The sequence below is a fragment of the Marinoscillum pacificum genome (genome assembly GCF_024714495.1).
Lineage (GTDB): Bacteria > Bacteroidota > Bacteroidia > Cytophagales > Cyclobacteriaceae > Marinoscillum > Marinoscillum pacificum.
In genome coordinates this window covers 1,499,458-1,614,800 of sequence record NZ_JAMZMJ010000001.1, presented here as the reverse complement: position 1 = coordinate 1,614,800, position 115,343 = coordinate 1,499,458, and the positions used below count along the sequence as shown (strand labels likewise).

The following is a 115,343-nucleotide window of genomic DNA, read 5'->3' as shown; positions in this document are numbered from 1 at the left end:
TTTCTTGCGAGGTTTCTCCTTGATAATCGGTATAGCTGTTGATCCCAAAGTCAACCTGAAAGCCTGAATTGCCAGTAACTTTATTAGAAAGGCTGTTAAGTTGGCTTGAAAGCACATTGTTCACATTGTTTCTGGCAATGGAGGCTGTTCCTCCACTACTGCCATCACTTCCTGCCGTAGGGAAGAATCGGTTAAGAACTAAAAGCGAAAAGACTTGCTTGTTGAGCTGCTCTTCACTGTTATTAAGTGCCTGTACAGCTCTATACACTTGTCCTCCATTTGCTCCTCTTGAGTTTTCAGGAAGGTCCAGTCCGAAACTTAATTCTGGCTGCAAGATGGTTCCATCCAGATTTAAATAGACCTCAAAAGGAAGTTGTTGTTGATTAGCATTGTTGTCGTCCAGTAGTAACGGTGCAGGAGAGGCTTTCACATTGTAAATAGCTTGAATGTCTAGCTCTGCAGACAGTGGGTCACCACTCCAGTTGATGGTTCCTCCTGGTGCCAGGTCAAATCTTCTTTTGACTAGATTATACAAACTTGCCTCGAAATGTCCGTCTGAGACAGTGTAAATACCAGCAAGTGTTGTTCGGCCATTTGGTTCCATGCCAAAGTTGAATTCACCTTTCCCACTTATCTGGAAGTTATCGCCAGTTCGCTCATTGATCACAATTTTAAAGGTTGCTCCAGTGCCAATATTCAGATTAGTATTGAGGTCCAGGCCAGTTAATGCAGATACGGTGTTGTTAGCATCTTCATCTTTCCTAGTTAAAATGTCGTCAGGATTTTGTTTGTTAACGAAGACCACCACACCTTCTCGTTCGACTAAATCAGCTTGTGATTCAGGCACAATCATCGTAAAATCGGAATTTTTCAAAATCCCGATAGAACCTCGAATCTTTGGAATAGCCAGGTTGCCTTTTACCGTTAAATCAGCGTCTAGACCTACTTTACCATAGAATAATTCATTGTCGTCTTTATCAGAATTGAGAGCTGTAAAGTTTCTAGCTGTGAGACTTAAGTCAAAAGTAGGGTTGGTCAGACTTTCTGTTAAAATATTTCCCTTGATGGTAAAGGCATTTTGGTCTTGATCCTGAATTTTGAATGAATTCAGATAAATCCCTTTGTTGTCCACTTTTAGGCTTTCGTTGTTGATAGCGAATCGGGTATTGAGCGAATTGACTTTAAGTCCAAAATCATGAAACTGAAGTTCACCGTTGTATTTTGGCTCGGCCGTATTTCCTTTTATGGATACAGTACCAGTGAAATATCCTTCCGGATTAGAAATCTCTTCAGATAGAAATGCTTCCATGATCTCTGCATTGATTCGGTTCATTTCTAGTCCCAAATCCAAATTAGCGCCAGTTTCTGACGGAATAAAGGAGCCCTTTAGAGCTAGATCTGCCTGACCACCTTGAAGGGTCATGTTAAATTTATAATCACTGTCGGATCCTTTTTCAGCTTTCAAATTCAAGTTGCCAAAATTGATGCCTTGTGATGCCAGTCGGTTGATAGATAAATCAGCTAGAAGTGCAGAGTTTGAAAAAAGATTTGAAACAGAGATTTCTCCATTCATTACGCCTGATACAAGTGTGTCTGTAGGATTTAAAAAGCTAGACAGTGTCATTAGATTAAACTGATCCACCTGAACTTTTAAGTTTTGATAAGGATTTTCTTCTCCGAAATTGGAAAGCGTAATTTTTTGATTTTTGTGAGTCAAACTAAAGTTTTCAAAATGGAGGTAATTAGGGGCGATAAGGATGTTGTTTTGCTCAGGAACAATCCACATTTTGCGATGCATGATGAAGGTATCTGGCTCTATGTAGAAGTCAAGTGTGTCACCAGCGATTTTCATTTCGGCTCTGATGTCAATAATAGATCCTTTATCCTCAGGAGCATCTAATCTCATGACTAACTTATTGTCTTGAGCAAAACCACTAAAGTCGAATTGTTTCATACTGATAGGTCCAGCTTCAATGGATGACCATCCTGCAGAGAAATTAAGTTTCTGTTTTGCTCCAATTGCTTTTACTCGCAGACTATCCAAAATCTGATCAGCATAATTGATGTAAGGTGCATTTAATAAAATAGACAAAGAGTCCTTGGCTTCCAGGTAATCCATGGTCAGCGTAATCGAATCATATTGTTGTAAACCAGGAAGAAGAATATCACTGACTAACAAGTCTTGCTTTACACTTAGATGTGCTCGTACGACTATCCCTGAATCTGCAGGTATGATACTGTTGGTGAGACTGTCAGAACGGAGATATTCAGCTAGCTGATCTCTCAGGGCTGTGGTAAATGATCCGGGTGAAGTATTGGACTCTAATCGTGCATTGATGACATCACTTGTAATATGCGCACTTGTCGAGTCTGATGTGCTGTAGTAGTCTCCACTGATTTTATTGATGGTGTAATTTTCTAATTCTTTGACGACAACAGCATCATTAATTTCGAAAGTCACTTGCGTTGCCCGTTCAGTATTGATGAGCTGTGCATCGAGAGTGAGTTTGGTTCTTATATCCTCTTTTGTAATACCAAGAGCTAGCAAATCAGCTCCTTTCAGGTTTATTTGAAGGTCAGCTTTTTGCGTTAATGAGTCGAGTTTTGCAGTTGCACTCAGGCCTAGCTCTAGATTGTAGTCGTTGTAATCGAGATTCAGTGTTCCTGTTCCATTTTTAAGGTTACCAGACAGTAGCAATTCTTCAAAAGTATAATCTCCGTATTGGAGAGATTTGATCGTGGTGACGAGCTGTGCATCCAAATCATTTAATGAACTTCCATTTCCGGATGCTTCTAGATCTACTGTCAAGGGACCTAATTCCGTGTTCTGAAGGATTTTTCCAATTCTTAAAGAGTCTGTTTTGATACTGGTTTCAAAGGCTATTTGATTGCTGGATCGTTTCAGGTTTCCATTGATGAGGATGTTTCCATCTGATGTGTTGATGGAGTTTTTGGAAGCTATTTCTGATAATGATCCTGTTGTGTTGCCTTTGAATTGGAAAGATTGTGGAAGATCTATTCCAGTGATGTCCAGGTTTAAAAAGGTAGAAAGATCTGTTTTGGTTGATTTGAATAGATAATTTAGGTCTTCAAAATGGATGGAGTCTGGATTGTTTATGCTGTAAATAATCCCATCAGCTTTAAAAGAAGTGCTCTTACCCCAATTTAGAACTGCCTTGTTTAAGTCAAGTTTTGACATGGATCCTTCAATGTCAAGAGAAGCTGCAAGCACTTTTTGGTCAACTAAATGCAGGTAGGAGATTGTGTCCAGAGAAGGCTGGAAAGCATATGAGGCATCCAAAGAATGTAGTTCTATGGAAAGGTCGGACTTGAGTTCTGCCAATGTGGGATTGTTGATGAACTCATTTAGCGAATTGAATTTGACGTTAATCAGTCCTGATAGTTGGTTTTCTTCTGATAAGAAGTTAAGGTTCTGAATGTTGATTTCCTGGTTCGATATATTGATCTCAAAATTCAGTTCATCTACTGATACTCCACTTCGCTCTTTAAAATTTAGTGCATCTAGAACTAATGTTGCTTGTTCTTTTTTCAGTAATGCTTGATCAATTGAAAGGTTGAAATCTTTAATGTCAATGTGTGCTGGATTGAAGACCCTTTCTTCGAGAGTTGTTGAATCGGTAATTAATAAAACATCGTTGTTTGAAAGATCAATATTAGATGCTACCACATCCCATTCAGGCCAACTAAAGCCTGTAGATGTACTTGCAGAATCAGGGCTGGAAGTTGCTCTAGGATAAGAACTAAATGCTATTTCACTTTGATGGAGAACCAATTTGTCTAATTGAATTTTTTGATTGGTCAAGTCAATTAAAGGAATTTCCGTTTCGAACTTGTCGACCTGACCATCAAAGAAAGTGAGGGTAGGAGGCGAGTGATAGCTTCCTTTGAGGTTGTAAACATTGAGTTCATCAACAATAATGGTTGGAAGAATGGACTCAGTGCTGTCTTCCTCTGTGCTGGTGTCTGAGGTTGTTAGAAGTGTTTGAGTGTAATGCCCATCTATATCTTTTAAAGTCAGCTCATCAATATGGAAGAGCATTTTATCCAAATCAAGCTCATCCATTGATAAGTCTAAAGACCCAAGCAGAAGTCTACTATCTATACCTAATGTTTGATCCTGGTACAATAAGTCAAAATCGGCAAAATGAATATCTCCTACATCAATTGTTGGTGAGGAAGAAGTGGTGGTATCTACTTGCTGTGTAGTGGAGTCACTCGCGAAAGCATCTATTATGTATTGGAAATTGAACTCGCCAGTTGAGCTATCTCTTTTGACTCTAGCAACAAGTTTTTCCCATTCTACATAATCTATATTGATTTCATTGTTGCTGATGATTGGAATCAGTGCAACTGAGGCTTCCAGATTTTTAGAATAAATGAGTGTGTCTCCAGCTTGATCTTCAAGGTAGACATCTTCTAAATAGGCATTGCCATCAAAAGTAATGAATAGCCGACCAATAGAGAATTTGGTGTCGATCTTGGTAGAAAGAAAATTCGATGCTTTTTGGACAATGAGATTCTGTCCCCAAGGGCTACGGATGGTAAATATCAATACAAAAAAGAGCAGCAACAAAACCCCGACGATCCAACCGATGATTTTAAGTGCCAGTAAGCCATACCTTTTAAATGCTGCGTGATTTGCCATAAAGTCCCAAAAGGGGAATCTGAAAAATTGGTCTAAATAGAATCAGTTTAGATAATCAACTAGCCATTGTTTTGTTTGTCCGTTGATCAATTTTTGTCAAAAGGGGTGCTGAAAAATATGAATCGCCGAATTATTCTATAAAAAACAAGAACAACCCGGCGACTTTAAGGAAGAACCTTAAACTTGTACAATTCTAAAATTGATTATGCATACTGAGCTTTTCGCTCTTCCATGTGCTTGTGATAGGCAGAAGCCATTTGAGTCTTCTGAGCATCATTGAGCACTTTACCAGCAAGCTGGAATATGGTATGCTCTTCGTCATCCAAATGATGAAGTATTTTCTCTCTGAGTTTTTTTGCAATAGAAAGCCAAGCTGGTGAAGAGTAGTCTGTGTTTTCTAGTTCTTCAATCAACTCATCCATTTCATGGTGCTCTGCTACGCCATGTCTGGCATGTGTTTGCGTCATGTCTTGCTCGATAAGAGGCTTATAAAAACAACGCTCTTCAGCCGCCTCATGTGCTAGCAATTCAGTTTTTATTTGCTGAAATGCCTCATGACGCGCATCGCTATCACCGTGTGTTTCAACAAGTTTATCTGCAAGGGTTCTTTGAACCTCATGGTCTTCTCTAAGTGCTTCAAAAATATTCATAGTGTTCTTGAGTTTTGTGTAGTATATAAAGGTTATGCAGCCTCGAATTGTTTAAAATAGGGGATTATGTATCTATAAATCAGTCATTTAAATTTTGATTTAGTGGGAAGGGGTACAAAAAAAGCGACCCTTTTGAGGTCGCTTTTTGCTTCGTGTTTAAGCTATTTTATATTGTTCTGTTTTTATCGAACTGCTCAAGATAATCAGCAACTCGTCTCACGAACATGCCTCCAAGAGCGCCATCTACTACTCTGTGGTCATAGCTGTGAGATAAGAACATCTTATGTCTGATCCCAATAAAATCACCTTGAGGTGTTTCTACTACAGATGGCTTCTTTTGGATCGCTCCAAGAGCTAGAATACCTACTTGTGGTTGCATAATGATTGGTGTTCCCATGACGTTGCCAAATGATCCAACATTAGAAACCGTATATGTTCCACCTTGAAGATCGTCTGGTTTCAATTTGTTGTCACGAGCTCTTCTCGCAAGATCATTCACTTTCTCAGTTAGCCCAACCAAATTTAATTGGTCAGCGTTATGAATCACCGGAACGATCAAATTGCCAGTTGGTAGTGCCACAGCCATACCAATATTGATATTTCCTTTTCGTACAATGTTGGATCCATCTACCTGAACATTGATCATTGGGTAATCTCTGATGGCCTTAACCACCGCTTCGATCATGATTGGAGTGAAAGTAAGCGCCTGACCTTTTTCAGCGAAAGCACCTTTCATTTTATTTCTCCAATGAACCATTTCAGTTACATCAGCTTCTACGAAAGAAGTTACATGTGGAGAGATTTGCTTAGATGCCACCATTCTATCGGCGATCATCTTGCGCATACGATCCATTTCAATGATTTCATCTTCACCACTTACAGTCACAGGCATTGGCTGTGCTGCTGGTCTCGATACTGGAGCTGCTGGTGCAGCAGAAGGAGCAGATACACTTGGCTTGGAACCGTTCTTACGATCCTTGACATAGGAAAGGATATCGTTTTTGGTCACACGACCATCTTTTCCTGAGCCAGCTAAATTTTCTAATTCGGAAAGTGAAATTCCTTCTTCTTTGGCAATGTTTCTAACTAATGGAGAGAAGAATTTATCACCTGCTTTTGAAGGGATCGTTTCTGCAGAAACGGTTGCTGATGCTGATTCCATAATGGCTTCAGCAGCTTCAACAGCCTTTTTCTCATCTTTTGCCGGTGCAGAAGCTTCTGGGGTACTTGCTTCTCCGTCGGTTTCAATGATCGCTATCGGTTTGCCTACCTCTACTACATCTCCTTCTTGAGCTAATATTTCTTTCAGTACTCCAGCATGTGTTGATGGAATCTCCGTGTCTACCTTGTCAGTCGCCACCTCCAGGATTGATTCATCCTCGTCGATTGCATCGCCAATATTCTTCAGCCAGGAGAGTACTGTGCCTTCCATTACGCTTTCGCCCATTTTGGGCATGACCATTTCTACTAGAGCCATATAATATTTTGTTTGTTGTTTATTTTTGGGTTACACAAAGATAAATAATTTCGTTAATTGCTGGAAAAGTGAATTCTGAACATGTTTAGGGCTGCTAAGGCACTAAATTTTATATTGAGAACCCGATCTCTGGTGAAATTAAATTTCTTAGCAATCGTCTTTTCCTTATCAGAATAGCAAATCCATACTGTCCCTACAGGTTTTTCTTCGGTGCCTCCACCAGGCCCCGCAATGCCACTAATCGATAGTCCGACATCCGCATTGAGCTTCTGTCGAACTGCTTGAGCCATCTGCACAACTACTTCTTCGCTGACAGCTCCTTTTTCCTCCATTTCTTGCAAATTAACATCCAGTGAATTCACTTTCACATCGTAATCATAGGAAACGATAGATCCTTTGAAATACGATGAACTCCCAGGTATGGATGTAATCATATGAGATAAGTATCCTCCTGTGCAGCTTTCTGCAAAAGCAATGGACTTGTTATTTTTCAATAAAGTTTCTCCTACTACTTTCTCAAGCTCATCATCATCAAAACCATATACGTATTTCTCTATCAATGGAAGAACGCTTTCTAAATGGCTTTGAACCATTTCATTAAGTTCATTTTTATTGTCTCCAATTGCGGTAATTCGCAATTTCACCTGTCCCATACTTGGTAGATATGCCAGCTTCAATTGCTTAGGTAAGGCATCTTCCCAGTCTTTGATTAGTTCGGCAAGTGAAGATTCTGGAATGCCAACCGTGCGTATGATTTTGTGGATGATAACGCCAACGGAGAATCTTTCAGATAATCTAGGCAATACCTCTGCGGACATGATGTCCTTCATTTCATACGGCACACCAGGCATAGATACGAATATAGTGTTTCGCTCGTCGAACCACATGCCCGGAGCGGTACCCATGCTGTTGGAGAGCTTCGTGCAGTTGGCAGGCAATTCCGCTTGCTTTCTATTAGGTTCAGTTAACTCTCTACCTTTTTTATTGAATAGATCAGTGATCTCTTGTAGTGCAGATTCATTGAGTTCATAGCCCACATTGAAATATTCAGCCAAAAGTGGTTTGGTTAAATCATCATTGGTTGGACCTAATCCACCAGTGATCAGCACAATATCCGCTCTTTCTTCTGCTTCTTTAAATGCACTGAGGATTTCCTCTTTCACATCTCCAATAGTGACTCTTCTCTTTACTTTAATTCCGATCAGATCGAGTTGGGCACTGATCCAATGCGCATTGGTATCTAGTGTCTGACCGTATAGAAGCTCATCCCCAATTGAGATGATTTCAGCATATGTTGGCATTACAGTATTTGCTTTATTCTGTATACTTTTATGGTACGCAAATTATATAATCTTTGAAGGATGAGACTTGTTTTATTTTCACTCTGTTTTATTTTTTTATTCACAGGTTGCACTGTTCAGCAAATTCAGCAGACACTTGGTGATGTTTTGGAATCTGAAGAATTAACCACAGAGCAGGTCGTTTCTGGACTGAAGGAAGCATTGATCAAAGGAGCTGGTACGAGTACGAGTGAGGCGTCTAAAGTCAATGGATTTTTAGGTAATCCGAAGATTAAAATACCATTTCCTCCTGATGTGCAGAAGGTTGAAACTAAACTCAGAGAGCTCGGGTTGGGATCAAAGGTGGATCAATTTATTGAGACACTAAATCATGGAGCAGAGGAGGCAGCCAAAGAAGCTAAGCCAATTTTTGTCAATGCTATAAAAGGAATGACTGTACAAGACGCCTGGGGAATATTGAAGGGCGAAGATAATGCAGCTACTAGTTACCTGCAGGGGAAGACTACTCCTGATTTGAAGGCTAAATTCCAACCAGTAATCAAGAAGGCTTTGGATAAAACCAGTGCTACAAAGTATTACAGTGATTTGGTGAATACCTATAACAAGATTCCATTTGTGGAAAAAGTAAACCCTAACCTTGATGAATATGCTACAGATCGAGCATTAAGTGGTTTGTTTACACTTGTAGCGGAAGAAGAGAAAAATATCAGGGAGAATCCTGTTGCCAGAACTACAGAGCTACTTAAGAAAGTATTTGCTAAACAAGATTAATTCATGCTTACAGACCTTCAGCAAAAAAAGCTGACTCATTATTTCAATGTTCTGGACTTTGATAAGAGTGGGACTTTGGAAAAAAAAGACTTTGTGAGTATTGGTGAAAACCTATGTGTCCTTTGGGGATTCTCCTCCAGTACTCCGGAATATCAGGCAAGCATTCAAAGAACAACTAATATTTGGACTGATTTTCATCAATTCATTGGAAAATCAGAAGAAGAGCACGCTACACTCAGTGAATGGCTAACTTTTGCGGATTCAATGATTGTGAATGGGAATGAAGAGCTCTACATTCAGCATGTAAGCAAAGTGGCCATGGAAATCATTGATCTATTCGATGCGGATAAAGATGGGTTTCTTTCGCTTAGCGAATACCTCAACATGTTTATGGCTTATCGAATAGAGATTCGCCATTCAGCCAAGGCTTTTGAAAATCTGGATAAAAATAAGGATGACTTAATAAGCCGTGATGAATTATTGATTGCTATTCGTGAGTTTTTCCGTAGTGACGATGAGCAGTCTCCAGGTAATTGGCTATTCGGTTTCTGGGAGCATGCACGCTGGGTCTAAAGTTTCATAGGTTCACCTTCTTCAGGGATAAGGAATTCACTTTGTGGTATTCCAGCACTATCAAGTGCTAGTATCAAGTCTTCTTCTGCTTTTCCCTGACCTTCGTCAGCTAGTGGAAATGTACCAAAATGCATGGCAATACTTTGTTTAGACTTCACGTCCTTGTGTACCATTACTGATTGATCGGGAGAAACATGTATGGGTGACATGAACCACTTCGGTTCGTAAGCTCCAATTGGAATCATAGAAACATCCATAGGACCTTCTTTCTTGCCAATTTCTTTGAAGAAAGGACCATAACCACTGTCTCCAGCAAAATAAACCTTACGCTCGCCATCGGTAAGTGTATATCCACACCAAAGAGTCTTATCTCTGTCACACATTCCTCTACTGCTGAAGTGTTGGGCTGGAGTGGCAGTTACTTTTAATCCAATTTCTGATGATTGCCACCAATCCAATTCCTTGAATTTAGTGATTTTATGTTGCGCCAGATATTTCCCCACGCCCAAAGGAACGATAAAAACCGGTTCATAAAGTGTGTTGATTTTTTTAACAGTGACGATATCCAGGTGATCGTAATGGTTATGACTCAAAAGGATGACATCAATAGGAGGAAGGTCTTCGAAATTAATACCTGGTGGACGCATTCTGCTTGGCCCGGCAAAAGAAAATGGACTCACACGCTCGCTCCATACAGGATCAGTGAGAATGTTGATGTTGTTCCATTGAATCAGAAAGGTACTATGATTGACAAACGTGATGATCAGATCTGTACTGCTATCAACTGGTTTTGGACCTATGGATGTTTCATAATTTTTTAGCCAGGGACCCTTGTCACTTTTAAGCATCCATTCGATAACGGATGAGAATCCTTTAGCCTTGGCACCAGTAGGGTTTATGAATTTCTTACCGTTGAAATGGTCAGTTGCGGGTCCTTTATGTCCAGGGGCGCTAAGGGAAACACCTGCACCCAAAACGAGGGAAATAACCAAGAAAAAACCTAAAAGCACGTATATCACCATGTTTACCGAAAAATCATTACCGACCATCGAAATTAAGCATATCTCCCCTAAATCTTTGATTTTCTTTGTTTTATCGAAAGTTTGGAGATGTAGGAAAGACATAAACATTCTAGTGCCTCCACAAAATTTTCAATCCAGCAAATGCGTGAATTACGTAAGTGATTTGCACAACAGACAAGCAGCAATTATGAAATTATTTTTTACGTTTTTAGTCTTCTTTTTCACGCTATCTGTGATGGCACAGACAACTAGTACTACAGATGGAAAGTGGATCGATGGAGCAACATGGGGAGGATCTTCCCCTGGTTATACAAATCTGGCAGATATTACCATAGAGTCTTACGTTATTTCAGATGCTGGATTGACCTTTTCAGGAACAAACAAAGACCTGATTATAAATGATACACTTGTGGTTTACGGAAATGTAATATTTAATTCCACCAGTGGAGCTACAGTGTCTGTTGGAGCTGGTAATGTGCTTATTATATTTGGTGATTTAGATATGGGAAAAAACCATGCTGGAATTGACATTGGTACTGGTGGGATGGTGATTGTGACGGGGAATGTTTTGGCCGATCCATCTGGTGGCGGTGCAGCTGTTGGTGATGTTACAGGTGCTGGAACTCTATATACAACTGATGGTAGTTCTACTTCCGGTTTTAATGTAGATAATGATGGTGGAGAGTTACCTACCAATCAAATTTCAGAAACAGGAGGATCGCAGGAAATCGAGGATTTTGTAACTGGTGGAGGAGCGACACCTCTTCCTGTTGAGTTTCTATTCTTTACGGGTAAATCTACTAGTCCTAATGTGGATTTAACCTGGGCTACGGCTTCAGAAAAAGATAACGACCGTTTTGAGGTTGAGCGATCTGAAGATGGAGTATACTTCTACAGTATTGGAGTAGTAGAAGGAAGTGGAACAGTTAATGAGCAGGTAAACTATTCATTTGTTGACTTTTCAGCGGTAGCTGCTATTTCGTACTACAGGTTGAAGCAAGTGGACTATGATGGTGAATATGAGTATTCTGAAACTATCCGAGTAGAAACTGGAGTTTCAAATAATACAATGAGTTTTAATGTGTATCCAACGTTAGTTACGGCAGATAAGATCACTATTAATGCGAATAGAGCGTTCGAAGTGAAGGATGTTGAGATTTATAGTTTGTCCGGAAGCCAGCAAGGTAAGAGTCTTTCGTTTGTAAAAAATCACGGTTCAGAAGTTGAACTTACAGGTAATTATCTGGAAAAAGGGATTTACCTTATAAAAATGAATACAACAGAGGGTGATCAACTCGTAAAGAAAGTTGTAGTTCGCTAATTAGCGAATGATTAGTTTCTTCGAAGTTTTAAACTCTTCTGATTCTAAAATAATCGTGTAATTTCCACTTGACAGAAATGAAATGTCAAGTGGATTTTTTGTTTCTACCTTTTTCTGAAAAACTAATTTTCCTTCGACATTGAAGATGCTCATGTTTATTGTTCCTTCGTATCCTTTGATAAAAATCGATTGATTTTTGTTGGCGGGATTAGGGTAAATCAAGAGGTTATCCGGTTGATCTCCTAAGACAATAATTTCTCGCTCTTTTAATACCTGGTAGACAAGTGAGTCTTGATTGGAGCATCCATCAGCGTCTTTCACTACGGCTTTGATGGATTGTATGCCTTCACTTTGGAATAGTACGATTGGCTCAAAAGTGTTATCAAAATATTCACCATTGACAAACCAGTCAACTGACTCCAATTCATTATTGTTTAGGGTAAACGTAACTGTTAATCCTTCGCTTAAATATAGCGTGTCAGGGTTCGATAAAATGGTTGCCTCTGGCAGTTGAGGAGTTATGTTAATTTCAAGCGCCTCAGAGGGAAGAATCTTGTCTATACCAGTAACATAGATTGAGGTAGGTTCTATTAGACTATCAATTTTTAGAGAAGTGCCTTTTTCGAGGAATTGAGATAGCTCAGCATCAGAGTAGAAGGCAAAATATTGTCCATTTTCTGGTGAAATCATAGCATCCTCTCCATAACAATAAACTTGATTAGTAATAGATGGTATTTCTGATGCTGTTAAATTAATAATTTGACTGATGCTGCTTTGGCAACCTAAGGAGGAGGTGCTGGTAAGACCAAGGTTTAACGAGTTTGAAGAAACCTCAATGGTCAAAGTGTCAGATGTGCCAATAATTGTTTCGTCTAGTGTCCACTCACTTTCATAAATGTCTTCAGTAGTGTTGATCAAAATGGCGGATGTTTGTTGTTGTGTAGTGTCTACAGTGATAGTGAATGAAGCAGCGTAATCCTGAGTGCTTATGTTTAAGGGCAGTTTTAAGCTTTCATAAGGTCCTGAAGTATTTGTGATATAGATGAGTGTGTCTTTGCTAAGGTTGTTTAGTTGCAGGCTTTGACCTTCGTAGATTGGAGACTCATCATCAGCAGTAATGTAAAAAGCCAGACTGTCAGTGTTAGAAGCGGAAATGACAGGACTTGCGCCTGAGCACACCAATAGGTCTTCAATGGCCGGTAGATCAGGTCGAACTGCTACAAGAAGTTCTTTCGAAATAGAGGAGGTGCATCCAAGTTCATTATTTACCTGTAAAGTAATTGTGTAGGTTCCAGGGGTTGCATAACCTACAATTGGATTTTGAAGTGTTGCCTGTTGGTTGTTTCCAAAATCCCATAACCAATCTGTTGGGAGAAAACTCCTATCTGTCAGGGAGATACTATTAGCGTTGGCATCTAAAAATAAGGTATCTGTAGACATGGAAAAATTGGCAACTTGGTCGACCAGACTGATATCTAAGCGGTATATATCTCCAATTGATAAGTCATCCAGTTTTCTCAAATAATAGGAGGTGTCCTGTGAAATGCTGCCGGTAATCAATGTGTCTCCAGTTGCAATTACATTGGTGCCGAATGGATCGGTGAAAAACTCAAATTCATCGCCGCCTTGAGGGTTAATTGTAAGTGATGCACCAAGACAACTAAAATACTCTTCATACAGTAGTGGGGTGCCTAAATACAGTTCATAGGCTAATTTTCCTGAGTCCAATTGATTGGCTAGTTCGTCTATTGAGTTGGCAAAAGCGATGATAAATGCTCGTTTCGTTGCAGCGCCTGAGGATATGCTTACAGAATCATCAGAAATCATCGAAGCGATATCATTACCACTCGACCAACCTGCAGAATCATATATAGATTGTGTGGAGAGAAGGTGAATTAAGCTATCTGTCCAGCTTGTAGTAATGTCTAATTGATTGTTGTTGTAAGAATTTTGATCAATAGCCTGATGTATTGGTGAACGATCATAGTAGGAAGTGATTCCTACATACAGACTATTGATAGAGTCATAGCTGATGATTGTAGCTAAAGTGTCATTGTAGTAACTTTTATTCGTCTCTGCATCGTTGAGATCCCAGTCTGTAAATAGTCCAATGCTTAAGTTTTCCAGATTGGATGATCCAGTATTGCCTATGAAGTATTCCTGAATCACATATTTCGAAGCAGAGTCCATTAAGGTTCTTTGCTGGATATTTATTCCTGCCGGCATACTGGCTGAATCATCAGCAAAAGTGCTAGATGAAAAGAAGTCAATTGCTCCGTGGTATTGAGGTTTGACTAAAGTTTTAGTGTTAAAATCTGCATGCCGCTGACCGCTGGTGATATCTAAATAGAAATTGTCTGATACTTGATTAGAGTCTATGCTCACAAAGAAACCAATTCGGCTCATCATGTTAATTCCATTGTAACTGAGGCCAAGGCCATTGAAAAAGCCGTCATTACTATAGCCAAGATTTCCGTTTCCCCCTGTTGTAAAACCTAATACACCATTTTGAAGATCTGCTCTGTCTGAATTGGTTTGAATCACTACATAACTATGATCCAAATAGTACTCGTCTTCAAAAATAATCTCAATTGGAATGGAGGTGTTAGCGGGAGTATTGTCTGAGATGCGAGCCTTGAGTGTTATTGTCGTCTCGTCAAAAGCCTTTAGAGTCTTAGATTGAATTTTCGTAGAACCATATTCTAAATATTCAGAAGAGGAAGCAAGTGATATTTGAGGAGTAGCATCCGCCAGATAGTTGATGATGGTCACATCTATGAAAATGGAATCTCCAAAATAAATCGAATTACCCAAATCTGTGTAGACCTTAGATTCTTTAATCCTAATGGATTTCAACGTATCAGAACTTGCTGATAGAGCACGTTCCATGTTGAGTCTACCAAATCCAATTTGCCCTTCAAAGTCTGGGTTAAGTTCATCGATTTTGTCTGCAGTGACACGAATACGTTCTATGACTTGTCTTGACGTAAGTTCTGGAAATCTTGACCTAACCAATCCTGCTGTCGCTGCAACCATTGGACTACTAAATGAGGTGCCATCACCTGAAGTAAAGCCGTTATTGCTAGTGGTGCCATAAATACTTCTTCCAGGTGCCGAAATGTCTACGTGATAACTGAAAGTAGAGAAAGAAGCTTTGGTGTCGTTTAGCTCAGTAGAAGCAACGGAAAGCACATTGTCATAACTGGCAGGATAAAAATCCAATTCTTGAGGCGTATTTCCTGCAGCACCTACGATGATCAGATCTTTTTCATTTACTGCATAGTTGATAATATCCTGAGCGGCAAGTGAAAAGCTGTTGGCGGAACCCCACGACAGGTTAATTACATCAAATCCATTGTCAGCAGCATAGATGATAGATTCATAAGCGTTAGAGGAGCTACCAGATTCAGATTTGAAGATTTTGAGTGCTCCAATCTGGAGGTTGATTCCTACTCCAGCCATTCCAAAGCCATTGTCTGCTTCAGCTCCTGCGATACCGGCCACTCTTGTCCCATGATAGTCACTTCCTGGGAGTGCTGAAGTGTCGTTATCTGCAAAGTCGTAGCCTCTATAATCGTCTATGTAGCCATTGTTGTCATCATCGATTCCGTTAGGAGGATCAGCTTCATTGACATACATTTTATTGACTAAGTCAGGGTGAAAATAATCAACTCCTGTATCGCTGATTCCAATGATCATCGAAGTATCTCCTCGGGTTATGTCCCAGGCCGTATATGCGTTGATGATGTCCAAATAATCCTGAGATCCTGCACTTATGGCTGGATCATTTGGGATGTATAAGAGTTCTTCTTGATGGATGGGTTCCGCATAAAATACATTGCTGTATTGCTCCAGATTGTCACAGAGTTGCTGAATGTCAAGTTCACTGCTTATTTGTACTTTGTACAGTCCATCGAGAATCGATGGTTCGCTTCGGAGTGCAGTGACATTTTTTCGTAATGGTTCGAATTTCTGGACTCCAGTTATATCGCTCAGATTTAAAACGTTGGATTGCCTCCCTTGTGCGGTGATTTGATCAAGCTTTATATAAATCCAGCCCCTTTCATACGAATTGGTCTGTGCATTTAGGATAAACCCTGAAATACAAAAAAGGAAGATAAGCCAATATGAGCGATGAAGATTCAATGGAGTTTTATGTTACGGCTGTTTTTCTGACTATTCTTGAGAACAAGGTAGGGAAGAATCTTTTTACATAGATACCCGCCACTTCTTTAAATCCACCGATATAAACTTCTTCTTTGTTCTTTTCGATAGACTTGATGATTTTAACGGCGCACTCTTCAGCAGATAAACCACCCGCTTGTGCGTCATCCATTTTGTTTTGCTTACTTCCGTCTCCGGTCAGTGCATTGACACTAATTTGAGTTCTTACGAAGCCTGGAAGAATAATGCTTATTTTTAGTCCATCAGCATGGTGCTCTGCTCTTAGTGCGTCATAAAAGCCATGCAATGCATGCTTGGATGCTGCATAAGCTGAGCGATATGGTGTGCTAATTATGCCAACGGCAGAAGTGATGATCACTTGATGTCCAGATTTCCTCTCTATCATCTTTGGAAGAAGGGCTTTAGAAAGTGCTATGGTTCCAAAGTAATTGACTTCCATGATTTTTCGATCCACATCCATGTTGGTTTTGATCACTTTTTCTCTTTGGCTAATGCCTCCACAGTTGATCAAAATATCAATATGGCCATGGATTGATTCCGCTTCCTTAGCTTTTTGGCTAATGGCGAAGCTATCCGCCAGGTCTAAAGAAAGAATATTCACTTGATCAGGCATTTGACAGTTTGCTTTGACACGCTCTAGCTCTTCCCGACGCCTGGCTGAAATAATCAACTTGGCGCCCTGCTTTGATAACTCATATACGAGTGCTTCACCAATGCCAGATGAGGCACCAGTTACCATTATTACCTGATCTTTAATTTTAGTCATTTTGTTCTTGCTTGCTGGATTGCGTAAATACGTAGATAGTGAACACTCCAAGAGCTGTTCCAACTGGTACGCTCAATAGAGATAAGCATCCTGAAATCATCATTACAGTCAATCCCCATTTTTTACCATTCAGTTGAGCGATTCCACCAACAATAGAGGGTAGGGGGAAAAGTATAATTAAAATGAAAAACAAAGAATGAACGAATAGAAAGACAGTTTTGATAAGTCGTAATTCATCTCCGCTAACTTCATTTTCTATGAATGGCAGGGCTACTTCCAGCGCCAGGTTGACGATTAACAATGTAATGAGGGTAAGAGAGCCATATACAATGTGTAGAATGCTTAGGAGTTTTTTTTGTGAGTTCATGATTCGTTAGATTTTACCATAAATTACGAAATCGAACGAATATTTGTGATGTTCATCTGTTGAATGATGCTCTCTGCTGATTTCTTTCCACTCGGATTTGTCAAATTCTGGAAATATGGTTTGTCCTTCAAACTCACCATTAATCTCAGTAAGGTAGATGGTGTCTGCATAAGCTAAACCAAGCTTGTAAATCTCGCCACCACCAATGATGAATACTTCTTCTTCGTTGTTTTTTCTAGCTATTTCAATCGCATCTTCCAGGCTATTGACCACTTCAGTTCCAGGAGCATCATATGACTCATTTCGAGTGATGACTACATTCGGACGATTGGGGAGTGGCTTAAACTTCGGAGGCAACGATTCGTAATTTTTTCTACCCATGAGTACGTAATGACCCTCAGTTGTCTTTTTAAAGTATTGAAAGTCATCAGGCAGGTGCCAGGGGATGTCATTGTCTTTGCCAATTACTCTGTTTTGCCCCATGGCTGCTATCATGGATATCTTCATAACCTTTCGTTTCTGTTAATCGTATTCAAAGAAAAATAAATACAATGTTAATCGCACTCCTTGCAATTTGTTTTATATCTGTGTTGGGTAACGTGATTCTGGCCAGTAAACAGAAACAAGATCCTTATGAATGGATTTTGTTGTCTTTGCTTATTGGTCCCCTTTCTCTACCTATACAATATTTCAGTGCTCGTCCTTCCAATGGTAACCCCTGAGGAATTCTTCGGTGAGCATTTTTCTTTTTCCTTGTAGCTGAACCTCAGTGAGTGATAAAGCTCCGTCAGCAGTGACTACATCAATGTAATTCTTGCCATCTGAATGAAATGATCCCGCAGAAGCCTTATAATTTCTTCCCGATTTCTCTGCCATAAATACTTTGAAGGTCAATCCATCTAAGGTTGTCCAGGCGGCAGGATATGGGCTTAGTCCACGAATAAAGTCTCTCACTTTTTCTAATGGCTGATCCCAATTGATCTCACAGTCTTCTCTGAATATTTTAGGAGCATGTTTGTCTTCGCTTACCTGAGGTTGAGGTTTTAGCTCATAGTCACCACTCTGTATTTTCTTGACAGATTCTACAATCAAGTCAGCGCCTTTGTTCATCAAGCGTTCGTAGACAGTTCCTAAGGTGTCTTCGTAGTTGATAGGCTCTACATGCTGAAGCAGGATGTTCCCAGTATCAATCTCGTGCTTGAGTTTGAAAGTGGTTACTCCGGTTTCTTTTTCTCCATTTATAATCGCCCAATTGATAGGAGCTGCACCTCTATAGTTCGGAAGTAAAGATCCATGAAGGTTAAAAGACCCTAAAGGAGGCATATCCCAAACTGCTTCAGGAAGCATGCGGAAAGCAACGACAATCTGAAGGTCTGCTTCATAAGATTTGAGTTCAGACTGAAAATCTTCACTCTTAAGGTTGGTCGGTTGTAATACAGGAATGTTAGCGGAAACTGCATAGTCCTTTACAGGAGAGGTTCCAAGCTTCTTGCCTCTTCCTTGTGGTTTGTCTGGTGCGGTAATGACCGCTACTACGTTGAAACCATTCTCAACCAACTTCTGCAATGAGGGAACCGCAAACTCCGGCGTACCCATAAACACAATCCTTAGATCCTTCATAGGCTCGCAAAGCTAGTAAACCCGTGCTACTTTTTATACGTAGAATTTTGATACATCGTATTTCTATGTATATTTGTTCTATGTATTCAAAAGAACTGCTGAAAGGCACTATCGGAGTGATGGTATTGAAGTTGTTGGAGGAGAATGACCGGATGTATGGTTATGAAATATCACAGCGAGTGAAGGAACTCACCGATGGTAAAATATTGCTTAAAGACGGATCGCTTTACCCGGCGCTTCACAAGTTGTTGAATGATGGAATTGTGGATTATGAAGAGCAGAGTATTGGTAAGCGTGTGAGGAAATATTACTTCTTAACCAAAAAAGGGAAGAAGGAGAAAGACGCACAAATTGCTGAGTTGAAGGACTTTTTAGCGACTATCCAGAAAGTAATATTCACTGATTTGAACAAAATGCCTGCTTTATGATAACAGATGCACAAGTAGACTTTATTGAGAAAGAAATCCTTAAAGGCGAAGTGAAAAGCAAAGAATTGCGGGATGATTTGCTGGATCACATGTGCTGCCTTGTGGAAATCGAAATAAAAAAAGGCCTGTCTTTCGAACAGGCCTATCAAAAAGCATTTCTACAAACCTCACCGAACGGGTATGGTGAGATTCAAAATGAAACTCTTTTTTTACTTAACTATAACAAAATTATGAACATGAAACGATTGACCTACATTTCTGGGTTTATTTTTTCCGCATCCTTTACACTAGGGATGCTATTTAAGTTACTTCACTGGCCTGGAGCTACCTCCATGCTTTACATGGGGATTTTTGGTTTAGCCTTTGTATTTGTACCGATGTTGTTGGTCAATAGATATAAGGAGCTTATTCATTCGGCTTTATCTGAACGAATGAAGTGGATTTTAGGACTCTTGAGTTTGTTGCTTTTTGTGGCTGCTACATTTTTTAAGTTTAATCACCTTATGGGAGCCAATATTCTACTGATTTTCTCATTCCTGTTTTTTGGATTCGGATTCTTACCATTCTTGTTTTTTAGAATGTATAAGGAGTCCATGGACAAATTGTGATGTGATTCATGTAGTTGCTTCCGGTGTTTTTTGACTGTGCCTCATAACATTAGGTGACTACTATGTAAATGATCAAATTAAAGTTTTGCGAGTTCGGAACGGGCGAGCTCAATAATCTTTTAGATGATATGAAAGGAGCCATTAAAATTACTTTTGATGGCTCTTTTGTTTTTGATATATCTGTCAATAAGTTGATTGAAGCATAAATCATTCCCATTGAACCAGTAAGTGAATTTTTTAAGTCTTTTGATTTGAGTTTCTTCCTAGATTTGCCCGCTTTTATCGAATTATAAACCTGTTAATTGTTTAGCATGGATTTTGATAAAGCCTACTTGATACTAATTAATAACTCAAATCAGCAAATGAAGCAATTTTTGTTCTTTGTACTAGGACTATTCTTGATGGTACACGTGTCAACTGCCCAATATCAAAAAAGTGATTGGGGAATCGGTTTAAGACTAGGAGACCCAACTGGAGTTACTCTGAAAAGATACATGGGCGCCACAGCCTTCGAATTCAGTTTGGGACGAACTCACTATTTCAACGGAAACTTTTACAATAACAACTTTAATGATTGGTATCTGGATCAAAACTATAACTATTCAGATATCCAGTATTTGGGAGTTCAGGCGTCTCAACCAATCGGATTTCAGGCTCATTATTTAATTCACAATAAGATTTCCAAAATTGGTGATGAGTCAGTTACTGGATTGGATTGGTATTATGGTTTTGGTGGTCAAATCAGGTCTCAAAGCTATGAATATGATTATCGCTACCGAGTAAATGGTGACAACAACTGGTATGTAGCAAGAGGTGAGCGTGTGACCAATGTGGATTTAGGTGCAGATGCAGTGATAGGATTGGAATATACTTTCCCAGATGTGCCAGTGTCTATTTTTGGTGATGCAGTGCTCTTTTTAGAAATCATCGATAATCCGTTCTCATTCTGGTTCCAGGGTGGAATCGGTGGAAGGTATCGATTCTAAAGGATTATAATAAGCTCTTTCAAAAGATCTAAATAACATCTTTTGAAAGAGCTTTTGTAATTAAGGATACAGCAGATATTTCTCGCGCATTTGCTTATATGCGGCCAGATCTTGTTCCCAGCTGGATCGTATTTCCAACTCACTTTTCTTACTCATTATCTGCTTTTTGAGTTTATCAGTTCCTGATAGCTTGTATATGAAATCGAGAAAGAACTCATCTACCTCGGTATTGCGATAAAAGTTGATCAACTGAGTGATATCCAGCTCATATTTAAGTTCCTGACCAATAAAACTTATTCCAACGCAGAGTTTATCATCCAGTGGAGGATACTTGGATCCTGCATTGGGGTGTGGAGTGAAGCCGAAAAATCCACCCTTGAAATCTGGGTGCCCAATCACTTGAAAAGGAAAGTCCGTTCCTCTTCCCACAGAAGCCACAGTTCCTTCGAATAAAACTAATGAAGGATAAAGAGAAACAGCAAGATCATTGGGTAGGTTAGGTGAAGGTGCTATTGGTAAAGAATAAGGTATGCTATGATCCCATCCACTCACCGGAATAATCTCAAGGTCTGCTTTCAATCCATCTCTTAGCCATCCTTCACCATTAATCATCAAGGCTAGTTCACCAAGTGTTAGGCCATGTACCAACGGGATGGGATGCAGTCCAACAATCGATTCATACTTTTCATTTAGAACTGGTCCATCTACATAACTGCCATTTGGATTAGGTCTATCCAATACGATAACGGGTATTCCAACTTCCGCACAAGTTTCCATCATCCAGGTCATGGTAGATGCGTATGTATAACATCGCACGCCAACATCCTGCATGTCGATGATCATGATATCAAGGTTTTCTAGTTGTTTAGGTGTTGGCTTCTTCGCATCACCGTATAGCGAGATCAATTGAAAACTTTCAGAGGATTCTCCAGTTATTTTCTCGCCATCTGGCTTATTACCTTTGAAGCCATGCTCTGGACTGAACACTTTAGGAATAGTAACACCAAGAGATAATAATGTGTCTGTTAAATGGGTTTTACCTACAACAGATGTGTGGTTGACGAGCAAACCAACAGACTTTCCTTGCAGTTTTGGGGTAAGGATGTCCAGTTGATCAGCACCAGTTTTTAGTTCTTGGGCATCGCATAGAAGTTCTGTTATTAGCAAAAAGATTGTTAATACAACAGACTTCAATTTAGATATCTTGTAATATTGCATCTCTCAAAAATACGAATCTTGAATTTACCGTATTTCATATCTAAAAGAATTACCAAAAATGATACCGGATCTTTCTCCACCGTCATCAATAGGATCGGTGTAGTAAGTGTGGCTGTCGCATTGGCGGCGTTGATTGGTTCATTTATGATTCTGAAAGGCTTTGAGAATACGATCAAGCAAAAAATCTACAGCTTTAGTGGTCATCTGGTAGTGAGCAAATACACGCTTTCCACTTCTTATGAACAATCAAGTATTATCGCTTCAGATTTTTTAATGGAGTCTCTTTTGAGTCTTCCTGGGGTTGATTATGCTCAAACCTATGCTTTCAAAGCAGGCCTGTTAAAGACAGAAGAGGAGGTTCAGGGAGTGATTTTGAAAGGATTGGATCAGAATTTCGATACAACATCATTTGATAAGCACATGATTGCTGGAAGTTTCCCCCAATTCCCAAAAGAGGGATATGGGACAGAAGTGGCTGTCAGTGCTAGAATTGCGAATTATTTACAGCTAGGTGTTGGTGACGATGTATTGGTTTTGTTTTACCAGACTCCTCCACGTTTTAGGAAATTGACAATAACGGGGATTTACGAGACTGGACTTGAAGACTTTGATAACAAAGTCATTCTTGGCGACATCAATTTGGTTAGAAGGTTAAATGATTGGGGAGATCACACAGTAGGTGGGATTGAAGTGTTCCTTGATGATCCAGATAAAATGGATGAAGCTGAAACAGTCGTTTTTGAGAATACGGACACAGATCTTTATGTGGACAAGGTTAGCGATAAATACATGCAGATCTTTGATTGGCTGCGTTTGCTGGATCGTAACGTGATTATCTTCTTCTCTTTGATTCTGGGCGTTGCGTCATTTAATATGGTCAGTATTTTGCTCATTTTAATCATGGAGCGTACTCAGATGGTAGGGGTGTTAAAGTCGCTTGGAGCCTCCAATGGTTTGATAAGGCGCATCTTTTTCTTTAATGGATTCCATCTGATATTGAGAGGCTTGTTTTGGGGTAACTTGATCAGTCTTGGCTTTTGCTGGGTGCAGATGCAGTTTGAGCTGATTCCATTAGACCCAGAGAACTATTACATGAATCATGTGCCAATCTTATTTGACTTTGGTGCTGTTTTGTGGATCAATGCTTTTGTAATCTTAATCACGGCAGTTACACTCTTTATTCCATTAGGAGTGATTTCTAGAATCAAACCAATTAAAGCGATTCGCTTCGATTGATTCTTACACTACGTGATAGGGTTGGTACTTTCGGAACAGGCTTCTAACCTTCATTTGAATGACTCCAAAGATCGCTTCTTTGAAGATGCCTTTTGACATTTTACTGTTGCCCTTAGCACGCTCTGTAAAGATGATTGGCACCTCTACAATGTTGAAGCCGTGCTTCCAAGCGGTGAATTTCATCTCAATCTGGAAGGCATAACCAATAAAATGAATTTTCTCTGGGTCTATGGTTTCCAAAACGCTTCTGTGGTAGCATTTGAAACCAGCAGTACTGTCCTTGATTGGCAAACCTGTGACTAATCGAACATAGATGCTGGCAAAGTAAGACATCAATACACGTCCCATTGGCCAGTTGACCACATTTACTCCTTTGATATATCTCGAGCCGATAGCCAGGTCAGCACCTCCATTTGCACAAGCTTCATAAAGAGCTACTAAGTCGTTTGGATTGTGAGAAAAATCTGCATCCATTTCATAGATATAGTCATATCCATGTTCTACTGCAAAGGCGAATCCTCTGATGTAGGCGGTGCCTAATCCTAGTTTACCTTCTCGTTCTATTAAATGAATTCTGTTAGGGAACTCTGTTTGCAGTTCTCTTACGATATCAGCGGTGCCATCAGGAGACCCGTCATCAATGATCAACAATTCAAAAGGTACCGGAAGCGTCATTACCGCATTGGTAATATCACGGATGTTCTCCTTTTCGTTGTATGTTGGTATGATGACGAGGTTTCTGTGCACGGTTACTTTTTAATATAACTGATTTTTAAGACTTTCCGTATCCTAAAATTTTCATCATTTGCTCACTTTCCTGCTCTGGCGCAAATAATTCAGAAGTTACCTTACCATTTTCATCTTTGTTGATGATAATGTGTTTAGGTGCAGGGATTAAACAGTGTTGGATACCTCCATAACCACCTAAAGACTCCTGGTAAGCTCCTGTATGGAAGAAACCGAAATACAATGTTTCGTCTTCATCCGTTCTTGGTAAGAACACCTCACCAATGTGCGCCTCAGAGTCATAATAGTCCTGACTGTCACAGGTTAACCCACCAATATTTACTCTGTGGAAAGGATTGTCCCAATGGTTAACTGGAAGCATGATAAATTTCTCGTTCAGACCCCAAACGTCAGGCATGTGCGTGATGAATGATCCATCCATCATGTACCAAAGTTCCTTATCGTTTTGAAGCTTAGAGTTCAATACACTGTAAATGGTTGCTCCACTTTCACCAACGGTAAATGATCCAAATTCAGAGATGATATTTGGAACCGGAACGTGGTTCTTCTGACAGATCCATTTGATATTGGAAATGATTTGCTCAGCCATGTAAGCATAATCATATTCAAAGCCCAAAGAGTTCTTAATTGGAAACCCACCACCGATATCAATAGTATCTAAATCAGGACAGATCTTCTTCAATTCACAGTATTTGTAGATGAATCTGCTTAGTTCACTCCAGTAGTACGCTGTGTCCTTAATTCCTGTATTGATGAAGAAATGAAGCAATTTCAATTTGGCTTTGGTGCCAGCAATCATTTCTTTATAATGAGGAACAATGTCTCCATATCTAATCCCTAATCTAGAGGTGTAGAATGCAAAATTTGGTTCTTCGTCAGCTGCGATTCTGATGCCAACTTTGAATTCACCTTCTACATTGTCATGGTAATAAGCTAACTCGTCAAGGTTGTCAAGAACAGGCATAGTGTTCTTAAACCCATCATTGATCATCTCAGCGATGTATTGAAGATATAATGGTCTTTTAAACCCATTACAAACAACCATTCTGTCTTTTGAGAAATGACCAGTTTCATTAAGCCTTCTGATAATTGGAATATCATAAGCAGAAGAGGTCTCTAAATGGATGTCATTTTTTAGTCCTTCTTCTAATACAAATCGGAAGTGAGATGATTTTGTACAGTAGCAGTAGGTGTATGTGCCGTCGTATTTCTGCTTTTCTATAGCGTCATTGAATATCTTTTTCGCAAACTGAATGTTCTGGCTAATCTTCGGTAAGTAGCTCAATTTCAGTGGAGTACCGTACTGCTCGATGATTTCCATGAGATTGACATCATGAAACCAAAGTTGATTGTTTTCAACCCTGAATTCCTTGGTCGGAAAGTAGAACGTTTGTTCAATTAAGTCTGCGTAGCTTTTCATAAGAAAGGCATTAGATTTTCAAAGTATAAAAGGAGGCACAATATTGACAAAAAAAATGCAAAACACTGTGCCGCTAATATTAATATTTGATGAGACGCAAATATGTTTTCAATCTTTTAGTTTTGCGGACTGATTTTCAAATAACCAACAAATGATCAAGCTTAATATAAAAGACGAAACATCACCCCTGGAGGCTGTGGTACTAGGTACAGCTGAAAGTTTCGGCGGCACTCCTAAGCTAGAAGATGCTTATGATCCCAAATCTGCAGAGCATATCAAGGATGGTACTTATCCATTAGAACAAGATATGGTCCCTGAGATGGATGCCTTCAACGCAGTTTTTGAGAAGCATGGAGTGAAGGTATACCGACCTGAATTGATCAAAGATCTGAATCAAATATTCGCGAGAGATATCGCATTTGTCATAGATGATTACTTCTTCAAATCCAATATTTTGCCAGACAGAGAGCCTGAATTGGAGGCGATAGACTATGTGATTAGCCAAATAGACAAGGATAAAGTAATTACACCACCTGCAGAAGTGCACGTGGAAGGTGGAGATGTGATGATTCATGGTGAACACTTATTTGTGGGTACTTATAAAGGTGCTGACTATCCTGATTACATCACAGCACGAACAAATAAAGAAGGTGTTGACTTTTTGAAAGAGTTTTTTCCAAACAGAATTGTCAAAGAATTCAACCTGTCGAAATCCAATACAGTAGCGGAAGACAATGCCTTGCATCTGGACTGTTGTTTCCAGCCAGTAGGTAAAGGCAAAGCGATCATTCATAGAGAGGGATTCCTCGATGAAGCTGATTACCAGTATTTGGTAGATCTTTTTGGAATGGAAAACCTGTTCCACATTACTAAAAAGGAGATGTATCACATGTTTAGCAACGTGTTCTCAATCTCTCCTGAAGTAGTGGTTTCTGAAAAGAATTTCACCAGACTTAATGATTGGTTCAGAAGTCATGGAATGACCGTAGAAGAGATTCCTTATGCGGAAATCGCGAAGCAAGAGGGCTTGTTGAGATGTTCTACACTACCATTGAGAAGAAAATGAGCAGACAGATAACCGATACTTTGATGATGATTCGTCCGGTCTCATTTTACATGAATGAACAAACGGCAGTCAATAACTATTATCAAAAAAAAATAGAAGGACTCAGCAACGAGCAAGTACAGGACAAAGCTTTGGCAGAATTCGATGGCTTTGTGGCTAAACTCAGAACTGCAGGTGTCAATGTGGAGGTATTTGATGATACTCCGGCCCCATCTACTCCAGACTCTATTTTTCCCAACAACTGGGTGAGTTTTCACGAAAGTGGTAAGGTTTGGTTGTACCCGATGTATGCCATCAACCGACGATTGGAGAGAAGAGAGGATCTATTGGAATCATTGAGTGAGAAGTTTGAGATTGAGTCTGTTGACGGTTTTCTTGACTGGGAAATGGATAACAAATTTCTCGAAGGAACGGGAAGTTTGATCCTGGATCGTCAGAACAAGATTGCTTATGCAGCTATTTCTGAGAGAACCAATCCAGACGTGCTGGCAGAGTTCATGGAAAAGACTGGATATAGTTCGGTTTCTTTCATTGCTAATCAAACGGTGAATGGTCAGCGCCTTCCAATCTATCATACCAACGTGATGATGTGTCTGGGAGAATCATTTGCTGTGCTTTGCGCAGACAGTATTGATGATCAAGAGGAACGCCAGCGAGTGATTGATTCACTTGAAAAGCATCATAAAGAAGTAGTTTATATCACTGAAGAGCAAAAAAGCCGATTTGCAGGAAATATGTTGCAAGTGCAGAACGCAACAGGTGATAAATTTGTGGTGATGTCTGAAGCGGCATTTACTGCATTGACAGAAGAACAAAAAGAACAGCTGTCCAAGCATGGTCAGTTGCTCCATAGTAATTTAGATACGATAGAAGCTTTAGGTGGCGGAAGCGCCAGATGTATGATGGCAGAAGTATTTTTGCCTAAGAAATAGAGAGATGAATTTGATAGACAAGCAACTTAAGGAGGAGATTGTAAAAGCATTCAAAACCCTTTTTGATTTTGAATTGAATGCAAGTGATTTTGAATTGCAACCAACAAGAAAAGAGTTTGAAGGAACTCATACGTTGGTCGTATTTCCTTATTTGAGACAAACCAAAAAAGGACCCGAGCAATCTGGTGAAGCAATCGGTGAATACTTAAAGGAGCACTCTCCAATAGTTTCAGCATACAATGTGGTGAAGGGTTTCTTGAACTTGTCTATTGCAGAATCTGCTTGGGTGAATGTATTGCAAGCCATTGCAGCAGAGACTTCATTTGGTCAATACGCTCCAACGGGAGAAAAAGTAATGGTTGAGTTTAGCTCGCCAAACACGAACAAACCACTTCACCTTGGGCACTTAAGAAATAATTTTCTTGGAGACTCAGTAAGCAAAATATTGGCTGCTAGAGGTCATGAAGTGAGAAAGGTGAATCTGGTAAATGACCGTGGTATTCATATCTGTAAGTCGATGTTGGCTTATGAGAAGTTTGGAGAGGGAGAGACACCTGAGTCAACTGGCATCAAAGGCGATAAGCTTATTGGTAACTACTATGTGAAGTTTGACCAGGAGTATAAGAAAGAGATAGAGCAGCTTGTAGCCGATGGCAAGTCTGAAGAAGATGCTAAGAAACAAGCTCCATTGATGCTGGAAGCTCAAGCGATGTTGAAGAAGTGGGAAGATGGTGACGAGGCTACTGTAGCGCTTTGGAAGAAGATGAACGGTTGGGTGTATGAGGGATTTGATATCTCCTATGCAACCATGGGTATCTCATTTGATAAAGTCTATCATGAGTCTGATACCTATCTTCTAGGAAAAGATATTATTCAGGAAGGTCTGGATAAGGGAGTTTTCTTCAAAAAAGATGACAACTCTGTTTGGGCAGACCTGATGTCTGAAAAGCTAGATGAAAAGTTGGTGCTAAGAGGCGATGGTACTTCGGTTTACATCACTCAGGACATTGGGACATGTGATTTGAAACATAATGATTTCTCATTCAATAAGTCCGTCTATGTAGTTGGTAATGAGCAGGATTACCACTTCAAGGTGTTGTTCTCTATCATGGATAAGCTAGGTAGAGATTATGCTAAAGGGTTGTATCACCTTTCATACGGAATGGTAGACTTGCCGTCTGGCAAAATGAAGTCTCGTGAAGGAACCGTGGTTGATGCTGATGACTTGATGCAGGAGATGTTTGATACCGCTCGCAAGCAAACAGAAGAGCTTGGTAAGATAGAAGGAATGACTGATGAGCAAGCTGATGAGTTATTCAGAACGCTTGGTTTAGGTGCATTGAAATACTTCTTGTTGAAAGTGGACCCGAAAAAGCGTATGTTATTCAATCCACAGGAGTCTATCGAATTCCAGGGAAATACCGGCCCGTTTATCCAATATACTCACGCTCGTATTTCGGCGATTTTGAGAAGAGCTAATTCTTTAGAAATTGATCAAAACTTTGATGCTTCTAAAGTGACGAGTTTGCATCCAAGAGCATTGGATTTGATTCACAAGTTGACGGAGTATCCTAAAATCATTGACTTGGCAGCGGGAGATTATTCGCCTGCATTGGTGGCCGGATATGCATACGAATTGGCAAAGACTTATAATGGCTTTTACCAGGAGGTGCCTATTTTCAACGAAGATGACAAGGATGTAGTGAAATTCAGGATTTCATTATCTGCAACGGTTGCAAATACGATTAAGTCTGCCATGTCGTTATTAGGTATTCACGTACCTGAACGAATGTAATGAAAAGATTTATAGTACTAATTGCTGTATTGTTGGTTGTTGTTTCATGTGATGAAAGTGCTGAAGTTACTGACGTAGCTGGAACAGTTACTTTTCAGTCGACTAATTCTCCTTTTTCAGAAGGTCGGCTTTATGTGACAGGATACAGCTCAAGAGTTTGTGTTACTACTGGTTGTGACGATAAAATAATGGAGTTTGAAGTGGTAACTGATACTCAAGGTAATTATTCATTTGTTAGAGAAACCGAGGATGTTGATTATTTTGAGGTTAGTCCAGATGTTGTCGATTATTTTGGAAGTAATCAGTCATTGGAATGTGTTTCTGCCACAAATCTGATAACAGCTGGAAGCGATTCGAAAAATTTTGATATTGTAATAGATTGTGAAGTCAATTAAAGCCTGGATACAAGCCTTTCGTTTAAGAACGCTACCATTAGCATTCTCATGCATCTTTATGGGTGCTTTTACAGCCGGAATTGATGGCTATTTTGATGGAGTGATTCTTACCTGGGGTTTGATTACCACTTTGTTTTTACAGATTTTGTCCAATTTGGCCAATGACTATGGTGATGCTTCATCAGGTGTAGATGGAGAGCACAGAACAGGGCCTAAAAGAACAGTTTCTTCCGGCTTAATTACAAAAGAGCAAATGAAGAAAGCATTGTATGTGTTTTCATTCCTGTCACTTGCTTCGGGGATTTACCTGATTTGGTTGTCTTTTGGCGATCAGTGGTCTAAAGTGCTCGTGTTTTTAGTACTTGGACTTGGAGCAATTGCAGCTGCTATCAAATACACCGTGGGTAAAAGACCTTACGGCTATGTTGGGCTCGGAGACTTTTTCGTGCTCATCTTTTTTGGATTGGTAGGCGTTGGTGGTAATTATTTCCTGTATGCCAATTCTCTAGATCCAATGGTAGTATTGCCGGCATTGAGCTGTGGTTTTTTAGCTGTAGGAGTACTAAACGTTAACAATATTAGAGATATCGAATCGGATAAAGCTTCAGGGAAAAGTAGTATTCCTGTTCGTATCGGAAGACAGAAAGCTATCCTATATCACTGGTTTTTAATCATTGGTTCCGTAGCAACGATGTTAGCTTACTGTGTCATCAAGGATTTGTCTCCTGGTGCCTACCTTTTCCTACTAGTTAGCCCAATGTTATTTTTTAATGCACGTGCGGTAAAAATCAAAACGACTTCCGAAGGGTTAGATCCTTATTTAAAACAGCTTGCTTTGACAACATTGTTGTTCGTTTTGTTGTTTGGATTAGGAGAGCTTTTGTTCTGAGTTTGATTCCAATTGTATTAAACTCAGATTTGTTTAACTTAGGCTAGTCTTATTTCTACAAGAACGTCAAACACAAAAAGATGAATAAAATACTCGTTCCTTACGATTTTTCAGATGTAGCAAAACATGCTTTGAATTTTGCTGCCCAGATTGCGAGAAAATCCAAAGCAGAGGCTGTTACGCTAATCAATATTATTGAACAACCGACCCCATCAGACTTCAAGACAATGGGTGTTTCGGATGCGGATCCAATGGAGAACATTTGGATTAAGAAAATGATCGAAAAGGCAGAAGCTAACATGGAAGAGCTAATGTCTGATGCTTCATATAAAGACATTTCACTGAAGTACAAGATCGTACTTGGTAATCCATTCAAAGAACTTGCAGCTGAGATTGAGACTCAAGGTGTTGAGCTAGTGGTGATGGGAACTACTGGTGCTTCTGGTGCGGAAGAATTCTTCGTAGGTTCTAATGCAGAAAGAATGGTTCGCTATTCTAAAGCTCCTGTGATTACAGTAGGTGCAGAGGCTACTTTAGAGGCTGTGAATGATATCGTTTTTGCTTCTAATTTCCATGAAGTGTCTGAGTCTTTCATCAATCATGTGAAAGGACTTCAGTCGTTGTTTGGTGCGAAGCTAAGATTGGTGAAAATCAATACACCTGCTAGTTTCACAACTACCAGACAGGATAAAAAGCAGATGGAAGAATTTATCGCTAAGCACAGTCTAGAAAATTGTACTTACGAAACATACAATCACTCCAACGAAGAGGATGGAGTGCTTGCTTATGCGGAAGATGTTGCTGCTGATTTGATTGCAATTGGTACTAAGCAGCGAAGAGGTCTTGGACATTTCTTAGCTGGTAGTATTGCGGAAGATGTCGTCAATCACGCCACTGTTCCAGTTTGGACTTATGGTTTAGAAAACGAATAATAAAAACTTAACCCTGGAAATTCCGGGGTTTTTTGTTTTTCTGGATTTTTAGGGTTTACATTTGCTCCTATGAATTACGTAGTGAAACATCATCACCACCATCATCATCATTGCTCTTAAGCAGTGACACATCCCCTGTGCGTTTAGCACAATAAACAACAGTAATTCATAAAACAATCTTCTTAATTTCTTTATTACTAACTCATGGCAACACTTAAAGTAGCTGTCCAAAAGTCAGGCAGGTTGAGTGAAGACTCATTGAAGCTCTTCAGAGAATGTGGTATCAAATTCAATAACGGAGTTAAAAAACTCAAAGCACAGTCTCATAATTTTCCAATCGAATTTCTATTTCTAAGAGATGATGATATTCCCGGATATGTGGAGGATGGAATCGCAGATATAGGTATCGTAGGTCAGAATGTACATGATGAATACCAAAAGAATGTAGAAGTAGTTAAGCATCTTGGTTTTTCTAAATGTCGTCTTTCATTGGCTGTACCAAGAGAAGAAGACTATCAGGATATCTCTTATTTCGAAGGAAAGAATATAGCTACATCGTATCCAAACATCCTTAAGGATTACTTGAAAAGCAAAGGAGTATCAGCAGAAGTTCACGAAATCAGTGGTTCTGTGGAAATCGCTCCAGGTATTGGTTTAGCAGAAGGTATCTGTGATATCGTGAGCTCTGGAAGTACATTGTTGAGTAATGGACTGAAAGAAGTGGAAACCGTGATGAAGTCAGAAGCAGTGATGGTAGCGAGTAAATCGCTGACTGAAGATCAGCAAAAGCTGGTAAATCAACTGATTTTTAGAATTAACTCAGTTTTGGAAGGCAAAAACAACAAGTATGTCTTGTTGAATGCACCAAATGAATCTTTAGATAAAATTATCGAATTGCTACCGGGGATGCGTAGCCCTACTGTATTGCCTTTGGCAGACAAAGGATGGAGCAGTATACACTCTGTGATCAATGAAGATACTTTCTGGGAAAATATCGAACAGTTGCGAGAAGCTGGTGCAGAAGGTATATTGGTAGTCCCAATAGAAAAAATGATCAGATGATAGCTATTTACGAGAATCCATCTGCTGAAAAGCTAAAGGAGATACTCCAAAGACCATCTTACAACTTTTCGAAGATTGAAAAGGTAGTAGAACCCATATTGGAAAAAGTGAAACGAGGAGGTGATAAGGCTCTTCGTAAGTTGGCTTTGGAATATGATCACGTCGAGTTGGATGACTTGTGGGTTTCTGAATCAGAGTTTGCAACTGCTGACAGCCATGTGCCTGATACCTTGAAGGAAGCCATTCAAATGGCGTATTCCAATATCAAGAAATTCCACGAAGCACAGCATCAAAGTAAACTAGTGATGGAAGTGATGCCAGGCGTTGTTTGTAGCCGCAGATCTGTTCCTATTCAAAAGGTGGGTCTATACGTGCCAGGTGGATCAGCACCATTATTTTCTACGGTATTAATGTTGGCGGTTCCAGCTATTCTAGCGGGTTGCCAAGAGGTGATCATTTCATCACCTACCAATCGATTGGGTGAAATCAATCCTGTGGTTTTATATACCGCTAATTTGGTTGGAGTAAAGCGTGTTCTGAAACTTGGAGGAGCACAAGCGATTGCTGCTATGGGATATGGTACTCAGACTGTTCCAAAAGTAGATAAGATATTTGGTCCGGGTAATCAATATGTTACCGTTGCCAAGCAAATGCTTGCCAAGCAAGACGTTGCCATAGATATGCCTGCAGGACCTTCAGAAGTGCTTGTGGCTGTAGATAAACACAGCAACGCGGCATATGCAGCGTCAGATTTACTAGCTCAGGCAGAGCACGGACCTGATAGTCAGGTGGTTTTGGTATCAACCAGCAAAAAGAAAACTGCTGAGATCAATGAAGAGGTAGTGAAGCAACTCGACAAGTTGAGCAGAAAGAAAATTGCTGAGAAGGCTTTAGAGCTTAGCGCGATGATTATCGTTGAAGACAAAAAGCAAATGCTTCAGATCATCAATGACTATGGTCCTGAACATTTGATCATCAGTACCGATAAACCAGAAAAATTAGCTGAAAAAGTAGTGAATGCAGGATCTGTATTTGTTGGAGAGTTTACTCCAGAATCTGCCGGAGATTATGCATCTGGTACTAATCACACTTTGCCTACCAATGGCTGGGCTAAGTCTTTCAGTGGAGTGTCTCTAGATTCTTTCGTGAAGAAGATCACCTATCAGCGCATTACAGAAGAGGGTTTGATGTTACTCGGCCCAACCGTAGAGCGAATGGCAGAAGCAGAAATGCTTGATGCACACAAAAATGCAGTTACAGTACGACTTAATAAATTGAGAGAAGATGGTATCTCCGGAAAATCTGGTAAGAAATCACCTGAAGACGGTGAAAGCTTACTCTTCAGCAAGGGATGAGTTTGAAGGAGAAGCTGAGGTTTTCTTAGATGCTAATGAAAACTCGCTAGGATCAGCGACGGAAGGATTTTACAATCGCTACCCTGATCCACACCATAAAGCACTGAAAAACAAATGGTCTGAAATCAAAGGAGTAGCTACTAATTCCATCTTTTTTGGAAACGGTAGTGATGAACCCATTGATTTGTTGATTCGCTTGTTTTGTGAGCCGGGTGAAGATCACATCATTACTTTGCCTCCTACCTATGGGATGTATGCTGTTAGTTCAGCCATCAATGCGGTTGAGAATGTGAAAGTTCCCCTCACGAAGGAGTTTCAGATTGATTTAAATGGCGTCAAGGCGGTGATCAATAGACATTCCAAGCTACTCTTTCTATGTTCACCCAACAATCCATCGGGTAATTTGCTCGATAAACAGGTAATGTTGGAATTGGTCAAAATCTTTCCAGGGATTGTAGTAGTGGATGAAGCATATATCGACTTTTCTCCTGAGGCTAGTTGGATAAACGAGTTGGTTAATTATCGAAATGTAGTGGTGCTTCAGACATTGAGCAAAGCATGGGGAATGGCGGGAATCCGAGTTGGAGTAGCTATGGCTGATCCTTATGTTGTTTCCATGCTGGAGCGAATCAAGCCACCTTATAACTTGAGTCAAGCCAATCAACAATTAGCTCTTGAAGCTTTAAATGCTGAGGCAAAGAAGAACGAAAAAGTGGATACTTTGCTATCAGAAAGAGATCGATTGATTAATGAACTGAAAGATCTAGGTCAGGTTCAGGAAATCATTGAGAGTGCAGCCAATTTCTTACTAGTACGTTTTGATCAGGTTCAGGAACTCTTCGATTATTTAATTAATGAAAAGGTAATCGTTCGAAATAGGACGAAAGAACTGTATTGTGAAAATTGTCTGCGTCTGACGGTAGGAACACCAGATGAGAATACCAGACTAATACACTTAATAAAGGAATTTTATTGATATGAGACCCATATTATTCATAGATCGAGATGGTACAATCAACCACGAAACGGAAGACGAGCAAATCGATCACATAGATAAAGTTAGTTACCTGAATGATGTATTTTTCTACTTGCGCAAAGTGCAGGCAGAGTCTAATTATTTGTTAGTCATGGTAACTAATCAGGATGGTTTAGGAACGGATGCCTTTCCTGAGGATACTTTTTGGCCAGTGCACAAGCTGATCATGCGTACTCTGGAAAGTCAGGGCATCAACTTCGATGCGGTGCATATTGATGAGCACTTTCCTGCAGACAATCATCCGAATAGAAAGCCAGGTACAGGAATGTTGACTGATTACCTGAAAGGTGATTATGACCTGAAGAATAGCTACGTCATCGGTGATAGAACCACAGATGTTCAGCTGGCTAGAAACATAGGCTGCAAGGCCATTCACATTGCTAAAGAACCTGTGACTGACGCTGAGTTGACTACTGACAATTGGAAGGAAATCTATGAGTACTTGATTCTAAAGCCTAGAAAAGCATCAGTTCAGCGTACTACCAAGGAAACGGATATACAGATTGAAGTGAATTTGGATGGTAGTGGTCAAACAGAAATTAGCACCGGATTAGGCTTCTTTGATCACATGCTAGACCAACTAGGCAAGCACGGTGGAATTGACCTGAAGGTGAAGGTTTCGGGTGATCTACACATTGATGAACATCATACGATTGAAGATACTGCGCTGGCTTTAGGAGAGTGTTTTCTAAAAGCTTTAGGAGATAAAAAAGGGATCAACAGATACGGATTCTTGTTGCCAATGGATGATGTGCTGGTACAAGTAGCGATAGATTTTGGTGGCAGACCATGGATGGTTTGGGATGCAGAGTTCAAGCGTGAGAAGATCGGAGAGATGCCAACAGAGATGTTTCTGCACTTCTTCAAGTCATTCTCAGATACGTCCAAGTCTAACCTGAACATCAAAGCTGAGGGAGATAACGAGCATCACAAGATCGAAGGGATATTTAAAGCATGGGCTAAAGCGATCAAAATGGCCATTCATCGTAATCCAGACGAGATGAGCAGTTTGCCAAGTACAAAAGGAGTGCTTTAAGAACATTCAAGATAAGAAAGGAAACGCTAGTGGAAAACCGCTGGCGTTTTTTGTTATATCATATGATGATGTTGGAAATTGAGAAAATTGGTAATTTTAACTAATGACAGTCATTGATAACCATTTGGATAGTATTGAATCTATATGCGCAAAGCACTATGTAGATAAGTTATATCTATTTGGTTCTGCCTTAAGTTCAAGATTCAACAACCAAAGTGACCTTGATTTTCTAGTCAAATTTCAGCCAGTAGAGCTTTCTGAGTATTTTAATAATTACCTGGATCTGAAAAATGAATTATCGAGCTTGTTTGGAAGAGATATTGATCTGTTGGAGGAGCAAGCGTTAAAAAACCCTATTCTTATTGAGTCCATAAATAATAGCAAAGAATTGGTTTATGGATGAATACACCTTGAAATGGTTGTATGATATAAAACAAGCGATTACTGAAATTGAAAGCTATTTCGATGGAAAGGATATGGATTTCCTTCAATATCGGAATAATATAATGCTCAAGAGAGCTGTTGAAAGGGATTTAGAAATTATAGGAGAGGCACTGAATCGAATTTTAAAAAGAGACGAAAACTATCAAGATAAAATTAGTCATGCCAGATCTATTGTTGGTTTAAGAAATCATGTCATACATGCCTATGATAGTGTGTCCGATGAAAATATATGGTCAATCTTAATTGCTCATCTTCCAAAGCTCAAAAATGAAATTGATAGTTTGATTGATAAGAATGGTGACTTCTAAATAAGAATTGTAATAAAGTCATATATGTGAAACGCCAGTGGAAAACCGCTGGCGTTTTTAGGATAACTGAATGTAGAATCCTGTAGATTGATCACAGATGGCAATTAAGGAATTATCCAACAAGATTATAGAATTAAGTAATGCGGATTTAGAACTCCGTAATCATCTCATCCAATCCGGTGAGCTGTTTGATGGCTATCATCCGCAAATGGAGGCTTTGCATATCAAGAATGCTGAAGATTTAGAAGAAATTATACAGGATATTGGTTTTCCAACCGAAGGGAAAGTAGGAGAGGAGGCCTCGAAAGCTGCATGGTTAGTGATACAACACGCCATATCCAAACCTAATTTCATGCGCAGGTGTGCATCACTTTTAGAAAAGGAAGTACACCATCAAAAAGCAAATCCTATTGATCTCGCCTATTTGAAAGACCGAATCGCTGTATTGGAAGGCAATCCGCAGCTTTATGGAACTCAATTTGATTGGAATGAAAATGGTGAATTGAATCCTAACCAGATGGATGATGTTTCTTTAGTGGATAAAAGACGCAAAGAAATAGGTCTCAATTCAATAGCTGAACAAACCACGATAATTAGACAAAGAGCCCAAAGTGAAGGACAAAGAGCTCCAGAAGACCTCCAGGAAAGACATCAGCAAGTGACTGAATGGAGAAGGAAGGTTGGTTGGATCGATTGAAATTGTGTGCAAATCACCTAAGAAAGAACACTTCAAAAATTATCTGCATAACCTTATCGGTTTTTTTAGGTTTTCTGAGCTAAGATGAATCTTAAGAAAGTCAAAGAATTCTTAACGTTCGATTTTCAAAACACAATTGGTATGAATCTGACGGAATATTGGGTTCAGCCAATTTTCTATAAATTAGTTAGCAGTAAACTAATCTGAAGTCGATTCCCATATTGAATAAATTAATAGCATTTCTTTCTCTGGTAGCAATTTCATGTAGTTCTGCAGATTCTAATGCAATTCGTGATTTGAACGATCAAATAAAAGAAAAATCAGAATTACTAGAGCAAAAGAATCGAGAGGTTAAATCTCAAGAGAAAAAGATTAAAAGGCTGGAGACGAAGTTGAAAAGATTAACAACTAATAATAATGAAGTTTTCAATATTGCAGAATTAGAATCTGACATAAGAGAGCGCCTTGCTATTGATGAACCAGTTAAGCTAATTGCATTCACTTCTGGAGATAATAGTAATCAAGTTTATGTTTTTGTAGATGCCATTCCGAACTCTCGATTTCATCAAAGAATAAAATCAGGTTATGGTTTCCAAGATGAAGATGATAGCATTCAATATTCCAATCTATTTTCAAGAAATGGACCTGAATATCACAGGCTAAAATCTAAGTTTATCGGTAATTGGAAACCTCTTTATCGCTACAATTTAGAATTCTATAATTATTTGTCTCTGTGTGATTTTCATATTCAAGGTATTACCATTTCAGATTCAGCAATTGTTAACTATTACATGGATGGCTTGGCTCCTGAAGTAATTGATGAAGTGATTACTAATACAGACAAAAAACTTGAACTAAGAACGAAAAAGGGAGGAACACATTTGATAGAGTTGCTTTACGAGGACCAGAACATATACATATATAAGGGGCCTGAAGGATCTTATAATTACCTTATTCCTGCGGACTCAATTGATAACTTCCCAGTCATCGTTCAGGATTGTCATGAATTAGGTGGTCAATTGATCGAGTTTGATGAGGTCGTAGAGCGTTACAGATACTAAGAGTTAGCTCTGCTTCAATTTGAAAATTCCAAAACCTGCCAATACAACAACCAGGAAAATTACAAAGCCAACGATTGCTTCAGCAATTTCCAGGATAGCATTGATCACAAGTCCCCCGGCAACTAAAATTCCGGCTATTACTAATATGGAGATAATGAGTCCTTTTTTCATAAATGTGAATGGTTACACCTTATGAACTGCGGACTCTTACCGATTGTTAAGATTAATTGTTAAAAACAGCTTCCCACTCTCTGAAACCAGGTCGATTCTGATCTGCTTCATTGATCAATCCAGCATCTCTCCAGATTCTACCAAGTGCCTTTACATCATCCGGAAATGTTTCATAGAGCTCGTCATAGTCTTTATGTGTCCACCAAATCACAAATTCATAATCATGCGAATTGGCATTGGATAGAAGTAACTGTACATAATCTTTCTGGGTACATTCATCTGCTTCTAACGTTACTTCTGGTACTTCTAGTGTCTCCGCTATTTGACCTGTTTCAACAATCGCTATGGGCTTAGTGATTTTATCATGAAGAAAGTCAAAATCATCTTGAATCTGATTGTCTTCCAAAGCTCCATGTAGGAAAGGGTAGTAGCTTATGGCAACAAAGTCCAATTCATTGACATAGGAAATAATATTATCTACATATTGTTGGTTGCTACTAGTAGATAGATTGTGCAATGTGATCGATTCGGAAATTAGGACTCCAGGATAGCGCTCATATAGCCTGGGTTTGAGGTTCGACATAAGCGTTTTATAATCATCCCATTTTTCTGGACTTTTCAAATAAAATTCGTTCACTTCCATGGCTACCACCAGATATTTCAAGTTAGGAAACTCATCAGCCATGATCGTTATGTATTTGAAGTAAGTATCCTCAATTTCCTGATCCGATATGCTCCCATATGTAGGTGTTTGTCCATTATATCCTGTTATTAGATCATTCCGTTCGGGATTGAATAGACTAACGGACAAAACGAGATCATTTGATGAAATGATATTGTTTACTCTGGTATTCAGATCAGAAGAAGCTTGCTGAGGCAGTGGTCTTCCATCTCTTAGTCCAAACCAAGGAATATGATCATCAAATTGTTCTGAGTATATGTCTGAAAATTCAGCTATTGAAGCATATGTTTCCTGTTTGGCTTGAGGAGAGGATCCAAAAGGCCATGTACTAAACCCCATGGAAAACGTTCTGTTTTCAATAATCAAAGTATCATTAGGCTCAAAGCAATCCAGAAGGGTGCTGACTTGTTTCTCGTCTGGTTCTTCGTTTAGCTTCTTACAAGATGCTACACATAGGATCGTCATCACTAGTAGTAGCTGAAATAGTTGAGTGCGCATTTGGTTTTAGTCTGGTAGGGTTGCAAAGTAAAACAACCTGAATTAATTGCCCTTCATGCTTTTTTATTCTTTGTCGAGGATATGTTGGTTTTCGTCAATTTTTATTCGTTTTTGGTTTAATGAAGCCGTTTTTATCGACGAATGACGCTTTAGTCAGTGGATTCTACATAGCATTTTGGAAGCCTCAGATCTAGTTTTGGAGGACCAATTTGTTTCCTAAAATTCAATTGACAACATGAGAACATTAGAATTTATTTTATTGCTGGTAGTCACTATTCTACCATTTGTGAAACGCCCATTGCTTCGAATGGTACAGGCCAATATTGTCCTGATTATCCTGGCTTCACTAGTGCTGATGCACCTGGTGATAGAAGGTGGAAGATGGCAGATGATACCTGTTTATTTTTTGCTAGCCATATTGGCGTGGAGATTAAAAGTGGTCAAGCCAGATACCAAAGCAAGGATCACCTTCTTGCGGATACTCGGATACCTTGGAGTGCTGATCGTTGTAGCTGTTGGATGGGTTCTACCCAAAGCATTACCTGTTTTCTCTTTGCCAGATCCTCGAGGAGCATACAACGTAGGTACAGAAGATATTTACTTGAAAACGAAAATGGACGAAGTGGTGACAGAAGACCCTTCCGACAAGCGTGAATTGATGGTGAAAGTGTGGTATCCAAGTGATGCAGACGTTTCGAAATTGGAAGGAGAGCCTTATGTAGATCAAACGAGCAGAGCAGGGTTTGCCACAAAGTATGGGTTATCTCCGGGAATGCTAAACTATCTGGATTATGTGAAAACCTATGTCTATAGAGATATTCCAGTAGCTGAAGGCAAGTTTCCGATTTTGATCTTCTCCCATGGGTATGGCTCCAAGGCTACAGGTTATTATGCTTTGCTGACAGAGCTGGCAAGTCAGGGATATGTGATTATTAATATGAACCATACCTACGAGAGTTTGGGTACTACTTTTCCTGACGGTAGAGCGGTTTACTTTGATTTCGATTTTCAACGCCGCATTTCTGATGGTGGAATGGCTGCTATGGAGCCCTTGATCGCTGCATTCAAGGATGGTTTGGACTATGAAGCCAGACATCCTATTGTACAAAAAGCAGTCAATAAATTTTATGAAAGTGAATCCATGAACCGATGGGCTTGGGACATGATCAAGGTGATCGACGAGTTAGAATCGTGGAATGCATCAGGACTTCTAAAAGGTAAGTTGGATCTGGATAGACTGGGTGTGTTTGGTCACTCCAACGGTGGTGGATCTGCTGGGAAAGTGCCCTTGATGGACACTAGAGTGAAAGCTGCAGCAAATCTGGATGGAATTACGTGGGGTAATTTGATTGATACGACTTATCAGATTCCATTCTTGTACATCTCTGCAGATTGGCCAGCCGAGCATGAAGATGTCAATTCACATATTTACATCAACAAGAGTACGGACTACTTCTACGAAACCAAATTGCTGAATTCAGGACACCCGAATTTTATGGATATTCCATTCATGATTCCAGTGAATGAACTGGCCGGAACGGGAACCATTGATCCTTATGAAGGAATGGAAATCGTAACCAAATTGACAACTGCTTTCTTTGATCAGAACCTTAAAAATGATCCCAATGCTGATCCAAAAGCAATTGGTGCCGAATATGATAAGTTAGAAATGACCGTCCATGTGGGGGACTCGATTCGGTAAAAGGACTAATATCCCCTAATCTCTGCCTGGCGCATAGGCATGGAATCAATAATAGAGAGGAGTTTTCCGGCGGTAAATATGCCGGTCTCTCTCTGTTTGATTTGACCATCTAATCCGATCAGTAAGACTTCAAACACTTTGCCTGACTGGTAACTCGAATAATTGCTTCCCGCAACCCACTTGTTCTCTTCTGAAGCGAGCTTGTATTTTTCAGGAGTCATGACTACCGTTAGCAGTCGACGTTCTTCCAAAGCTTGTTGCTGGCTTTTCAATTCCCTCAGTTGCTTCTCAATCATTGGGTTATTCTCCTGATAACTTAGGATAACCAATAGTCTATTTTGCCATTGATATGCGCTGAGATCTTGAGCATTAATTGTTAGTACGGTTAATAGGAATAAGAGTGAGAATAAACCTTTCATGAAAATCACAACGAATAGTGGTTCTAACTTGTTAAGTACGATTACCTTTGGCGCATGAACTCAAAAGTGATCCATTACATAATTGCTGGCTTATTTGTCGTATTTGCAGCTGTTCAATACAATGATCCTGATCCATGGTTGTGGATCTTGATCTATGGTTCCGTGGCTTTGGTGGCGATTGTGAAAACACAATTTCCACAGGTGAACTTTGGTCCGCTGATCATCACTTTGTTGTTAATATTAACCTTCTATGCATTCACGTTTATTCCCAGTGTGATTGACTTTTGGAATAGCTCCAATAAATCAGATTTGGTTGGGAAAATGAAAGCAGAAGACCCATGGATAGAAGGAGCACGAGAATTTGGTGGCTTAATAATTGCTGTAATTGCATTGAGTTATCTGAAACGAAGCAAAATCAAGTAATATGAAGAAGATAGTATTCTTATTGGTGTGTGTTGCTGGCGCATTGCTGTCAAACGCACAGTCAACTACATTTATCCTGGTAAGACATGCCGAAAAGGTGGAGGATGGTAGTAAAGATCCTGCCTTGACCAAAGAAGGAATACAGCGCTCCATGAAGTTGAAGGAGTTGCTTGTGAGTCAAGAGATCAATGCCGTGTACAGTACGCCGTATGCGCGAACAAGAGCTACCGTAGCTCCAACTGCCAAAGCCAATGACATGGAAGTAACTGAATACAAACCCATGGAAAAAGGCTTTCTTAAGGAGACGTTAGATAAACATCTTGGAGAAACAGTATTGATAGCTGGTCATTCCAACACCATTCCAGACTTAGTCAACGAACTCATCGGTGATAAGAAGTATTCCCAGCTCGACGAAAATGACTACAACTACCTATTCATTGTCACAGTAACCGAGATCGGTCAGGGCAAAGAGGTGGTGATTAGTTATTGATTTTTAATTGAAAACTCCAGTTTTGGACTTCTAGCGTACTTAGATAAGGGGAAAACTGTGCGTTTGAGGAGGGAAGTTTTAAACAACCCATTCAAAATACCCGAATTAGGGTATTGAGTATGATGGTAATAGGTCAGATCTTAGAAAACCCGAATTAGCCACAATGACATGGCCAAACTATACCTAAACAAGTACCGCAACGATTCCGCACGCCACCCATACTGGGATTATGCATCGAACGGTGCCTATCCCACAATTTTCACCGTCATCCAAACTTTGGCCCAATCAATTTGGACCGCAATCCAAAAATCTGGCATCCATCATTCGTGGCATCAAATCATCGGTAACCACCCAGGTGCGGAAAATGGAATCGGATGCATTTTCCGGTTTTGCATGGCAATCACGGTTTCATGATCACATCATTCGTGATGAGGCATCCTATCAACGTATTTCTAATTACATCATTCAAAACCCTATGAATTGGGAAAAAGATAAACTTCGTCTTTTATGATTGGTTGACCTCACCCTACCTCCACCGGTGCAACACTCACCAGCTTAACCACCTTCTTTGCCTGCACCACATGACGCCAGTTGTGGTAAATGACTACTCGAAGAGTGTCGCCTAGTCTTAGTTTGATCAGTTTGGAAATGGAGATGGCTGTTTTGGTTTTGGTGAGATTGATGTTTTTACATTGGTCTAGCAGCTTCAATAGCTGCTGTTGTTGATCCAGGAAGGTGTTTAGTACACTTGCATCCAGTTGGCTGTTATTCGGATTCATGGATTTAAACGTCTTCATCTTGTTCAGCTTCTCCTTAGGTAGCATGCTTTTGGCAAAGTAGTCTCCAAGAAGTCCTGTTTGGAAGGTGTTAGACTTGCCATGTTTTGACTGCTTGATTCGTTGCGTAATTTCTGGAATGTAAAAATCACCATAACGATTGAGGTGTTCCATGCATTCCAGGATACTCCAGCTTTCAGAGGAAGGTTTGTAGTTCAGTTGTTCTGAGTCAAGCTCGAGCAACTGATTGACTTCCTTGATGTTGGTCCGTGTGATTTCTCGTAGTTCGTTAAGCAGTGTAGATGAGTTCATTTGATCTTTTTTACAAAGTACGAGCAATCAGCGGACTTAAAAATTGATTGAGATCAAGCCTTTTTGAGTCGAGAGAGCGTTTCGGGAGTCATTCGCAGGTAGGAAGCGATGTGTTTGTTGGGGATTTCCTGAAACAGCCTGGGACTTCTTTTGAGAACTCGTTCATAGCGTTCTTTAGGAGAATTGGTTAATAGGTCTCGTTCACGTTCCATTTGCTGTACAATCAGAAGTTGTAAGGTAGTTTCCCAGAGCTCTCTGTTTTCCGTGTTGTCATGAACAAAGTCCATATAGTCATTCTTCGAAATGACCTTGAGCGTAGATTTTTTGATCGCCTGAATGAATAGGTCCGAAGCGCTTTCAGTGATGAAACTATCCAGTGAAGCAATGAAGTCATGTTGATACCCAAACCGAATGATGTGTTCTGTTTCATCCGTTATGATGGATGCTTTTAGACTTCCTTCTACTACGTAATAGAGATTCGTGTCAGTAGTACCAGCAGATTTTAGGAAATCATTACGCTTAAGCTCAATCGTCTTCCTCCAAAGGTTGAGTTGATTGATTCGATGATATAGCTCTTTGATGATGTCCATTGCTATGGCTAATCTAATACATAAGTAATCAATTTGGCTCCTTTAAAGGGTGCATAGAAATGCTATTAAGTTAAGACAAATGATGCCCTCTCTTTTAAGAGGTGCACGACAAGTGGCTCACGGCAGGCTAATTGGTGAAAAAATGATTGAATAAAGTTTTTCGCCTTCCCTTTAGGGAATAAAAGGGTGAAAGGCGAACTTGATTAAACAAAAACGTTACTCACAAAATACCCGAAATGGGGTATTTACAGGGAATTCAAAAGTTAAGAACTTCATGAATTGAAAACCAAACTTAACGCTCATGCCTCAAAGGTCCTCTAGCATTCCTAAAAAGGTCTACAAGTTCGTGCATCGTGATGATGTGTGGATAGAAACCAATATTACTGGTAGAACATTCGAAACCGAGTTTTTCAAAGTAGAGCCATCGGGTAAAATGACCATTCTGGGAAGTCACAAATCCGGCTATGCGTGGGATGGTTGCACTCCTAAAAAAGAATGGCTGGACATGATCATTGGTACTCCCGATGGTCGATTGGATTACGAAACAGAGAAACCAATAACCTATTATGCTTCCATGGTGCATGACGTCATTTACCAGTACAAAGAAGAAATCGACATCAGCAAGAAAGAAGCCGACGTGCTCTTCAAGTTAATTCTTCGGAGCGCCAACTTCTACTGGACCGGAGCCTATTACTTCGCCGTGACCAATTTCGGCGGCAAAGGAGTGAAGTGGTTTCGTGTAGAATCCAATGACGATATTCAGATCTTGAAGATGTCGTGGAGGTAGGTTTTTAGATGAAAATTTATTGTCCTCCCTTTTGGCGCACGGCTAGTGAGTTAAAGCCAATTGATTAACTATTTATATTTATGGACCCTAATTAATTGCTAATCAGATGACTGAAGTTAACTTTTCTTTATTTCGTGATAACCTTGAAGACTATCTGGACAAAGTCGAAAAAGAAAATTCTCGAATGAGAATCACCAACAGATCATGTAAGTCCTCAGTGTTGATGTCTTTAGATGAGTATAATTCCATAATGGAAACCCTGTACTTACTTGGAACACGAGCAAATGCGAAAAGACTCTTCGCGTCAATTGATCAGATGAATTCTGCTAAGAAAAAATTACATGGAAGCGAGGATTTTCTTAAATAGGTAGAGTGGTTTTGTTTGCAATTCCCTACTCCTTATTTCTCACATAAATCAGTTTGTACTTTCCTCCTTTTTGATTTTCACGTTGCTCTATTTCGAATTTTGAAATCGAGCTGATCATAGGCGTCAGCTTTTGAAATCCATAATTTCTGGAATCAAAGTTCGGTTGTTTTTTCTGAAGCAAACTCCCTACATCACCCATAAACGCCCAGCCATCATCGTCTGCACAATCAGAAATGGTTGCACTGATCAAACGAATGGTTTTAGCGCCAATCTTATCTACATCATTCTTTTTGGAGTTGGCGGTTTTGGAATTAGGAGATTCCTTCTCTTCGTTCTTCTTTAGGATCTCTATGTAGATAAATCGATCACATGCCACGATAAATGGCTCTGGCGTTTTCTTTTCACCAATACCAATCACACGCATTCCAGCTTCTCGCAAGCGGGTGGCCAGTCGGGTAAAGTCACTATCGCTGGATACCAAACAAAAGCCCTCTACTTTGCCAGAATATAAAATATCCATAGCATCAATGATCATCGCTGAGTCTGTGGCATTTTTACCTGCAGTGTATGCATATTGCTGGATAGGGGTAATGGCATTTTCCAGCAGCATATTCTTCCATTTGGAGAGATTCGGTTTGGTCCAGTCTCCATAAATGCGTCGAATGGAGGGGTTGCCATATTTAGCAATCTCTTCCATCATTTCCTTTACGTATGCAGAGGGTATATTGTCACCGTCTATAAGAACGGCCAGATTCAGGTCTTTGTCCATAGGTTTAAAGTTACCTATTTAAACCTGCTCGGTATTCATTTGTTTCTGACCAGTTGGTAAGCAGAGAAGATCACCCACACAGAATTAACTACTACAAACGGGAATGCCCCATTCATATAGGCATTGTACAGCAGCATAGCTGACGAAAACAGGTTCAATAATAAGTAGGTTCTGGATTTGGCCGTGATGACATGAAAGAGGTTCAGTGAGAAGCCTAATAAAAGCAGTCCGGCACCAAGCCATCCAATTATTTCTACTATCGTCATAATTAAGTTGTTTATTGAATGAAGTCGAATTACGACTTAGCTGTTTTTAACGAAGATTTTTCCTCTGCTTGGATAATATTTATCAAACAGGTAATAGTTAATACCATCTTTGAGCCCAACATCTGGTACCAACATGGTTTTTGATTTGGCAGCTTTCATTGCATGCACATAGATCTCTGATGCTGGAACAATGACGTCCGCACGGTCAGGGTTCAATTGTAATCTATTGAGTCGTTCTTCCAGTGTAAGGTTTCTGAGATAATCCTGCACCCGCATGATGTTTTCGAGAGAAATTTTACGTTTCGAAGCGCGTGGAGATAGTTCATAAATCTTGTTGATGTTTCCACCTGTACCAATCGCCGTTACTTTCTCCTTGTGACCATAAAGTTCATCTTTCACCCATTTTGTTATTTCCTTCCAGACTTTTGGTGAGTCATGATGCTGCAAGTTTCTCACTGAGCCAATTTTGAATGATTTCGAAGCCACCTTTTGTTGCTTGTAGTAGAAGTTAAGTTCTGTACTACCGCCACCTACATCTATGTGTAAATAGATTTTATCATCCAGATCCAGGCTGATGACCGAGTTGATCATTTCAGCTTCTCTCAATCCGGAGATGATATTGATTTTTATGCCTACTTCATCCAAGGTTCGTTGAACCAATTCTTTGCCGTTTTTGGATTCGCGCATGGCCGAAGTTGCACACCCGAAGTAATGATCCACTTCATAGAGGTCCATAAGGTTTTTGTAAGCCGTCATCAACTTGATAAATCGTTCCTGATTGTGTGGGCTGATCATTTTGTTGGTAAACACATCCTGGCCCAGCCGTAGTGGGAAGCGGACATATTGCAATTTTTTAAAAGTGATCAGTTTCTCGTATTCAATCACCTTGGTGACCTGCAGTCGGATGGCATTCGAACCAATGTCTATTGCGGCTAATTTCATGCTTGGGTAAAATTAATTTTTTAGAACGTGGGGAACTGATAAAACTGGATTTTTATTCTATAGATTGGCGTGTATATTTGCAACCACATTTATCGAGAAAGGCTGAGGGATTGGGCCCTATGAAGCCTTGGCAACCTTTTCTGGCGTTCAAGTCAGGATTTCGGTGCCAATTCCCATCATGACCATAGTGTCATGAAGAGATAAGTTGATCCATACAAAGTATCCTTTCTCCCTAAATGTGCTAAACTAAACGTGAAATGAGCAAGCTACTAGAAATAGCGGAGGAGCGAGTATTGGTTTTGGATGGGGCTATGGGTACCATGATCCAACGCCATAAACTCACAGAAGAAGACTTTAGAAATGATGAGTTGAAAGATCACCCATCTCCATTGAAGGGAAATAATGATCTATTGTCATTTACCAGACCAGATATCATCAAAGAAATCCATGCTTTGTATTTTGAAGCAGGAGCGGATATTGTGGAAACCAATACCTTCAGCGGTACTACCATCGCTCAGGCGGATTATGGGTTAGATACGGAGTATTGGGTTTATAAAATCAATTATGAGTCTGCTAAAATCGCAAGAGAAGTAGCGGATGAGTTTACTGCTAAAGAGCCAAACAAACCTCGCTTTGTGGCGGGTTCCATTGGACCAACCAATAGAACTGCTTCTTTGTCTCCAGATGTGAATGATCCGGGTTATAGAGCGGTTACGTTCGATCAGCTGAAAGATGCGTATCGCCTGCAAGTCAGAGCATTGTTGGAAGGCGGTTCTGACATCTTGTTGGTAGAGACCGTATTCGATACGTTGAATGCCAAGGCAGCTTTGATGGCTATTGATGAAGAGTGTGCTGATAGAGGGGTGAAGGTGCCTATTATGGTGTCTGGAACGATTACTGATGCATCAGGACGAACTTTGTCAGGACAAACAACAGAAGCTTTCTTGATTTCCATTTCACACATGCCTTTGTTGAGTGTTGGCTTGAATTGTGCACTGGGAGCGAGTCAGTTGAGACCATATCTTCAGACGCTTTCTGAAAAGGCTAATTTCTTGGTGAGTGCTCACCCAAATGCTGGTTTACCTAATGAGTTTGGAGAATATGACCAGACACCATCAGAAATGGGAGATCAGGTAGAAGAATACCTTCAGTCGAGTTATGTCAATATCCTGGGAGGGTGCTGCGGAACTACTCCAGAACATATAAAAGAAATTGCTGCGCGAGCGGCCAAGTATAAACCTAGAAAGATCGACAATGTCCACGCAACTGTATGATGCTATCGATAAAGGAATTTTAAAAGCAATACCTAATCCATCAAAAGAAGCTTACGAAATCAAAATCAAGATTCCGGAATTCACTTTTCTTGGAGTAAAGGAGCAGCCTGATTTTGCGAATGTTTATTTGACATTCTATCCAAAAGGTAAAATTATCGAATTGAAATCCTTGAAACAATATGTGTTTCAGTTGAGAAACATCACGGTTTCTTATGAGCGATTGATCAATATCTTCTATGATCACCTGATGGAGGTTTATGGACCTGATCGTTTGCGTATTGTGATGAACTGTAACCCTCGTGGAGGAATCAGTTCAAGATTGACTATTGACTCTGACTGGAAAGTAAGAGGAGGAGAAGAAAAGTACTCGGACTGGGCTAATGGTGGTACAGACGATAACTGGCAAGTCTTGATGTAATCTGGTGATTGGAAGTAGAGAACGATTTAATGAGCGAAAAACTGAATACTGACTATATATTGAGATTATCGGGCCTTGAACCTTTGGTTGTAACTGCAGAATCAAACTTCGTCAATGTTGGTGAGCGTACTAACGTGACTGGTTCCGCACGTTTCAAGCGATTGATCCTTGAAGAGCAATACGATACGGCATTAGAGGTTGCTTTGGATCAGGTGCGAAGTGGTGCGCAGATTTTGGATGTCAACATGGACGAAGGAATGCTGGATGGCAAAGCTGCCATGGTTAAGTTCCTCAACCTGATCGCATCAGAGCCAGAAATTGCTCGCATTCCAATCATGATTGACTCTTCAAAATGGGACATCATTGAAGCAGGATTGCAGTGCATTCAAGGTAAAGGAGTTGTCAATTCTATTTCCTTGAAAGAAGGTGAAGAACCTTTCTTGTATCAAGCTAATAAGGTTCGCCAGTATGGTGCTGCTGTGGTGGTGATGGCGTTCGATGAAAATGGACAGGCGGATACCTATGAACGAAGAATTGAGATCTGTAAACGTTCCTATGATCTTTTAGTGGATACGGTTGGTTTCAATCCGGCAGATATCATTTTCGATCCGAATATTTTCCCTGTCGCTACAGGTATATCAGAGCACGATAATTATGCGGTAGACTTCTTCAAAGCAACGAAATGGATCAAAGAAAACCTCCCTGGTGCTAAAGTAAGTGGTGGAGTAAGTAACGTTTCATTTTCTTTCCGAGGGAATAATGCAGTTCGTGAAGCGATGCACTCAGCATTTCTATATCATGGCATTCAGTCGGGAATGGATATGGGTATTGTGAATGCCGGAATGATCGAGGTATACGATGAGATTCCTAAGGATTTGTTGGAGCATGTTGAGGATGTATTACTCAACAGACGATCAGATGCTACTGAGCGATTGTTAGCTTTTGCTGAGAAGGTTAAAGGTTCTGGTAAAGTTAAGGTAGAAGATAACGAATGGCGTAAAACCACTGTTGAAGAGCGCTTGAAGCATGCCCTGGTAAAAGGTATTGTTGATTACATAGAAGAAGATACCGAAGAAGCACGCCAAAAGTACGATCGTCCACTTCATGTGATTGAAGGTCCACTGATGGATGGAATGAACGTGGTAGGTGACTTGTTTGGAGCGGGTAAAATGTTCCTGCCTCAGGTGGTAAAGAGTGCCCGAGTAATGAAGAAGTCAGTAGCTTATCTAATTCCTTATTTGGAAGAAGAGAAGAGACTTTCAGGGGCAGAGATGAGCTCCAAAGGAAAAATACTCTTAGCTACTGTGAAGGGAGATGTGCATGATATTGGAAAGAATATCGTGGGTGTTGTTTTGGCCTGTAACAACTATGATATCGTTGACCTAGGGGTAATGGTGCCTGCTGAGAAGATATTGGATGAAGCGGCTAAGGTTGGTGCCGATATAATCGGTTTGAGTGGCTTGATCACGCCTTCTCTAGATGAGATGGTTCATGTGGCAGAAGAGATGGAGCGTAGAAAGCTTAGTACACCTTTACTAATTGGTGGAGCTACTACGAGTAGGGTTCACACTGCTGTGAAAATAGCTCCGAAATACTCAGGTCCAGCCATTCATGTGTTGGATGCATCCAAGAGTGTTGGGGTTGCCTCTGATTTGTTAGGAACCAAGAAAGATGCTCTGGTTGCCAATGTAAAAGGTGAATACGATCAACTTCGTGAAGATCATGAGAATAGACGATCTGAAAAGGCTCATGTCTCATTCAAAGCAGCTTGCAATAATAGGACGAAGATAGATTGGTCAGCATTTGAGCCAACAACTCCAAATCATGTCGGGATTAAGGTTTTTGATGATGTTGATCTGGAAGAAATCAGGAAATACATTGATTGGACTCCATTCTTCAACACCTGGATGTTAAAAGGGAAGTTTCCTAACATCTTCGAAAATCCCACAGTAGGGAAGGAAGCCAAGAAGCTGTACGATGACGCCAATGTGATGATTGATCAGCTTATTGCTGATAAGAAATTGGTAGCGAAAGCGGTTGTTGGGTTATGGCCTGCAGTAGCTGAAGGAGAGGATGTGGTGCTGGAAAATGGTACAAAGTTCCATTTCCTACGTCAGCAAGGTAAAAAAGGTAGCAATCTTCCAAATATGAGTTTGGCTGACTTTATTGCACCAAAAGAAACAGGAAAACAAGATCATTTAGGTGGTTTTGCAGTATCTATTTTTGGCGCACATGAACTGGCTAAAGCTTACGAAGAAGATCATGACGACTACAATTCTATTCTGGTAAAAGCTATTGCGGATCGTTTTGCGGAAGCATTGGCAGAAATGATGCATGAAAAAGTGCGAAAGGAGATTTGGGGATACGCGTCTGAGGAAATATTGGATAATGAGTCTTTGATCAAAGAAAAATATGAAGGGATTCGACCAGCTCCTGGTTATCCTGCCTGTCCCGATCATACGGAAAAACCAATCCTATTTGAATTACTTGAGGCAGAGAAAAGCATTGGTGTCGAATTAACGGAAAGCATGGCAATGTATCCTGCATCATCTGTAAGTGGCTTCTATTTTTCTCATCCTGAGTCAAAGTATTTTGGCCTAGGAAAAGTGTATGAAGATCAAATAGATGACTACACCAAGCGTAAAAGCATGGACAAAGAAATGATCGAAAGATGGTTGGCTCCAAATTTAGGATATAAGTAAACAGACAACATTACCCATTCATTAGGCACCCCGAACCAATAATAAAATGAAGGTAACTGAACATATAAAAGCAGCTGAGGGTAAGACTCTGTTTTCCCTGGAAATCATTCCGCCTAAGAAAGGTGATAGTATTGATTCTCTTTTTAATCACATTGATCCGTTGATGGAATTCAATCCACCATTCATCGATGTGACATATCACAGAGAAGAATATGTCTACAAAAACCGTGGTAATGGATTGTTGGAGAAGAAAACGATCAGAAAAAGACCAGGTACTGTAGGAATATGTGCTGCTATTAAAAATAGATACAACGTGGACCCTGTTCCGCATATCATTTGCGGTGGCTTTACAAAAGAGGAAACAGAGAATGCACTAATCGATTTGAATTTCCTGGGGATTGATAATGTGTTAGTGCTGAGAGGAGATTCCATTGCAGAGGAGAAGACTTTCAAACCAGAGCCAGATGGCAATGCCTATGCCATTGATTTGGTAAATCAGGTGGTAGGAATGAATGAAGGACAATACCTGGATGAAGATCTGCAAAATGCCATGCCTACCAGTTTTTGCATTGGTGTAGCTGGTTATCCAGAGAAGCACTTTGAAGCGCCTAATATGACTTCTGATTTAAAGTTCCTGAAGGAGAAAGTGGACAATGGGGCAGAATATATTGTGACTCAAATGTTTTTTGAAAATCAGAAGTATTTCGAGTTTGTGGATAAGTGTAGAGAGGCTGGAATCAATGTGCCAATCATACCAGGGTTAAAGCCGATTACTACAAAGGGACACATGACCGTATTGCCGAGTATTTTCCATATTGATATTCCTGATGAGCTTTACAATGAGATTGAGAAGTGTAAAGACAATAAGCAAGTGAAGGAAGTAGGTATTGAATGGGGAATCAAACAGTCCAAAGAATTAATGGCAGCTGGCGTACCGGTGCTTCATTATTATTCTATGGGTAAGTCTGATTCGGTAGAGCGCATAGCCAAATCGCTTTTCTGATATCTTTGCGGGAAACAACATACCCCTATGAAGATCATCGAGTGCCCAAGAGATGCCATGCAAGGTTTGCATGACTTTGTTCCAACGGAATTAAAGATTGAGTATATCAACAAACTTCTGAAAGTTGGTTTTGATACCATTGATTTTGGAAGTTTTGTTTCGCCTAAAGCCATTCCTCAAATGCGGGATACAGCTGAAGTGTTGGATGGTTTGGAATTAGGTAGTTCTAAGTCTAAGCTGTTGGCCATTGTTGCAAACGTAAAAGGTGCTGAGATTGCTTCCAATTTTGAGGAAATCCAGTATTTGGGCTATCCATTGTCATTGTCGGAGACGTTTCAGCAACGAAATACCAATCGATCTATTGACACGGCGTTTGATAATCTGGCAGAAATTCAGGATATCTGTCAGTCGGATGATAAAACATTAGTGGTGTATTTGTCCATGGGCTTTGGTAATCCATATGGCGATCCATACGAAATCGATTATGTCGGTCAGTTTGTGGATCGGCTGGACGAAATGGAGATTGATGTGGTCTCACTTGCAGATACCATTGGAGTTGCAACTCCAGAAATAATATCTCCGTTATTTCGAACTTTAATTCCTAAATTTCCGCATATCGAGTTTGGTGCTCATTTGCATTCTATTCCAACAACGGCAAAAGATAAAGTGAAAGCTGCTTTTGATGGAGGTTGTAGGCGAATAGATGGAGCCGTTCGTGGTTTTGGAGGATGTCCTATGGCAAAGGATGATTTGACAGGAAACATGGCGACCGAGACCATTATCGATTTTTTGAATGAGAATGAGGTAACCACTGGGCTTGATGAGTTAATTTTTAAAGAAGCTATCAATTTTTCTAATAAGATTTTTTTGAACTAAATGAGTTTTGACCAAATAGTAGTCCTTCTGGTAATTGTAGGTGCGCTGGTGCTTTTTGCAACGGAGTGGCTGTCTATCGATTTGGTAGGAATACTTATTTTGGTTTCTCTTACAGCAACAGGTGTAATCAGCGCGGAAGAAGGTTTGTCAGGATTTAGTAACCCGGCGGCTATTACCGTGGCCTTTATGTTCGTGCTGAGTTATTCGTTGCTTAAAACAGGTTCTTTGCAGCGGATAGGGCCGTATCTCGGCCCGATTTTCAAGAAGAATTTCAATCTGGGGATATTGATAATGATGGTCTTCATCGGACTGGTGTCTGCCTTCATAAATAATACTCCCATCGTAGCTATGTTCATTCCAGTGATGGTTAGCGTGGGCAATCTGTCAGGATACAGTCCTTCCAAGTTATTGATTCCTCTTTCGTATGCATCTATTTTTGGAGGGATGTGTACCATGATTGGTACATCCACCAATATGTTAGTCAGCGGCATAGCGGTGGAAAATGGGATAGAGGCATTTCCGTTGTTCTTGAGCGCTCCGATTGGACTTGTTTTCGTAGTGGTAGGAGCAGTGTATATTTTCTTGTTTGGCAAGAAGCTTCTTCCGGATCGTTTCTCAACCGGTGACCTTAGTCAGAAATTCGGAATGAGAGATTACATCACGGAAATTGAAGTGATGGACGAATCTGAGTTTGTTGGTCAGCGAATCATGGATTCGATATTGGCAACAGAGCTGAATATTGATGTAATTGAGATAAAAAGGAACTCAACCAATTTTACTCTTCCTGCTGGAGACTTTGTGATCTATCCGGGCGATAAGCTTAAGATTCGATGTGATGTAGAGAAGATTAAGGCCTTAAGAGATCGATTAAAGGTTAACTTCAATACAGATGCCGTTCGTTTGAATGAAAATGAAATCCAATCTGGAGATACTTCTATATTGGAATTGATCATAACCTCAGGTTCTGAATTTGAAGGAAAAAGTCTCAGAGAAATGGATTTCCGAAGGAGATATAGAGCTGTTCCTTTAGCGATTTTACATCATGAAAAAGTAGTTCACGAAGACTTGCACGATGTGGAGTTGAATGCAGGAGACGTAATTCTTACGGAGATTAAGACTCACCGTCTAATTAACCTGAAAAGGCAGGAAATGGGTCAAAGAAGTCCGTTTATTGTGCTTTCAGAACAAGGAATTATTGATTTCAATAGAAAGAAATTCTTGACAGTTCTAGGAGTTATTGTTGGAGTTGTCATGATTTCGGCTTTCAACATTCTTTCCATTCCTATAGCAACCTTGATTGGTACTGTGGTTTTGGTTTTGTCGAAAACCATCACCATGAATGAGGTGCATGAGTCCATTGAGTGGAAGATCATTTTCCTGTTGGCAGGTGCACTCAGTTTGGGGATTGCGATGAGCAATAGTGGTCTTGCGGATATCATAGCTAATGGTCTTACTGGTTATCTCAACGACTATGGGCCAGTTGTGATTTTATCTGGATTGTACTTGATTACATCATTAATGACAGAAGTGATGAGTAACAATGCCGCTGCAGCATTACTAGCTCCAATAGCCATTACAACTGCTGATAAATTAGAGCTTAGTCCGTACCCATTTTTAATTGCTGTGATGGTGGCTGCTTCTGCCAGTTTCATGACACCAATTGGGTATCAGACCAATACAATGGTATACAGTGCCGGGCAATATAAGTTTGGAGATTTCTTCAGGGTAGGAGTGTGGCTGAATCTGCTATTTTGGATTCTGGCTACGTTGTTAATTCCTGTATTCTACCCTTTTAATTAAGCTTGTATTTCTTGCCTGGTAGTGATTTAATAAGACCTGAAAATTCTAAGGTCAATAAGTTACTTGCTAATTGATTGACAGTAATCTGTGTTTTCCATGCTAACTCATCAATAGGTACACCAGCTTTGTTTTCAGATAGTGCTGATACAATTTTCTGATCTTCCGCCGATAAACTGGAATAGTCAGGAGCTGCTTGTTTTGCTATAGATTCATCATCCCAATTCAGGTGGTATTTCAAGTCGTTGACACCAGTAAATAACAACGCTTTTTGATTTCTTATTAGGAAGTTACACCCTTCAGAATACTTGTTGTTTAGATCACCAGGTACAGCAAAGACTGTCTTATTGTATGAGTCAGCGATGTTTGCAGTGATTAATGCGCCACCTTTTTTAGCCGCTTCCACCACAATTACGGCATCACTCATTCCTGCAATGATTCTATTCCTGGCAGGAAAGTAATGAGCTTCTGGTTTGGTTCCTGGCGGGTTTTCTGAAATTAACCCTCCTTGTTCCAGCATTTCCTGAGCATTCTTTTTATGTAAAGCAGGGTAGATTTTATCTAATCCTCCTGCAAGCACGCCAATTGTCGGAATGTTGTTTTTAAGAGCAGCTCTATGTGCTGTAATGTCAATTCCGTAGGCAAGTCCACTAACGATGAGGACATTCAATGATTTACAGTCTTCAACGATTTTAGTTGTGACCGCCTGTCCATATTCTGTTGCATTACGAGTTCCTACGATTCCAAGAACCCTTGTCCATTCGTTGATTTTGCCCTGAGCGTAGATGATGTTAGGAGCATCGGCTACCTGCTTAAGTTTGGTTGGATAGCCTTTGTCTGTATAGTGATAGATGTCAATTCCCCTTTTTTCACAGTCATTGAGAATTGCTTCTGCTTTTGATAGATATTCTGAGGAGGTGAGCGCTTCGATTTTCTCTGCACCAATTCCTGGGATTTTCTTTAAATGACTGACTTTGGAGGTGAATATCGCTGATGCTGAGCCGCAATAGGCGATGAGGTTTTTAGCATTTACATCCCCAATTCCTGGAATTAGCTCCAGAGCTAGTTGATATAACTTCTCTTCCATGAAAAGTGACTCAGTCTAATTCCTTTTTAAGTGTTTCAAGGAAAGTGCGAACTCTTTTTAAGCTTTCGATCAATTCTACTTTGTTGGTAGCAGCTTCTACATCGTTTTTGATGAAGTCTCTAGCTCCCTGAAGAGTGAACCCTTTCTCTTTTACCAAGTAGTAAATAAGCTTGACATTTCGAATGTCATCTTGTGTGAATTGTCTATTCCCCTTGCGGTTCTTCTTCGGTTTGATGATGTCAAATTCACCTTCCCAAAAGCGAATCAAAGAAGTCGCAACTCCCAACTCGTCAGCTACTTCACCGATGGTAAAGTATTTTTTCTGTATTTCTTTCTCTTTATAAGGCACGGTGGAATTTTTCAGTTTTGAATATAGGTAATTATCCCCTTATCATCAATGATTATTGGATTTTCAGGGAAATCTTCTTCAGTTAATTTTTTAATTGATTGCATAGCCCGTTTTCTGGAGTCCAATTCCGGCCCAAGGCTGTAGCTCTGGTAGAAAGAATGTATTTGTCCATTTAAAAAATTACCATCACTATCGATATTAAATTCTAGTAGGGGAGCTTCACCACTTACTCCTCTTAGGTTGAAACGACCATAAGTCAGAAAATTGCCCAATGAGTACGCGATTAATTTTTGTTTGTAGACTTCTATGGCTCTCACCACATGCGGTCCATGTCCCAGAATGACGTCAGCTCCTGTATCGATCATGGCATGGCTGAACTCATAAATGTTGCCACGGTCTTCTCCATAATAGAACTCCCGCTCTTTGGTGAGATGCATGTTTTTTGATCCTTCGGCTCCTCCATGTATAGATACAATGACTATGTCACTTAAAGAATCAAGTTTAGCCACAATTTGTTTAGCTCGCTCTTCATCATAAAAAGTTAACGTCCCTACATTTGGAGCAAAGGCCACAAAACCAACTTTGAGATGGCCTATTTTAGTTAGGATGTAAGGTTGTTCTACCGATCCCGCATAGGCAACTTCTAGTGAGTCTAGCGTTCTCTGAGTGCTCAGTCGACCAGGTTTCCCAAAGTCATTCGCATGATTATTGGCTACGGAAATCAAATCAAATCCCGCCTCAACTAAATTGGATGTTAGCCTGGTAGGCATTTTGAATAGATAGCATGCTTTTGGATTGGAACATTGTTTTTGAATGCCTTCTCCATCCAGAACGGTTCCTTCCAGATTGCCAAAGGTGATGTCAGCAGATGCTAATAATTCGCGAGTATCATCCCACAAGTATTCTCCGTTTCCTCCAGGTAAGTAGCTTTCATTGGGAAATTTCGTGCCCATCATCATATCACCTACGGCCATGATGTTGATTGTGTCTGGAAGTAGTCTATTGATGGCAATGTCTACTTCACTAAACAAAGAATCAAGCGTGTCTCCTTTTTGGGTAATCAAATACTCTATAGGTTCAGTAGTAGGCAGGGTGTCTAGACTTAAAGTGTCTAGTTGTTTGGAGGGAGTGGATGAAGTAAGGCTTGTTTGTGTTTTACAATTCGTTAGAACAATGATTAAAGTAACCCAAACAAGTAAGCGATTGATGCGATCCATTCCCGATTAATTAGCCCTCAAAAATATAAAGCCCAAAAGTATCTGACTTACTGAGTTTTCCACAACTTTTAGACAATTAATCCTTGAAGCATAAAAAAAGGTCTGACTATCAAAGTCAGACCTTTCAAATTTCTTATCTTCAGACTATTAATAAGACCCTAGAGCCTGACCTTCTTTAGAAGCTTCGATTAGAATTTCTTCATACTCTTCAGGACTAATGTCTTTATAGAAATAATGAACAGGGTCTTTTGCGTGACCATTGATTCGTACTTCGTAGTGGAGATGTGGAGCTGTAGATTTTCCAGAGTTTCCAGAGTATCCTATTAACTCACCTCTTTTTACTTTTTGACCTGCTTTTACTGTAAATTCACTCATGTGAGCATATCTAGTGGTGTAGTTAAAACCATGATCGATATCAATATGATTTCCGTATCCAGCGGGACTTCTTCTGGTAGATTTAATCACGCCATCTCCAGTTGCATATATTGGAGTTCCTTTAGGTAGTGAAAAATCCAACCCTTCATGAGGTCGTCTTACCTTTAGAATAGGATCCATACGATAACCATACCCACTTGATATTCTTTTAATGTGTTCTTTGGATACCGGTTGAATCGCTGGTAGTGAGGCAAACATTTCTTCTTTTTTCAGAGCTAACTCCATGAGTTCGTCATAGGATTTCGTCTGAATATACATTTGCTTTTTTAGCATATCTATTCTTTGATAATTTTCAAGAATAAGTTCGCCTTGTTTCAATCCATTATCCAATAAGTCCTTATATCTGTTTGCTCCTCCAAATCCTGCTTTCCTAACCTCTTCAGGAATTGGATCTGCTTCCATTATGATCCGATAAACATTGTCGTCTCTTTCTTGAAGATTGGTCAGCATTCTGCTTACATCTTCCATTTCCTGGCTTTGCAGCTCGTAGTACATTTTGAGCTCCTCGTTCTCTTTTCGGAGGATAGCTTCTTCAGGAGATTCAAAATACTTGATGTAAATGAATACGATACCTGATGCAAGTAGTAATGCCAGAGTCATAAAACCGAGCGAATTCCAAATGATATCCCAACTGGAAACCCTTATTCGCTCATATCTACATGACTCTGTATCATAATAATACTTAATTCTGGCCATTGGTCGATGTTAAGATTATTTTCAACTAGTTTTGTTCCGCCGGTTAAACAAACAACCAGCAAATTACGGTTTTTATAAGAACAAAACCAAATAATTGATTATAACTCATTAATTTTCAGTTAGTTACATGGATTCTAAGGTCATCAGAGCCAAATTTCTCGAGTTTTTTAATTCTAAATCCCATAAAATCGTTCCTTCTGCTCCAATAGTTGTGCAGAATGACCCAACCCTAATGTTTACGAATGCGGGGATGAATCAGTTCAAAGATTATTTCTTAGGGAACAAAACTCCTGAAGCAAATAGGGTAGCTGATACTCAAAAATGTTTGCGAGTATCTGGTAAGCACAATGACCTGGAAGAGGTAGGTTTAGATACCTATCACCATACCATGTTCGAAATGTTGGGTAACTGGTCATTTGGTGATTATTTTAAGAAAGAGGCCATCGAATGGGCATGGGAATTCTTGACTGAAGTATGTGAATTGCCTGCTGATAGAATGTACGCTACTGTATTCGAAGGTGACGCAAGTGAAGGATTGGAGTCTGATGAAGAAGCACGTTCGTATTGGAAAGGTTTAATTCCTGAAGAGCGTATTCTAAATGGAAATAAAAAAGATAATTTCTGGGAAATGGGCGATACAGGGCCGTGTGGACCTTGCTCAGAAATTCATATAGACCTTAGACCAGATGAAGATGTTGCTAAACAATCTGGTAAGGAGTTGGTCAACCAAGATCATCCACAAGTAGTGGAAATCTGGAACCTGGTATTCATGCAGTTCAATAGGTTAGCAGATGGTTCATTGAAAAATCTTCCTGCACAGCATGTGGATACTGGTATGGGATTTGAGCGTTTGGCTATGGCTGTGCAAAAGAAGCAGTCCAACTACGATACAGACGTATTCCAACCAACAATCAAAGCGATTGCTGCAAAAGCTGGCGTGACGTATGGTAATGATGAGAAGATAGATATTGCGATTAGAGTAATCTCAGATCACATTCGTGCCATCTCATTTACCATTGCAGATGGACAGTTGCCAGGTAATGCAAAAGCAGGCTATGTTATCAGAAGAATTTTGAGAAGAGCTGTTCGCTATGGCTATACCTTCCTGGATTTTAAGGAGCCATTCTTAACTGAGCTTGTGCCATTGTTGGCTGATCAGTTCAAAGAGGTATTCCCTGAATTGGATGCACAAAAGTCTTTTGTTGCTAAAGTGATTCGAGAAGAGGAAGTTGCTTTCCTTAGAACTCTTGATAAAGGTTTGAAGAGATTCGAAACCATCAAAGCTGAAACGGAAGGAAAAGTGATTGATGGAAAGGTTGTTTTCGAATTATACGATACCTATGGTTTTCCATTGGACTTGACTTCATTGATAGCTAGAGAAAATGGCTTGTCTATTAACGAGAATGAGTTCAAGGAAGAAATGGCTAAGCAGAAAGAACGCTCTAAGAGTGCTGCTCAGCAATCTACTGGTGACTGGATCGTGATTCAAGAAGCTGAACTTCCTGTTTTCCTGGGATATGAGCATTTAGTGTCTCAGTCTAAGATTACTCGTTATAGAGGAGTAAAACAGAGGAACAAATCGTTCTACCAGATCGTATTGGATCAAACTCCTTTCTATGCAGAGAGTGGAGGACAGGTGGGTGATACTGGTGTATTGGTAAATGGTGATGATAAAGTTGCTATTTTCGATACTAAGAAAGAAAATGATTTGATCGTTCATTATGCGAACGAACTTCCAAAAAATATAGAAGCTGAATTCACTGCTCAAGTGAATGTGACAAAGCGCTTACTTACTGAAAACAATCACTCCGCAACACACTTATTGCATGCTGCACTAAGAGAAGTGTTAGGTGATCATGTTCAGCAAAAAGGTTCATTGGTTAATGAGAAAGCTTTGCGTTTTGACTTTTCGCATTTCGCTAAAGTAACGGATGAAGAGTTGGCAAAAATTGAGAGCATTGTCAACAAAAAAATCCGTGAAAACATCAAACTGGAAGAAAAGCGTAACGTGCCAATCGAAGATGCAAAATCGATGGGAGCTATGGCGTTGTTCGGAGAGAAATATGGTGAATTCGTAAGAGTCATTACTTTTGATAAAGCATATTCCGTAGAGCTATGTGGTGGTACTCACGTACCAGCAACTGGTCAAATCGGTTTATTGAAAATAACAAGTGAAAGCTCTGTTGCTGCAGGTGTGCGTAGAATTGAAGCGATTACAGCAGATAAAGCGGAAGCTTATGTAGATGAAGAGTTGACGTTGCTTAATGAGATTAAGGAGCTCCTAAAGAGCCCTAAAGATCCTAAAAAAGCAATAGAGGCTTTAATAGAAGAGAAGAATCAACTTCAAAAGAAAATAGATGAGTTGAATCAACAGCAAGGCAGTGCTTTGAAAACTGACTTGATGAAATCAACTCAAGAAGTAAATGGTATCAGTTTGATCACCCAGGTTGTAAATGTCCCTGATGCCAACGTACTTAAACAACTGTCATTTGAACTCAAAAATGAAGTTCCGAATCTTTTAGCGGTTTTAGCTGCTAATCTGAACGAAAAACCAATGCTAAGTGTCATAATGGATGACAAGCTGGTGCAAGAACACGGCCTGAATGCTGGAGAAATGGTGAGAGCCATGGCGAAGGAGATTCAAGGTGGTGGAGGTGGACAGCCTTTCTACGCCACAGCAGGCGGTAAAGACGTTGCAGGTTTAGCAAAAGCCCTGGAGGTTGGAAAACAACTTTTAGAAGACAAACTGAACATTGAGATTAAATGATTTCACCAGAAGTGAAAGAAAAGTACCAACTGGTAGTTGGGTTGGAAGTACATGCACAGTTACATACTGAGAGTAAGATCTTTTCAGGAGATAGTAACTCATTTGGTGATGCTCCTAATACAAACGTAAGTGTCATTTCTCTTGGTCACCCAGGAGTAATGCCAAAACTCAATAAGAAGGCAGTAGAATACGCTATTCGAATGGGTTTGGCATGTGATTGCAAAATCAGTGAATACCAGTTTTTTGACCGTAAGAATTATTTCTATCCCGATCTTCCGAAAGGCTATCAGGTAACTCAGGATAAAACACCCATTTGTGTAGGTGGAAAGGTTCCTGTCTATTACGGAGATAACATTCACAGCGAAGTGATTCTTAACAGAATTCACCTGGAAGAAGATGCAGGGAAATCCATTCACGTTGAGGGAAAGAAAAATTCGCTGATCGATTTGAATCGTGCAGGCGTTCCTTTGATTGAAATTGTAACTGAACCTGTGATTCATTCGGCAGAAGAGGCTGGAGCCTTTCTTGCAGAGGTCCGAAGAATAGTTCGCTACCTTGGAATCTGTGACGGAAATATGGAAGAAGGCTCGCTTAGATGTGATGCCAATGTTTCTGTGAAGCTCAAAGATGCGAAGGAGCTTGGAAAGAAAGTGGAGCTTAAGAATATGAACTCAATCAAGAGTGTTATTCGAGCAATTGAACATGAGACTGAACGTCAAATCGATTTAATCGAAGATGGCGAAGAGATCCTTTCTGAAACCAGAACCTTCGATATCAATACAGGTAGATCTTCAGGGATGCGTACCAAAGAGGAATTGAACGACTACCGTTATTTCCCTGAGCCAGACTTAAGTCCAATTCATGTGACAGATGCATGGCTACATGAGATTGCTGATACTCAACCAACCTTGCCTTCTGAGTTTAGAAGAAAGTTCCAGGAAGATTATGGCTTGAGCTTGTATGATGCTGAGGTGTTGACAGATAAAAAGGAGATGGCTTATTTCTTTGATTCTTTCTGTGAGAAAACGGCTAACTACAAAGCAGCTGCTAACTGGACCATGGGGCCAATTAAATCATACCTTAATGAGCATGGTAAGGAGATAGATGAGCTAGAGATTGGAGTTGTCAGATTGGCTGAAATCATCCAATTGGTTGATGATAATTTGGTAAGCTTCTCAGCTGCCAGTCAGCAATTGTTGCCATACTTATTCGAACACCCTCATGTACCGGCAAAAGATGCTGCAAAGTCTTTAAATATTATCCAGGAGTCTGATTCCGGATCTATTCAACCGATTATCGATCAGGTTATAGAGGAAAATCCTGATAAGGTGAAAGCTTACAGAAATGGAAAGAAAGGGTTAATCGGAATGTTCATGGGAGAGGTCATGAAAAAGACCCAAGGTAAGGTTGATCCTAAAGTTGCTAAGAAACTTTTGCAAGATTCATTAGAATTGTAATATGACACATATGAAAAATATTAGTCCAATTATGCTATTGACTTTATTGTTTGCTTTTGCCTGCTCTGGTGGAGGAAGTGAAACTGGCGTTAAAGTTACAGGTAAGGTGGAAAACCCAATTGAAGGTGAGTTAGTGGTTTTGAACGAGTTCAAACCTACTGGACCTACTCCTTTAGATACGATCACAGTTGAGCCTTCAGGTGAATTTACAGTATATGTACCTGTGGATGCTCCTACATTTTATCGTTTGAATTTCTACAACCGTCAGCAGGTGACTATGGTGCTTGATGGCAAAGAAGAGGTTGTTGAGATCATGCTAGAAGGTGATAACCCACAAGGTGAGGTTTCTATCAAAGGATCAAAGCATACAGCCTATATCAAAGAAATGGAAGGGCGTATCCGTGATAATCAATCTGACGTGCAAGCTCTAAATCAACAAGCAATGGAAGCGAGGCAAGATGATGATGCTGCGAAAATGCAACGTTTGACTGAAGAGTATTATGCCTTGATGAATGAGTATCAAAAGGAATTTAAAGAATATGTATGGAGTATCACCCCTTCACTTTCTGTAGTTTATGGCTTGGAAAACCTTCCAATTGAAGAGCATTATTCATTTTACGATAGTGTGACTCAAAAGTTGAAACAAGACACTGCCTTAGCTAAGAACTTCTTTGTGGCTGACTTGATTACCAAGGTAGATGGTGCTAAAAATTTGGCTGTTGGTGCGGAAGCTCCTGAAATTTCTATGGAAAACCCGGATGGCGAAATCATTACACTTTCATCCTTAAAAGGTAAATATGTGCTCATCGACTTCTGGGCTGCATGGTGCAAGCCTTGTAGAGCTGAAAATCCTAATGTGGTAAGAATGTACAGCGAGTATGGCGGGGATCAGTTTGAAATTCTAGGTGTATCACTTGACCGCAATAGAGACGCCTGGCTAAAGGCAATTGATCAGGATGGCTTGCCATGGTTGCATGTTAGTGATCTACAGTATTTTAACAATGTGGCAGCCAGGACCTATCAAATCTCGGCTATTCCAGCTACATACTTAATCGGTCCTGATGGTAAGATCATTGCTAAGGGACTAAGAGGGGCTAGTTTAGAAGCTAAACTGAAAGAAATTTTCGGTTAGGAGTTTAACCCTCATAAAAACATTTTCTGAAGCGCCTCCCAAAGGCGCTTTTTTTGTGCTGGATCACTGTGTAACTCACTTGGCGCAACGGCCGTGAGGACTTTCTTTCCAGGAAATTGGGTCGGAGTGTACATTTCTATACTTGTTCCAGCTTTTGCATTTAGCTCATTTTGGTATCCAAAACACAACAGGTTTTTGTGGTACGGAGAATAAGCTTCAAGCCCTTCCATGATGTTGGCTTGGTTGATGTCTTTTTTAATGGCTTGCAAAATCTTTGTAAGCAAATCTTTGTCAGCAGGAGAAAGAGGAGGACACCAGATGGCCATTTCATGCATTACTGGAGTTTCCTTTTTCGGAATGGTGATTTTAGGTGTTGGTGCAACTGCTGGTTCATCCACTTTTGTTGGAGCCGCTGGTGGTGTTTCAATTTTAGAAACTGGCTGCTCTTGAATGATTTCTTGAGGTTCTTCTGTAGGGATAGAATCTCCTTTGATCAAGTAAACTTCTTCGGTTATAAAAAGCGGTAGATAATTGTGCTCCATTAATCCATTTTGAAGATTGATTTCAATTCAACAGCGTCTTCAGGATTCATACGCTTCCCTAAAACTAATCGGAGCTGTCTTCTTCTCAAAGCACCCTCGTATAGTTCTTGTTCTAATTCTGTTTCAGGGCTTACCTCTGGTACGTCTATTGGTCTTCCAATTTGATCTACGGCTACAAATGTGAAGAATGCTCTATTAGATTCAATCTTTTTACCCGACGGTACATCTTCAGCAGTTACTTCAATGTAAACTTCCATTGAGGAGTTAAAAGATCTAGTCACAAATGCAGTTAAGGTTACCACATTGCCTAACTGAATCGGTTTAGAAAAGGAAATGTTATCAACAGAAGCTGTGACAACTATTCTGTTGGAATGTCTCTGAGCAGCAATGGCAGATACAATATCCATCCAGTGCATCAAGCGACCTCCCATTAGGTTATTCAAAGTGTTGGTATCATTGGGTAACACCATTTCTGTCATAGTCACAAAAGACTCTCTACATGACTTGCTTTTCTTTGGCATGCTATTTCCATCCTTTTTCACCTCGCAAAGGTACAAAGCTGAAATTGTTAAATGCTTTTTTGGATATTTTGTTTTCAGCTACCTTGGTTAGTCGATACATCACTTGCGTCTTGTTGTTCCCAACAGGGATGATGAGTTTACCGCCCACTTTTAGTTGTTTGACCAAATCCTGTGGAAGTGAAGGAGCTCCTGCTGTAACTATGATTCCGTCATATGGTGCAAAATCAGGTAATCCTTTGGAGCCATCTCCATGGAAAAAGCGAGGTTTGTAACCTAATTGGGGTAGAAAAATTTTTGTCTTTTCATAGAGCACTTTGTTGTACTCAATGGTGTAGACATCCGCTCCAAGCTCCAACAAGATCGCCGCCTGATATCCTGAGCCAGTTCCAATCTCTAGAATCTTATCGCCAGGTTTGATTTCTAATTGTTCAGTTTGAAAGGCTACGGTATAAGGCTGTGAAATAGTCTGGCCCTGTCCTATAGGAAAGGCTTTGTCTTCATAAGCATGCGTCACAAAAATGTCATCAAAGAAGTAGTGTCTAGGAAGGTTCATCATGGCCTCTAACACACGCTGATCTTTAATTCCTTTGGCTGCTACCTCCTTTATTAGCAGCTTTCTCATGCCTTTATGCTTGTAGGTGTCTTTCAATTATTTTTGATTAGCTATTATTGCACTTTCAGGTATAAATCACGCCACCGAACACTTAAATTCCATGTTTACTGGTATCGTTGAATCACTCGGCAATCTTAAGCAAACAAAAAGAGAAGGTACGAATCTCCATCTTGAAATTTCGTCTGACATCAGTCGAGAATTGAAGATTGATCAGAGTGTAAGTCACAATGGTGTTTGTCTTACAGTTACAGAAGTGAATGAAAATTCACACTGGGTTACAGCAGTTGACGAGACATTGCAAAAGTCAAACTTGGGAGGTTTGGAGGATGGTGATTTAATCAATCTGGAAAGATGTATGCAAATGAATGGTAGACTGGATGGTCATATCGTTCAGGGGCATGTAGATACTACAGCAGAAGTAAAAGAAGTGAAGGATGAAGATGGGTCGTGGGTCTTTACTTTTGAATTAAGGGAAGCTGGATTAATGGTTGAAAAAGGGAGTGTATGCGTCAATGGAGCAAGCCTAACGTGCTTCAATGTGGGTGAAAAAACTTTCAGTGTGGCAATAATTCCTTACACTTTTGACCATACAAATTTTAAAAATCTAGAAAAATGTAGTATTGTTAATGTAGAATTCGATATTGTAGGTAAATACATACAAAAATTAACCAGTCAAAATACAGGTAATCCACTATGATCCTTAACTGTATGATTGTTGACGATGATGAAATGTCACGTCTTCTCGTAAGTAAGTTTGTCGAACAGACAGATTTCTTGAATTTAACTCATGTATTGGACAACACGATTGAGGCGTCTAATATTCTGATTGATGAAAAGAATAATGATATTGATTTAGTATTTCTGGATGTTGAAATGCCAGAAATGACAGGTCTTGATCTGGCTAAACAATTGAAGAATACCTATCCAATTATCTTCATTACTTCCAAAAAGGAGTATGCAATTGAAGCTTTTGAAGATAATGTTTTGGACTATCTCGTTAAGCCGTTTGAATACACAAGGTTTCTTAAATCGGCTGTAAAGGCTAAAGAGCAACGCGAAAAAGAGCTGAAATATGCAGAAAAGGAAGATCACCTTTTTGTAAAGTCAGGTTCTAAATTTGTTCGCATTCCTTATGAAGAATTGTACTTCGTGGAAGCTCTAGCTGATTATGTGATTTTCAATACGGTCAAAGGGAAATACATTGTACATCACACCATGAAGGGAATTGAGAAGAGACTTCCAGTGAGTATTTTCAGCCGTGTTCACAGGTCTTATATTGTGAATCGTAATAGAATTAATCACATTGAGGATTTCAATATTGCGATCAGCGATAAAGTTATTCCGATAGGAGCTTCCTATAAAGAGGCATTTTTAGAGAAAGTCAATATGCTTTGATTTAGTGGCTAGGTACTGATGCGCTTTAATGGCGAGAAAACTGTACACTAGCCCTATTAATGCTCCAACAAGAATATCACCTGGGTAATGAACGCCCAGGTACACCCTACTGTAAGCAATCAGTGCTGCCCAAATCAGTAGGGGAATCCCAATCCACTTTTTGTCCTGAAAAAAGAAATAACCAGCCACTGCAAACGCATTTGCAGAATGTCCGGAAGCAAATCCGTACAACCCTCTACATTTATCAATGATGAAGACCATTCCTGTTAACTGAGGGTCCTTACAAGGTCTGTATCGCTCAAAAAATGGTTTCATGAGGTGTGAGGTGGTCTGATCTGAAAATAAGATGATCAATCCAATTACGATCAGTGGCTGGTACACTTTGATTCCATAGCGCTGATATAATCGAAAAGCAAGAAGGAGATAAAGAGGTATCCAGACGTGCGTTTCAGACATAAAAATCATGAAGCTGTCTAGATGCGGACTCCCAAGCCCATTGAGTTCTAAGAATAGCTGAAGATCTATGTCTTTTAGCCAATCAAGCATCGGCTAACCAGTCAATATCTTTCTTAAGCCATTTTAAAGATTCACCTTCTGGAGTACTTTCATCTGGTTTGTAGTCATACAGCCAATCCGCCTGCGGAGGCATGCTCATTAAGATGGATTCTGTCCGGCCATTGGTATCCAGTCCAAACTTGGTGCCTCTATCCCAAACGAGGTTAAACTCGACATAGCGACCTCTTCTAACGCGCTGCCAGTGCAGGTTCTCTTCAGTATATGGTTTATTCCTATGTAGATCTGCGTAATGCTTATAAATAGGAACAAAAGCTTCTCCCACACCTTGATGAAATGCCCAGAGTTCATCAAATGACTTTTGCTCTTTTGATTCGTTGAGGTGGTCATAGAATATTCCACCAACACCTCTTGTCTCATCTCTATGTTTAATAAAGAAGTAGTCGTCGGCCCACTTTTTAAATTTGGGATAATATTTAGCGTCAGTTTGATCACAAACCTCTTTGAGTTTGGTATGAATGAATTTACCCGAATCAGCTGTGACGTAATGAGGGGTAAGGTCTATTCCTCCACCAAACCAATACGTACTTTCATCTCCTTCTTTTCCTTCTGTTTCAAAATAGCGTACATTCATGTGAATGATAGGCACCCAAGGGTTTTTAGGGTGAAGTACGATAGAGACACCTGTTGCGTAAAATGTAGAAGGTCCAAAGCCTAAAGCATTTTGAATCTTTTCGGGTAAGTCTCCATGAACTGCAGAGAAATTAACACCTCCTTTTTCAATTAAATTTCCATTGGTGATAACACGAGATCTGCCTCCACCGCCATCATTGTCTCTTGCCCAGAGGTCTTCATGGAATGTTGATCGTCCATCCAACTGTTCTAGACTTGAGCAAATAGAGTCTTGTAAAACTTTGAATCGTTCAGTAATCGTTTCTTTACTTCTCATAAGTTAGAATGGGTAACCAATACCAATATTTAAGGTTGGCTTTAAAAGGGTTTTAAATGTGTAATCATCCAAAAGTAGTCGTTCTCCTTTTGGTAAGCCTGGGTCCAGGACTTTATAAGCCAAATCTAATCGAAGTACAAGGAAAGAGAAATCTAGTCTCAGTCCAAATCCAGTACCAATGGCGATTTGATTCGTTGCGTCCTTTATGTCAAATTTTCCATTTTCTTCTGGGTTGGTATAATCTCCTGTAAGACCATCACTTTTCCAAAGCCACATATTACCAGCGTCAACGAAGAGTGCATAATCAATAAAACCTACCAGGTTGGAACGATATTCTACACTTGTTTCGATTGAAATATCTCCTGCTCTTTCTGTTGAATAATCGATTACTTGAGCGTCTAGTTGGGTGGAATCTAGAATGGCATATGCTCCAGGGCCTAAACGTCTAGGTCGCCATGCACGCACACTATTGCTTCCTCCTGCGAAGAAATATTTTTCATAAGGCAATGATCCACCTCCATAGGAATATGCGGCTCCTAAACTGATTTTATAGGCTAATGAGGAGCGTCGGGTTAATTTGACGTTTTGACGATACTCGAATGTGCCTCTGAGATATTTATAGTTTTCGAGATCCTGAAATGCAGAGAGCTTGTTGAAGATTCCTAACAGGTTGCCTCCTGATTCGATGGACGCCTGAATAAAATGTGCGTCGTTATTTCCAACCCCATAGTTTCCATAGTTGTAACGTGCTGAGAATGCCGAAAAAGTAAAGAAGGACGGGTTGAAGGAAGCAATGGTCGTAGGTGACCCTCTTTCTTCGAGTGATTTGTCAAATGATTCCGTGGTGTAAGAGAAAATATAGTTAGCATCAAATGGGGTGAAAGAATATTGCGCTCGGTTATCTACTTGCCAGATGTAAGCCATGTTAAAGTTGACTGTATTACGTTCATATTCTCCAATTCGCTCTTCGAAGTTGATACCGGCAGAAACTTTAGTTCTTGGATTATATCGTCCTATAATATTCCTTAAATCCTCATTAAATGGAAACAGAAATTGCGGAAACGTAAGTGATAATTTACCACCATATTGAAACCGGGAATAGTTAAGGTTGGTTTGGTCTGAGTTCTCAGAATTGACGTTCTCCAGACCTTGAACGCTTACATTTCCATCGAATTGTATGATTTCTAGTCCGCCGAAAATATTTCTGCCTTTTACATTGAGATTTAGAAATGGTCCTGGAATTCTACCTTGACCTTCAAAAATACTCAAACCTGCTTCGGATGAGGTTTGATACTTTTTCAACGGACTTGTGAAAATGTTAGCAATGAACTGACCTCCAGTAGTGTCATAGTTAACGTTTACAAATTTAAATATATCGAGATAGGATAATTGCTGCTGGGTTTGCAGTGTCAGTTCCTTGCTATATAAACTGTCTTTCTCAAGGAAGACTCTACGTGCAAGCAGTCTTTCAGAATAATTGCTACCCATAAAGTTGTAAGTGACATTATTGTAATTCACAGGTTGCAAATATCTCGATGCACCAGCTTGGTCAGCTGAGAATATGACTGAATCCATACGATACACCTGGTGCTGATTTTCTTCTATAGGGTTAGTTATTGTTTGCCTTACCACTAATCGCTGGTCACTAAGTAACATGGAGTCCACTTCAAAAAGGACATATTGCCGTTTGAAATTGTAGAACCCATTATTGGTCATGAGGTCATAGACTCTTGCTCGCTCTGCTTCAAAGAGGTTTTGATCGTATTTTTTATTGAGCAACAACTGATCATCGATATTATTCATGAATAGCTGCTCCACCTTAGGATCCCTGATGACATACACCATAGAATCTATTCTGTATGGCTTGTTTTCAGAGATATTGTATGTGATTGTGCTTTTTCTATTGTGTGTTTCTATAGTGCTCTCAATGGTAGCATTGAAATAACCTTTAGAAAAAAGGTAATTGTTTAGATTGATAACTGATACATCTACTTTGGTGCTATCAAATACTGCAAGGTCTTCCCCCCATCGCATTAATTGATTTCCCTGAGTAAGTTTTTTATCCTTCTTTTCAAGCTTTTGGTTACGCTTGGAATTAAGTTTGGCCTTTCTTTTAGAAGATTTGGCTCTGTTTATTTTACGACGGTATTTTTTATCAATGGCATCTCTTTTTTCAGCTACTGATGCCGAATCGTAAAAGTTTTCGCCTAGCTTTTTGATGTGAAACAGGTGTGCAATGGGTAGGAGGAATAGGCGGGTATTTGGCGATTGAGCCATTTGTCCTCGCAGATCCTCAGTAGAAACTTTACCTGTTGTTTTAATTTTCTGTTTTCTAAGAACTGATTCATCCTTTTTTAGGTACTTTGTGCCTAAACAAGAAGACAGAATAACTGGTATCAGCAACAAAACAGTTCTTACTCTCAATTCCAACTCACCTTATGGTATCTAAAAAACAGTCAAAATTCATTAAATCGCTGAAGATAAAAAAGTACCGCTCTAAAGAAATGTGCTTCTTCGTAGAAGGACGCAAAAATACTGTTGAGGGAATCGCAAGTGGATTGTCTCTAAAATATCTTTTGGCAACAAGTGAATTCTTGAAAGATAACGAAAGTGAATTGCAATTTGTTGAATCGCAGGTGATAGAATGTTCGCCTTCAGATTTGAAAGAGTTAGGAACATTTACTACGAATAATGATTGTTTGGCTGTATTCGAAATTCCTGAAGTTTCAAGAGAGATTGATTTTTCGGATCATGTAATTGTATTAGATGGTGTTAGTGATCCAGGAAACCTGGGAACTATCATCAGAACTCTTGATTGGTATGGAATTAATCAATTGGTTTGTTCTGCTGACACAACTGATTTGTATAGCCCAAAAGTTTTGAATGCTACCATGGGTTCATACACACGAGTTAGAGTGTATTATCAAGATTTAAAGGAGTTTTTAAAGGATATCCCCAATCCATCATATGGTGCTGATTTGGAAGGCATTCCCCTTCCTGAATTGAAATCAGAGAAACCTATTGTTCTGGTGATGGGAAGTGAATCTCACGGTATTTCCAATTCGATTGGCAATTTGTTAACTGGCAAAGTGACGATTCCAAAAATAGGGGAGGCAGAGTCTCTCAATGTAGCTATTGCTACAGGAATACTCTGCCACCACTTAAAGTTTAACCTTTCTTAAATTCTTTGTAAGCGTTGATCAGCCCTGATGTAGATGCATCATGATCAGATACTTGTTCATCAGAAGAAAGCTTCGGAAGTATTCTTTTGGCTAGTTGTTTCCCAAGTTCTACTCCCCATTGATCAAAACTGAAGATGTTCCAGATCACTCCCTGAACAAATATCTTGTGCTCGTACATTGCGATTAGTGATCCCAATGTATGTGGAGTTAGTTTTTTAAAAAGAATACTGTTAGTAGGCCTGTTTCCTTCAAATACTTTGAAAGATGCCAAAAGCTCAATTTGGTCATCAGAAACACCAGCGGCTTTAAACTCAGCTACTACTTCTTCTCTACTTTTTCCCATCATCAATGCTTCAGTTTGAGCAAAGAAGTTGGCAAGTAATTTCTCATGGTGATCTGCCAATGGGTTTTGACTGATGGCAGGTGCCAGGAAGTCACAAGGGATCAATTTAGTTCCCTGATGAATTAATTGATAAAACGCATGTTGTCCGTTGGTTCCTGGCTCTCCCCAAATAATTGGACCAGTCTGATAGCTTACTTTTTCACCATTTCTTCCAACATATTTACCATTACTTTCCATATCTCCTTGCTGTAGATATGGAGCAAATGCATGCATGTACTGGTCGTAAGGTAAGATGGCTTGAGTCTCAGCTCCAAAGAAGTTATTGTACCAAACTCCGAGCAAAGCTAAAATGGTTGGTAGATTTTCTTTATCCGGTGCATTCAGGAAGTGATTATCCATAGCCTCAGCTCCTTTTAGTAGCTGTTCGAAATTGTCATATCCAATAGCACATGCAATGGACATTCCAATAGCTGACCAGAGTGAGTAGCGGCCACCAACCCAGTCCCAAAACTCGAACATGTTGTTAGTGTCAATACCAAATTCGGATACTGCTTCTTTGTTAGTAGAAAGAGCAATGAAATGGTTTTTTACAAAAGACTCGTCTTTTGCAGCTTCTAAGAACCATGTTTTAGCTGAATTAGCATTGGTCATGGTTTCTTGTGTTGTAAACGTTTTGGAAGCAATGATGAACAGAGTTGTTTCCGGGTTTACTTGTTTCAAAGTAGAAACAATATGCGTACCGTCAACATTAGAAACGAAGTGAGAAGTGATTCCTTCTACCTGGTATGGTTTCAAACTTTCTGTAACCATGAATGGCCCTAAGTCAGATCCACCAATTCCAATATTTACGACATCAGTAATTTTCTTGCCAGTGTACCCCTTCAATTCACCCGAATGAAGTTTTTCGGTGAATGCTTTAATGCGAGTTAAAACACCTAGAACATCGGATGTCACATCTTTGCCTTGATCACTAAATGTTTTGCCTGATAAGCCTCTAAGAGCTACGTGAAGCACTGCTCTATCTTCAGTGAGGTTGATATGGTCACCTCCAAACATTGCCTGTTTAGCATCAGATAATCCGACTTCCTCTACAAGATCAAATAACAGATCAAGAGTGTCTGAAGTGATACGGTTTTTAGAGTAATCCAAAAGGATGTCTTCAAACTGGATAGAAAATCTGTTGAAACGATCTTCATCTTCAGCAAATAGAGACTTCATATGAGTCTCCTTTAGATCGTTGTAATGTTTTTCAAGCTTACCCCATGCAGAGGTTTTGGTAGGATCTATTGTAGGTAACATGTAATTTCTATTTTCGATGCAAACATTACAATAAACCCCAACTTATACAATAAAGGTTCATTGTAAAAGATGGGGTTTAATAAAAATCTTTAGGTCTTTTTAGAAGAATAGTCCGTATCCGTATCCTTCTCTCTCGAAAAGGATGTACATATATACTACGAAGCCAATCAGGTAGATTAACCCCTCAGCTCTGTCAAGTTTGTATTTCGCAAATGTAAACATGAATATGAACAGCATAAAGGTTCCTCCCATTACAAAATACAAGTCAAGATTTAAGGATGAAGGATAACCCAATGGGGCGTGTACTAATCCTGTGGCGCCAATAACCAATAACAGATTGAAAATATTGGAACCTACAATGTTACCAACTGCTAAATCTGATTTTTTCTGGAAAGCTGCTACCGCTGAAGTGGCGAGTTCTGGAAGTGAAGTTCCTGCAGCAAGGATTGTAAGTCCAATTAATTTCTCACTAACATTAAATATGGTTGCGATTTCAACCGCGTTCTTCACAATCATTTGACCGCCAAAAATCAATCCTGCAATACCAAGGACAATCATCACAGTGGTTTTAACACTGCTGTAAATTTCAATGTCCTCCACCATATCACTTTCCTCAGGGTTTCTTGTAAGGTTCATGAAGATGTAGGTAAGGAAACCACCAAACATTACAATTAAGACCAGAGAATCCACAGTGGTTAATTGGTTGGATTCAGCTCCGAGGAACATGACATCATTTACTAGAAAGAAAAAGATGAATGTTGCTATTAATGAGTACGGAATTTCCTTCCAAAGCGCATTTCTCTGTACCGTCAACGGATAGATAACACTAGATATGCCTAGTATTAGGAATATGTTAAATATGTTCGATCCTATGATGTTTCCAAAAACAATATCATGGGTCATCAGGCCATCAGCACCTTCATTAGGTACTGACCCAGAGATGATATTAACCACCAGTTCTGGTGCAGATGTTCCCATAGCCACTACGGTAAGACCGATGGCTATATCAGATACGTTGAATCTTTTGGCTAAAGAGCTGGCCCCATTGACCAGAAAATCTGCTCCCTTGATTAGGAGTACAAATCCAACAATTACAAGTATTATATTAATAAATACTGACAAGGCGGTTCCAGGTTAGATCGGTTGATAATATAAATATATGCAGAATGTTTTTCAAAATTCCTTGCAAGATAAATAGATCTAAAGATTTAAGCAACATGGTGTAAAAAGTTATAAACCAAGCTCTTCCATGATTTTATCTGTCTTATTCTTAAGATCTGATACTGTTTGATCATATTTCGAAAGATCTTCAACTTTTGTATTTACCGAAAAATAAAACTTGATTTTTGGCTCTGTACCTGAAGGTCTTACTGAAATTTTACTGCCATCTTCTGTAATAAACTGCAAGACATTCGATGAAGGGAAGTTAATCTTCGAAGAAACTCCGCTGCCCAAGTCTTTTTGTTCTCCAGTTTTATAATCAATTAAGGTTTTAACGTTCGATCCACCAAGACTTTTCGGAGGATCTTGTCTAAACTTAACCATCATTTCGTTAATTTCCTCTGCTCCTGACTTACCTTTTTTGGTCAAAGACTTCAAAGACTCCTGGAATAGGCCAAATTCACTATGAATATTTTTCAATAAGTCGTAGAGTGAAGTGCCTTCGGATTTTGCCCACGCTGCCATTTCTGCAATCATAGCACATGAAGCAATCGCATCTTTGTCACGTACTGCATCACCTATCAGGTATCCATAACTTTCTTCACCACCACCAATGAATTGTTCTTTACCTTCAAGATCACGGATAACCTCAGCAATAAATTTGAACCCTGTTAGGGTGTTGTACAGTTTTGCCTCATACTTTTCAGCAATTTTTTCAATCAGATCAGTGGTTACGATGGTTTTAACCACATATTCCTTACCAGTGATTTTGCCGTTCTCTTTCCACTTGCGTAGTAGATAATACAAAAGGAGTGAGCCTGTTTGGTTTCCATTTAATAACTGGAAAGCGCCTTTGTCGTTTTTGACAGCAATACCCACTCTATCAGAATCTGGGTCAGTTGCCATTACCAAATCAGCATCAATTACTTCTGCTTTTTTGAGGGCTAAACTTAATGCTTCCGCCTCTTCTGGATTAGGATAAACTACGGTTGGGAAATTGCCATCTGGTTCGACCTGCTCCTCAACTTGTGATACATTTTCAAAGCCAAACTTTTTAAGAACTGGGGGTACCAGAGTGGACCCTGTGCCATGAATACCACTAAATACAATTTTTAAGTCTTTTTCTTTCTCAATTGCATCTGGAGAAAGGGATAATGACTTGATCATATCTAGATATACCTCATCTATTTCTTTGCCAATTGGCTGAATCAAAGTCTCATCGGCATCAAATTTCACGTCATCGATAGATAGAATTTTACCAACTTCGGTAATAACATTTTTGTCATGTGGAGGAACAATTTGTGCTCCATCATCCCAATAAGCTTTGTAGCCGTTGTATTCTTTTGGATTGTGCGATGCGGTTAATACTACACCACTTTTACATCCAAGATGTCTTATGGCAAAAGAGAGTTCCGGAGTTGGTCTTAAGTCTTCGAATAGATAAACTTTTATGCCATTGGCGGAAAAAACAGCAGCTGTTGTTTCAGCAAAGAATCGGCTGTTATTTCTACTGTCGTGAGCTATTGCAACACTTATTTCTTCTCCAGCGAAGTTGATATTAAGGTAGTTAGCAAGGCCTTGTGTAGCCATCCCAACAGTATATTTATTCATTCTGTTGGAACCGTAACCCATAATACCTCTTAGCCCACCTGTTCCAAACTCCAGGTCTTTATAGAAACATTCGGTTAATTCACTTTGGTCAGATGAATCTATCATTTTTTGGATAGCATCTTTTGTTTCCTGATCTACTTTTTGGCTGCTCAGCCATTTTTGCGCTTTCTCTACTATTTCCATTGTGAAATTATAATTATGGCAATTTTAAGGTTATTTAAACCTATTTTAATTGAATATTAATAATTAATTATGGTATTAATTTAAAATAACTTAAAATTTGCATCGTATTAATCAAGTAAAACTGATAACAAACTCTAAACGGGTATGAATATAAGTAATCTTAATCAGGCATTCATTGAAATAGCCGAAAAGAAAAATCGCTTAAATCAGTGTGATAAAGCAGATAAACGCTATTCTTCTTTAAATGAGGAGATTGTAAAATTGGAAGAGCAATTTCAGTTTGAATATGGTGCTTTTATTGAGGAAGCATTATTCAATGTACATGATGAGTTTTGCCCTGACAATGAAGTTAAAAAGCCAGTTTACTACATGGCTAATTCGTATTCAGCTGGAGCTGATACTGCTCATTATGATGTGGCGAGTGATGAAGGAATAGCTGTGGAAGCAGATGATTTCCCTGGGATTAATGCGAAACTCGTGTTGGTTCCCGGGCCAACTAGATTGATCTTGCAAGGCCAAACAGTTCCTTTCAAAGAAACTGTCTGGATTGCAAATGAAAATTAATAGCCTATTTTGGCTCTAACTCTTTTTAATACCTGATCAGCAATAGAGGCTGCTCGTTGTTCACCTTCTTGCAGCTTCTTTTCCAACTCCTCCAGGTTGTTGATATAGTATTCGTATTTCTCTCGTATATCTCCGAAACGATCTACTATCAGTTCATAAAGTGCTTGTTTGGCATGCCCGTAGCCATAATTTCCTCCTTCGTAATTAGATCTCATTTCAGCTATTTGTGCTTCGTTTCCTAATACCTTATAGAGTGCAAAAACATTACACGAATCCGGGTTTTTAGGTTCCTCCATAGGAGTGCTGTCGGTCACAATTTGCATGACATTTTTTCTGAGTTTTTTGTCGGTTTGGAAGATGTCTATAGTATTTCCATATGACTTACTCATCTTCTGTCCGTCAATACCGGGAATGGTCATAATGTTTTCATCTATACGGGCTTCTGGCAAAACAAACGTTTCTCCATACTGATGATTGAAACCTGAAGCTATATCACGAGCCATTTCGAGATGCTGCTTTTGGTCTTTACCAACTGGTACAAATTCAGCATCATACAGCAAAATATCAGCAGCCATCAGCACAGGATAAGTAAACAACCCGGCATTTACATCTGATAATCTATCCGATTTGTCCTTAAATGAATGAGCATTCGCCAACATTGGGAATGGTGTATAGCAATTTAAATACCATGCTAATTCGCAAACGGAAGGAACTTTTGACTGTCTGTAGAAGAGGTTCTTTTCTGTGTCAAACCCACATGCGAGCCAAGCTGCTGCTACCGAATTGATATTGTCGATTCGAGTTTGAGCATCTTTTATCGTGGTTAACGAATGTAGATCAGCAATGAAGAAGAACGATTCGTTTTTCTCGTCTTTTGATAATTCAATTGCCGGTAGAATTGCTCCTAATAGATTGCCTAAGTGTGGTTTCCCAGAACTCTGGATTCCAGTCAGTATTCTTGCCATTCCAAATTTTTTGTGCAAACCTAAATAATTTGAATCTTTGTCTACGTTTACTTTGTTGACTAAAAGAATCAAAAAATAATCATAAGAATGAGAGGATTGGCTTTAACAATACTTACATGTCTGGGAATCATGAGTTTCAGCGTGGCTCAAGAATTGGAATTTGATAAGAGTACCCATGATTTTGGAGAAGTAAAAGAGGAAGATGGTCCTGTATCGTACACATTTACCTTTGTTAATTCTGGAGCTGAGGCAGTTCAAATAAATGGCGTGCAGGCATCTTGTGGATGTACTACACCTCAGTGGACTAAAGAAGCTATTCAACCTGGAGACTCAGGTTCTATCACTGCAGAGTATAATCCTTTGAACAGGCCTGGGAAGTTTGATAAGTCTCTCGCTGTAACGTATAAGTTAGGAAGCAAGCCTCAATCCACCACGCTGTATATAGAGGGGATAGTTAAGCCAAAGCCAAAAACGATAGAGGATGAATTGCCAACGATAATTGGTAACTTAAGAGTGAAATACAAGTCCTTTAATATGGGTAAAGTCACTGACAAGGAGTTAGTGGTGAAGCGATTTGATGTTTACAATGCGGGAGATTCTGCTGTGACCTGGTTAGATAGTATTGTGGGACCGAAGTACATATCAGTGTCTTTTGACCCTGAAGTATTGCAGCCTGAAGATTTGGGTGTGATGATCGTAACCTATGATCCAAAGGCTAAAAATGATTTAGGTTTTGTTTCTGACAATGTAGTGTTGTTTACTGATGAGCAAGAAGAGTCTGAAAAGTCCTTTAATGTTATAGCAACCATTCAAGAGTATTTTCCTGAAATGACCGCTGATGAATTGGCTAAAGCGCCCAAGTTAACCTTTGATCGTACTCAACATGATTTTGGTAAAGTGACCCAGGGAAATAAAGTAGTAACAGCGTTTTCTTTGACCAATACTGGTAAGTCCGAATTGAGTATTCGTAAGGCTAAGCCTAATTGTGGGTGTACTATTTCAACGCCAGAAAAAGACGTGATAGCTCCTGGAGAGACTGTTAAAATGGAGGTTTCCTTTGATACGACAAGTAGGAGAGGGCGTCAATACAAAACAATAACTGTTTTTAGTAATGATCCTACAGCTCCAAGTCAAATGATAAGCATTAAAGCTGATATAACTGATTAATTCATTTCAAGGCATAAAAAAAGCACCAATCAGTGCCTTTTTTTATGTTCAGTGTTAATTACTTACTTGTTAGAATCTGTACTTATTGTTGTTTCTTCTAATTCGTAAACGTTGTTTTCTTTGTTGATATCTGCCATTCTTTGTTCTGGGTCGATCTCAATTTTGGCGATATCAGAAACAGGTATGTTCACATCAAAACTGTAAGTTGGGTGTGTCCATGGCCAGTCTTTAAGTGTGATCCTTTCTAAGCCTGATTCGTTCGGTTTTTCGCCTCTCATGATGGTTAATGGCATGTAATACATGATTTGGGTACCATCAGTTTTGGTAATCACAACATCAATAGGCATTGGCATTAAGTCAACTCTTTCCAGTGTAATTGTCGAGCTTTTGTCGTTAGCAACGACAGATTTAACTCCATAGTCGATGGTTTTGGTAGTGTTTACCCAGTATTCGTAATACCAATCCAACTCTATTCCACTTTGCTTTTCCATAACGCGAATGAAGTCATTTAAGTCAGGGTGCTTAAAGGCCCATTCTCTATGGTATCTAAGAATTCCCTTGTCTCTAGCGTCTTTGCCAATGATATATGAAAGTTGCTCTAGAGAAACAGCACCTTTGGTATATGATCCAATTGAATAAGCTCTGTTGGTGTTGAAGTGATCAGCATGAGTGGAGATTGGTTCTTCTTTTCCTGAAGTTGCCCATCTGATGTAGCCTTTGTAGCTTCCTTCTAGTGGATTGTCTTTTGCTTCACCCATCAAGTAATTTGAAGTGTAACTCTCTGCAAATGAAGTGTATCCTTCATCCATCCAGGGATAAAAACTTTCATTAGTTGCAAGCATTCCCTGATACCAGCTGTGCATCATTTCGTGAATCGTCACACCAACCAGTGATCTTAGAGATCTAACGCCATTTGGTCTTTTGTTAGCGATCAATGTAGCCATAGGGTATTCCATTCCTCCATCTCCACCTTGGATTACTGAATATTGGTCCCAGCCATACTTGCCAAAAGTTTTTTCCATGTACTGGAAAGCTTTAACCGTATGAGATGGTAGTTCCTCCCATAGTTTTGTTTCCTCACCGGGAATGTAGAAAAACCTTATTAGTGGCCCGCCTGGTACTTGTGCCGTCGTTTGTGTGTACTCAGGGTCTGCTGCCCATACGAAATCATGTACGTTCTTTGCCTTAAAGTGATAAGTGATTGTTTTTCCTTTACGTTTTACATTCACTCCTTCATCTTCGTATCCGTAACCAATTTCATTTTTGTTTTGTAGATCTCCAGTTGCTGCAATAACATAGTTTTTGTCTATGGTGATTTTTACATCATAGTCTCCCCATGGAGCGTAAAACTCTCTTCCAACGTAGGGAGTGGTATGCCAGCCCATTTCGTCAAATTCAGCCATTTTAGGGAACCATTGAGCCATGGAATAATCCACACCACCAAGGTTGAAACGGCCGCTTCTTCTAATTTGAACAGGTACCTGTCCATCAAAAGCCATTTGGAATGTAGCTTTTGAGCCAGGAAGAATTGGTTCTGCTAGCTTTACTTCTAGAACGGTTTCAGATACTTGGTAAGATAGCTTTTGGCCATTTTGATCTAAACTAGTTACATTGAGGTAGCCAATTTCATCAGGACCAAGTTCTGAAATTCTACTTCCTACTCTTGAATCTGGATCTTCAATGTTTCTTGATCTTACATCCATCATACTGTTCGGCTGAAAAGCGTTGAAGTATAAGTGGTAATACACATTGAATAAGGTGTCAGGAGAATTATTGTAGTAGGTAAGGGTTTGATCTCCGGTGAATTGATGCTTTTTAACATCAAATTCTACTTCCATTTTGTATTCTACTCTCTGTTGCCAATAGTCATGTGCTACTGCTACTTTAAAAGAAAATAGAAGAATTAGGCCAATTATTGTGTATTTGGCAAAATTATATTTCATGTGGATAACTTTTATGAAAATTTTATAAACAATATCCTGTGAAAAAGATTACTTTTAAAATGAAACTTAAAACACAATGGATAAAGTATTAGAATTGATTATGCTGATTGTGTTGGCGTTGGGTTCAGCGCTCCTCTTTTCGTTCGCTATGATCTGGAAATTCATTCAAGCGATTTTCCAATTGATCATGGGAACATTTAAGTCAGAGCGCTTCTAGATCTTATACGTCAACTTTTGCGTATTTCGCATTTTTCTCAATGAACTCCCTACGTGGAGCCACCTCATCACCCATGAGCATAGAGAACAAGTGGTCTGCTTCCGCAGCAGATTCAATAGTTACTTGTTTTAATCCTCTGGTTTCTGGATCCATGGTGGTTGTCCAAAGCTGCTCAGGGTTCATTTCTCCAAGACCTTTGTAACGCTGTACGTTTACAGAATCTTCTTTGCCTTCAGGTGCTAGCTCTTTGATCAATCTTAATCGGTCATCCTCTGTCCAGGCATATTTTTCTTGTTTGCCTTTCTTTACCAAATACAAAGGAGGTAAAGCGATGTATAAATAACCGCTCTCGATCAACTCACGCATGTAGCGGAAGAAGAAAGTAAGGATCAAAGTTCTAATGTGACTACCATCAATATCGGCATCCGTCATGATAATAATCTTGTGGTAACGAAGTTTATCGGTATTAAGCGCTTTCTCATCGTCATCTCTTCCTAATTGCACACCTAAAGCAGTGATGATGTTTTTAATCTCATCATTGTCATAGATTTTGTGCTCTTGTGCTTTCTCTACGTTAAGAATCTTACCTCTCAGAGGGAGAATAGCCTGGAATTTACGATCACGACCTTGCTTAGCAGATCCACCTGCAGAGTCACCCTCTACTAGGTAGATTTCGCAGTTAGCTGGGTCTTTATCACTACAGTCAGCTAGTTTGCCAGGAAGGCCAGTTCCTGAAAGTACATTTTTACGTTGAACCATCTCACGAGCTTTGCGAGCTGCTTGACGAGCCTGTGCTGCTAGGATTACCTTCTGAATAATTTGTTTAGCTTCTTTCGGGTGTTCCTCAAGGTAAGTGTTCAATGATTCAGAGATGCTGCTATCTACTGCACCACTAGCTTCAGAATTACCTAGTTTTGTTTTAGTTTGACCTTCAAATTGAGGTTCGGCTACTTTGATTGAGACTACAGCAGTTAGTCCTTCTCGAAAGTCATCTCCGGTAATTTCAACTTTCGCTTTATCTAAAAGACCACTCTTATCAGCATATGATTTAAGTGTTCTTGTTAGTGCTCTTCTAAAACCGGCAACATGTGTTCCTCCCTCGATGGTGTTAATGTTGTTTACATAAGAAACGACATTCTCAGAATACGAAGTATTGTAGCTCATAGCTACTTCTACCGGCATCTCACCGTTTTCATTGATGATATGAACTGGCTCTGGGATCAGTTTTTCTCTTGTACTATCCAGGTAAGCTACAAACTCCTTAAGACCACCCTCAGAGTGGAAGGTTTCAGTAAGGTCATTGCCATTCTCATCTTGATCTCTATGATCAATTAGAGTAAGAGTAATTCCTGCATTCAAGAATGCTAGCTCACGAAGACGATTAGCTACCGTTTCATATTTGTACTCACCTACAGTGAAGATGTCAAGATCTGGCTTGAAATGGATGATTGTTCCTGTAATGTCCGTTTTACCGATTTCTTTTACAGGGAATTGAGGAATACCTTTTGAATATTCTTGCTCAAAGATGGTTCCATTTCTATGGACAGTTGCACGAAGTAATATCGACAATGCATTCACACACGATACCCCCACACCGTGGAGACCTCCGGAAACTTTATAAGTATCTTTATCAAATTTACCACCCGCGTGAAGTACGGTCATTACTACTTCAAGCGCAGATTTTTTCTGCTTAGGGTGCATGTCAGTAGGAATACCACGTCCGTTATCAGTAACTGTTATTGAGTTGTCCTGATTGATTTCAACTTTAATGGTATCACAGTGTCCGGCAAGGGCTTCATCGATAGAGTTGTCAACAACCTCCCACACCAGGTGGTGAAGTCCTTTGACGCCTACATCACCGATGTACATGGCAGGTCTCTTTCTTACCGCTTCCAGTCCCTCAAGTACCTGAATATTACCTGCTGAGTAGTCTCCTTTACCTAATGACTTTTCTTGTTCCATACTTTCAAAATTAAGCCTCAAAAATATATAAAATATGCTTCTAAATGGGCTTGTATTTGGACTTTTGGTTCCTTAGTTTTGATTAACTAAAAATTTAGTTATGAAAAGACTTATTCTGTCCATCATAATGATGGTTTTCACATTGTTAGCATGGGCTCAAAACGACGATTTAAAGCGTTCTCAGGATAGTATCAGGCAGGTGATGGAGGAGCGGATGAAGAAATGGCAGGCCAATCGAGAATTATATAAACGGATGTATGCGGAAGATCCGTACCATACGATTGATTCAGTTTTGCAGGCCAATCGGGTTGAAAACCAGCAGAAGGGTAGAGATGGTTTGATGAAATATGAGGCCAACACTCGAATTGATACGCTAGAAGAAATTGACCTTAGTTATGCCAATCTGGAGGAGATACCCGAATTCGTTTATGCCGCTGAAAATATGGAGGTTTTGATATTGGATTATAACTATATTAAAAAGCTTTCAAAACGGTTAAACGAACTTCCCAATCTGAAGCGGCTTTATTGGAGGGCCAATGACCTGGACAAGGTTTGGTGGATAAAGATTCAGAAAATAGACAGTCTGGAAAAATTGGACATTAGCAACAACCTGCTAACCAGGTTGCCATCTGGAGTGAAGCACTTGGAAAATTTGAAAGAGCTAGTTGCTAATGAAAATTTCTTTGGGGAGATTCCGATAAAACGACTGTCTAAGGCAAAGTCTGTTAAAGAGGTGTCCTTCAGTAAGTCACATGTAATCTCAATTCAAAATGGAGATTTTGAGCGACTTCAATCCATCAAAGTATTTAAAGTGAATAACTCAGGTCTCAAGCAAATTCATTCATCTATATATAAAATGCCTGCATTGGAAGAGCTTCAGCTCCAGGAGAATCAGTTGGTAACTATTCCTATGGGTATTTCGAAAATGAGCCAATTGACGAAGTTGTCATTCTACAAGAATCAGATTACTTCATTGCCAGACGACTTGTTTGAAATGAATCTGAAAGTAATTGATTTGTACTATAATGAGCTTGAAGTAATTCCAGAATCTATCGGAAATTTCGAGGATTTGGAAGTGCTTTTCCTTGCTCATAACAAAATTTACAGTCTACCTGAATCAATAGGTCAGTTGACTAAACTGGAAGAGTTTTATGCCCATCATAATCGGTTGAGTGTACTGCCTGAGTCAGTTTCCAATTTAACGAAGCTCAAAATCGCCAGGGTGAATGATAATTATTTGGCTGAATTTCCAACGCAATTTCTTGAGATGGAATATCTATCAGATTTTGACATATCCAATAATCAATTGACCACATTGCACTCGGATTTGGAAAAGCTAAAAGCTTTGGAGCTATTTAGCTATCAGGAGAATCCAATCAATTTTGAATCTGCAGAGAACAAATTTATTTCACCAATGATTGTTAAAATGATGGATAGAGGGGTAACCTGTATCCCAAGGATTTACAAAGAGGAAGTTGATGAAGAACAATCAGGAGAATGATATTAGTAAGTATTAGCGCTGAGCATTACCAGAGTACAAGCATTAAGTGCTTCAATTCCTTTAGATTCTGCTTTTTGTGCTAGTTCGGGGTTCTCAGTTCCAGGGTTGAATATGATTCTTTTAGGATTTAGATCTAGGATATATTCTTCCCATTCGGGTTGGTTTTGAGGTCCTATATAAAGCGTAACTGTATCAACATCTTCAATGGCTGGCTTGATTTTTAAATCAAGTATTTCTTCATTGAAAACTTCACCCTTTTTGATCCCAATTGGGACTATTTCGTGATTGTTTTCTTTTAGTCTCCCGGCCGCAAAATATGCATATCTGGTAGGGTTGGGGGTAGCGCCAATAATTACTGTCTTTTTGCTCATTAGAAACTTACGGTTCTTCTCTTCGGACCAGCAAACCCAATATTGATGGTCAATATGATAGGTAAATAGATTTCATCCTGATTTAGTTCACTGAAGTGCGCATCAAACTGAGGTTCAGGGTCAAAGTCTTTGGTGAAAAAACGTCTTCCAATGGCTACCCCGATATTTACATCGATGGTAAATCCAGAGTCTTCAGCTCGCTGCATCCATCTGTTACCAATGAATAATCCATAGGCAATTCTTTTCTCTGACGCTTCAAGTTTTCTTTCGATAGTGGCAGGCCGGAAGCTAATGCTATCATAAACGTAGGCGTGATGCTGACTAAATCCACCTAGTATCTGATGGCCGAAATAGAACATACCCAGATTTGTATCGTCATGATAGAATTTCTGACGAATAGCTATGTTACTTCCTATGCTTTTGGTGCTATTAATTTTTACACGATCATAGGTGAAGAAAGGATCACGTAGCAACGTTAATTGAGCCTCAAACCCAAGGCGTTCCTGAATGTAATATTCCACGGCTAAGGGCAGCCTTCCAATTAGCGTCCATGCAGGATTAGTGCCTACTATGATGCCATTATACTCATTGATGCGAGGTTCGAAATAGCGGAGCTTTTTGTTTTTGTATCGGTATTCAGGTTTGTCTTTTTTGTTCTTATCTTCTTTCAAACGAACTTCCTCTGTGGTTCTAAAAATAGGCTTTTGTTCTTCATAGATTGGTCGGTAGGTGCCTGCCAATGAACCATCTGGGTTGTATAATGACCATTCTCCAACTCGCTTATTATCTTCAATGGTCCCTTTCATTTTGATAACTCCGTTCGGATAATATCCGATATAATCTCCTCTACCATTTTTGAAGTCAGCAGTGCCATCTTCCAGCCCTTCTTCACTAAAGTAGGTCCATTTCCCTTCTTTTTTGTCGTTGATGATTTGGCCACGAGCTTTTTGTTTACCACTAGCGTAAAACTCTATGTAATCTCCAGATCCCTGTTCATATGTTCCTTCACCTTTAACTTCTCCTGTTTGATAATAGAGTTTCCAATAACCATCCTTTTGGTCTTTGCTCATTTGGCCTTCGCTGCTAATGGTCCCGTCAGAGAAATAGTACTTCCAAATACCTGCTTTTTCACCATTTTGAAATTCTCCAACTGCTGATATTTGGCCGTTTTTATGAAAATACTTCCAGGGTCCTTCCCGCAAGCCATTCTTGAAAACTCCGTTTGCTTCTATTTCACCAGATTCATAGAAGTAAGTCCATTCACCTTCACTTTGACCATGAGCGTTTGTTCCTTTGGTTTTGATGTTTCCATTAGGATAAAACTCTTTGTAGGATCCAACTCCTTTATTGAAATAGGCCTGGGCTTTTAATGAACCTTCTTCGTAAGAGTAATTCCAGATTCCTTCCTTCATATCGTCGAAATAAAGTCCGCTGCTTTTTTCTTGACCATTCTCAAAGTAATACGTCCAGTGACCGTGGCGGATGTTATTCTGATAAATTCCTTTGGCTTTTAATTCTCCACTTTCATAGTAATAAGTCCATTTACCATTTTGCTTTCCCTGGCTGTATGATCCTTCCATTTTCTTTCTGCCATTTTCAAAATAGTAAATCCAGGTACTGTCAGATAGGTTATGGTTATAATATCCAGCTACCGATAGTGAGCCATTCAGGTATAAAGATTGATACTTTCCGTGAAGGGAAGAGTCACTTTTCATCAAGGTAACAATCTCCTTGAGCTGCGTTTTTTCTTCGTCATAGTAGGTGCGCTTCACGAAGGTCTTTTGACCCATCGCGAAAAGCGAAAATACTATTAGCAATATCGTAACGCAGCTTTTTAACATAGATAGAGTGTGGCTGATTAGAGTTTTTCTCTGGTTCCCCAGTTAGCAATCTCTTCAGCAGTCCAAAGTTCTGGATAGTAACTTACTTGTTGTCTTCTAGGTGGAAGGTATTTCTGCCAGTTGGTACCGCCAGTCGCCTTGATCACACCTGGATCTTTTTGAAGGTATCGAACAGCAGACTTATAGTGCATTAGTGGCCATTGCACGTTGGCTTGATAATCCAGATTGCGAAGTGCTTCAATAATTTCTGCATCTCCTTCAAAATGCTTGAAATAGAGTCTTCTAAGGTTGGTTTCTTTAACACCTTCTGCTCTTTGGATAAACTCATCAGAATACTTGTGCTCGAATTGGCGAAGTGTCAGCGTTTTTTTACCTGTGGCTAGTTCAGTAGCACCTTGTTTCCAGTAGAGATTGTCATAAATCTCTTTAATCGAATCGGAAGAAGCCATTTCTTCTTTCTTGTTAATATCAGCTAAGAGATGAAAGTCTGTGCATCCAATCTCAATGATTCTAAACTGTCCAGATTGGAATCCAGATGCTGGCAAAAGAGACATTCTGAAATTCAAGAATTGCTCAGGATCCATGCCCTCGATCATCACATCAAAAGAATCTACCAGGTGAGCGAAATAGCGATTCATTCTATTGATCCTTTTCAAGAAGACCTCTCTATCTGGAGTCTCATCTGAAAGAATCAGTTGCTCTTGCTCATTCAAGATTAATTTGAAGTAGAGCTCCGTAATTTGATGATAAAGGATGAAAATTTTTTCATCAGGGAAACTTGTCCTTGGAGACTGTAAGCTTAATAGGGTGTCGATTTGAATGTAATCCCAGTAGGTTAAATAATCGGAATGCAGCAGACCATCGAGGTATGCGGACAAATCCTGACCCATAGCATCATATTTTTCCTCAAGTTTTTCAAGTTGAGCGAGTACTTCTTCACTAAAACGTTTGTTTCCCATTCTTTCCCTGATTCTTTGTTGTAAATTTGATCCAATAAAACTGATAAAACAAAAAACAACTGTATGTCAACTGACACGTTAACCCGAAATGGTCAGGCTGCAAAGCGCAATTTTGTTGATGACTTTGAGTCGCCGGACTTTTATCAAATAGATGATTTGCTGACGGATGAGCACAAGTTGATCCGTTCTTCGATTAGAGACTTTGTCAAAAAAGAGATCACCCCGTATGTCGAAGGATGGGCCGAGCAAAATCATTTTCCTTATGAAATAGTGAAGAAATTTGGAGATATCGGGGCATTTGGACCGACTGTTTCTGAAGAGTATGGAGGAGGAGGGTTGGACTATACTTCGTATGGTTTGATCATGCAGGAAATAGAGCGTGGTGATTCCGGGATGCGATCAACGGCCTCAGTACAGGGATCTTTGGTGATGTACCCGATCTACGCTTATGGAAGTGAAGAACAGAAAAAGAAATATCTTCCAAAACTGGCTTTAGGCAAGATGTTGGGGTGCTTTGGCTTGACAGAACCAAATCATGGTTCGAATCCAGGTGGAATGGAAACCAACATTAAGGATATGGGAGACCACTATCTGCTCAATGGAGCGAAAATGTGGATTTCTAATGCACCTAAAGCGGATATCGCTGTTGTTTGGGCCAAAAACGAACAAGGTAGAATCAAAGGTGTGATCGTAGAGCGAGGAATGGAAGGATTCACTACTCCAGAAACTCACGGTAAGTGGTCGTTAAGAGCATCATGCACAGGTGAGTTGGTATTTAGCGATGTGAAGGTTCCGAAAGAAAATATTTTGCCAAATAAAGATGGACTAGGTGCCCCACTAGGATGTCTTGATAAGGCGCGATATGGTATTGCCTGGGGAGTGATTGGTGCGGCGATGGACTGCTACGAATCCGCTAGAAAATATGCATTGGAGCGTGAGCAATTCGGTAAGCCAATAGCCTCATTTCAGTTGGTTCAGAAAAAATTGGCTGAGATGCTTACAGAGATTACTAAAGCACAGTTGGTCAACTGGAGATTAGGTAAGCTAATGGACGAAGGAAAAGCGACATCAGCCCAGATATCCCTTGCGAAAAGAAATAACGTGGCTCTTGCATTGGATGTAGCTAGAGAAGCACGTCAGATTCATGGCGGTATGGGTATTACCGGTGAGTATCCAATGATGCGTCACATGATGAATTTGGAATCTGTAGTGACTTATGAAGGCACGCATGATATTCACTTATTGATATTAGGAAATGAGATAACGGGTATACCGGCGTTCTCTTAATTGATTTAAAATATATGCTTTTGAAAGGCTGTCAAATGACAGCCTTTTTTAGTTTTTGGAGGAATGGTAGATCTTTTTTTGTATATCAAATAGATGGTCAACCGTCGGTGTAAAACCATGTATAAATGCGAGGTTTATTGATTAACATTCAGTTTAATTCAAATTCCTAATTGAAACGTATTTGTATGAAGAGGATTATTCTACTGTGTGCGGTTTTCATGGGGTATTTCAGCTATGCTCAAGAGGGTTTTCCTGTTAATGGAGTGGCTGATGATCGACCTGGACTCTACGCACTCACCAATGCCACGATTTACGTGGATTATCAAACAAAAATTGAAAATGCGACACTAATTGTCAAGGACGGAAAAGTTCAATCCGTTGGAACAGGTGTAGCAATACCTAAAGGCGCCATTGTAATGGATTTGCAAGGCAAGTTTATCTATCCTGCAGTGGTAGAGCCTTATTCTAATTACGGGCTTCCAGAACCTGAGAGATCTAGAAGTAATGGTCCTCAGTATGAAAGTAAGCTAGACGGGCCATACGGCTGGAACGATGCAATAAAGTCTACCTACAATGCCGTAGCAGATTTTAAAGCGGATGGAAAAGCTGCTGAATCTATGCGAAAAATCGGTGTTGGTTCGGTTAATGCTTTCCGTGAAGACGGGATCATGAGAGGAACATCGTTGTTCACTCATCTTTCAGATTTACCAGTCCAAGAAACTGTTGTTAAAGACAAGGCTGCAGCTCATTTCTCATTTAACTCGGGAAGTTCAGGGCAAGAATATCCAAGTTCAATTATGGGTATGGTGGCATTGCTTCGTCAAACCTATTTGGATGGCCAATGGTACAAAACACAAAGTGAGCAAACCAATCTTTCATTGAAAGCTTGGAACGAGGCACAAACTTTGCCACAAGTATTCGAGGCAAACGGAGGCAAACTGCGCGTATTGCTTGCTGATAAAATAGGTGACGAGTTTGGTGTTCGATATATCGTAAAAGGTAATGGCGATGAATACCAAAGACTGAATGAAATCAAGTCTGCGAATGTTTCGCTTATTCTTCCAGTTAATTTCCCGGATGCATATGATGTGGAGGATCCGCTTGCGGCTTTAGATGTTTCATTAGCAGATATGAAACACTGGGAATTAGCTCCCGCTAACGCAAAAATGCTAGCTGATGCTGGTGTTGAGTTTGCCTTCACCACTGCTGGGTTGAAAAAGTCAGATGACTTCTGGTCAGCATTAAGAAAGACGAAAAAGTACGGTTTGACAGAAGCGCAAGTGTTGAAAGCTGTGACTTATACTCCAGCTAAATACTATAATATGGCTTCTTCTGTAGGTGCATTAAAGAAAGGCATGACTGCTAACTTCTTTGTTGCTTCAGATAATATTTTAGAGGATAAAGCAAAGATTCATCAGACCTGGGTGCAAGGAAAGAAGTTTGAAATTTCTGAACTTGATCCTGCGGATTATTCAGGAAACTATGACTTGAAAGTGGGTTCTTCAACTTTTGCTATGGAACTCTCTGGAGAACCAGGAAGTCCAAAGGCGAAAATTGTTGTTAATGATTCTACCACTATTGATGTTAAACTTTCTATCTCAAGCAAAACGATCACATTGTCTTTCTTACAAGAAGGTGAAGATTCTGCTACCAGACTTTCTGGTTGGGTAGGAGACGATGCTTTTGGAGGCAATGGACAGTTAGCCGATGGATCATGGGTGAGCTGGTCAGCTGATAGAACAGGTGATCTTGAAAAGAAAGAAGAGAAAAAGGATAAAGATGAGGAAGAAGAAGCTCCTGAGCTTGGAGATATGATCTATCCATTCGTAGCGTATGGTTGGGTTGAAAAACCAACTCAAGAAACGATTCTATTCAAGAATGCAACAGTTTGGACACTTGAAGGAGATGGAAAAATAGAAGGAGCGGATGTCCTGGTAAAGGATGGTAAAATCGCTCAGGTTGGAAAAGGTTTAGAAGCCGCTGGTGCTAGAGTAGTTGATGCTACAGGTAAACACGTTACTCCAGGAATCATTGATGAGCATTCTCATATTGCCTTGTCATCAGTGAATGAAGGAAGTCATTCTATTACAGCTGAAGTAAGAATGTATGATGCGCTGAACTCGGAGGATTTAGATATCTACAGACATTTGGCTGGTGGTGTTACTGCTGCACAGTTGTTGCATGGATCCGCAAACCCAGTAGGTGGTCAATCAGCTTTGGTGAAATACAGATGGGGTGCTGATCCTCAAGGTATGAAAATCAAAGGCGCCGATGGGTACATCAAGTTTGCGCTGGGCGAAAACGTAAAACAGTCCAACTGGGGAAATGACTATAGTATCAGATATCCACAAACCAGAATGGGAGTGGAGCAGGTATTTGTAGATGGATTCACAAGAGCTAAAGAATATGGTGCTGCAAAAGCGAAATACGATGGCTTAAGTAAAAAGGTAAAAGCTTCTACACCTGCACCTAGAAAAGATCTTCAGCTAGAGACTTTATTGGAAATTCTGAACAAAGAACGATTCATTACTTGTCACTCTTATGTACAGTCTGAAATCAACATGTTGATGAAGGTAGCAGAGCAGTTTGATTTTAGAGTGAACACCTTCACACACATTCTAGAAGGCTATAAGGTAGCTGATAAAATGGCTGAACATGGTGTAGGTGGATCTACCTTTGGAGACTGGTGGGCATATAAGATGGAAGTAGCAGAAGCTATTCCTTACAATGCTTCGTTGATGACCATGACTGGTGTAACCGTGGCGATTAACTCTGATGATGGAGAAATGGCAAGACGCTTGAATCAGGAAGCTGCTAAGTCTATGAAATATGGAGAAATGGATGAGATTTCTGCTTTGAAATTAGTAACGCTCAATCCAGCTAAACTTCTTCATTTAGATGATAGAATGGGTAGCTTAAAAGTGGGTAAAGATGCAGATGTAGTTCTTTGGAATGATCACCCATTATCGATTTATGCTAAACCTGAGATGACATTAGTTGATGGTGTGGTTTATTTCAGCCTGGAGAAAGATGCTGAAATGAAAGAATGGATTGCTTCAGAACGCACAAGATTGACCAATAAAATGCTGGATGCTAAGAAAGGTGGAGCATCTACACAAAAGGGTCGCAAGAAAGAGAAGCACTATTTTGAGTGTGGAGATTTGATGGTAGAAGATTACTCTTTAAATGACTAAGACCATGAAAAGACAGATATTAACATACATCGTTGGACTATTAGCTGTGACAGCTGCTTTTGCACAAGTTCCAGCTCCAGGGTCTGCTCAGACAGAGCCGATTGCCATCATGAATGGTACCGCTCATTTGGGTAATGGTACAGTTATTGAAAACTCTATCATTACGTTTGAAAATGGAAAAATCACCATGGTCGCTAATGCAACGACCGTAAGAGTTGATCTTTCAGGATATAAGCAAGTAGATGCTTCTGGAAAGCACATCTATCCAGGTCTAATCTTGCCAAAAACCAAATTGGGATTGGAAGAGGTAGCATCTGTAAGAGCTACTTTGGATAATAACGAAACGGGAAGTATCAATCCAAATGTGAGATCTGCGATTGCCTATAATACGGATTCTGAGATTATTCCTACAATGAAGTTTACTGGAATCCAGATTGCACAGATTACTCCTCAGGGAGGTACAATCCCTGGTACAAGTAGTATTATGCAGTTGGATGCCTGGAATTGGGAAGATGGTTTGTATAAAGTGGATGATGGAGTTCATGTCAACTGGCCTGCACTTTCATATGGTCCAAGATGGTGGCGTGGTGAAACAGAGCGAAGAGCCAATGAAAACTACAAAGATCAGGTAGGAGAGATTCTGCAGTTGATAGCGGACACTAAGTCGTACATGGAAAGTAAGCCTGCTGAGCGTAATTTGAAGCTAGAAGCCATGATTCCGGTAGTTACCGGTGAGTCACAGCTATTTGTGAATGCCGATCATGCTAAAGAAATCATGGAAGCTATCCAGACGTTGAAAGGTGCTGGTATTCCAAATATAGTGTTGACAGGAGCTGCAGATGTGTGGTATGTGAAAGATTTCATCAAGGCTAATAATATTCCAGTATTGATAACCAATGTTCACAGAGTGCCAGCAAGAAACTCTGAAGATTATGATCTCCCTTACAAATTGCCTGCGCTTCTTCACAAAGAAGGAATTCTTGTGGGTCTTACTTATGAAAACGGTATGTTAGCTAGTGCAAGAAATCTTCCTTTCTTCGCAGGAACTACTGCTGTCTACGGAGAGTTAGATAAAGAAGAGGCTTTGAAGTTAGTGACTTCAAATACTGCTAAAATCCTGAAAATAGATGATATGACAGGAACTATTGAGCAGGGTAAAGATGCCAACATCGTAATCTCTGGTGGTGATATTCTTGATATGAGAAGCAATATTATTGTTGCATCTTACATCCAGGGTAGAGAAGTAGAGCTTCATGCTATGCAGCAAAGGCTGTATGAGAAGTTCAAAGAAAAATATGAGAGTCAAATGGACTAGGTCCGACCTATATAGATTAAGAGAAAAGGCCGGCATTTGCTGGCCTTTTTTAATTTGTAGCTAGTTGTACAATGGTAGCATTGGAGTCATCATTCCATTTGTACAAGCCAGACATATGATCTGAGTTCATCGCCATGGTATTACTGTAGTGCATTAATCCTACTTTATCCCGTCCACGATAGAAGACAACTGATTTATTGCCTGAATCCAGTTTGTATTCGTATTTGTAGGGAGCTGTTGCTACCATCTCGAACTTCATAGAATCCATTTTAGGTCCTATAATGGAGTACTTTCCGTTAAAGTCCCCAGCTGGTTTGTTTTCCTTGTTTAAGCGGGCTACTTCGTAATAAAGTGTGTCATTTTCTTCTATGATTTGGTGAATGAGTTTTCCATTTCTGGCATTCATGTAGAACTTCCCAAAATCTGGATTGTCAGAAGAAAAGCATATTAGATTCTTAAAGCTGCAATTTTCATTCCTATATAGCACTTGATCAAAACCTTCCCAGTTTACCACAGCTTCAGAGTCATTGATCTTAACATCTACCAGGTATTTATCAGCAACAACATACTGTCCATTAAATGAAGGAGAGTCTGCAATGGAAGTATCTGCGTCTAAATGCTTTATTGAGTGAGTAATGGGAATGTATTCTTGAGGCGGAGTTTCTTTTGTTGAATCCGGAACTCTAACATGTGAATCGGTAACTATTGTTTTATTGTTGGAATTACAAGCAGCTGCAATGATCCCAACTATGAGTAGCGAGTGGAGTTTCATGTGAGACGGTTTAGTGTTTTTTCTACCTATCTAACATGAAACTTCAGCTTTTGTTTCTATGCATAATGCAAATATTTATAAAATAAGTATAAGACCTATTTATACATATAACCCAATGTTGCTGCTAGCATAGATTTTACACCAGTAATCATTCCCGAATCATCCACATAAAAATCAGGAGTATGATGTGGAGCTGCCTTTGTTGGATCTTGATCTGTTGGGCATCCTCCAACGAAGAAGAAAAATGATGGTACTTCATTCGCATAAAATGAAAAATCTTCTGCTCCTGTCATTGCTTTTTTAAGGTAAACATTTTCAGCTCCTATAGCATTGGAAATGAATGGGACCAATGTAGCTGTCAGGTCTGGATTATTGTACGTAACTGGGACATGGCTTTCTATGATCAAATCGATCTCAGCTCCCATTGCTTCACCAATGTTCGTTGCTACACGTCTAAAGTCTTCATGTAATTTCTTTTGCATTTCAGGGTCCAATGTTCGGATGGTTCCGATCATTTCGACTTCTTCAGGAATGATATTATTTCTAACTCCACCTCTAATTAAACCCACGGACAACACCGCTGCTTCTTTCGTTAATTCTGTGTTTCTACTAATCACAGTCTGCATTCCGGTGATAATCTGACCAGCAGTCACTACTGGGTCTATACTAGTCCATGGTGTAGAACCATGTGATTGTTTTCCTTTGATTTTCATCACCCATCGGTCTGCAGCAGCCATAGTTCCGCCTGGTTTGTAGCTAACTGTACCTGCTGGAGTTTGTGCATTGATGTGGAGGCCAATCATTACATCGATATCTGGGTTTTTCATAACACCTTCTTTTACCATCAACTTGGCGCCACCTTCTTCTCCAGGAGGAGGACCTTCTTCAGCAGGTTGAAACACAAACTTGACAGTTCCCCTCAAATCGTTTTTCATTTTGCTGAGCACTTCTGCAGTAGCCATAAGAATGGAAATATGGGTGTCATGACCACACGCGTGCATTACACCTGTTTCTATTCCATTATAATTGGAGGTGGTGGTTGATTTCCATTCCAACTCTACTCGCTCTGTGACCGGTAATGCGTCAATATCAGCTCTTAAACCAATAACCGGACCTGGTTTTGCACCTTTCAAAATGGCTACAACACCAGTTTTGGCAACACCTGTCTGAACTTCGAATCCTAATGATTTCAGGTGTGCAGCAATCTTTTCCGCTGTTTTAAATTCCCTATTGGATAGCTCTGGGTTTTCATGAAAGTCATGTCGCCATTCGATCATTTTAGTTTCGATATCTTCGGCTAATTGATTCGCTTTACTGGAAACCTTTGCTGGTTGGGCAAACATGCTGATAGAAGCAAGGCACAGCATGAATAAAAGGAAGGATTTTTTCATATGGTATTAAATTTCTCTTTCCCTAAAGTAATTGTCCATCGTTGAAATTGAAAATCAATGTTTTGGATGGTTTAAATAAATCATGTTCGGTCTTGACTGAATAGGTTGTGTTGATATAACTTGTCTTCATGGTTATCTTCTTTAAAGATTTATTTGGGTATCACAGGCATTTCAATCAGGAGATCTTAGAACTTTTACAAACACATGAAGGTGAGATAAGTAAGCGCTCTATTCCACTTATTTCACATATAATCAATGCTCACCAAATTTGGAATTCGCGAATTTTGGGAGATGAGTCTTTTGGTGTAAGTGATGTGCACACACTAACTGAGTGTGCTAAGTATGATCAGACTAATTATTTGAATTCTTTAGATATTTTAGATGATAGAGATCTTGATGAACGAATTGCGTACAAAAACTCGAAAGGTAATTCTTATGAAAATAGCATTCAGGAGATGCTATTTCAAGTAGTTAATCATACTACCCATCATCGAGGACAGATTATCTCAGATCTCCGAGCGAGTGGTATTACTCCACCAGTAACCGACTATATCTGGTATAAAAGATGACAAGAGATATAGTAGATATCAATGATTTTACGATTTTGGTGGAAACTGGAAATTCAGAATCCCCTACCGTTGATGCCTGTCATTTTGACGAGCCTGTCATTGCTGTCGCTTTTTATGGTTCTGGGAATGTGCATCTCAATGTGAAGTATAAGAATAAGCTACAGGAGTATGATTACACCAAGGGGTTAGCTTTATCTTTTTATGGTGATGAACAAGTGGTTTTTGAACATGTGGTCTCTTCAGAGAAACCATTGGAGTGTGCCGTTATTGCTACCGCGGCCCGACACCTGGATAATTTACCTGAGCAAGAAGGAGAGTTGTTTGCAGAATTGTTAGAGCAGCTGGTACACCCGAAAGATCACTATGTTGCTGGACCACAATTTTTTATGTCTCCAGAGATGCAATCCATTGTAGATCAGATATTTCATATACAATATGAAGGGAAGGCAAAAATGATGTTCTTCCGAAGCCAGATTACTTCATTACTAGCACACTTCTTTGGCCAGCTGTCGATCAATGCCAATGAAAAGTTGCCGACAGATGATCGTGATCGATTGGAAAAAGCCAGAGATATATTAATAGCTAATCTGAACTCACCACCTTCGCTTTCTGAACTTTCTAAAGAAATTGGGCTTAATACCCACAAACTTAAGAAGAGCTTTAAAGAAGTTTTTGGAGTGCCTGTTTTTAAATACCTCCAAAACGAACGCTTAAATACTGCACACGAATTGATCAGAACAGGAGAGAAGAGTATTCAGGAAGCCGCCTGGGAAGTAGGTTATGATAGTCTGAGCTCTTTTTCTAATGCCTTTGCTGGCAAGTTTGGATTTCGTCCTAGTGAAATCAAGCATTAATCCTTTTCGAACAAATTAAGCTCCTTTTCGAACAAGCCAACAGATAAGATAAGATTCAATTTTGTCTCATAATCATTTACAGAAAATGAAGATGAGACTATTTAAACCAAACTATCTGAAAGTGGTCGTTATCCTGTTTGGGATAGCGATCATTCCAGCTTTCCGATTAACCACTTTACCTACGGTAATTGAGGCAAGAGTTATTGCTGAAGAAAGTGAGTTGGAAAGAGCGGCACTTGATATTTTGAAATCCAAGTGCAATGTATGTCACACTAGAAAGAACCCTAAAAAGGTTTTTACATCGAAGAATATTTCGGACTTAGCCCCAAAGATTTATCAGCAGGTTTTCATCAAGCGACGCATGCCAAAGGGCAAAGAAGTTAAGCTGACGACTCAAGAATATGCAGTGCTGGAGAAGTGGTTGTTCACTCAAGACATCTTTTAGTTATGGCTTTTACTAAATCATTGAGTTTGTACCTGGCCATATTTCTTACAGGTTTGTCTGCTGGTCTGTTTTATGCATGGGCGGTTTCAGTCATTCCAGGGACTAAAAAATTGTTGGATTTGACGTATCTCCAAACCATGCAGTCAATTAATAAAGAAATACTGAATCCAGCTTTCTTTCTGAGCTTTTTCGGAAGCTTGTTGCTCTTGATGATCAGTTCTGTACAGCAGTATGGCCACGGAGTTACCTTCTGGCTAGTAGTTGCCGCTACTTTGACCTACCTCTTGGGGACTTTCGCAGTTACTGCATTCGGCAATGTGCCATTAAACGATGAACTGGATGCGTTGAATTTGTCTGAATTATCAGAGACTCAACTTTCAGATTTCAGACAATACTATGAAGTGCGTTGGAATAGGCTTCATTTCATCAGGACATGGAGCGCACTTGGGGCCTTTTTGTTGGCTTTAGCAAGCTCTTTCACCATCAAATATTGAATAAATCAAAACACAAAATAACATGAGTACTAAAACATTAGTCATTGGAGGAACCGGTAAAACCGGTCGAAAAGTAGTAGCAAAACTGCAAGCACTTGGTGAGGAAGTGCGCATTGGATCTAGAAATGGTTTTCCTGCATTTGATTGGCAGGATCAGTCAGGCTGGTCAGATGCTCTTCAGGGAATCACTCAAGTATATATCACCTTTCAGCCTGATCTGGCTGTTCCAGGAGCACTGGATGCCATTGAAGGATTGGTGAAAGAAGCTAAGAAGTCAGGTGTGCAAAAGCTTGTATTATTATCGGGTAAAGGAGAGCGTGAAGCCGAACTTTGTGAGCAGGTGGTGATCCACTCTGGATTGGATTATACCATTGTTCGTGCCAGCTGGTTTATGGAAAACTTTAGCGAGAGCTTCTTCCTGGATCCGATTTTGGCGGGACATGTTGCTTTACCAAAACCAGAAGCAAAAGTACCTTATGTAAGCACCGATGATATTGCTGAAGTAGTGGTGAAAGCCTTGACTGAGGATCATAATGGGCAATTATATGAATTGACAGGCGCAGAATTGCTCACTTTTGAACAAGTGATCAACAAGATTGATGAAGCATCAGGTAGAAATATCGCATTTACACCCATTTCATTATCAGCGTATGTGACGATGCTGGAAGAGCACCAGGTGCCTAAGGATTATATCTGGCTGATCAATTACTTGTTCACCGAGGTGCTAGGTACAGAAGGAAATGATGTGGTCACTCAGGATATTGAAAAGGTGCTGAATAGACCTGCTACTTCTTTTGATCAATACGTAAAGAATACGGTGAAAACTGGGGTTTGGAATCCAGAAGTTACAGTTCAATAATGGTTTAACGTGGCCTAAGAGTCTTGTGATTCTTTGGTCACCTTAATTTGATTATCATATGTCGTTAGTAAGAGTTTTAATTGTTTCAATTGTTCTATGGATGATTGGTGCACTTGTTTTTTCAATTGCTTCAATGCTACCATTCATTCAAAAAACTCAAAATGGAGCTTCTTTGATACTCGCAGTATTACTTATTCCACTTGCCATAATTGGATCACGTTTTTACTACCATGGAGGGAAGAAAGTCCATGGAGTTTTACTTGGGCTGTTTATGCTTAGCGTTTCTATTTTGATGGATGCCCTCATCACAGTACCCATGTTTATATTGCCGAGCGGCGGTAGTTACTACTCATTTTTTATAGATCTAGGTTTTTGGAGTGTGGGAATGGTTTATGTAGGTGCAGTGGCTTGTTGCTATCAGTTTTATTGGATAAAAAGGTAGATTATAGTCAAAATTAGAGATTGATGAAGGTCAGAAAAGCTACAAAAGACGATGTATTTGCTATTGTTGCCATGCTTGCGGATGATGATTTGGGAGCTAAGCGTGAGAATTTTCAACAGCCGTTGCCTGAAGTGTATCTAAAAGCTTTCGAAGTAATCATAAGTGATCCACATCAGGAGTTGATGGTGGTTGAAAAGGAGCAGGAAGTGATAGGGACAATGCAATTGTCATTCATTCAGTATTTGACTTATCAAGGTGGCGTGCGGGCACAAATTGAAGCTGTCAGAATCAGAAAAGATCAGCGTGGTACAGGTCTGGGGACTCAAATGTTTGAGTGGGCCATTAACCGAGCAAAAGAACGGGGAGCTCATGTATTGCAATTAACTTCAGACAAGCAACGTCGAGATGCGATTCGGTTCTATGAGTCCCTTGGTTTCGTAGCTACCCACGAAGGAATGAAGTTGCATTTTTAATTTTACTCCCCGGATTGTCCTGTCTTCACTTTTCCTGCTTTGCGATAAGTTGCAATAATTACTCCTTTTGAGGTGGTAACCTGATCAATTGGCTCGAATGTTGCTGGATAAGCCTGATTGTCAAAAAGCTTCTTTCCATTTCCAAGGAGTAATGGATGAATCTTGAGCCTTAGTTCATCTACAAGGTTGTGCTTCAATAAAAGCTTTACCAATTCACTACTTCCCCAAACATGAAGATCTGATCCGTTGGTGTTTTTGAGTTGTTGAATGTTTTCTAAACTCTTGAGGAACCGGGTGTTTTGCCAGTGTGATTCAATTCTTGAATTTGATAAAACATATTTCATCCCACTGTTGATGCCTGGCCAAAAATCGCTATGACTTGGCCAATAGGCTTCCCAGATTTCGAATGTTTTTCTCCCGAGAAGGTATTCTGCAGGTTCCAATTCTTTCTTGACAACCTGCCCATATAGGTCATCACCAAGCGGAGCAGTCCATCCTCCATATTGAAAATCTCCGGATCTATCCTCTTCAGGACCTCCAGGTGCTTGCATGACACCATCCAGGCTTATCATGGAGAATACAATTATTTTCCTCATATCCATCAAGTATTTGAATCCTTCAAAATTCACCAGATAGGATCAAATAACTACCACCTTAATCCGACAAGGATAGAGGTGAAATGCGTCTTAATCTTTGGAATCTTCAGCATCTATTCGGTTCGTAAAGTCTCTGTGGGCTTTTAGATAGGCTGGTTGATTGTCTCTGGTGGAGCCATGGCCAGCATTTGGGATTTCGATGAAGGAGGCATCAGGAACCATTTTTGTAAATAATTCAACAGTTTCTGGTCTTGCCTCATCATACTCACCTGTAGTGAATAAAACGGGCACCTTTATTCCTTTGAGAGCGTCAATATTCTCATAATTTAACAGCGTTCCTGTTGGGCTAAATTCACTAGGTCCCCACATGTAGTTGTAGATGTATGAATTACTCTTCACTTCTACAGAATCATATTTTGGGTCAATCAACTGATAGGAGAGAGTAGGCCATTCCGCTTCATCTTTGCGAACGAGGAAGTTTTTGAAAAATACGTCCATGGCGTCCTTGTAGGATTGACTTTCAAATTCATAATTAGTTTCTGCAAAATAGATGGCTTCCTGTATGCTGTCTGGAAGGGTGGAAACGAGTATGTCAGTATCTTTAATCCAGGTAGCGGTGGAGAAATACGGACTGTTGAATACAATGCCCTTGACACCATCAGGATATTTGGAATAGTACTCCAATGCCAAAGCGGTACCCCATGAATGTCCCATCAGATAAAATTCCTTCAGGTTTAATGTTTCTTTTACGGCTTTGACTTGCTCCACAAAATTCTCAACTGTAAGAAGTGTAGAGTCTTCATGGTAGCTGGATAGTCCGCTTCCCAATTGATCCATTAAGATCACGGGACGTTCTCTGGATAATTCTGCTAAACTCAAAAATGATTTACTTGTACCTCCAGGACCTCCGTGTAGACAAAGTAGGGGAGTAGCGTCACCTTCACCCATTACGCCAAACCAGACTTTTCCTCCCTGTATGTCAGCATAATAGCCTCCAGATTGCAGAGATGGATTGCCTTTCTCAGGAGATTGGCAAGCAATGAGAATAAAGAAAAGTAAACTGATGAATCTGTTCATGAACAAGTAATTTGTCCTGAAGATAGTGAATTCATCAGTTTGAGATGATCTAAAATTATTTAGAAGCTAATTCTGTTTGAGCTTTTTTGAGATCGTTTCGGTTAAGTGTTATAGTTCCACATTGAGACCAGTCTGCACCTTGTGGAAAACCAGAAAAATCATATTCAGAAGTGAATGTTGCAAAATGCTCAGTCATTTCAGGAAACTCTAAACCGTTTAGCCAATTGAAAAGGACATGTTTCAGTTGGCCTTCTTGATCAAAATGAAGTGTGAAAAAAATGGAACACTTCCGCTTTTCAAAGTCAAATTCGTCGAAGTTAACGGATGCAAGGAAGTTGTCTCTAAATTCTCTCCAGGTGTTGACTACTTTGATGTCTCTGCTTGCCTCGGAAGAGTCAGGAAAGTTAACTGATGATCTACTTGGATAATGATTCAGTAATGAGTCGGCAAAGTTGGTGTTTTTATATGCTCTGTAGTCGGCAAATTGAATGTCATTTATCGTCTTAGAGTAATATGTTTGATCGGTTTGTGCGAAAGACGAAACTCCAATCAGAAGTGTCAATAGAATGAATAAATTAAACGTTTTCATTAGGCTGTAAAAGTTAGTACTGTTTAATTAACCGGCAATTGTGATGTTTATTATAGGAAATACTAAATCAATTTGAATGTTGATCAATTATGAATAGAATTGCTGAGCTCTATTTTGTTAATCGCTTTCACGAGTTTGACTTATTTTCAAAGCTTTGCTTAAGAAATCCACTCCAAAATAACCTTGGCAATTTCCCATCCATTGGCGTCTTTTCGAACATAAATCAGATAGCCTTCTGCACCAAGACTTCCATAGTTGTAAGAAATTTCCAACAAACCCTGAGTTTTATCTTCATTAAAACCGACTCTGCTAAAGTCGATATATCCATCTAAATCTGGGTGTTTAGCTTCAAAGCGCTCCCAACCATTTGTTCTGGAAGTTTTGTTGCCACATTCATCTGTTTTATTGAAAAGATATGTGAGTTCTTCTTCTGAAAGCAAAGATTCAATCAATAGATCATCCAAGTATGCATTTGAATTAGCAGCGAATAAATAGTTGTCAAATAAGGAATTATCGAAATCAGAGAATTCGTTTTTAAGGTTAGATTCATAAGGTTCTACATTATTTAGAAAATGGATACGTGATTTTTGATTTACACTTACGTCCTTATCATCATACATGCTATCTAGTATGAGATTATAAATAATGTATTCGTTATCATCTAATTCATCTGCTGCATTCAATTCAAATTCAAGAGTCACATCAACTTCTTCCCCTGGTTCTTCCTCTTCTATGGTATTTGCTCTTTGAAAAATTGCTCGGAAATAACCATTCTCGAGATCGATGGACTCACCTTCGATGGAGTATAGAGTCACATCAAATGTTCCTTCTACAATGGCAGTACCATCATTTAATGCCATACTTTTTATGATATGAAATTTTGATGAGGGATTATTTCCATAGTAAGACGCATAAAATGATAGGTCTTCGTCTACATAAGAAATCGTGATTTCATCGGAGACAAAAGTTATGTCAATGTCTTTCTGAAAATCTCGGTCTCCACTTTCAAATGCCTCAAGAAACTTGCTTGTCTTTGGGTAATCTCCGGGATCAATCGGATAGTTGTTTAAGAACTCTAGCTCATTAATGTCAAACCATTTAGTTAATTCAATATCCATGGCGGTATTCTGACAGCTTGGGCTCGCCGAAAAGTCGCTCGAAAATAAAAACGCATAGGTTTCTGGTAGTACAGATCCACTTTCTGATGAAACAGGAAAAGAAAATGTGTTACTATTATTTGATGTCAGTTCAATAAGTTTTCCGTCAACCTCAAAGGTTACTAATGGAGTTAGTTCATCTTCATTAAAAGCTGGTGCGATCTCATCGTCTTTGCACGATGTGATGATGATTAGAGCAAGTAGAAGTGCTATTAGTTTTTGCATGGTTGTGTTTGATCTAAATGACCTTTTATCAGATCTGAAATAATTGATCTTTTATGGCTAAAGTTATTTTGAGAAAGTGAAATAGTTAATCAGTATGAACGTACTTGATTTCTTCTCTATTTACAAATAAAAACGGTATTTGTAAAAAAATTATTCTCCAGGTGAGATATGTTGTTCATCTGGTGATATAAAGTTAAGCTCTTAGAGCTTTAAGTATCGTGCAGTTACATTCACTAGCGTTTAATTCCTATTCACCATCTGACTGTCTATGAGTGCTTTGATTGGAAGAAGTTTGTAGCGAATTTCATATAAGCAAACAACCAGTTAAAACAATGAAAATACTAAAAAGCGCAGCTTGGGTAGGAGTTATATTTCTAATGTCTTGCTCAGCAGAAGATCCAGGTCCAACGGATTATACAGAACAAGTCGTTGGGGTATACGAGGCTACCTACTCCAGCAATTCCTATACGAATATTGAAGTGGTGATTGATATCACTCGTGTTGGATTGAATGAAATAGAAATTACGCCTCCAGAAGAATCAGGTCATACGGCATTCAAAGCTAAACTTGCGCCCATTTCCGGTGGATTAGTTGGTTTTTCGATTGCGCAACAGACATCTGATAGATACTATGTATGGGGTGAAAATCAGCGATCCGGTGCTTACAATGGAAGCTACATGCCCGATGATAATTCCATGTACTACAGTGTCGTGTATGAAGCTTTTGATGAAATAGATACAGTCACAGTCGTTGGAAGTCTTCGATGATTTTATCATCTTCCGCTCACTAAAAACTCGGTTAAATCTTGCTGCTCAGCCAGTGAACTTCCTTCTGTTGATTCTTGGGTTTTTTCAGATGGGACATTACTGGTAATGTAAACTGGTATTGTTTTCTGAATGACTTTTTCAATCACGATAGTATCAGGAGGCAGTTGTACCAGTAGAGTGTCTGTTTTGCCCGGTAAATATACTTCTTTGGTTACTTCGATCATATTTGGATGACTAGTGGTCCACCACCAGGAAGCTGTCATTATGAGAGCGATTAGCGTGATACTAGCATATGCCGGAATACGATAATTAAAGAGGCTATACCAGACTGGTCGATTCTTTTGTTTAAAACGTGTAGACAGGTTGTTGGCTACTAATCGTGAAACAGGCCTTTCCTGTGTTGCATGTGTTTCCTTGAAGAGTATTTGGTATTGCTCAAAGGACTTTTTGCCACCAAGGTGTTCATCTACCAGAAGTTTATCTTCCTGACTGAGCTCCTCATAATGTTTGGTCTGAATGAGGTGATCTATTTTAAGCAATTGATCATTATTCATGGTTCGTAATTTTTTGGTCTTCTATAGCTGTTAGTAATTGTTTGCGAAGGTTGAAAAGCCTGGATTTGACAGTTCCTGTAGGGATGTCAAAGGTCTCACTCAACTCTTCAATGGTCATTTCTTGTTGGTACCTCAACAGAAATATGCTACGGTTATCTTCCTCCAGGTTATTCATAGCCTTTGATAGTAAATCAAATTGAATGCTGTGATCTAGTTTGGTTTCTATATGTGCCAGGTGAATGCCTTCGGATTCCAAATGTTGTCGATAGGCTCGCTCAAAGCTGTTTTTTCGATAGGCGTTTTTGCACATATTAGCAGCAATTTGAAAGAGCCATGGTTTGACTTTGTACTCAATTTTGAAGAGCTCAGGTCGATCGATGACTTTAGTAAATAAATCTTGTACAAAGTCTTCTGCCATTTCAGCATCAGACCAGAGCATTTTGAAAAAGAATCCATTGAGGCGTGTAGCATAGCGATCATACAGGTTCTGAAACGCCCGATGATCCCCATTCTGGATGAGGACCATCAGTGTTTCATCTGTTTTTTTATGATAGGCGGTGAATAACCCCATTTATTCTTCAATTACCTCCATGAACACTCGGAAACCAACCGTGTGAGAGCGTTTATCGTAAAGATTGATACTATTGATGGTTGATTCTTCTGGCAAATGATTCCAGCTTCCACCCATTGCTTTTCCCGGCTCATTGATCATTTCCGCTACATTCCCTATCACGTCAAATAGCCCCATGTCATTAGAAAAGTATGTGCCAACAGGTGACATCAATTGAAAGCCATCTCCTTCAATTCCATTGGTGCATTTATAGCCTTCTGGTGTTTTTACATTGGCTAAATAGCAACCATGATCATTGACAATACTGTTTCTTGCCTTGAACCAGTCGCTATGATACCAAGGATAGCTTACACTGTCATAGTCTCCAATTCTGTATTCTTCAAAATAACGTGGTTTATCATTCCCATATGGTCTGGCTCTTACGATGTTGTCTTCGAAATTCCATGATTGGAAATTGACATAACCAAGTGCGGCCATAGTCCATTCTTTTTGCGTTGGAAGACGGAACTTCACCTTTTTGTATTTTCTACTTTCCTGAGCATTGTACTGTGCTGTTAACCACTCACAGTAAAGCTTAGCAGCTTCAAAAGTGATATCCATGGTTGGGTAGTCAGAATAGTTCATCACTTTTACTTTGTCATAATTGTAATGGTAGGTCTTAGCGAAAGCTCGATTCACTTCATCTAGCTTGGAGAAATCAAATTTGGCGATTTCATATAAATCATCGTAATGTTGATTTTCTAGATAATTTAAGAAAAACTGGTAATCCTTGTTGCTCAGTTCAGTGTCTGATGCATAAATGTTGTCCTTCACTTTCACATATCGTTTGTCCAGGATTTTTATATCCAATTCAACAATCTTGAAGTTTTTAGGTCCGGTCTTACTTGAGAGCAACATGTTGACCCGGCCACCAATCTGTGAACGATCAGCGATGGACTTAATTTGCTCCTCCAGAAATTTGGATTTGGCAGCATCGCCTTGCTGGTCATAATACTGTTTCAGTAGATAGAACGGTACGATGTAGTTGGTTTCCAGCGTTCTACCTGTAGCAGTTTTAGGTTCGCCATTGAAATCTACTGTTAGGTAATCCATCAGGAAGCGGTCTTCAATATTGGTCTTCAGGCTTTGATAATTGTTGATTTCAGTTTCACTCAACAAAGACGCCAGTCCTACTACATACAATTGATCATTGTATCGCTCGAAAGTTTGTTTCGGTAAGGTAAGCGCATAATAGAAGTTTTGATCTGGGTTGTTTTCCGTGAGATTATCCAACTGGCCATTTACTGTTTCTATGTCATAAGCTTTTAGAATGCGTTGCTGATAGTCTTCCAGACCTAGTAGCTCGAGGTTTAGGATCTTCACATCTTTACGAACACCAAGCTCATCCTGGAGCACCCAGATAGGAATGGTGGTGTGCTCACCTTCAGTTAGTAGTACTCCATTTTCTCCAACCGACATCAAGACATTGTAGGCGTAGTTGAGTAGACTTGGATACATCATATTGGTTTCGAATAGCTGATGGGAGTAATAGGCTCTATCCATTCCTTTTACTTCTGCCAGCACAATTTTGTCTGCCAGAATATCAGTGGATTTGAGGTTAGCTACTGCTTTATCTAATAGTAAGATACCTTCTGAAGTGTAGCCAAGTGTTTTCGCTGTGGTCCAATGTGCTTCTCCAGAATTAGGAAATAGCTCATTGATTTCTTCGGAGAGTGACTTTAACTCAGAGGATGGGATGCCGCTATACTGCGCTGCTTTAAAGCATTCCATCCAACCTTTTTTGTCAAGTTTATTTTCTTCCAGGTATGTTTTCCATGATCTATATTTTTCCTGGTACCAGTTTCTGGCTTTCACCTCAGTGAGCTTGGATGGAATATCTTCCGGCCTATTTGCAGCCCAAAGAGGAGAAGCCAAAATGCATAACACAATGATTTTTAAGATTTTCATATCAATTCCTTAGTTATAAGTTAGTTGATCTTCCGGAAGTCAAAGGGTACTACACGCGAGAAATACTGAGGTTCATTGAGGATTGAAAAAAGTTTTTAGATTGAGTTATCTTTACCCTTTATGACTTCTAAGCTACATACTGAGTCGAACTAATAGGCAGGCTGTCTTTGACACCTGTCGATACTTCTATTAGATCCTAAGCCACTCACTCTGAGAATTGGCCAGATCATTTATTATCTAATTTTTTTAATACTACGAGTGTGAAATCACTCCAAAATAGAAGACAGAAATGACTTTAGAAGATATCGGGTATACATCCTTTTTAGAAAATTATAGAATTGAAAATAGCCTTGATACATTTAAGGTAGCTCGTGTAATTGCCGAACATAAGGAGCGCTACGAGGTAAAAACTGCTGAAGGTGAATATGAAGCTGAGATACTGGGTAACCTACGTTTTACTGCTAAAAGTAGAGCTGATTTTCCTTCAGTTGGGGATTGGGTAGCCATCTCCTTATATGATGATAGAGCTTTGATCCATGCTATTTATCCAAGGAAATCCTGCTTGGAAAGGCAGTCTGTAGGTAAGCATGGTGAAAAGCAAATCATCGCTGCGAATATCGATTATGCCTTTTTGGTACAGGCAGTAGATCGAGATTTTAGTGTTAACCGAATTGAACGCTATCTCACTATTTGCCATTCTGGTGGTGTGAGACCAATTGTATTGCTAAGCAAAGTTGATCTATTGGAAGCGCAACAACTTGATGAGTTGATCAATACGGTGAAACATCGACATGCTGAAGTTGATGTCATAGCCATTAGCGCTGAAACTTTGATAGGGATTGATAAAGTTCAAAAGCTCATCAGTTCAGGGAAAACCTCTTGTTTGCTTGGATCATCAGGAGTTGGTAAATCCACTTTGGTAAATAAACTGATAGGAAATGAGGTGATGAAGACTTCTGCTATTAGCAAGAGTATCAATAGAGGAAAGCATGTGACAACTCATCGAGAAATGCATTTTTTGCCAGGAGGAGGAATTCTTATTGATAATCCAGGAATGAGAGAGGTAGGAATTGCTGACGCTGCTGAAGGAATAGGAATGACCTTCGAATCAATTTCTGAGCTAGCTGAACAGTGCCGATTTAAGGATTGTAAACATTTATCGGAACTAGGTTGTGCTGTATTGGAGGCACTAGAAGGCGGAGATTTGGATGAAGCGTCTTACACCAATTACCAACGAATGATGCGTGAGAAGGCATATTTTGAAACATCTGCTGTTGATAAGCGACGAAAGGATAAGAAGTTTGGTAAAATGATGAAGAATTTTAAGAAAGGCGGATATAATAAGTATTAAGTATAATTAAGTTCACTATTACCGGTTAGTTTGGTCGGTAATAGTGGATTTTCTATATTCGATAAATAAGCCTTGATTAATTAATTTAAATGAAGTTTTTCTTACTTGTCTTGATAGTTGTTGCAACTCTGGGATATGGATGTCAACAAGAAGCGGTTAATCAAAAAATCACTTTAATAGGAAAAGTTCATCAAAGAAATAGCGATACACTTTTACTTGTGAAATCTGGTGATGATAGGAGATATCAGAATATTTCAATTCCGATAAATCAGGATAGTACCTTCTATTTTGAGTTCAATAAGCCAGAGAATGAGATTCAGTATGAACTCGTATTTCAAGATGAAAAATATATCTCAAGACCAATTCCGTTTATACCTGAAGTTGATACTATAGAGTTTGAATTGTATCCTCTAAAGCAGTGGGAGAAAAATATTACTAAGGGAAGTTCAGCTCTCAATCAACTTAAGGAATTTCAAAAGCTTGATCGAGAAGCTTTTAGAGATTCATATGGTGAGTTGTATGAAAAGCTGGACTCAGTTGATGAATCTGATTCAGTTTTAATGCAGTCTGTGAATAATCAACTTGATTCACTTCGTGATCAAGAAATTAATTGGATGCTCAAGTATTTTAAACTTAAAAACAATGTGTTCGCCTATGCCCAATTAATTGATCTCTTGAAATACAATGATTTCAATGGTCATTTTCCCGAAAACCTTATGGAGGTAGTTTCACATTTTGGAAGTGAGTTCCCAACACACCCGTATACTATGGATGTGACACTACGACTTGAATCAATGAAAAAGGTTCGAGTTGGAGGTAGTTATAGGGAATTTTCGGTTTTAGACAGTCTTGGAAAAAGCCATTTGGCGTCGGAATTAGTGGGTAAAAACAATATTATACTTATTGATCTGTGGTCACCATGGTGTGGATTCTGTATCAAGAAAAGCTTATCTATAAAGAGTGAATATGAAGAACTCGGAAATAAAGGGTTTGAGGTATTTGCTGTATTAGGAGGTATCAGGAATATATCTGAATATGAAAAGGCGGTAAAAAAGTATCAATATCCATGGCCTGTATATATCGAACTAAATGCGGAAAATGATATTTGGAGTAAGTACAATATTGATAATGCTGGTGGAGGTCAGTTCTTAATCGATCAATCCGGAACAATACTGGCTGTAAATCCAACTGTAGAAGAAATAAAGTCATTCTTGTGATTCAATTTAGACCTCTGTTAAATGCTATTATGGTTGTTCTTATTTCACTAACAACCTTGATTGGTTACAGCCAAAATTTAGGTTCCATCCGAGTGGAATTAGAGCAGCTCGAGTTGGGTAGCATCGAGCTTAGAAATCATGTAATGCCAACCATAAGAGATTACGGATTTAAATCACCGCAAATGGACTCGTTGAACCATGCGATCATGAAGTTCGATTCAATAGCTCTGCATAAAGTACAGTTCATTATTGATCAATATGGATGGCTGGGTAAAAGTGAGGTAGGAGTGGAGGCAAATCGAGCGTTGTTTTTAACGATACAACACGCTCAAGATCATTTAGTTAGAGAAAAGTATTTTCCATTGTTGAAAGCCTCTGCTGAAGCTGGGGAGTCTGATTTGACTGCCATGGCCACCATGCAGGATCGGATCCTGGTGGAACAGGGTGAAAAACAGCTTTATGGAACGCAATCAAGAATGGTTAATGGACAACAAGAGCTCTACCCCGTTGAAGACCCGGATGAATTGAATAAGCGTCGGAAGAAAGTAGGTTTAGGGAAAATGGAATATTGATAAAGAACCAGATAAGCCAGAATGATAACCATGAAGAAACTATTGCTATTCCCCATCATTGCGATTATAAGTACTCAGTGTAGCCAAAAGTCAACATTTGAAGCGGTGGATTGCGATTCGAATGGGCAAATTGAGAATGAGAATCTCCGTCATATTTTTAAGCCTTGCAGAGAATTTATTTATTCTGCCAAGTATTGGGATGAGGAATACAATCAGATTTCCAATGAGCTAATCCGAGTGGTGGTTAATGGCAATGCATGGGATTATCAGCCTGAGAGTCAGGATGAAATCACTATGCAATATGCCTATGATAGTACTCAAATTGATTTTTATAAGGAATACTCACTAAATCCGGAGATTGCTCACTGGACGGCAAAAACCACTACCGGTATCATTGAATCAGTTGATCATGTTTGGATGCATCCATTTCGCGACAACCAATACACCTTTACAGAAGTAGCTCCATTTCCTTCAGTGAATTTGCCATTAGAGGCAGGTAAGACCTGGTCAAGTGGGCTGAGTATTTATGAAGGTTGGGGAGTTTGGGCAGATTCTCGATTAGAAAATTCTTATGAGGTAATAGGATATGAACTAGTTGAATTGGAATTGGGAAATGTGGACGCCTGGCATATTTATGGTATAGGTTCAGCCACATTTGGTACTTCTACCCACAACTATTGGTTTCACCCAGATTATGGATTTATCAAGATGGTTTATAAAAACTATGCTGGTCAGCTATTGAAGTTTGAATTGGTGGAGGTGAATGATTTATGATGATGAGAATTATCTTTTTCATGTGTTTTCTTATGCTCAATATCATGGTGCAAGCCCAATCCATGTGTAATGATCGATTGGATACAACTCACTGGTTTTACAAATGGATGCATGCGGGTAAGGATAGGGACGATCAGAAAATATTGAATACTCCACCGAATGATCTATTCCCATCAGAATTAACCATTTCAAGAGATAGAATTGATACTTCGAGGTTAGATGAAAATGATTATCAACATGAATTGGTTGTAAAACTTCAGTTGAATGAGTTTGGTTTTGCCTTGGAAACCTTGGGAGAAGAACCAATATATAATGATACTCTTGAAATGGTTCGTTTAACTGAGACTGATGCTTGGAACAGGGTTTGGGTAATTCATTCTGTAACTTATTATGGCGATAGTTGCTTGGTCATATTTAAACATTTCGAAGATAAACTGTTAACTCAGCAGTGTAAGTGGCTTCCCAAAATTGAGTTTGATTATATGCAAAGCAGAATAAAACGGACTAACATTTTAAAATCCTCCAATTTTTTGAATGAAAGGAGTTCCGTAAGAGAATCTGGAATTGCCATAATGGATGGATCCTCAGTAGTGCTTGAACTAATGATTAATGGGAGATATCATCTAGTAACTCATGATAACCTATTCAAGTATTTTCCTGAGTATGGTTCAATTAAGCGTTGGTTCGATGGAAGGTTTGAGAACTGATAGGTTGTTTTTGAAAAGGTTTTAAATAAAAATAAATTAAAAGTGATATGAAAAAATTAACAGTTGTAATGATTGCTATCCTGACCGTAGGTTTAGGAAAAACGGTTGCTCAAACAGAGCAGGGAAATGTCTTGTTAGGCCTCTCAACCAATTTCAGTAGTGTGGGTTCTAATTCAGAATTCATGAACACCAGTATCTCAAGTATTTCATATAAAAGTGATGCAGCTGGATATGATGAGCCCGATCCGGATAAAACGTCAAGTATAAATATGACTCCAAAGATTGGTTTTTTAATAGCTGAAAACTTTGCTGCTGGTATAGATTTATCACTTTCGTATAGTTCTTCGAAAGATGGAGAGATTGACTTTACGAGCTCCCAGACTTTGTTCGGAGTGGGGCCTTTCTTACGTTATTATATCCCAGCGGGGGCTGTCTTACCATATTTTGAAGTGAATAGCTCTTTTGGAACCATTAAATCGAAGTATGAATGGAATTACGATACTTTGACAGATGAAGAGGAATCAAAAACTGCACTTACAAGCATAGGAGGAGGTGTAGGTGTTGCAGTACCTCTGGGAGAACACGCAACATTTGATCTTTTGGCAGGATTCAATTCCTTTACTTACAAGGAGAAGGAAGATAATGAGGATAATGAGCGAATAGTGATTGGTACTCTTGCTTTGAAAGCTGGATTCTCATTCTATCTGGGTAATTAATATAGAGTTTTGCAATAAAAAAAACCACCTCTTTCGGGGTGGTTTTCTATTCAACAACTACTGTTTCTGGCTTAAGCCAATACTGCTTTTACTGCCTCTGATAGAGGAGTAGTTGGTCGGCCGATTAAGCTTGATAATGTTTTACTATCATCAAATAAGTCTCCTTGGGAAGCGCTCACGTCCCAGTTAGCGATTGCATCAGCAAATGCATCTGGTAAGCCAAAGCCTTTCAGTGCTTTGCTATATTCTTCTTCTGGTAGGTTTGCATAAGGAATGTCTTTGCCGGTTTGCTTAGAGATTTCTGCTGCTAAATCAGATAAAGTATAAGCTTCATCTCCAGCTAATTCATATACTTTTCCATCATGTCCTGCGGAAGTCAAGACAACAGCGGCTGCTTCAGCAAAGTCCGTACGTGTTGCTGAGGCAATTTTGCCATCACCAGCACTGCCAATAAATGCTCCAGCTTCTATAGACGGTGGGATGGATGCTGTATAGTTCTCAGTATACCATCCGTTTCTTAAAATGGTATGTGTAATTCCTGAATCGGCTAATAATTTTTCTGTTGCTAAGTGTTCGCCCGCAAGACTGATAGTGGACTCATCAGCATGAAGGATGCTGGTGTATACAATGGATTGAACTCCAGCTTCTTTAGCAGCTTTGATAATGTTCTCATGCTGTCTTGCTCGCTGACCAATCTCATTACCAGAAATCAGTAATAATTTGTCGATTCCTTTTAATGATTCTGGTAATAGTTCTGGTTTGTCATAATCAAATGCTCTAGCTTCTATGCCTTCTACTTTCTCTGGTGAACGAACCAATGCGACCAAATTCGCTGCGTCTGTTTTTCCTTTTAATTGTTCTACTACAATACTTCCTAGTTGTCCTGTAGCTCCTGTGATTCCGATTTTCATATGATCTTTTGTTTTTATTTAATTGTAATAAAAAATGTTACATATATGGATAAAAAAATATCAATGGAATTGCTCCACGAAATTTTTCAAAGTTTTTCCTTTTAGTTTGTCTTCTACAGAATAATCAATTTCCATGAAAAGATGATCTAATTGTTTGTTGATGTCCTTGCCTATTGGGCATTTAGGATTAGGGTTTTGATTTCGTTTCCCCAGTACATCAGCGTTTTTAACAGTCAAGTAGATTTCAGCAAGTGTTATCTCCGAGCTAGGCTTACTAAGTTTAAAACCACCGTCTTTCCCTTTTCTGCTAATCACAAAACCTGCTTCATTGAGTACACTCAATTCTTTGCGCACAATCACCGGATTGATGTTGATGCTGCCTGCCATCCATTCGGATCTCATCCATTCTTCGTCTTTATCAGCCAGAAGTGTTAAGATGTGTAGAGCCGTTGCAAAGCGTGTGTTACTCATTGTTGATGCAAATATACTTCTTTAACTTAATTGTAATAAAAATAGTTACATTAAGAATTGAAAATATTTCATATTCTCTAGAAAAGCCCATTTAAGGGCTATTTACTTAAGTATTGATTTATATTGTTCAGCGATATAGTCATCAATCGCTTCGTAGAAATCTTCCAATTCCATTTCATCCATATCAATAGTCAAAGGATCTCCAGACTTCAACTCCAGGATCAACTTTTGATGTAACCCCTTAGCATCCTTGCTAATCTCCATTGATTGTATATCTGATAATGGTATTTTGCCCTCCAACGCATTGTTTTTGTATTCAATGTACGAACTGGTTAGTGTGAGAAAGTTATTGTAATTGTTGATGCCAGAGATCAATTTGGCAATAACTGGTAAAATCATGCAGACTGCTGCCCAACCGAAAAAGCGGAATGTATTAACTTCAAAATTGAAGTAGATGAAAACCACTATTG

At 39.6% G+C, this 115,343-nt stretch carries 113 protein-coding genes and 1 riboswitch (2 of these 114 only partly in view); of the genes, 61 read left to right on the top strand and 52 right to left on the bottom strand.

Annotated features, from left to right (window positions below):
- From NXS00_RS07005 to NXS00_RS06990, 4 genes are all read right to left on the bottom strand, one after another.
- Positions 1-4,666, bottom strand: the 5' portion of a protein-coding gene (locus tag NXS00_RS07005; protein ID WP_258098417.1) for a translocation/assembly module TamB domain-containing protein. 326 nt of this gene lie to the left of the window's left edge; the window shows 4,666 of its 4,992 coding nt (coding positions 1-4,666); its start codon is at positions 4,664-4,666; its stop codon lies off the left edge, out of view.
- 203 nt (positions 4,667-4,869) lie between these two features.
- Positions 4,870-5,316 carry a hemerythrin domain-containing protein gene (locus NXS00_RS07000; RefSeq protein WP_258098416.1) on the bottom strand — a complete coding sequence of 149 codons (447 nt, stop codon included), beginning with the start codon at positions 5,314-5,316 and terminating at the stop codon, positions 4,870-4,872.
- A gap of 166 nt (positions 5,317-5,482) precedes the next feature.
- Positions 5,483-6,793, bottom strand: coding sequence for a dihydrolipoamide acetyltransferase family protein (locus tag NXS00_RS06995; RefSeq protein ID WP_258098415.1), 1,311 nt, complete (start codon positions 6,791-6,793; stop codon positions 5,483-5,485).
- Between the two features lie 53 nt (positions 6,794-6,846).
- Entirely contained in the window at positions 6,847-8,094 is a 1,248-nt protein-coding gene (locus NXS00_RS06990; protein WP_258098414.1) for a competence/damage-inducible protein A, read from the bottom strand.
- A 60-nt stretch (positions 8,095-8,154) separates the two neighbouring features.
- On the opposite strand from NXS00_RS06990, the gene NXS00_RS06985 reads away from it, so the two are divergent.
- On the top strand, positions 8,155-8,865 hold the full coding sequence (locus NXS00_RS06985; RefSeq protein ID WP_258098413.1) for a DUF4197 domain-containing protein: 711 nt from the start codon (positions 8,155-8,157) through the stop codon (positions 8,863-8,865).
- A 3-nt stretch (positions 8,866-8,868) separates the two neighbouring features.
- Positions 8,869-9,438: an EF-hand domain-containing protein gene (locus tag NXS00_RS06980; protein WP_258098412.1), complete on the top strand. Its 570-nt coding sequence runs from the start codon at positions 8,869-8,871 to the stop codon at positions 9,436-9,438.
- Here the strand turns inward: NXS00_RS06980 and NXS00_RS06975 are convergent.
- The gene (locus NXS00_RS06975) at positions 9,435-10,562 is read right to left on the bottom strand and encodes an MBL fold metallo-hydrolase (protein WP_258098411.1); all 1,128 of its coding nucleotides are present in this window, start codon (positions 10,560-10,562) and stop codon (positions 9,435-9,437) included. The two genes, NXS00_RS06980 and NXS00_RS06975, sit on opposite strands and share 4 nt — an antisense overlap.
- Positions 10,563-10,647: 85 nt before the next feature.
- Here NXS00_RS06975 and NXS00_RS06970 point away from each other — a divergent pair, with 85 nt between their 5' ends.
- A complete protein-coding gene (locus NXS00_RS06970; protein ID WP_258098410.1) occupies positions 10,648-11,781 on the top strand; it encodes a T9SS type A sorting domain-containing protein in 1,134 nt (377 codons plus the stop codon).
- Here NXS00_RS06970 and NXS00_RS06965 read toward each other — a convergent pair whose 3' ends face one another.
- The 5 genes from NXS00_RS06965 to fmt all read right to left on the bottom strand — a co-directional run bounded on the left by NXS00_RS06965 (position 11,782) and on the right by fmt (position 18,719).
- Entirely contained in the window at positions 11,782-15,927 is a 4,146-nt protein-coding gene (locus NXS00_RS06965) for a S8 family serine peptidase (protein ID WP_258098409.1), read from the bottom strand. It lies immediately after the preceding gene.
- Between the two features lie 7 nt (positions 15,928-15,934).
- Positions 15,935-16,732 (bottom strand): SDR family oxidoreductase, encoded by a 798-nt coding sequence (locus tag NXS00_RS06960; RefSeq protein ID WP_258098408.1) that lies wholly within the window; start codon positions 16,730-16,732, stop codon positions 15,935-15,937.
- Positions 16,725-17,099, bottom strand: coding sequence for a hypothetical protein (locus NXS00_RS06955; RefSeq protein ID WP_258098407.1), 375 nt, complete (start codon positions 17,097-17,099; stop codon positions 16,725-16,727). The genes NXS00_RS06960 and NXS00_RS06955 overlap by 8 nt, the downstream gene beginning before the upstream one ends.
- Before the next feature lie 6 nt (positions 17,100-17,105).
- Positions 17,106-17,606 (bottom strand): dihydrofolate reductase, encoded by a 501-nt coding sequence (locus tag NXS00_RS06950; protein WP_258098406.1) that lies wholly within the window; start codon positions 17,604-17,606, stop codon positions 17,106-17,108.
- A 183-nt stretch (positions 17,607-17,789) separates the two neighbouring features.
- Positions 17,790-18,719, bottom strand: a complete 930-nt coding sequence (gene fmt, locus NXS00_RS06945) for a methionyl-tRNA formyltransferase (RefSeq protein WP_258098404.1) — start codon at positions 18,717-18,719, stop codon at positions 17,790-17,792.
- Between the two features lie 80 nt (positions 18,720-18,799).
- Here fmt and NXS00_RS06940 point away from each other — a divergent pair, with 80 nt between their 5' ends.
- The 4 genes from NXS00_RS06940 to NXS00_RS06925 all read left to right on the top strand — a co-directional run bounded on the left by NXS00_RS06940 (position 18,800) and on the right by NXS00_RS06925 (position 20,741).
- A complete protein-coding gene (locus NXS00_RS06940; protein WP_258098403.1) occupies positions 18,800-19,147 on the top strand; it encodes a PadR family transcriptional regulator in 348 nt (115 codons plus the stop codon).
- Positions 19,144-19,755, top strand: coding sequence for a GldL-related protein (locus NXS00_RS06935; RefSeq protein WP_258098402.1), 612 nt, complete (start codon positions 19,144-19,146; stop codon positions 19,753-19,755). The genes NXS00_RS06940 and NXS00_RS06935 overlap by 4 nt, the downstream gene beginning before the upstream one ends.
- Before the next feature lie 68 nt (positions 19,756-19,823).
- Positions 19,824-19,961, top strand: coding sequence for a hypothetical protein (locus NXS00_RS06930; RefSeq protein WP_258098401.1), 138 nt, complete (start codon positions 19,824-19,826; stop codon positions 19,959-19,961).
- Between the two features lie 156 nt (positions 19,962-20,117).
- On the top strand, positions 20,118-20,741 hold the full coding sequence (locus NXS00_RS06925) for a hypothetical protein (RefSeq protein WP_258098400.1): 624 nt from the start codon (positions 20,118-20,120) through the stop codon (positions 20,739-20,741).
- A gap of 60 nt (positions 20,742-20,801) precedes the next feature.
- Here the strand turns inward: NXS00_RS06925 and NXS00_RS06920 are convergent, their stop codons facing one another.
- The gene (locus NXS00_RS06920) at positions 20,802-21,908 is read right to left on the bottom strand and encodes an exo-beta-N-acetylmuramidase NamZ family protein (RefSeq protein WP_258098399.1); all 1,107 of its coding nucleotides are present in this window, start codon (positions 21,906-21,908) and stop codon (positions 20,802-20,804) included.
- A 69-nt stretch (positions 21,909-21,977) separates the two neighbouring features.
- Between NXS00_RS06920 and NXS00_RS06915 the strand changes: the two genes are divergently transcribed.
- Positions 21,978-23,195 (top strand): ABC transporter permease, encoded by a 1,218-nt coding sequence (locus tag NXS00_RS06915; protein ID WP_258098398.1) that lies wholly within the window; start codon positions 21,978-21,980, stop codon positions 23,193-23,195.
- A 3-nt stretch (positions 23,196-23,198) separates the two neighbouring features.
- On the opposite strand, the gene NXS00_RS06910 is transcribed toward NXS00_RS06915, so the two are convergent.
- Together NXS00_RS06910 and NXS00_RS06905 are read right to left on the bottom strand one after the other, a co-directional pair.
- Positions 23,199-23,942 (bottom strand): polyprenol monophosphomannose synthase, encoded by a 744-nt coding sequence (locus NXS00_RS06910; protein ID WP_258098397.1) that lies wholly within the window; start codon positions 23,940-23,942, stop codon positions 23,199-23,201.
- A 25-nt stretch (positions 23,943-23,967) separates the two neighbouring features.
- Positions 23,968-25,362 (bottom strand): type III PLP-dependent enzyme domain-containing protein, encoded by a 1,395-nt coding sequence (locus NXS00_RS06905; protein ID WP_258098396.1) that lies wholly within the window; start codon positions 25,360-25,362, stop codon positions 23,968-23,970.
- Between the two features lie 151 nt (positions 25,363-25,513).
- Between NXS00_RS06905 and NXS00_RS06900 the strand changes: the two genes are divergently transcribed.
- The 14 genes from NXS00_RS06900 (at position 25,514) to NXS00_RS06835 (ending at position 38,370) form a co-directional block, all read left to right on the top strand.
- Positions 25,514-26,428, top strand: coding sequence for a dimethylarginine dimethylaminohydrolase family protein (locus NXS00_RS06900; protein ID WP_258098395.1), 915 nt, complete (start codon positions 25,514-25,516; stop codon positions 26,426-26,428).
- Positions 26,425-27,360 carry a citrulline utilization hydrolase CtlX gene (gene ctlX / locus NXS00_RS06895; RefSeq protein ID WP_258098394.1) on the top strand — a complete coding sequence of 312 codons (936 nt, stop codon included), beginning with the start codon at positions 26,425-26,427 and terminating at the stop codon, positions 27,358-27,360. The genes NXS00_RS06900 and ctlX overlap by 4 nt, the downstream gene beginning before the upstream one ends.
- Before the next feature lie 4 nt (positions 27,361-27,364).
- Positions 27,365-29,155: an arginine--tRNA ligase gene (argS, locus tag NXS00_RS06890; RefSeq protein WP_258098393.1), complete on the top strand. Its 1,791-nt coding sequence runs from the start codon at positions 27,365-27,367 to the stop codon at positions 29,153-29,155.
- A complete protein-coding gene (locus NXS00_RS06885; protein WP_258098392.1) occupies positions 29,155-29,550 on the top strand; it encodes a hypothetical protein in 396 nt (131 codons plus the stop codon). Before argS ends, NXS00_RS06885 begins: the two co-directional genes overlap by 1 nt.
- Positions 29,537-30,439: a 1,4-dihydroxy-2-naphthoate polyprenyltransferase gene (locus NXS00_RS06880; protein WP_258098391.1), complete on the top strand. Its 903-nt coding sequence runs from the start codon at positions 29,537-29,539 to the stop codon at positions 30,437-30,439. The genes NXS00_RS06885 and NXS00_RS06880 overlap by 14 nt, the downstream gene beginning before the upstream one ends.
- A gap of 80 nt (positions 30,440-30,519) precedes the next feature.
- On the top strand, positions 30,520-31,371 hold the full coding sequence (locus tag NXS00_RS06875; RefSeq protein ID WP_258098390.1) for a universal stress protein: 852 nt from the start codon (positions 30,520-30,522) through the stop codon (positions 31,369-31,371).
- A gap of 204 nt (positions 31,372-31,575) precedes the next feature.
- A complete protein-coding gene (hisG, locus tag NXS00_RS06870) occupies positions 31,576-32,433 on the top strand; it encodes an ATP phosphoribosyltransferase (protein WP_258098389.1) in 858 nt (285 codons plus the stop codon).
- A complete protein-coding gene (gene hisD / locus NXS00_RS06865; protein ID WP_373418659.1) occupies positions 32,433-33,788 on the top strand; it encodes a histidinol dehydrogenase in 1,356 nt (451 codons plus the stop codon). The genes hisG and hisD overlap by 1 nt, the downstream gene beginning before the upstream one ends.
- Complete coding sequence (gene hisC / locus NXS00_RS06860) at positions 33,718-34,764, top strand: histidinol-phosphate transaminase (protein ID WP_258098387.1); 1,047 nt, start codon at positions 33,718-33,720, stop codon at positions 34,762-34,764. The genes hisD and hisC overlap by 71 nt, the downstream gene beginning before the upstream one ends.
- A gap of 1 nt (position 34,765) precedes the next feature.
- Positions 34,766-35,860 carry a bifunctional histidinol-phosphatase/imidazoleglycerol-phosphate dehydratase HisB gene (gene hisB, locus NXS00_RS06855; protein WP_258098386.1) on the top strand — a complete coding sequence of 365 codons (1,095 nt, stop codon included), beginning with the start codon at positions 34,766-34,768 and terminating at the stop codon, positions 35,858-35,860.
- 103 nt (positions 35,861-35,963) lie between these two features.
- On the top strand, positions 35,964-36,263 hold the full coding sequence (locus NXS00_RS06850) for a nucleotidyltransferase family protein (RefSeq protein WP_258098385.1): 300 nt from the start codon (positions 35,964-35,966) through the stop codon (positions 36,261-36,263).
- On the top strand, positions 36,256-36,612 hold the full coding sequence (locus NXS00_RS06845; protein ID WP_258098384.1) for a HepT-like ribonuclease domain-containing protein: 357 nt from the start codon (positions 36,256-36,258) through the stop codon (positions 36,610-36,612). Before NXS00_RS06850 ends, NXS00_RS06845 begins: the two co-directional genes overlap by 8 nt.
- A 97-nt stretch (positions 36,613-36,709) precedes the next feature.
- A complete protein-coding gene (locus NXS00_RS06840) occupies positions 36,710-37,309 on the top strand; it encodes a DUF6624 domain-containing protein (protein ID WP_258098383.1) in 600 nt (199 codons plus the stop codon).
- Positions 37,310-37,530: 221 nt separating this feature from the next.
- On the top strand, positions 37,531-38,370 hold the full coding sequence (locus NXS00_RS06835) for a coiled-coil domain-containing protein (protein ID WP_258098382.1): 840 nt from the start codon (positions 37,531-37,533) through the stop codon (positions 38,368-38,370).
- A gap of 3 nt (positions 38,371-38,373) precedes the next feature.
- Here NXS00_RS06835 and NXS00_RS06830 read toward each other — a convergent pair whose 3' ends face one another.
- Both NXS00_RS06830 and NXS00_RS06825 read right to left on the bottom strand, forming a co-directional pair.
- Positions 38,374-38,541: a hypothetical protein gene (locus NXS00_RS06830; protein WP_258098381.1), complete on the bottom strand. Its 168-nt coding sequence runs from the start codon at positions 38,539-38,541 to the stop codon at positions 38,374-38,376.
- Between the two features lie 52 nt (positions 38,542-38,593).
- A complete protein-coding gene (locus tag NXS00_RS06825; RefSeq protein WP_258098380.1) occupies positions 38,594-39,721 on the bottom strand; it encodes a glycosyl hydrolase 53 family protein in 1,128 nt (375 codons plus the stop codon).
- 235 nt (positions 39,722-39,956) lie between these two features.
- Between NXS00_RS06825 and NXS00_RS06820 the strand changes: the two genes are divergently transcribed.
- Entirely contained in the window at positions 39,957-41,423 is a 1,467-nt protein-coding gene (locus NXS00_RS06820; protein WP_258098379.1) for an alpha/beta hydrolase family protein, read from the top strand.
- Positions 41,424-41,428: 5 nt separating this feature from the next.
- Here NXS00_RS06820 and NXS00_RS06815 read toward each other — a convergent pair whose 3' ends face one another.
- Positions 41,429-41,842, bottom strand: coding sequence for a DUF4174 domain-containing protein (locus tag NXS00_RS06815; protein ID WP_258098378.1), 414 nt, complete (start codon positions 41,840-41,842; stop codon positions 41,429-41,431).
- A gap of 54 nt (positions 41,843-41,896) precedes the next feature.
- Between NXS00_RS06815 and NXS00_RS06810 the strand changes: the two genes are divergently transcribed.
- From NXS00_RS06810 to NXS00_RS06800, 3 genes are all read left to right on the top strand, one after another.
- Positions 41,897-42,265: a transmembrane 220 family protein gene (locus NXS00_RS06810; RefSeq protein ID WP_258098377.1), complete on the top strand. Its 369-nt coding sequence runs from the start codon at positions 41,897-41,899 to the stop codon at positions 42,263-42,265.
- Position 42,266: 1 nt separating this feature from the next.
- Entirely contained in the window at positions 42,267-42,755 is a 489-nt protein-coding gene (locus tag NXS00_RS06805) for a phosphoglycerate mutase family protein (RefSeq protein WP_258098376.1), read from the top strand.
- Between the two features lie 229 nt (positions 42,756-42,984).
- Positions 42,985-43,266, top strand: coding sequence for a transposase (locus NXS00_RS06800; RefSeq protein WP_258098375.1), 282 nt, complete (start codon positions 42,985-42,987; stop codon positions 43,264-43,266).
- Between the two features lie 10 nt (positions 43,267-43,276).
- Here the strand turns inward: NXS00_RS06800 and NXS00_RS06795 are convergent, their stop codons facing one another.
- The gene (locus NXS00_RS06795; RefSeq protein WP_258098374.1) at positions 43,277-43,843 is read right to left on the bottom strand and encodes a DinB family protein; all 567 of its coding nucleotides are present in this window, start codon (positions 43,841-43,843) and stop codon (positions 43,277-43,279) included.
- A 53-nt stretch (positions 43,844-43,896) separates the two neighbouring features.
- Positions 43,897-44,433, bottom strand: coding sequence for a Crp/Fnr family transcriptional regulator (locus NXS00_RS06790; RefSeq protein ID WP_258098373.1), 537 nt, complete (start codon positions 44,431-44,433; stop codon positions 43,897-43,899).
- Positions 44,434-44,734: 301 nt separating this feature from the next.
- Here NXS00_RS06790 and NXS00_RS06785 point away from each other — a divergent pair, with 301 nt between their 5' ends.
- The gene (locus NXS00_RS06785) at positions 44,735-45,220 is read left to right on the top strand and encodes a hypothetical protein (protein WP_258098372.1); all 486 of its coding nucleotides are present in this window, start codon (positions 44,735-44,737) and stop codon (positions 45,218-45,220) included.
- A gap of 106 nt (positions 45,221-45,326) precedes the next feature.
- The gene (locus NXS00_RS06780) at positions 45,327-45,587 is read left to right on the top strand and encodes a type II toxin-antitoxin system Phd/YefM family antitoxin (protein ID WP_258098371.1); all 261 of its coding nucleotides are present in this window, start codon (positions 45,327-45,329) and stop codon (positions 45,585-45,587) included.
- Positions 45,588-45,612: 25 nt separating this feature from the next.
- On the opposite strand, the gene NXS00_RS06775 is transcribed toward NXS00_RS06780, so the two are convergent.
- The 3 genes from NXS00_RS06775 to NXS00_RS06765 are packed head-to-tail and all read right to left on the bottom strand — an operon-like array spanning position 45,613 to position 47,564.
- Positions 45,613-46,356, bottom strand: a complete 744-nt coding sequence (locus tag NXS00_RS06775) for an NYN domain-containing protein (protein WP_258098370.1) — start codon at positions 46,354-46,356, stop codon at positions 45,613-45,615.
- 35 nt (positions 46,357-46,391) lie between these two features.
- Positions 46,392-46,622, bottom strand: coding sequence for a CBU_0592 family membrane protein (locus NXS00_RS06770; protein WP_258098369.1), 231 nt, complete (start codon positions 46,620-46,622; stop codon positions 46,392-46,394).
- A gap of 36 nt (positions 46,623-46,658) precedes the next feature.
- The gene (locus NXS00_RS06765; RefSeq protein WP_258098368.1) at positions 46,659-47,564 is read right to left on the bottom strand and encodes a Ppx/GppA phosphatase family protein; all 906 of its coding nucleotides are present in this window, start codon (positions 47,562-47,564) and stop codon (positions 46,659-46,661) included.
- 86 nt (positions 47,565-47,650) lie between these two features.
- Positions 47,651-47,771, top strand: a riboswitch (SAM riboswitch).
- A 50-nt stretch (positions 47,772-47,821) separates the two neighbouring features.
- On the opposite strand from NXS00_RS06765, the gene NXS00_RS06760 reads away from it, so the two are divergent.
- From NXS00_RS06760 to NXS00_RS06735, 6 genes are read left to right on the top strand one after another with little or no spacing between them, the layout of a single operon-like run.
- The gene (locus NXS00_RS06760; RefSeq protein WP_258098367.1) at positions 47,822-48,838 is read left to right on the top strand and encodes a homocysteine S-methyltransferase family protein; all 1,017 of its coding nucleotides are present in this window, start codon (positions 47,822-47,824) and stop codon (positions 48,836-48,838) included.
- Positions 48,819-49,256 carry a preQ(1) synthase gene (locus tag NXS00_RS06755; RefSeq protein WP_258098366.1) on the top strand — a complete coding sequence of 146 codons (438 nt, stop codon included), beginning with the start codon at positions 48,819-48,821 and terminating at the stop codon, positions 49,254-49,256. Before NXS00_RS06760 ends, NXS00_RS06755 begins: the two co-directional genes overlap by 20 nt.
- A gap of 29 nt (positions 49,257-49,285) precedes the next feature.
- Positions 49,286-51,958 carry a methionine synthase gene (metH, locus tag NXS00_RS06750; protein WP_258098365.1) on the top strand — a complete coding sequence of 891 codons (2,673 nt, stop codon included), beginning with the start codon at positions 49,286-49,288 and terminating at the stop codon, positions 51,956-51,958.
- A gap of 46 nt (positions 51,959-52,004) precedes the next feature.
- Positions 52,005-52,961, top strand: coding sequence for a methylenetetrahydrofolate reductase [NAD(P)H] (gene metF, locus NXS00_RS06745; protein ID WP_258098364.1), 957 nt, complete (start codon positions 52,005-52,007; stop codon positions 52,959-52,961).
- A gap of 27 nt (positions 52,962-52,988) precedes the next feature.
- Positions 52,989-53,837 carry a hydroxymethylglutaryl-CoA lyase gene (locus tag NXS00_RS06740; RefSeq protein ID WP_258098363.1) on the top strand — a complete coding sequence of 283 codons (849 nt, stop codon included), beginning with the start codon at positions 52,989-52,991 and terminating at the stop codon, positions 53,835-53,837.
- Complete coding sequence (locus NXS00_RS06735) at positions 53,838-55,637, top strand: SLC13 family permease (RefSeq protein WP_258098362.1); 1,800 nt, start codon at positions 53,838-53,840, stop codon at positions 55,635-55,637.
- On the opposite strand, the gene dprA is transcribed toward NXS00_RS06735, so the two are convergent.
- The 4 genes from dprA to NXS00_RS06715 all read right to left on the bottom strand — a co-directional run bounded on the left by dprA (position 55,630) and on the right by NXS00_RS06715 (position 59,418).
- Positions 55,630-56,721 (bottom strand): DNA-processing protein DprA, encoded by a 1,092-nt coding sequence (dprA, locus tag NXS00_RS06730; RefSeq protein ID WP_258098361.1) that lies wholly within the window; start codon positions 56,719-56,721, stop codon positions 55,630-55,632. The two genes, NXS00_RS06735 and dprA, sit on opposite strands and share 8 nt — an antisense overlap.
- Before the next feature lie 10 nt (positions 56,722-56,731).
- Positions 56,732-57,070 carry a MerR family transcriptional regulator gene (locus NXS00_RS06725; RefSeq protein ID WP_258098360.1) on the bottom strand — a complete coding sequence of 113 codons (339 nt, stop codon included), beginning with the start codon at positions 57,068-57,070 and terminating at the stop codon, positions 56,732-56,734.
- Positions 57,071-57,081: 11 nt separating this feature from the next.
- Positions 57,082-58,287, bottom strand: a complete 1,206-nt coding sequence (locus NXS00_RS06720) for a CapA family protein (protein WP_258098359.1) — start codon at positions 58,285-58,287, stop codon at positions 57,082-57,084.
- Between the two features lie 147 nt (positions 58,288-58,434).
- On the bottom strand, positions 58,435-59,418 hold the full coding sequence (locus NXS00_RS06715) for a M23 family metallopeptidase (protein WP_258098358.1): 984 nt from the start codon (positions 59,416-59,418) through the stop codon (positions 58,435-58,437).
- A gap of 127 nt (positions 59,419-59,545) precedes the next feature.
- Between NXS00_RS06715 and alaS the strand changes: the two genes are divergently transcribed.
- From alaS to NXS00_RS06700, 3 genes are read left to right on the top strand one after another with little or no spacing between them, the layout of a single operon-like run.
- A complete protein-coding gene (gene alaS / locus NXS00_RS06710; protein WP_258098357.1) occupies positions 59,546-62,185 on the top strand; it encodes an alanine--tRNA ligase in 2,640 nt (879 codons plus the stop codon).
- The gene (gene gatB, locus NXS00_RS06705) at positions 62,182-63,642 is read left to right on the top strand and encodes an Asp-tRNA(Asn)/Glu-tRNA(Gln) amidotransferase subunit GatB (protein ID WP_258098356.1); all 1,461 of its coding nucleotides are present in this window, start codon (positions 62,182-62,184) and stop codon (positions 63,640-63,642) included. Before alaS ends, gatB begins: the two co-directional genes overlap by 4 nt.
- A 10-nt stretch (positions 63,643-63,652) precedes the next feature.
- Positions 63,653-64,774, top strand: a complete 1,122-nt coding sequence (locus tag NXS00_RS06700; protein ID WP_258098355.1) for a TlpA family protein disulfide reductase — start codon at positions 63,653-63,655, stop codon at positions 64,772-64,774.
- 11 nt (positions 64,775-64,785) lie between these two features.
- Here NXS00_RS06700 and NXS00_RS06695 read toward each other — a convergent pair whose 3' ends face one another.
- The 3 genes from NXS00_RS06695 to NXS00_RS06685 are packed head-to-tail and all read right to left on the bottom strand — an operon-like array spanning position 64,786 to position 66,459.
- Complete coding sequence (locus NXS00_RS06695; protein WP_258098354.1) at positions 64,786-65,316, bottom strand: hypothetical protein; 531 nt, start codon at positions 65,314-65,316, stop codon at positions 64,786-64,788.
- Positions 65,316-65,837 carry an acyl-CoA thioesterase gene (locus tag NXS00_RS06690; protein ID WP_258098353.1) on the bottom strand — a complete coding sequence of 174 codons (522 nt, stop codon included), beginning with the start codon at positions 65,835-65,837 and terminating at the stop codon, positions 65,316-65,318. Before NXS00_RS06690 ends, NXS00_RS06695 begins: the two co-directional genes overlap by 1 nt.
- A gap of 1 nt (position 65,838) precedes the next feature.
- Positions 65,839-66,459 carry a protein-L-isoaspartate(D-aspartate) O-methyltransferase gene (locus NXS00_RS06685; protein WP_258098352.1) on the bottom strand — a complete coding sequence of 207 codons (621 nt, stop codon included), beginning with the start codon at positions 66,457-66,459 and terminating at the stop codon, positions 65,839-65,841.
- A 91-nt stretch (positions 66,460-66,550) separates the two neighbouring features.
- Between NXS00_RS06685 and NXS00_RS06680 the strand changes: the two genes are divergently transcribed.
- Both NXS00_RS06680 and NXS00_RS06675 read left to right on the top strand, forming a co-directional pair.
- Entirely contained in the window at positions 66,551-67,147 is a 597-nt protein-coding gene (locus NXS00_RS06680; protein WP_258098351.1) for a riboflavin synthase, read from the top strand.
- Positions 67,144-67,845, top strand: coding sequence for a LytR/AlgR family response regulator transcription factor (locus NXS00_RS06675; protein WP_258098350.1), 702 nt, complete (start codon positions 67,144-67,146; stop codon positions 67,843-67,845). The genes NXS00_RS06680 and NXS00_RS06675 overlap by 4 nt, the downstream gene beginning before the upstream one ends.
- Here the strand turns inward: NXS00_RS06675 and NXS00_RS06670 are convergent.
- The 3 genes from NXS00_RS06670 to tamL are packed head-to-tail and all read right to left on the bottom strand — an operon-like array spanning position 67,822 to position 71,731.
- Positions 67,822-68,391 (bottom strand): phosphatase PAP2 family protein, encoded by a 570-nt coding sequence (locus NXS00_RS06670; protein ID WP_258098349.1) that lies wholly within the window; start codon positions 68,389-68,391, stop codon positions 67,822-67,824. The genes NXS00_RS06675 and NXS00_RS06670 overlap by 24 nt on opposite strands.
- Complete coding sequence (gene hemF / locus NXS00_RS06665) at positions 68,384-69,307, bottom strand: oxygen-dependent coproporphyrinogen oxidase (protein ID WP_258098348.1); 924 nt, start codon at positions 69,305-69,307, stop codon at positions 68,384-68,386. Before hemF ends, NXS00_RS06670 begins: the two co-directional genes overlap by 8 nt.
- A 3-nt stretch (positions 69,308-69,310) precedes the next feature.
- A complete protein-coding gene (tamL, locus tag NXS00_RS06660; protein WP_258098347.1) occupies positions 69,311-71,731 on the bottom strand; it encodes a translocation and assembly module lipoprotein TamL in 2,421 nt (806 codons plus the stop codon).
- 14 nt (positions 71,732-71,745) lie between these two features.
- Between tamL and NXS00_RS06655 the strand changes: the two genes are divergently transcribed.
- Positions 71,746-72,489 carry a TrmH family RNA methyltransferase gene (locus NXS00_RS06655; RefSeq protein WP_258098346.1) on the top strand — a complete coding sequence of 248 codons (744 nt, stop codon included), beginning with the start codon at positions 71,746-71,748 and terminating at the stop codon, positions 72,487-72,489.
- Here NXS00_RS06655 and pgi read toward each other — a convergent pair.
- The 3 genes from pgi to NXS00_RS06640 all read right to left on the bottom strand — a co-directional run bounded on the left by pgi (position 72,476) and on the right by NXS00_RS06640 (position 77,086).
- Positions 72,476-74,131: a glucose-6-phosphate isomerase gene (gene pgi / locus NXS00_RS06650; RefSeq protein WP_258098345.1), complete on the bottom strand. Its 1,656-nt coding sequence runs from the start codon at positions 74,129-74,131 to the stop codon at positions 72,476-72,478. The two genes, NXS00_RS06655 and pgi, sit on opposite strands and share 14 nt — an antisense overlap.
- A gap of 99 nt (positions 74,132-74,230) precedes the next feature.
- The gene (locus NXS00_RS06645; protein WP_258098344.1) at positions 74,231-75,253 is read right to left on the bottom strand and encodes a calcium/sodium antiporter; all 1,023 of its coding nucleotides are present in this window, start codon (positions 75,251-75,253) and stop codon (positions 74,231-74,233) included.
- Positions 75,254-75,361: 108 nt separating this feature from the next.
- Positions 75,362-77,086: a phospho-sugar mutase gene (locus NXS00_RS06640; protein ID WP_258098343.1), complete on the bottom strand. Its 1,725-nt coding sequence runs from the start codon at positions 77,084-77,086 to the stop codon at positions 75,362-75,364.
- Positions 77,087-77,230: 144 nt separating this feature from the next.
- Here NXS00_RS06640 and NXS00_RS06635 point away from each other — a divergent pair, with 144 nt between their 5' ends.
- Positions 77,231-77,650: a hypothetical protein gene (locus tag NXS00_RS06635; RefSeq protein ID WP_258098342.1), complete on the top strand. Its 420-nt coding sequence runs from the start codon at positions 77,231-77,233 to the stop codon at positions 77,648-77,650.
- Here the strand turns inward: NXS00_RS06635 and trpS are convergent.
- Positions 77,647-78,615 carry a tryptophan--tRNA ligase gene (gene trpS, locus NXS00_RS06630; protein WP_258098341.1) on the bottom strand — a complete coding sequence of 323 codons (969 nt, stop codon included), beginning with the start codon at positions 78,613-78,615 and terminating at the stop codon, positions 77,647-77,649. The genes NXS00_RS06635 and trpS overlap by 4 nt on opposite strands.
- Before the next feature lie 129 nt (positions 78,616-78,744).
- Here trpS and NXS00_RS06625 point away from each other — a divergent pair, with 129 nt between their 5' ends.
- Complete coding sequence (locus NXS00_RS06625; RefSeq protein WP_258098340.1) at positions 78,745-79,782, top strand: DUF1573 domain-containing protein; 1,038 nt, start codon at positions 78,745-78,747, stop codon at positions 79,780-79,782.
- Positions 79,783-79,844: 62 nt separating this feature from the next.
- Here NXS00_RS06625 and NXS00_RS06620 read toward each other — a convergent pair whose 3' ends face one another.
- Positions 79,845-81,725 (bottom strand): M1 family metallopeptidase, encoded by a 1,881-nt coding sequence (locus tag NXS00_RS06620; RefSeq protein WP_258098339.1) that lies wholly within the window; start codon positions 81,723-81,725, stop codon positions 79,845-79,847.
- Between the two features lie 76 nt (positions 81,726-81,801).
- Between NXS00_RS06620 and NXS00_RS06615 the strand changes: the two genes are divergently transcribed.
- Positions 81,802-81,942, top strand: coding sequence for a hypothetical protein (locus tag NXS00_RS06615; protein ID WP_258098338.1), 141 nt, complete (start codon positions 81,802-81,804; stop codon positions 81,940-81,942).
- A gap of 3 nt (positions 81,943-81,945) precedes the next feature.
- On the opposite strand, the gene gyrB is transcribed toward NXS00_RS06615, so the two are convergent.
- Complete coding sequence (gyrB, locus tag NXS00_RS06610) at positions 81,946-83,904, bottom strand: DNA topoisomerase (ATP-hydrolyzing) subunit B (protein WP_258098337.1); 1,959 nt, start codon at positions 83,902-83,904, stop codon at positions 81,946-81,948.
- Positions 83,905-84,004: 100 nt separating this feature from the next.
- On the opposite strand from gyrB, the gene NXS00_RS06605 reads away from it, so the two are divergent.
- Positions 84,005-85,405 (top strand): leucine-rich repeat domain-containing protein, encoded by a 1,401-nt coding sequence (locus NXS00_RS06605; protein ID WP_258098336.1) that lies wholly within the window; start codon positions 84,005-84,007, stop codon positions 85,403-85,405.
- Positions 85,406-85,407: 2 nt separating this feature from the next.
- On the opposite strand, the gene NXS00_RS06600 is transcribed toward NXS00_RS06605, so the two are convergent.
- The 3 genes from NXS00_RS06600 to NXS00_RS06590 all read right to left on the bottom strand — a co-directional run bounded on the left by NXS00_RS06600 (position 85,408) and on the right by NXS00_RS06590 (position 88,576).
- Positions 85,408-85,776: a CoA-binding protein gene (locus NXS00_RS06600; RefSeq protein WP_258098335.1), complete on the bottom strand. Its 369-nt coding sequence runs from the start codon at positions 85,774-85,776 to the stop codon at positions 85,408-85,410.
- On the bottom strand, positions 85,776-87,548 hold the full coding sequence (locus NXS00_RS06595) for a toxin-antitoxin system YwqK family antitoxin (protein ID WP_258098334.1): 1,773 nt from the start codon (positions 87,546-87,548) through the stop codon (positions 85,776-85,778). Before NXS00_RS06595 ends, NXS00_RS06600 begins: the two co-directional genes overlap by 1 nt.
- An 86-nt stretch (positions 87,549-87,634) precedes the next feature.
- The gene (locus NXS00_RS06590) at positions 87,635-88,576 is read right to left on the bottom strand and encodes a tryptophan 2,3-dioxygenase family protein (RefSeq protein ID WP_258098333.1); all 942 of its coding nucleotides are present in this window, start codon (positions 88,574-88,576) and stop codon (positions 87,635-87,637) included.
- 63 nt (positions 88,577-88,639) lie between these two features.
- Here NXS00_RS06590 and NXS00_RS06585 point away from each other — a divergent pair, with 63 nt between their 5' ends.
- The 3 genes from NXS00_RS06585 to NXS00_RS06575 all read left to right on the top strand — a co-directional run bounded on the left by NXS00_RS06585 (position 88,640) and on the right by NXS00_RS06575 (position 94,372).
- Positions 88,640-89,863, top strand: coding sequence for an acyl-CoA dehydrogenase family protein (locus NXS00_RS06585; protein ID WP_258098332.1), 1,224 nt, complete (start codon positions 88,640-88,642; stop codon positions 89,861-89,863).
- 185 nt (positions 89,864-90,048) lie between these two features.
- The gene (locus NXS00_RS06580; protein ID WP_258098331.1) at positions 90,049-93,057 is read left to right on the top strand and encodes an amidohydrolase family protein; all 3,009 of its coding nucleotides are present in this window, start codon (positions 90,049-90,051) and stop codon (positions 93,055-93,057) included.
- A 4-nt stretch (positions 93,058-93,061) separates the two neighbouring features.
- A complete protein-coding gene (locus tag NXS00_RS06575; protein ID WP_258098330.1) occupies positions 93,062-94,372 on the top strand; it encodes an amidohydrolase family protein in 1,311 nt (436 codons plus the stop codon).
- Between the two features lie 49 nt (positions 94,373-94,421).
- On the opposite strand, the gene NXS00_RS06570 is transcribed toward NXS00_RS06575, so the two are convergent.
- Complete coding sequence (locus NXS00_RS06570) at positions 94,422-95,144, bottom strand: hypothetical protein (RefSeq protein ID WP_258098329.1); 723 nt, start codon at positions 95,142-95,144, stop codon at positions 94,422-94,424.
- Between the two features lie 95 nt (positions 95,145-95,239).
- Entirely contained in the window at positions 95,240-96,535 is a 1,296-nt protein-coding gene (locus NXS00_RS06565) for an amidohydrolase (protein WP_258098328.1), read from the bottom strand.
- Positions 96,536-96,663: 128 nt separating this feature from the next.
- Here NXS00_RS06565 and NXS00_RS06560 point away from each other — a divergent pair, with 128 nt between their 5' ends.
- The 7 genes from NXS00_RS06560 to NXS00_RS06530 all read left to right on the top strand — a co-directional run bounded on the left by NXS00_RS06560 (position 96,664) and on the right by NXS00_RS06530 (position 100,671).
- The gene (locus tag NXS00_RS06560; RefSeq protein WP_258098327.1) at positions 96,664-97,104 is read left to right on the top strand and encodes a DinB family protein; all 441 of its coding nucleotides are present in this window, start codon (positions 96,664-96,666) and stop codon (positions 97,102-97,104) included.
- On the top strand, positions 97,101-97,958 hold the full coding sequence (locus tag NXS00_RS06555; RefSeq protein WP_258098326.1) for a helix-turn-helix domain-containing protein: 858 nt from the start codon (positions 97,101-97,103) through the stop codon (positions 97,956-97,958). The genes NXS00_RS06560 and NXS00_RS06555 overlap by 4 nt, the downstream gene beginning before the upstream one ends.
- A 91-nt stretch (positions 97,959-98,049) precedes the next feature.
- The gene (locus NXS00_RS06550; RefSeq protein ID WP_258098325.1) at positions 98,050-98,403 is read left to right on the top strand and encodes a hypothetical protein; all 354 of its coding nucleotides are present in this window, start codon (positions 98,050-98,052) and stop codon (positions 98,401-98,403) included.
- A gap of 2 nt (positions 98,404-98,405) precedes the next feature.
- Positions 98,406-98,897 (top strand): anthrone oxygenase family protein, encoded by a 492-nt coding sequence (locus NXS00_RS06545; protein WP_258098324.1) that lies wholly within the window; start codon positions 98,406-98,408, stop codon positions 98,895-98,897.
- Between the two features lie 22 nt (positions 98,898-98,919).
- Positions 98,920-99,756, top strand: coding sequence for an NAD(P)H-binding protein (locus tag NXS00_RS06540; protein ID WP_258098323.1), 837 nt, complete (start codon positions 98,920-98,922; stop codon positions 99,754-99,756).
- Between the two features lie 58 nt (positions 99,757-99,814).
- Complete coding sequence (locus tag NXS00_RS06535; protein WP_258098322.1) at positions 99,815-100,198, top strand: DUF5367 family protein; 384 nt, start codon at positions 99,815-99,817, stop codon at positions 100,196-100,198.
- Positions 100,199-100,221: 23 nt separating this feature from the next.
- The gene (locus NXS00_RS06530) at positions 100,222-100,671 is read left to right on the top strand and encodes a GNAT family N-acetyltransferase (RefSeq protein WP_258098321.1); all 450 of its coding nucleotides are present in this window, start codon (positions 100,222-100,224) and stop codon (positions 100,669-100,671) included.
- 2 nt (positions 100,672-100,673) lie between these two features.
- On the opposite strand, the gene NXS00_RS06525 is transcribed toward NXS00_RS06530, so the two are convergent.
- The 4 genes from NXS00_RS06525 to NXS00_RS06510 all read right to left on the bottom strand — a co-directional run bounded on the left by NXS00_RS06525 (position 100,674) and on the right by NXS00_RS06510 (position 104,315).
- Positions 100,674-101,267 carry a dihydrofolate reductase family protein gene (locus tag NXS00_RS06525; protein WP_258098320.1) on the bottom strand — a complete coding sequence of 198 codons (594 nt, stop codon included), beginning with the start codon at positions 101,265-101,267 and terminating at the stop codon, positions 100,674-100,676.
- A gap of 90 nt (positions 101,268-101,357) precedes the next feature.
- Entirely contained in the window at positions 101,358-102,344 is a 987-nt protein-coding gene (locus NXS00_RS06520) for a proline iminopeptidase-family hydrolase (RefSeq protein WP_258098319.1), read from the bottom strand.
- Positions 102,345-102,399: 55 nt separating this feature from the next.
- The gene (locus tag NXS00_RS06515; protein ID WP_258098318.1) at positions 102,400-102,933 is read right to left on the bottom strand and encodes a hypothetical protein; all 534 of its coding nucleotides are present in this window, start codon (positions 102,931-102,933) and stop codon (positions 102,400-102,402) included.
- A gap of 158 nt (positions 102,934-103,091) precedes the next feature.
- Positions 103,092-104,315 (bottom strand): hypothetical protein, encoded by a 1,224-nt coding sequence (locus NXS00_RS06510; RefSeq protein WP_258098317.1) that lies wholly within the window; start codon positions 104,313-104,315, stop codon positions 103,092-103,094.
- A gap of 332 nt (positions 104,316-104,647) precedes the next feature.
- Between NXS00_RS06510 and NXS00_RS06505 the strand changes: the two genes are divergently transcribed.
- Positions 104,648-105,082, top strand: coding sequence for a hypothetical protein (locus tag NXS00_RS06505; protein ID WP_258098316.1), 435 nt, complete (start codon positions 104,648-104,650; stop codon positions 105,080-105,082).
- 5 nt (positions 105,083-105,087) lie between these two features.
- Here the strand turns inward: NXS00_RS06505 and NXS00_RS06500 are convergent, their stop codons facing one another.
- The 3 genes from NXS00_RS06500 to NXS00_RS06490 are packed head-to-tail and all read right to left on the bottom strand — an operon-like array spanning position 105,088 to position 108,154.
- Positions 105,088-105,636 (bottom strand): hypothetical protein, encoded by a 549-nt coding sequence (locus tag NXS00_RS06500; RefSeq protein WP_258098315.1) that lies wholly within the window; start codon positions 105,634-105,636, stop codon positions 105,088-105,090.
- On the bottom strand, positions 105,629-106,207 hold the full coding sequence (locus NXS00_RS06495; protein ID WP_258098314.1) for an RNA polymerase sigma factor: 579 nt from the start codon (positions 106,205-106,207) through the stop codon (positions 105,629-105,631). The genes NXS00_RS06500 and NXS00_RS06495 overlap by 8 nt, the downstream gene beginning before the upstream one ends.
- Entirely contained in the window at positions 106,208-108,154 is a 1,947-nt protein-coding gene (locus NXS00_RS06490) for a formylglycine-generating enzyme family protein (RefSeq protein ID WP_258098313.1), read from the bottom strand.
- A 289-nt stretch (positions 108,155-108,443) separates the two neighbouring features.
- Here NXS00_RS06490 and rsgA point away from each other — a divergent pair, with 289 nt between their 5' ends.
- The 6 genes from rsgA (at position 108,444) to NXS00_RS06460 (ending at position 113,491) form a co-directional block, all read left to right on the top strand.
- The gene (gene rsgA, locus NXS00_RS06485; protein ID WP_258098312.1) at positions 108,444-109,505 is read left to right on the top strand and encodes a ribosome small subunit-dependent GTPase A; all 1,062 of its coding nucleotides are present in this window, start codon (positions 108,444-108,446) and stop codon (positions 109,503-109,505) included.
- Positions 109,506-109,594: 89 nt separating this feature from the next.
- Entirely contained in the window at positions 109,595-110,722 is a 1,128-nt protein-coding gene (locus NXS00_RS06480; protein ID WP_258098311.1) for a peroxiredoxin family protein, read from the top strand.
- 29 nt (positions 110,723-110,751) lie between these two features.
- Complete coding sequence (locus NXS00_RS06475; protein ID WP_258098310.1) at positions 110,752-111,294, top strand: DUF6624 domain-containing protein; 543 nt, start codon at positions 110,752-110,754, stop codon at positions 111,292-111,294.
- A gap of 30 nt (positions 111,295-111,324) precedes the next feature.
- The gene (locus NXS00_RS06470; RefSeq protein WP_258098309.1) at positions 111,325-112,068 is read left to right on the top strand and encodes a hypothetical protein; all 744 of its coding nucleotides are present in this window, start codon (positions 111,325-111,327) and stop codon (positions 112,066-112,068) included.
- A 32-nt stretch (positions 112,069-112,100) separates the two neighbouring features.
- Positions 112,101-112,775 (top strand): hypothetical protein, encoded by a 675-nt coding sequence (locus NXS00_RS06465; RefSeq protein WP_258098308.1) that lies wholly within the window; start codon positions 112,101-112,103, stop codon positions 112,773-112,775.
- Between the two features lie 47 nt (positions 112,776-112,822).
- Complete coding sequence (locus NXS00_RS06460; protein WP_258098307.1) at positions 112,823-113,491, top strand: outer membrane beta-barrel protein; 669 nt, start codon at positions 112,823-112,825, stop codon at positions 113,489-113,491.
- Positions 113,492-113,562: 71 nt separating this feature from the next.
- On the opposite strand, the gene NXS00_RS06455 is transcribed toward NXS00_RS06460, so the two are convergent.
- From NXS00_RS06455 to NXS00_RS06445, 3 genes are all read right to left on the bottom strand, one after another.
- Complete coding sequence (locus NXS00_RS06455) at positions 113,563-114,402, bottom strand: SDR family oxidoreductase (protein ID WP_258098306.1); 840 nt, start codon at positions 114,400-114,402, stop codon at positions 113,563-113,565.
- A 60-nt stretch (positions 114,403-114,462) separates the two neighbouring features.
- The gene (locus tag NXS00_RS06450) at positions 114,463-114,873 is read right to left on the bottom strand and encodes an Rrf2 family transcriptional regulator (RefSeq protein ID WP_258098305.1); all 411 of its coding nucleotides are present in this window, start codon (positions 114,871-114,873) and stop codon (positions 114,463-114,465) included.
- Positions 114,874-114,975: 102 nt separating this feature from the next.
- A protein-coding gene (locus tag NXS00_RS06445) for a heavy metal transporter (protein WP_258098304.1) crosses the window boundary here: on the bottom strand, positions 114,976-115,343 show its 3' portion. The gene runs 304 nt beyond the window's last position; 368 of the gene's 672 nt are visible here — the last part of the coding sequence; the start codon falls outside the window, past its right edge; it ends in the stop codon at positions 114,976-114,978.

Bases quoted from the DNA above. Each gene is read 5' to 3' on its own strand.
- NXS00_RS06990 (WP_258098414.1), bottom strand. From the start codon at position 8,094: ATGCCAACATATGCTGAAATCATCTCAATTGGGGATGAGCTTCTATAC.
- NXS00_RS06850 (WP_258098385.1), top strand. From the start codon at position 35,964: ATGACAGTCATTGATAACCATTTGGATAGTATTGAATCTATATGCGCA.
- NXS00_RS06985 (WP_258098413.1), top strand. From the start codon at position 8,155: ATGAGACTTGTTTTATTTTCACTCTGTTTTATTTTTTTATTCACAGGT.
- hemF (WP_258098348.1), bottom strand. From the start codon at position 69,307: ATGAGAAGTAAAGAAACGATTACTGAACGATTCAAAGTTTTACAAGAC.
- dprA (WP_258098361.1), bottom strand. From the start codon at position 56,721: ATGGAAGAGAAGTTATATCAACTAGCTCTGGAGCTAATTCCAGGAATT.
- NXS00_RS06925 (WP_258098400.1), top strand. From the start codon at position 20,118: ATGAAGCAATTTTTGTTCTTTGTACTAGGACTATTCTTGATGGTACAC.
- NXS00_RS07000 (WP_258098416.1), bottom strand. From the start codon at position 5,316: ATGAATATTTTTGAAGCACTTAGAGAAGACCATGAGGTTCAAAGAACC.
- NXS00_RS06930 (WP_258098401.1), top strand. From the start codon at position 19,824: ATGATCAAATTAAAGTTTTGCGAGTTCGGAACGGGCGAGCTCAATAAT.
- NXS00_RS06700 (WP_258098355.1), top strand. From the start codon at position 63,653: ATGAAAAATATTAGTCCAATTATGCTATTGACTTTATTGTTTGCTTTT.
- NXS00_RS06840 (WP_258098383.1), top strand. From the start codon at position 36,710: ATGGCAATTAAGGAATTATCCAACAAGATTATAGAATTAAGTAATGCG.
- NXS00_RS06450 (WP_258098305.1), bottom strand. From the start codon at position 114,873: ATGAGTAACACACGCTTTGCAACGGCTCTACACATCTTAACACTTCTG.
- NXS00_RS06465 (WP_258098308.1), top strand. From the start codon at position 112,101: ATGCTCAATATCATGGTGCAAGCCCAATCCATGTGTAATGATCGATTG.
- NXS00_RS06770 (WP_258098369.1), bottom strand. From the start codon at position 46,622: ATGACGATAGTAGAAATAATTGGATGGCTTGGTGCCGGACTGCTTTTA.
- NXS00_RS06640 (WP_258098343.1), bottom strand. From the start codon at position 77,086: ATGGAAATAGTAGAGAAAGCGCAAAAATGGCTGAGCAGCCAAAAAGTA.
- NXS00_RS06940 (WP_258098403.1), top strand. From the start codon at position 18,800: ATGTATTCAAAAGAACTGCTGAAAGGCACTATCGGAGTGATGGTATTG.
- hisC (WP_258098387.1), top strand. From the start codon at position 33,718: ATGGTATCTCCGGAAAATCTGGTAAGAAATCACCTGAAGACGGTGAAA.
- NXS00_RS06530 (WP_258098321.1), top strand. From the start codon at position 100,222: ATGAAGGTCAGAAAAGCTACAAAAGACGATGTATTTGCTATTGTTGCC.
- NXS00_RS06590 (WP_258098333.1), bottom strand. From the start codon at position 88,576: ATGGGAAACAAACGTTTTAGTGAAGAAGTACTCGCTCAACTTGAAAAA.
- NXS00_RS06815 (WP_258098378.1), bottom strand. From the start codon at position 41,842: ATGAAAGGTTTATTCTCACTCTTATTCCTATTAACCGTACTAACAATT.
- hisB (WP_258098386.1), top strand. From the start codon at position 34,766: ATGAGACCCATATTATTCATAGATCGAGATGGTACAATCAACCACGAA.
- NXS00_RS06875 (WP_258098390.1), top strand. From the start codon at position 30,520: ATGAATAAAATACTCGTTCCTTACGATTTTTCAGATGTAGCAAAACAT.
- NXS00_RS06690 (WP_258098353.1), bottom strand. From the start codon at position 65,837: ATGCCAAAGAAAAGCAAGTCATGTAGAGAGTCTTTTGTGACTATGACA.
- NXS00_RS06795 (WP_258098374.1), bottom strand. From the start codon at position 43,843: ATGAACTCATCTACACTGCTTAACGAACTACGAGAAATCACACGGACC.
- argS (WP_258098393.1), top strand. From the start codon at position 27,365: ATGAATTTGATAGACAAGCAACTTAAGGAGGAGATTGTAAAAGCATTC.
- NXS00_RS06655 (WP_258098346.1), top strand. From the start codon at position 71,746: ATGGTATCTAAAAAACAGTCAAAATTCATTAAATCGCTGAAGATAAAA.
- NXS00_RS06520 (WP_258098319.1), bottom strand. From the start codon at position 102,344: ATGAACAGATTCATCAGTTTACTTTTCTTTATTCTCATTGCTTGCCAA.
- NXS00_RS06735 (WP_258098362.1), top strand. From the start codon at position 53,838: ATGAGTTTTGACCAAATAGTAGTCCTTCTGGTAATTGTAGGTGCGCTG.
- NXS00_RS06830 (WP_258098381.1), bottom strand. From the start codon at position 38,541: ATGAAAAAAGGACTCATTATCTCCATATTAGTAATAGCCGGAATTTTA.
- NXS00_RS06475 (WP_258098310.1), top strand. From the start codon at position 110,752: ATGGTTGTTCTTATTTCACTAACAACCTTGATTGGTTACAGCCAAAAT.
- NXS00_RS06995 (WP_258098415.1), bottom strand. From the start codon at position 6,793: ATGGCTCTAGTAGAAATGGTCATGCCCAAAATGGGCGAAAGCGTAATG.
- fmt (WP_258098404.1), bottom strand. From the start codon at position 18,719: ATGAAGGATCTAAGGATTGTGTTTATGGGTACGCCGGAGTTTGCGGTT.
- NXS00_RS06780 (WP_258098371.1), top strand. From the start codon at position 45,327: ATGACTGAAGTTAACTTTTCTTTATTTCGTGATAACCTTGAAGACTAT.
- NXS00_RS06625 (WP_258098340.1), top strand. From the start codon at position 78,745: ATGAGTTTCAGCGTGGCTCAAGAATTGGAATTTGATAAGAGTACCCAT.
- rsgA (WP_258098312.1), top strand. From the start codon at position 108,444: ATGACTTTAGAAGATATCGGGTATACATCCTTTTTAGAAAATTATAGA.
- NXS00_RS06605 (WP_258098336.1), top strand. From the start codon at position 84,005: ATGAAAAGACTTATTCTGTCCATCATAATGATGGTTTTCACATTGTTA.
- NXS00_RS06510 (WP_258098317.1), bottom strand. From the start codon at position 104,315: ATGCAAAAACTAATAGCACTTCTACTTGCTCTAATCATCATCACATCG.
- NXS00_RS06790 (WP_258098373.1), bottom strand. From the start codon at position 44,433: ATGGACATCATCAAAGAGCTATATCATCGAATCAATCAACTCAACCTT.
- trpS (WP_258098341.1), bottom strand. From the start codon at position 78,615: ATGGCAAGAATACTGACTGGAATCCAGAGTTCTGGGAAACCACACTTA.
- NXS00_RS06580 (WP_258098331.1), top strand. From the start codon at position 90,049: ATGAAGAGGATTATTCTACTGTGTGCGGTTTTCATGGGGTATTTCAGC.
- NXS00_RS06565 (WP_258098328.1), bottom strand. From the start codon at position 96,535: ATGAAAAAATCCTTCCTTTTATTCATGCTGTGCCTTGCTTCTATCAGC.
- NXS00_RS06685 (WP_258098352.1), bottom strand. From the start codon at position 66,459: ATGAGAAAGCTGCTAATAAAGGAGGTAGCAGCCAAAGGAATTAAAGAT.
- NXS00_RS06615 (WP_258098338.1), top strand. From the start codon at position 81,802: ATGGATAAAGTATTAGAATTGATTATGCTGATTGTGTTGGCGTTGGGT.
- NXS00_RS06970 (WP_258098410.1), top strand. From the start codon at position 10,648: ATGAAATTATTTTTTACGTTTTTAGTCTTCTTTTTCACGCTATCTGTG.
- NXS00_RS06585 (WP_258098332.1), top strand. From the start codon at position 88,640: ATGTCAACTGACACGTTAACCCGAAATGGTCAGGCTGCAAAGCGCAAT.
- NXS00_RS06805 (WP_258098376.1), top strand. From the start codon at position 42,267: ATGAAGAAGATAGTATTCTTATTGGTGTGTGTTGCTGGCGCATTGCTG.
- NXS00_RS06600 (WP_258098335.1), bottom strand. From the start codon at position 85,776: ATGAGCAAAAAGACAGTAATTATTGGCGCTACCCCCAACCCTACCAGA.
- NXS00_RS06775 (WP_258098370.1), bottom strand. From the start codon at position 46,356: ATGGACAAAGACCTGAATCTGGCCGTTCTTATAGACGGTGACAATATA.
- NXS00_RS06905 (WP_258098396.1), bottom strand. From the start codon at position 25,362: ATGAAAAGCTACGCAGACTTAATTGAACAAACGTTCTACTTTCCGACC.
- NXS00_RS06755 (WP_258098366.1), top strand. From the start codon at position 48,819: ATGTCCACGCAACTGTATGATGCTATCGATAAAGGAATTTTAAAAGCA.
- NXS00_RS06505 (WP_258098316.1), top strand. From the start codon at position 104,648: ATGAAAATACTAAAAAGCGCAGCTTGGGTAGGAGTTATATTTCTAATG.
- NXS00_RS06540 (WP_258098323.1), top strand. From the start codon at position 98,920: ATGAGTACTAAAACATTAGTCATTGGAGGAACCGGTAAAACCGGTCGA.
- gatB (WP_258098356.1), top strand. From the start codon at position 62,182: ATGATTTCACCAGAAGTGAAAGAAAAGTACCAACTGGTAGTTGGGTTG.
- NXS00_RS06500 (WP_258098315.1), bottom strand. From the start codon at position 105,636: ATGAATAATGATCAATTGCTTAAAATAGATCACCTCATTCAGACCAAA.
- NXS00_RS06960 (WP_258098408.1), bottom strand. From the start codon at position 16,732: ATGACTAAAATTAAAGATCAGGTAATAATGGTAACTGGTGCCTCATCT.
- NXS00_RS06525 (WP_258098320.1), bottom strand. From the start codon at position 101,267: ATGAGGAAAATAATTGTATTCTCCATGATAAGCCTGGATGGTGTCATG.
- NXS00_RS06845 (WP_258098384.1), top strand. From the start codon at position 36,256: ATGGATGAATACACCTTGAAATGGTTGTATGATATAAAACAAGCGATT.
- NXS00_RS06455 (WP_258098306.1), bottom strand. From the start codon at position 114,402: ATGAAAATCGGAATCACAGGAGCTACAGGACAACTAGGAAGTATTGTA.
- NXS00_RS06950 (WP_258098406.1), bottom strand. From the start codon at position 17,606: ATGAAGATATCCATGATAGCAGCCATGGGGCAAAACAGAGTAATTGGC.
- NXS00_RS06675 (WP_258098350.1), top strand. From the start codon at position 67,144: ATGATCCTTAACTGTATGATTGTTGACGATGATGAAATGTCACGTCTT.
- NXS00_RS06575 (WP_258098330.1), top strand. From the start codon at position 93,062: ATGAAAAGACAGATATTAACATACATCGTTGGACTATTAGCTGTGACA.
- NXS00_RS06975 (WP_258098411.1), bottom strand. From the start codon at position 10,562: ATGTCTTTCCTACATCTCCAAACTTTCGATAAAACAAAGAAAATCAAA.
- NXS00_RS06825 (WP_258098380.1), bottom strand. From the start codon at position 39,721: ATGCGCACTCAACTATTTCAGCTACTACTAGTGATGACGATCCTATGT.
- NXS00_RS06555 (WP_258098326.1), top strand. From the start codon at position 97,101: ATGACAAGAGATATAGTAGATATCAATGATTTTACGATTTTGGTGGAA.
- NXS00_RS06495 (WP_258098314.1), bottom strand. From the start codon at position 106,207: ATGGGGTTATTCACCGCCTATCATAAAAAAACAGATGAAACACTGATG.
- pgi (WP_258098345.1), bottom strand. From the start codon at position 74,131: ATGTTACCTACAATAGATCCTACCAAAACCTCTGCATGGGGTAAGCTT.
- NXS00_RS06620 (WP_258098339.1), bottom strand. From the start codon at position 81,725: ATGAAATATAATTTTGCCAAATACACAATAATTGGCCTAATTCTTCTA.
- NXS00_RS06560 (WP_258098327.1), top strand. From the start codon at position 96,664: ATGGTTATCTTCTTTAAAGATTTATTTGGGTATCACAGGCATTTCAAT.
- NXS00_RS06535 (WP_258098322.1), top strand. From the start codon at position 99,815: ATGTCGTTAGTAAGAGTTTTAATTGTTTCAATTGTTCTATGGATGATT.
- NXS00_RS06635 (WP_258098342.1), top strand. From the start codon at position 77,231: ATGAATATAAGTAATCTTAATCAGGCATTCATTGAAATAGCCGAAAAG.
- NXS00_RS06820 (WP_258098379.1), top strand. From the start codon at position 39,957: ATGAGAACATTAGAATTTATTTTATTGCTGGTAGTCACTATTCTACCA.
- NXS00_RS06900 (WP_258098395.1), top strand. From the start codon at position 25,514: ATGATCAAGCTTAATATAAAAGACGAAACATCACCCCTGGAGGCTGTG.
- NXS00_RS06760 (WP_258098367.1), top strand. From the start codon at position 47,822: ATGAGCAAGCTACTAGAAATAGCGGAGGAGCGAGTATTGGTTTTGGAT.
- NXS00_RS06545 (WP_258098324.1), top strand. From the start codon at position 98,406: ATGGCTTTTACTAAATCATTGAGTTTGTACCTGGCCATATTTCTTACA.
- NXS00_RS06470 (WP_258098309.1), top strand. From the start codon at position 111,325: ATGAAGAAACTATTGCTATTCCCCATCATTGCGATTATAAGTACTCAG.
- NXS00_RS06810 (WP_258098377.1), top strand. From the start codon at position 41,897: ATGAACTCAAAAGTGATCCATTACATAATTGCTGGCTTATTTGTCGTA.
- NXS00_RS06720 (WP_258098359.1), bottom strand. From the start codon at position 58,287: ATGGATCGCATCAATCGCTTACTTGTTTGGGTTACTTTAATCATTGTT.
- NXS00_RS06980 (WP_258098412.1), top strand. From the start codon at position 8,869: ATGCTTACAGACCTTCAGCAAAAAAAGCTGACTCATTATTTCAATGTT.
- NXS00_RS06670 (WP_258098349.1), bottom strand. From the start codon at position 68,391: ATGCTTGATTGGCTAAAAGACATAGATCTTCAGCTATTCTTAGAACTC.
- NXS00_RS06490 (WP_258098313.1), bottom strand. From the start codon at position 108,154: ATGAAAATCTTAAAAATCATTGTGTTATGCATTTTGGCTTCTCCTCTT.
- gyrB (WP_258098337.1), bottom strand. From the start codon at position 83,904: ATGGAACAAGAAAAGTCATTAGGTAAAGGAGACTACTCAGCAGGTAAT.
- NXS00_RS06715 (WP_258098358.1), bottom strand. From the start codon at position 59,418: ATGGCCAGAATTAAGTATTATTATGATACAGAGTCATGTAGATATGAG.
- metH (WP_258098365.1), top strand. From the start codon at position 49,286: ATGAGCGAAAAACTGAATACTGACTATATATTGAGATTATCGGGCCTT.
- NXS00_RS06955 (WP_258098407.1), bottom strand. From the start codon at position 17,099: ATGAACTCACAAAAAAAACTCCTAAGCATTCTACACATTGTATATGGC.
- ctlX (WP_258098394.1), top strand. From the start codon at position 26,425: ATGAGCAGACAGATAACCGATACTTTGATGATGATTCGTCCGGTCTCA.
- NXS00_RS06800 (WP_258098375.1), top strand. From the start codon at position 42,985: ATGCATCGAACGGTGCCTATCCCACAATTTTCACCGTCATCCAAACTT.
- NXS00_RS06740 (WP_258098363.1), top strand. From the start codon at position 52,989: ATGAAGATCATCGAGTGCCCAAGAGATGCCATGCAAGGTTTGCATGAC.
- NXS00_RS06695 (WP_258098354.1), bottom strand. From the start codon at position 65,316: ATGGAGCACAATTATCTACCGCTTTTTATAACCGAAGAAGTTTACTTG.
- NXS00_RS06550 (WP_258098325.1), top strand. From the start codon at position 98,050: ATGAGACTATTTAAACCAAACTATCTGAAAGTGGTCGTTATCCTGTTT.
- NXS00_RS06765 (WP_258098368.1), bottom strand. From the start codon at position 47,564: ATGAAATTAGCCGCAATAGACATTGGTTCGAATGCCATCCGACTGCAG.
- NXS00_RS06515 (WP_258098318.1), bottom strand. From the start codon at position 102,933: ATGAAAACGTTTAATTTATTCATTCTATTGACACTTCTGATTGGAGTT.
- hisG (WP_258098389.1), top strand. From the start codon at position 31,576: ATGGCAACACTTAAAGTAGCTGTCCAAAAGTCAGGCAGGTTGAGTGAA.
- alaS (WP_258098357.1), top strand. From the start codon at position 59,546: ATGGATTCTAAGGTCATCAGAGCCAAATTTCTCGAGTTTTTTAATTCT.
- NXS00_RS06680 (WP_258098351.1), top strand. From the start codon at position 66,551: ATGTTTACTGGTATCGTTGAATCACTCGGCAATCTTAAGCAAACAAAA.
- NXS00_RS06460 (WP_258098307.1), top strand. From the start codon at position 112,823: ATGAAAAAATTAACAGTTGTAATGATTGCTATCCTGACCGTAGGTTTA.
- NXS00_RS06935 (WP_258098402.1), top strand. From the start codon at position 19,144: ATGATAACAGATGCACAAGTAGACTTTATTGAGAAAGAAATCCTTAAA.
- NXS00_RS06785 (WP_258098372.1), top strand. From the start codon at position 44,735: ATGCCTCAAAGGTCCTCTAGCATTCCTAAAAAGGTCTACAAGTTCGTG.
- NXS00_RS06885 (WP_258098392.1), top strand. From the start codon at position 29,155: ATGAAAAGATTTATAGTACTAATTGCTGTATTGTTGGTTGTTGTTTCA.
- NXS00_RS06480 (WP_258098311.1), top strand. From the start codon at position 109,595: ATGAAGTTTTTCTTACTTGTCTTGATAGTTGTTGCAACTCTGGGATAT.
- metF (WP_258098364.1), top strand. From the start codon at position 52,005: ATGAAGGTAACTGAACATATAAAAGCAGCTGAGGGTAAGACTCTGTTT.
- NXS00_RS06570 (WP_258098329.1), bottom strand. From the start codon at position 95,144: ATGAAACTCCACTCGCTACTCATAGTTGGGATCATTGCAGCTGCTTGT.